Below are 110,488 nucleotides of genomic sequence, written 5' to 3' on the forward strand. Positions count from 1 at the left end.
CCCAGCGGGTAGAGGTACGACCACGCCCGGAAGGGGATGGTGACGGGAGCGTACCAGTCGCCCCAGCCGCCCTGGACGAACAGGTACACCACGAGGACGATTCCGACGGAGACGAGCGTTCCCCACGGAACGCCGAGGACGAACCGCAAGCGCAGGCGGGCCCCCCACCGACCCCGCGGGCGGTCGAACGCGACGACGGCGGCGGCGGCGAAGAGGAGGGAGAGGACTACCGCCAACCGAAAGAGGGTCGCCGCGTCCGGGAGGCCGAGCATGTCCCCCGTTCACGCCCCGGCCGTAATGAATCCGACGGGCGACGGGGTGGCCGTCGCTCGGCGGGTCGGGGCGTCGCAGGTCCGGTCGCCGACTACAGTTTGTTCTCGGCGTCCTCGGCGAGTTCGGCCATCCGCTTACCGACCCGGCCGGCGTCCGAGAACTCGTCCTCGCTCATCGCCGTCGCCAGCGCGTTGCCGAGGACGAACACCGCGTGTTTGTGCTCGCTTTTCGACTTGTGGACGTGTGAGGGGTCGACGCTCAGGGACTCGTACGGCTCGAAGAGTTCGGAGTCGACGGTCTCCTGACTCCGGAAGTAGTTCATGATCGTCACCATCTGCTCGTGTAGTTCGAGGAGTTCTTCCTTGTGCATACACCCGCGTACGGACGAAGGCCGGTTAAGGATTATTGCGCCGCCCTCGCATACGCGCCGGCGCTGGGGACCGTCCGCGGCGGCTCATACGGATTATTGTAACTGTTCACCGGTGGTTCGCCAGGACAGTCCGGCGAACCACCGGCAATGATTTACAATACACAGTATCAGAACACGTACTCGTCCTCGTGACCCATCATGCCCTCGTCCTCGAATCCGGGCTCTTCCTCCTCGATCGGACCGCTCGTCTTGTACGCCCGGAGCCCCGTCGAGAGCAGTTCCTGGATGGCTTCCTCCCGGTTGACGAACTCCCCTTGCTCGATCAACTGGGCGATCTGCATCTCCAGGTGTTCCGGGACGGTTATTTCCACGTTCGGCATTTGGACGTTCGAGGGTTTGGAAGGGGCGTATTTAAATTCTGCGGGGGAAAGCCCGACATTCAAAAACAGAATATTCGGCGACTGAATCTTATTCTCGGTTTGTCTTAACTGAATTTATCAAATCGTACAATCCACCGACACGCATACCTGTCTCCGGCCGCCACTGGCCGTATGGTCGAAGACGTCACCGGACTCTACCGGGAGTTCGGCGACGAGCGTCTCCCGCCGGGACAACACCGAACGGAGGGGTTTCCGGTCCTCTCGAAGGGGAACGAACCGCGGGTCACCCGCGAGGAGTGGTCGCTCACGCTGAGCGGCGCCGTCGCGGAGCCACGCACCCTGGACTGGGAGGCGTTCACCGCCCTGGGTGTCGAGACGCAGCGACAGGACTTCCACTGCGTGACGGGGTGGAGCCGGTTCGACTGCGAGTTCACCGGGGTCCCCTTCCGGACGCTCGCCGACCACGCCGGCGTCGACCCGGACGCCGAACACGTCCTCTTTCACGCTGCGGACGACTACACGACCGACCTCCCCCTCGACGCGTGTCTGCGTCCCGAGACGCTCCTCGCGTTCGAGTTCGACGGCGACCCCCTCCCGCGGGAGCACGGCGGCCCCGTCCGCGTGGTCACACCCCACCGCTACGCCTACAAGGGCGCCAAGTGGGCCACCGGTATCGAGTTCCTCACCGAACCACAGCGCGGCTTCTGGGAGCAGCGGGGGTACTCCGTGACGGCGAACCCCTGGCGGGAGGAACGCTACGGATAGTTAGGTAAAAGAGTGCGGCGGCCTCACGGATTTATAATGGGTGTCCCGCGAAGCGACGAGACGGGAACGCGTCTCGTCAGTCGGTCGATCCGGGCGTCGGTCCCCTCGCTCCGTGTCGCCCTCGACGCGTTGCCGGCGCCGCGGACGTTCTGGACGGGACCCGACGAGGCGACGGTCGTCGCCGGCGGCGTGGCCGCCGAACTCACCGCGGACGGTCGGGACCGCTTTGCCGCCGTCCGCGAGGGCATCGATCGGGTGTTGCGCTCCGGCGACGTCCACGCCGGTACCGAGGCCGCCTGCCCCCGTCTGTTCGGGGGCTTTGCCTTCCACGACGACGGCGGCGACGGCTCCGTCTGGGCCGACTTCCCCGGCGCACGGTTCGTCCTCCCCCGGGTGCAGGTGACCGAAACCGACCGTGGGACGTGGTTGACGGTCAACGCCGTCGGCCACGACGCGACGGCCGGAGCCGTCGAGGAACGCCTCGACGCCGAGCGCGAACGCCTGGCGGGCCTCGACGACACGGACGCCGGCCCGCCGCCCGAAATCGTCTCGCGGACGCGCACCACCCCGCGGGACGCGTGGCGCGACTCCGTCGAGGCCGCCGTCGAGCGCATCCGCGCCGGCGACCTGCGGAAGGTCGTCCTCGCGCAGGCGCTCGACGTGACCCTCGACCGGCCGCTCTCGGTGCCCGACGTCCTGGCGCGCCTGGGGTCGACCTACCCCGACTGTTATCGCTTCCTCGTCGAACCGACGGCCGGACCGGACCGGCCGAGTTTCTTCGGCGCCACGCCCGAGCGACTCGTGAGCCGCCACGGCCGCACGGTCGCCACGGGGGCGCTGGCCGGCACGACGGGCCGCGGCGACACGCCCGCCGAGGACGACTGGCTAGCCGAGGAACTGCTCGACGACGAGAAGAACGTCCACGAACACGAACTCGTCGGGGAGACCATCCGCGAACAGCTCGCCCCCTTCGCCTCCTCGATCACCGCCGGCGAGCGGAGCGTCCGTCGCCTCGAGACGGTCCAGCACCTCTTTACACCCATCACGGCGACGCTGGATCGGGACACGCACGTCCTCGACCTGGTGGAGGCGCTCCACCCTACGCCCGCCGTCGGGGGGCTCCCCCCGGAGCGGGCGCTGGCGACCATCCGCGAGACCGAACCGTTCGACCGCGGATGGTACGCCGCCCCGGTGGGCTGGGTCGACGCCGCCGGCAACGGCACCTTCGCCGTCGCCATCCGCTCGGCGCTCGCCCGCGACACGTCGACCACGCTCTTCGCCGGCGTCGGTGTCGTCGCCGACTCCGACCCGGACCGCGAGTGGGACGAGGTACAGCTCAAATACCGCCCGATCCTCGACGAACTGGAGCGATGAGCGCGCCGAACCGCAACGTCCTCTGGGGGCGGACGCTGGTCGACGAACTCGTCCGCGGGGGCGTCGAGAGCGTCGTCGTCTCCCCGGGGAGTCGCTCGACGCCGCTCGTCACCGCCGTCGCGGACCACGACGACCTGACGGTCCACTCGGTCCTCGACGAGCGGTCGGCGGCCTACTTCGCGCTCGGTCGGGCCCGCCGTACCGGCGAGGTGACGCCCCTGATCTGTACCTCGGGGACCGCCGCCGCGAACTACCACCCCGCGGTGATCGAGGCCGACCGCGGACGCGTGCCCCTCCTCTTGCTCACCGCCGACCGCCCGCCCGAACTCCACGACAGCGGCGCCAACCAGACCGTCGACCAGGAGAAGCTGTACGGCGACGCCGTCCGCTGGTACGCCGACCTGCCGGAACCCGAGGCCGAGGAACGGAAGCTCCGCTCGCTACGGACGACCGCCGCCCGCGCGCTCGCCGCGGCGACGGGGACGCCCGCGGGGCCGGTCCACCTGAACTGTCGGTTCCGCAAGCCTCTGGAACCGACGCCCGTCCCGGGCGACGTCCCCGCGGACCTCGACCCGCTGGCCGCCGCCGGACGCGGCGACGACCGGCCGTTCGTGCGGACGACGACGGGGACGCCCCGACTCGACCGCGTCGACGTCCGACCGCTCGTCGAGGCCCTATCGGTCGAACGGGGGCTGCTCGTCGCCGGACCGACCGATCCGCCGGGGGTCGACCCCGAGGCGATCACCGCTCTCGCGCACGCGACGGGCTTTCCGATCCTCGCCGACCCGCTCTCGGGGCTCCGCTTCGGTGGCCACACCCGCGTGACGACGACCGTCGGCGGCTACGACGGCTATCTCGACCCCCGCGTGACCGACGACTGGCCCGACCCCGAGGTGGTCGTTCGGGTCGGCGCCTCGCCCACTTCGAAGCGACTCCGGGGGTACCTCGCGCGGACCGGGGCCCGGCAGTTCGTCGTCGATCCCGCGGGCGGGTGGCGCGAGGCGGCGTTCCGGGCGACGGATCTGATCGTCGCCGACCCCTCGCGGCTTGCGGCCCGGCTGGCGGAACGCGTCGGGGGGCCGGACGCCCCCGCCTGGCGCGAGCGCTGGGCCGAAGCCGAGCGGGTCCACCGCGAGACGGTCGGCGACGCCGTCGACGACGGCGCGGGCGGCTACTTCGAGGGGGCGATCCTCGGTGACGTGGCCGACCTCGCGCCCGAACCCGCGACGCTGGTGGTGTCGAACTCGAACCCGGTCCGGGACGCCGACCGGTACGCGCCGCCCGTCGCGGCGAACTACACCGTCCTCGGCAACCGCGGCGCCTCCGGCATCGACGGCGTCGTCTCGACCGGCCTCGGCGCCGGCAGCGCCACGGCCGATCACCTCACCCTCGTGGTCGGCGACCTAGCCTACTACCACGACGGCAACGGCCTGCTGTCCGCGCTCCGGTGTGGCGTCGACGCGACGGTCGTACTCGTCAACAACGACGGCGGCGGCATCTTCCATCGCCTCCCCATCGAATCCTTCGACCCGCCGTTCACCGAGTCGTTCAAAACGCCACACGGCCGCGAGTTCGAACCCACGGCCGATCTCTACGACCTGACGCACGTCGCGGTCGACGACCGCGAGGCGTTCCGGGAGGCCTACGCCGACTCGGTGGGGCGCGAGGGGACCGACGTGATCGAGGTGCGGACCGACGCCGAGGCGAGCCAGCGGACCCGGGAGCGGCTGCTGGAGGCGACGGTCGAGACCCTCGCCGACGGGGAGTGAACGGGATTTATCCGCTCGCGGCCGGTGACTCCGACCGATGCCCTCCACGATCCGCACCTGGCAGTTGCCCGCCCTCGTGGCCGCGTTCCTCGTCGTCGCCTACGCCTTCGTGGTCGCCAACAACCTTCTCCTCGGCGTCTTCGCCGCCGCCCTTCTCTACCTGCTCGCGTGGGTGATCGACCGGGCGTCGTCCGGGAACCCGCTCGAGGACATGACGCGGGCGCGGCGGCTGGCGACCGGCGCCGTCGTCCTAGTCGTTCTCGCGTACTCGGTCGTCGTCGCGGCGTCGGTCCTGCTCGGCGTCCTCGTCTCGGCGACGGTCGTCGCCGTCGCCTGGATCACCAGCCCCCTCGGGCCGGTCGCGGGGTGGCTCGACTCGCGGTGAGGTGAATCTTTTTGCGCGCGCCGCCCCGCCCTCGGAGTATGGTTTCCGACCTCTTCGATCCGGACCGCTGGACGGCCGTCACCGACGAGTTCGACGACGTCACCTACCACCGCGCGGACGACGTCCCCGCGGTGCGGATCGCCATCGACCGCCCCGCGGTGCGCAACGCCTTCCGCCCCCGGACCGTCGACGAACTGTACGCGGCGCTGGATCACGCCCGCCAGCAGGCCGACGTGGGTGCGGTCCTACTGACCGGCAACGGTCCGTCACCGACGGACGGCGGGTGGGCGTTCTCCGCGGGCGGCGACCAGTCCATCCGCGGGGACTCGGGCTACGAGTACCGCGGGGACGACGGCGCCGACGCGGCCGACGGTACCGACGCCGACACCGGGGACGCCTCGCTGGACGCCGACACGCCGACGGTCGGGCGCCTCCACGTCCTCGAAGTCCAGCGACTGATCCGGTTCATGCCCAAGCCCGTCGTCGCCGTCGTCCCCGGTTGGGCCGTCGGCGGCGGCCACTCCCTGCACGTCGTCTGTGATCTCACCATCGCGAGCGAAGAGCACGCGAAGTTCCTCCAGACCGACCCGGACGTGGCCTCCTTCGACGGCGGGTTCGGCTCCGCCTACCTCGCCCGACAGATCGGGCAGAAGAAGGCACGCGAGGTGTTCTTCCTCGGCAAGACCTACGACGCCGCGGCGGCCGCGGAGATGGGGATGGTGAACGAGGCGGTCCCTCACGACGAACTGGAGGACGTCGCGCTCGACTGGGCCGAGACGATGACGGACAAGAGCCCCACCGCGATGCGGATGCTGAAGTACGCGTTCAACCTCGCGGACGACGGGATGGTCGGCCAGCAGGTGTTCGCCGGCGAGGCCACCCGGCTCGCCTACATGACCGACGAGGCTCGGGAGGGGCGGGACGCCTTCTTGGAGGGGCGGGATCCGGACTTCTCCGACGTGCCCTGGCACTACTGAGCGGCCCAGCGTCGGGGAAAGCGAGAGGGTATATGTACGAAGCCCACATTTCTGGTCGTAACTGATGAATCCGAGCCGCGTGGACTTCTTCGTCGATCTGGCGTACGGGCTGTTGATACTCCTCGCGGCGGGCCTCATCCTCGTGGTCGGGACGAACGTCGGCGTCGCGTTCGGCATCGGCGCGCTGGTGTCGTACGTCGTCCACGTCGTCTGGAAGATGGCCCGGTTCGACCCCCAGTGGATGACCGAGGAAGTGACAGAGAAAGTCGAGGAGACGCTCACCGAGGAGATGACCGAGAGCGTCGAACAGACCGTCGCCGAGGAGGTGACCGAAGAGGTAACCGAGGAGGTGACAGAGAAGGTCGAACAGACGGTCACCGAGGAGGTCACCGAGAACGTCGAGCGGACCATCTCGGAGGAGGTCGGCGACATCATCGACCAGCTCGAGCAGGTGAACCAGCGGGTCGATCGGCGGCCCCGAACCGATCAGATCGGGGAGATGACGAAAGGGGAAGGCGAGACAGAAGCCGGGGCCGGCAACGGGGAGTCGGACGACAGATGAGCGGACGACGACAGCTACATGAGGCCGGACGACCGATCCCTCCGACCGGTAGCGACGCATGATCGGGGCACTCCTCTTGGTCGGCTTCGGGGTCGCGCTGTTCGTCGGGTTCAACATCGGCGGTTCGAACACCGGGCCCGCCTTCGGCCCGGCGGTCGGGGCGGGTGTCATCTCGAAGCTATTGGCCGGCGCGCTCATGGCCGTCTTCTTCTCGGTCGGCGCGTGGACCATCGGCCGCCGGGTCGTGAACACGCTCGGCCGCGACCTGGTGACCGACCCCGGCGTCTTCACCGTCGAGTCCAGCATCGTCGTCCTCTTTTTCATCGGCGGGGCGCTCTTCGTCGGCAACTACGCCGGCGTCCCCGCGTCGACGTCGATGACGGCGGTCGGCGCCATCGCCGGCTTGGGCGTCGCCGCCGGCGAACTCGACTGGGCCATCATGGGCGAGATCGCGGTCTGGTGGATCGTCGCGCCGCTCGTCGGCTTCTGGGTCTCCGGTGTCGTCGGGCGGTATTTCTACCCGACGATCAACCGCTGGGTCGCCATCGAACGCAGCGACGGGCCGCTCCTGACGCTCGATCGCTCGGGGGCGGTCCCCACCCCACAGGCGGGACCGAACTCCACCCGCCGCGAGGTCGTCGGAACGGTCGTCGTCATCGGCATCGGTTGTCTGATGGCCTTCTCCTCGGGCACCTCGAACATCGCCAACGCCATCGCGCCGCTCTACGGCGCCGGCGTCGATCTGAACCTCCTGATCCTGCTTGGCTGTGCCGCCGTCGCCGTCGGCGCGCTCACCATCGCGCGCCGGACGCTCGACACCCTCGGCAACGACATCACCGACCTGCCGCTGACGGCCGCCATCGTCGTCGCGGTCATCTCCTCGGGCATCGTCATCGGCCTGTCGGCCATCGGCATCCCCGCCTCCTTCGTCATCATCGCGACCATGTCCATCGTCGGCCTCGGGTGGGGGCGGGCGACGCGGTCGACCACCGTCTCACAGGGGGTCCGCGGCGAGGAGACGCCGAACGTCTCCGTTGGTGCGCTGACGGCCGACGAACCCGGCGAGGAGGCACCCGACATCGGCGAGGAGGAACCCGCCGAGACGCCGAGCGCCGCCGACCTGTTCGATCCGGAGACCACCGGCCGGGTCGTCCTCATGCAGAACGTGGTGCCGCTGCTCTCGACCGTCGGCGCGTACGCCACCTTCCGGGTGCTGTTCGCCGTCTGGTGGTGAAACGGCACTCTTTACGCGGTGGCGTCCCCATCGGTCGACGATGAGCACACAGGAGATCAGCCGTCGCCGCGCGTGGGTGATGGCCGCCCGGCCACAGACCCTCCCGGCGACGGCCGCGCCGGTCGCCGTCGGCACCGGTCTCGCGGTCGGGCACGGGGTCGCCGACCCCTTCGCCGCGGCCGCCGCGTTCCTCGGCGCCGCCCTCATTCAGATCGGCACCAACTTCGCCAACGACTACTACGACGCCGTGAAGGGGGCGGACACCGAGGACCGCGAGGGATTCACCCGCGTTACCCAGTCGGGGCTCATCTCCCCCGACGCGGTCAAACGCGCCGCCTACCTCACCTTCGCGGCCGCCGTCCTCGTCGGGACGACGCTCGTCTACGTCGGCGGCCTCCCCATCCTGATCGTCGGCCTGCTCTCCGTCGCCGCCGGCTTCGCCTACACCGGCGGCCCCTACCCCCTCGGCTACCACGGCCTCGGCGACCTCTTCGTGTTCGTCTTTTTCGGCGTCGTCGCCGTCACCGGCACCTACTACGTGCAGGCGGCGGCGACGCTCGCGGCCCCGTTCCCGCTCTCGATCCCCCCCGGAACCCTCCCACCGGTCGCCGTCGCCGCCAGTCTCCCCGTCGCCGCGCTGTCGACGAACATCCTCGTCGTGAACAACGTCCGCGACATGGAGACCGACGCCGAGACGGGTAAACGCACCCTCGCCGTCCGCCTGGGCTACCGCTGGAGCCGCGTCCAGTACGTCGCCCTCCTGGCGCTCGCGTACCTCGTCCCGCCCGCGCTGTGGCTCGCCGCCCCCGCCTCGCCGGTGGTCTGCCTGCCGCTCGTGACGCTCCCGCTCGCCGTCTCGGTGGCCCGGACCGTCGGCGGCCACACCTCGGGCGAGAAACTCAACCCGGCGCTGGAGCGAACCGGCAAACTGCTCGCGGCCCACGCCCTCCTGTTCGGCGTCGGCCTCGCTCTCGGCGTATGAACCGCCGCGATTTCGGCCTCGACCTCGCGACGCCCCTCGATACGGCCCGCGGTCGCATCGAGCGACGCGAGGGGACGCTGCTCGGGCTCGGCGCCGACGACGCCCGCGGGGTCGGCGAGGCGACGCCCCTGCCCGGGTGGACGGAGTCGCTCGCCGACTGTCGGGCCGCGCTCGACGCGGTGGCCGACGCCGAGGCGAGGCTCCTCGACGCCGTCGACGACGCCCCGGACCCGCTATCCGGGGCACCCGACGCCGTGACCGACCCGCTCGCCGACGCGCCGGCGGCCCGTCACGCCGTCGAGAGCGCGCTTCTCGACGCCGCGGGCCGCCGCAACGGCCGGTCGCTCGCCGGGCTGTTCGCCGACGACCCGTCGTCGACGGTACCGGTGAACGCGACGGTGGGCGACGCGGAGCCGTCGGCGACGGCCACGGCCGCCACGGCGGCCGTCGACGCCGGGTTCCACTGCCTCAAGGTGAAAGTCGGCGCCGGATCCCTGGAACGCGACGTCGAGCGCCTGCGCGCCGTCCGGGCGGCGGTCGGCGAGCACGTGTCGCTCCGGGCGGACGCGAACGGCGCGTGGGACCGCGAGACGGCCGCCGAGGCGGTCGACACCCTCGGGCCGCTGGATCTCGCCTACCTCGAACAGCCGCTCCCGGCCGCGGACCTGTCGGGGCACGCCGCGCTCCGGGGCCGCGGCCTCGACGTGGCGCTCGACGAGACGCTGACTGCGGTGTCCGTCGAGGCGGTCCTCGACGCCGGCGCGGCCGACGTACTGGTCCTGAAGCCGATGGCCCTCGGCGGCCCCGGCCGGGCGTTCCGGGCGGCGACCGCGGCCCGGCGGGCGGGCGTCGACCCGGTGGTGACGACGACGTTCGACGCCGCGCCGGCACGGACCGCGGCGGTCCACGTCGCCGCCGCGGTCCCCGGGGTCCGGCCCTGCGGGCTGGCGACGGGCGACGCCCTCGAATCGGATCTCGTCCCCGATCCGGCGCCGGTCGAGGCCGGCGCGGTGACCGTCCCCGAGGGCCCGGGCGTCGCCGGGGCGACCTTCGAGGACCTGGTGTGACCATCGCCGAAGCTATACGAATCCGATCCGAACGGGGGGTATGTCGACTGGTCGCCTGCTGTACGCCCTCGGACTGTTCGCCGTCCTCGTCTTCTCGCTCGGCATCGCCGTCGTCTGGGCGCTCTCCTACGGGCCGCTGTGATCGGCGGCATCCGCGTCGCCGTCGGCGTCCCGCCCGGCGTCGGCCCCGTGGGAGACACCCTCGCGGCGGTCGGCCCGAAGCCGTCGGATCGCCGCCGCGGCGTTGCTCGCGTCGTAGCCGAAGCAGACGGCGTCGGCGTAGGCCGCCGCGACCTCCGTCGCACCGACGAGGGCGTCGACGTCGACGTCGACGGCGTACAGTTCGATCGCCAGCCCCGAATCGAGCTCCGCGAGGCGGCTCTCGAACCCCTTGGCGATGGTCTCCAGCCAGTAGGTCGTTCCGTACGCGGTGTCGTAAAGCGGGACGACGAAGCGGTCGACCGCCGGTGCGAGCGCCTCGATATCGACGCCGCTCCGGGAACGCAGGTGGCCGGGATAGGGGTCCGGATAGAGGGTCACCGCGAGGTCGCCCGGCACCCGATCGCGGACCGCAGTGACGAAGTCGGTGACGACCGACGCCCGCCAGTCCTCGCGGTCGTCGAACTCGCTCGCGGCGAAGCGCTCGTCGCACCGCTCGCAGCGACAGTAGCCGTCGCGCGGGAAGCCCACGTCGTCGAGACGGAGGTCCGGTCCGGCCGCGACGCAGTCGTCGACGATCTCCAGCAATCCCTCGCGATACTCCTCGTGGGTGGGACAGACGTACGACCAGTCGAAGTAGGGCCGCTCTCGGGTCGCGGGCCGACCCTCGGCGTCGACGGCCGCGAGCGAGGGCTCGTCGCCGACGGCGGCGTTGTCGCCGAACGCCGAGAGCATGTTGACGCCGGCCGACTGGGGCGCGGCCGCCCGTCCCGTCACGTCTTTCACCTCGTAGTAGCCGACGTCGAAGACCGACCACTCCAGTTCCTCGGCGTTCCGCGTGACGACGCCGTACATACCCGCCGGTAGCGGGCGTGTGGGCGTAAGTGGTTCGGGTACGCGTCGAGGGTCGCGTGGCGGTCCGTCACGGGACCGATCGGCGGACTCCGCGGCTAATCGTGTTCCGTGACCGGCGGAGCCGGCGCTCCTCGGCGTGGCGGCGAAAGAACGGGGGATCACAGGGCGGTCGACGCCCGACGAGTCGACGGACGTCCCGCCGAAGGCGACGCGGTTACTCCTCGACGTCGACCTCGACCGGTTTCTTGTCGCCCGAGAGCAGGACGTAGCCGATTGCGATCAGTGCCAACACTAGGATGAACTTTGTCTTTCCGGACATGATACCCCCTTGGACCACCGGTCACAAAGCGGTTTCGCCCGACCCGTGGGCGTCGATGTGTTCCGCGACGTCACCCCCGCGGACGATAGTGCCACAGTAGGAGCACCGAACGCCGTCCTCCAGCACCGCGAACGCCGTCCGAACCGGTTCGTCGGCGTTCGTGATGCAGTTGTGGTTGGGGCAGACGAGGATGCCGGTCACCGACTCGGTGCGCTCGACGCGGTTCTTCTCGATCACGTCGAAGTCGCGGATGATGTTGATCGTCGCCTCGGGCGCGATCAGGGAGAGGACGTCCACCTCCGACTGGCTGAGTTCGCGCCCCTCGACCTTGACGACGTCCTTCAGGCCGAGTTTGTCGCTGGGGACGTTCATGCCGATGCTGACGCTCTCGCCGCCGCTGCCGTCGATGCCGAGGATGGCGAGGACGTTCAGCGCCTGACCGGCGGTGACGTGGTCGATGACGGTGCCGTCGCGGATCTTGCTGACGCGGAGTTCCTTGTCGGTGTCGCTCATGTGTCTCCTCCAAGCAGGCCGTCGAGCAGGGCCATCCGAACGGGGACGCCGTTGTGGGCCTGTTCGAAGTACTTCGCGCGCGCCGTCTCGTCGACCTCGGGCGCGATCTCGTCGACGCGCGGTAGCGGGTGCATCACGGTCAGATCCTCGGAGGCGTCCGCCAGCACCTCGTTGTCGATGCGGTACTCGCCGGCGACCTCGCGGTACTCCCGTTCCTCGGGGAACCGCTCCCGCTGGATGCGGGTGACGTAGAGGACGTCCAACTCCGGGAGGACCTCGTCGAGATCGGTGTGTTCTCGGACCTCCGCGCCCGTCTCGTGGAGGTCGTACCGGACGTTCCGCGGCAGGCGCAGGCTCTCCGGGCTGATGAAGTGCTGACGCACGTCGAATTCGGTGAGCGCGTGGGCGAGCGAGTGGACCGTCCGCCCGTACTTCAGATCGCCCATGATGCCCACCGTGATGTCGTCGAGTCCCGCGTTCTCCCGGATCGTATAGAGGTCGAGGAGGGTCTGGCTCGGGTGCTGGCCGGCCCCGTCGCCGGCGTTCACGAGGGGAACGTCGACGAACTCCGAGGCGAGTTTCGCGGATCCCTCGCTCGGATGTCTGAGGACGAGCGCGTCGGCGTACCCCTCGATCACCCGAACCGTGTCCGCGAGGCTCTCGCCTTTCTTCACCGACGACGACTCCACCGCACCCATGTCGATGGTGTCGCCGCCGAGACGCTTCATCGCCGTCTCGAAGCTCATCTTCGTCCGCGTGCTCGGCTCGAAGAAACACAGCGCGAGCACGCGGCCGGCGTGCCGGCCGCGGACGATCCCGGGGTCGGCGTCGATGGCCGCCGCGTGATCGAGCACCGCCTCGATGTCGTCCCGGGAGAGGTGGGCCGCGCTGATGAGGTGGTCCCGTAGCATTACGTGTGTGAGCCACCCGCGGCGTCTTGAATCCCTCGGCATCACGGCTCCGTCGGGGCGGCGCCGCCACTGCCGGCTTACGGAAGTGCGAGGAGAAAGCCCCGCCCTTCAGGACGGGGATGAATCCGACAAACGACGACACAATCCACCGACGATAGCACAGCCTGCTATTCCAATAGATACTTTAGACAGCATACCTAATTACAAATGTAATGGTCACGGTGACCGTCACCGCGAAGTTCCACAATCCATCCCTCTCACGGCGCAAAGAGTGGCAACACGCCACTCGACTCTACCGTGACACCAAGCAATTCTGTATCGACGGATGGGAAAACGGCGACTTCGACAAATCCGTGACCACGGCTAGCATCGACAACGACCTCTACTCGGCAATCCAGAACCAAGCCATCCGGGAGGCAAAATCCGACCATAATAAGGACGGAGAGATTCGCTACCGAGAGAGTCAGCCGTTCGCCGTCAACAACCAGAACTGGGAAATCGACACGACTGAGAACGGCACGGTCGTCGTCGGCTTCCCGTGCGTCTCCCAATGGTGGTACACCCCGATAGAGGTGTACGACGACATTGCCAATCCAGTAGACCGACTAGTCGAAGGTGACGCCGACAAGACTCGTCTACAGGTCTACCGTCGCGGAGACGACTGGTATTGTACGTTCAATATCGAGTACGACGCCGATACGTCGGGCGAGACGCCCATCGGTGTCGATATTGGTGAACGACACATCCTCGCTGTGACCGCCTACGATGAGGACGAGTCGATGCTGGTGTCTGGTGGTGAGGCGAAGTACGTTCGACGCAAATATCGTTCCCTACGCGAGTCGCTATCGAAAGCGGGTGCGCTTCGCGCACGCAACCGCGTGGGTGACAAAGAACAGCGTCGGATCAAAGACATGAACCACAAACTCTCCCGTCGCCTCATCACGTTCGCGGAACAGTTCGAGAACCCCGTCATTCGGATGGAAGATCTCGAAGGCATCCGCGAGAACAGTTCGTGGTCGGGCGTCCACTCGTGGCACTTCCACCAACTCCAACAGTTCATTACGTACAAAGCCGAACGCGCTGGTGTTCGCGTTGAAAAGGTCGATGCGTACCATACCAGCCAGCGGTGTTCGGCGTGTGGTTCGATGGGAACCCGTGATGGCGACCACTTTTCGTGTACGGAGTGTGGCCGTGGACGACACGCCGACCTGAACGCTTCGGAGAATATCGCACAACGGGAGGGTGAACCATGCACGGCGTAACAGTTCGGCTGACGCGAACCGTGCTACCTCGCTGGTTGAATAGCCAGCCGTCGTCATCGGGCTACGCCCGATTGCCCGTGGAACTACGTTCCACGCCGTTGACGCCCGCAGATTGCGGGGAGGAAGGCCCAATTGACAGGGCTACACGCGCTGGAAAGCACGTCCTTGGTCACAACTGGACGGCGACCTTCGACGGCCCACGCGAAAGCGTACTTGAGGCCCGAGGAAACGCGCAACCTGAATATCCCCTTCGGGGAATCCTCGCCCTTTAGGGCGGGGAGGATGTCAACCCCGCCCACGTACGTCCCACGCTGGGCACCCCGATGCGTCCGCAGGCGCTCCCACAGGGTGGAGCCGCTCCCCCGCGAGACGGCGTGGGTCCCGACCCGCGTGAGACGGGGGAATTCACCGGTCACCCGGGTCTCGTCGGCCGAAAAGAGGAAGTAGACGCCCCGATCCGGCCAGTCCATGTAGCCGTCGCAGTCCCCGAGCCGTCGCGCGCCGCCGATCCGCCGTTCGAGGTCGTCGAACAGCGAGTACAGTCGGTCGAGTAGCGCGGTCCGCGCCACGGCTACGGGGGCCGCTCGGGGAACGCGTCCCGGTCGATCTCGCGGTCGGCGCCGGTGGACGGATGGCGTTGCACGGTGTCGACGTTCGACGGCTCGGACATCAATCCGTCGCCGACCGCCGCCGTCAGTGTGCGGGCCGTCGTGAGTCCGCCGGGAGCGGTGTCCGTCCCGATCAGAACGCGTCCCACGCCGTCGGCCGCCGTCCGAACCCGCGGACGCGGAACTGCAGGTCGCCGTCCGTCCCCCGGAGTTCGATCACGCCGTCGAACTGTCCGGTGATGGTGTTGACAACCTGTGGGTCGTGGCTATCGTCGTCCAGCGTGTAGACGCCGAGTCCGCCCGTCTCCGCGATCCGCTTGGTGTAGACGTAGAGGAAGTTGAACACTTTCTTGCTGTTCGTGTACTGCAACAGCGTCGACACCGAGATCAGCCCGTACCGGATATCCGAGACGCCACGGTTCTCGAACTGCCGGAACAGCTTCGCCGTCCCGACGCTGATACCGGTGAGGTCGCTGGGCGAGGAGACGTGTTCGGTCGTCGCGTCGACCACCGACCGGCCGTCGCTTCCCGAGGTGTCGATGATGCCGATCCGGGCCGGATCCAGCGAGTCGACGTGCCGATGTACGACGGCGGTCCGGACGACGTTGGCGACGCGGACGCGCCGGCCATCCGGAGCGAGGACGATTCGGTCAGACGACCCTTCACCGTGACGTGAGCGCGGACGGAATCACTGGTCGGGGTCCGCGAGCGGCGACGGTCGGCGGCATTTTCCGGCCGATACCACGGTGGCGGTACGAGGGTCACGTTGCTGGGCGTGATCCGTAACGTGATGGTTCGCCTGACTGGCGTGGAGTCGAGAGAGACGACCGTTCGAGCGTAGCGCATCCCGTGGACCAGTCCACGCTCGTCGACGAGGAGGGTTCCTTCGTCCGCGCCGGACGTCGTCGAAGCGCTGCGAATCTCGATCCAAAGGTACGTCCTCCCACCGCGCTCGAAGGAGCCGGTGACCGCCGTATCCGTTCCGGATAGCGCCCGTCGGAGGAGAGATGCGGTTCGAACGGCGAACGGATCCGTGTCGGGGGCGGGTCCGATGACACGGTGGTCCGCGTCGAGGGCCGACGAATTCGAGACGGGGGGCGACTCGAAACGAACGTTACCGTCGGCGTCGGTGTTCGATCCTACGCGGACGATCCGTTTCGTTCCGTTGGCGTACGTCGATGCGTTCGCAACTCCGGACGGGGGCCAGCGGAACGTCCCGGCAACCCGCACCGTCGATCGGTGACGGGCGGGCGTCTCGACGACCGTCCGTTCCCACGCGACGGCGGTTCGCTGTCCATCGACGGATTCCCGATTCGTGACCGAGAGCCGGTAGGACTCGGCCGAGAGCGTCGAGTAGTGGGCGGCGGCCAGCATCGAGACGTTCTCGACGCCGTCGACGCCGACGCCGGGCGGATACGACTCTTCGAGAACGACTTGACGCCCCGAAGCCGAGTCCTCGATCGAATCGGCGTTCTCGGACGACGATCCGCCGTCAGTCGCCGTTTGGTCGTCCGCGAGCGGCGTCTCCGAATCCTCCGACGCGTTCTCGACGCTCGGAGTCTCGCCGGCTGAGGCCGACCCGGAGGAATCATCGATGGGTACGACGGGACCGGTTGCGAACGGAGCGACGGCGACGATGGCAGACGTGAGGACGAGGGCGAGCACGACGGCGACGATGGAAACGGACGACAGCGCGACGACCGTTCGGCGGTCACCGCCTCCGTCGTCGTCGTCCGGACCGTCGTCAGCCGACCGGGCGAGAGCGTCGTCGGTCCCCCCACCCGACGATCCGGTCGAGGGCTCCGTGGCGGATGGCTGCCGAACCTTCCGGCCGTAGGTATCGTCGACGTCATCGGCGGGGACGCCTATGTTAGAGACAGTCAACCCGACGGCGTCGGGTGACGCGTCAAAGAAGCGGTGACAGAGTCGAGTTCGGTCATCAGGGGTCACGGCGTAGCGCAGCATCTCCCGGAGGTCTTCGAGCGGCAGTGGCGCCACGCCGTCGGTCGCCGTCACTCCGGGTGGGGCGACCCGCTGCGGGTCGGCCCCCTCGAACGGCGGTCGGACGGAGACGATGACACCGACGCGCTCGCCCTCCCACCCCCGGGCGTCGTAGACTGCGGCCACGAACGAGGCGCGTTCCCCAGGGTCGAGATCGTCGAGGGCTACCTCGAACTCGACGCGAGGCCGGGACACGTCAGCACGTTGGAATCGGCGGACAAAACCCTTCGCCCCGCACCGTCCGAAGGGCGATTCCGAGCGGAGAAGGCCTCGAGACCACCGGCCACGAACCACGGCGTGATCGTCGTGGGTTGGATACCCGGATGACACACGCACTCGGCCACGCGCATCGAGCGAACGGAGTGAGTGAGATGGGCGTGGCGGGATTCGAACCCGATTGCGAATCCTCGCTGGCGCTCGGATTCGCGTGGTTCGAACTCCGGTAACCGTTTTCGACCTCGATTCGCTCGGACAGAACAGCGGGCGTGGCGGGATTCGAACCACGGTCGTTTCGCTCCCTGATTCGAATCCCTTACGGTACACTGTTCGACCTCGCTTCGCTCGGACAGAACAGCGGGCGTGGCGGGATTCGAACCCGCGATCGAGAGGTTAGGAACCTCTCGCCCTATCCGCTAGGCCACACGCCCTGCCGGCCGTAAACGGGACGTGGACAAAAAGGTCGGTATCCCGTCCCAGCCACGTCCCTTTGACGCTCGCACCATACATTATTCATGCTTCCGACCCCAATCGGCTATCATGGAAGATCGAGCAGCCGATACCGAACGACGTCGACTTCTCGCACTGGTCGGAACGGGACTCGCCACGGGGCTGGCCGGCTGTTCCGGCGGTGGCGACGGCGGCGATGGCGGCGACGGCGGCGGCGACACGGCGACGGCCACCGCGACGGCCACCGCGACGGAGACGGCCACCTCGGGCGGCGAGGACACCGTTCCGTCGGAGTACGAGACGGCCACCGCCATCGGCGGTGCCCAGCGGAATCCCGACTCGCTCTCCTCGAAGTCGGCGGTGAACTACCAGTCCGAGCCAAAGGACGGCCAGAAGTGTTCGAACTGCCAGTTCTACATCGAGGACAAGAACGGCGACGGCATGGGGGCGTGTACCCTCGTCGAGGGCAACATCGACCCCGAGGGCTACTGCGTCAGCTACGCCGAGTACGAGGGCTAGTCCTCTAGCCTAGCGGATTCATCGGTCGGCGTGCCCCCGACGACGTGCCGTCGAGCGGGGATACGGACGTATGGTCCCGCCACCAGCATACGGCACAGCCTACGCCCCGCCCTCGACGCCGAGTTCCGCGAGCAGCGTCCGGGCCGCCGCGGCCGAGGACGCCGGTCCGCGGGCAGTCACTAGGTCGCCGTCGACGGTGACCGACGTCTCGGCGTCGAGTTCGGCGTCCCACTCGGCGCCCGCCGCCCGCACCTCGTCTTCCACCCAGTAGGGAAGCTTGCGTCCGTCGGGCATCAGGTCGTGGTCGTCGACGATGCCCTCCTCCCAGGCGTTCGGGAAGCCCGTGACCCGTCGTCCGGCGACGAGGAAGTCCCCGTCGGCGTCGCGGGTGAACGCGAGGATGCCGACGGCGTGACAGACGACGAGCGCCTTCGTGTCGCCGCCGTCGACGGCCTCGCGGAGCAGAGCGCGGGCGTGGCGGTCCTGGTTGATGTCCCACTCGGTTCCGTGGCCGCCGGGGAAGACGACGGCGTCGTGGTCGGCGGCGTCGACAGCGGTCACCCCTTCGGGGTCGTTCAGGCGCGGGTCGGTCTCGTGGACCTCCCGGACGCGTTCGGCGGTCTCCGCCCCGACGTTCGCCGGATCGACCGACCGCTCGTCGACGACCGGCGGCCCGCCCGTGGGCGTGGCGACGGTGACCTCGACCCCCGCCTCGTCGAGCGTCGTCAGCGGCTCGATACACTCCTCTCCCCAGTACCCCTCCTCGCTGACGACGAACAGTGCGGATGGCATGCACCGACCGCTACGGCGCTGAGACGGAAAGGCGTTCGCGATCCGGGGATGACCGCCGGGACGAGCGACTCACGCCTCGAGCGTCGGGAGACGGACCACCGCCGAGGGTTCGGACGTCGCTCGGAAGGCTCCAGCGGACCGGTCGGTCGTCGGGTCGGACGGACCGTCTCACGCGCCGGTGGCCGCCAAAAGATGTGTCGAGGTCGCGTTACTCCTCGTCGGAGACGAAGACGACGGTGGAGTCGGCATTCAACAGCACGAGCTGGGAGACGCTGCCCATCAGTGCCTTGCCGATCGGCGTCTGCTTCTGCGGTCCGAGGACGATGTAGTTGGACCTACGCTCCTCCGCCTCGTTGAGAATGCGCGGCGCGGGCTCGCCGAGCGCTCCGACGGCCGTGACGTTCTGCGGGTCGTCGAGCGCCAGCTTGACCGCGTTCTCGGCGATCTCCTTGGCGGTCGACTTCGACTCCGTCTCCGGCTGGACGTTGAAGACGACGAGCTCCTCGTCGAACGCCTGAGCGAGTTCGTAGCCGCGCTGTACCACTCGGCTCTCGTCCGCGCTGTCGACTGCAGCTAAGACTGACATGGCACATCTCTGTCCTATCGGTATCTAAATAAATGTTGGTGATGAATGTCATTCGGCTGGGAGGACAGCGAGAGCTCCCCGTTTCAACGCCGTAGCGTCGTGTCGCTGCCGGAAATCGTCGGGAATGGACCCATCAGATGAGACACAACACACCCGTCGTGACGACACCGGACCGGCGGATACGGCGGGAAGAGTACCCATCAGTCCCTCCATGGGTTCGGTCGCGGCGACACTGACCGCGCTCGACGGCGGCCGAACTCGTGTCGTCGATACGATCGGGGCACGGCGGGACCCCACGCCGAGACAGATTCAAAAGGTCGAGACGCGAAGCGGTCGGTATGGTCGTGTACGGCGACGTCGCCGGAGCGTCGCTCGGGGAGCGGGTGGCCGAGACGACCGCCGATCTCGTGACGTACCGAACCACCGAGGACCGGCCGGGGGAGATCGAGGCCTGCCTCTCCGCGGTCGCCGACTTCTTCGCCGACGCCGACGTGACCGTCGAGCGCTACAGCCACGACGACACCCCCTCACTGGTCGTCTCGCTCGACGGTTCGTTGACTCCCGACGTCGTCTTCCACGGCCACCTCGACGTCGTTCCGGGCGCCGACCGCCTGTTCACGCCACGGTACGTCACCGAGGGCGAACTCTCGGGGCGGGGGACGGCGGACATGAAAGGGGGACTCGCGGCGATGATGCACGTGGTACGTGACCTCTCGCGGACTCCCGATCCGCCGTCGCTCGCGCTGATGGTCGTCACCGACGAAGAGCGCGGCGGCTACGACGGCGCCCGCTACCTCCTCGAGGAAGTGGGGTACGACCCCGCCTTCTGCATCACGGGCGAACCGAACAACCTCGCGGGCTACATGGACATCGTCCACCGACAGAAGGGGGTGATCCGGATCGACCTGCGGGCGACTGGCGACCCCGCACACGCCGCGACACCCGAGCAAGGCGAGAGCGCCATCGAGACGCTGATGGCGGCCTACCCCGCCGTCGACGCGGCCGTCGACGGGGTGGCCCGGGACTACGACTGGGAGCCGACCGTCAACTACGGTCGCATCGAGGGGGGGACGGCAGTCAACCAGGTCGCCGACGCCGCTCGTCTCCAGCTCGACGTGCGCTATCCGGACGCCGAGGCCCGCGACAGCGTCCTTGGGGCGCTCCGTGATATTTCCGACCTCTCCGTCGAGAGCGTCGGCCACGGCGCCCCCGTGGACACGGCCCCCGACGATCCGTACGTTCGTGGCCTGCAACGTCACGCCGAACGGGTACTCGGACGGGAGGTCGATCTGGTCCGCAAACCGCACACGAGCGACCTGCGACACTTCGCGACCCACGGGGTGCCGGGCGTGGCGTTCGGGCCCGAGGGCTACGGCTCTCACGAGAGTTACGAGTATCTCGTTCTCGACAGCCTCCCCGACTACTGTCGGACGCTCGCCGCCTTCGCCGCGGACGCACCCTACAGTTCCAGTTCGAGGTCCCAGTAGCGGTCGTGGGCCGCGACGACGCGGTAGTCGAGGCCGAGCGTGTCGATGAGTGCCTTCACGTCGTCGACCACGGCCACCTCGGTCGGCGTGTCGTCCGGTGGGTGCTGGAAGACGAAGGCGTCACGGCGGTCCCCGTCGCGGCTCAGCCAGTCGGGGACGAACCCCGCGGGCGAGAAGCCGTCCGCCTCCAGCGGTTCGTAGAGCGCGATGAGCCGGCGGGCGTTGGCATCGACCGGGACCATCAGGTGGACGTCCTCCTCGCGCATCGCGGCCCGAATCTCCGCCTCCGTGCGCGCCCACGACTCGTCGCCGCCGGCGGTCACCTCCCAGAGGAAGCCCCGCTCCCGGGAGAGTGCCATCTCGACCTGGTCGGCCTGGGGGTAGGTCACCGTGTTGACCGTGCGGATTCGCCGCCCGAGCAGGTCCAGCGACGCGTTCGCCAGCGTCCGCTCGACGACGTGGCGATACCGCTCGGGCACGTACACGTCCCGCTCGTCGTAGTCGATGCTGGGGGTGTAGAGGGTGATGACCTCGCTCTCGTTGTGGGGGCCGAAGTAGCCCCCCTGGAAGTCCTTGTGGATCGAGAAGGGAGCGAACCCGCGTGCCAGCAGGTTGTGTTGGGAGGCGGGATGGGAGGTGACCGCCGCCGAGTACACCAGCCCGGAGAACGCCTCGTCGGCGTGGAGCACGTTCAGCCGGTGTTTCAGGAGCTCGCGCCCCAGCCCCCGTCCCTGGTGGTCGGGGTGGACCGCGAGTTTGCAGATCTGGGCGTTCCCCTCATCCAGCGAGTCGTACTCGATGGTCGCCGTACCGGTGACGCCGTCGTCCGTCTCGGCGACGAACGCCGCGACGTCTGGGTCGCCCAGGAGGGTCGACCGGACCGCCGCCGTCTCGACCAGCGGGTAGTCGGTGTCCGCCGGATACGCCGCCGCGTACACCGCCGCGACCTCGGGCGCGTCGTCCCACTCGATCCGTCGGATCGTGTAGCCCGCCGGCAGGTCCGGCACGAAGGGCCGCTCCTCGTCCATCGGCCGCTCCCGTCAGTTCACGTCGATCCGCGTGCCACGCGAATCCGGATCCGACTTCGGCATCCGGACCGTCAGGACGCCGTTGTTGTAGGTGGCCGTGATGTCGTCCTCGTCGACCGCCGAGGGGAGATCGATCGACCGTGAGACCGACGTCCGCCGGCGTTCGCGCCGGACGTACTCCCCGCCCTCTTCCTCGGTCTCCTCGTCGCGCTCGGCGCCCACCCGTAGCGTTCCGTCGACCACTCGGACGTCGATGTCGTCCGCTTCGAATCCCGGGAGGTCGCCCGTCAACACGAGTTCCTCGCCGGTGTCCTCGAGGTCGACGCGCATCCCGGCTCCCGCCGACGTCGGCAGGTCGGTCTCGGCGGGGTCCCACGTCCGTGCCGCGCTCTCGAAGTTCTCCTGCATCCGGTCGAACAGTTCCTCCAGTTCGTCGAACGGGTTTCGTCCGCTCATACCTGTTACTGACGCGACGCTAACTAAAATCCTACACGGTCGTTCCTGGGAACCGGGACCGGCCAGCGCACCCGCTTGGGCGGGGAGCCACGATGTGTCACCCGCGAAAGAGCGCGAGCAGCTCGTCGACCACGGACGATTCGGCGACGACGACGTACCGGTTCCCGGCTTCCGGTTCCGTGTCCGCCCGAGCGACCCCCGTCCAGTCGTGGTCGGACACGACCAGGGATCCCCGCGGGAGGCTGATCTCGTCGAGCGTGTGGCCGGCGACCGAGGGCGACGCCACACCCCGTCGGTGGGTCTACACGGCCGCACGGATCGAGGAGACCGTCCTCGTTCTGTGGGCGCTTCGGCGGGGCCGCGGAGGGGGCTGACTGCTCACGCGCTCGGCAACGCGCCCGTGACGCCGACGGTTTCGAGCACGAGCCACCCCAGAAAGCCCCCGTAGACCACCAGCAGGACGACGGCCTCCCGGAAAGTGAGCGCCAACCCCGTCCGCAGGAGGGTAAAGAGGACGAGCGTCGCGACGGTGAGCGAGGCCATCATCGGCACCGCAGCGGCGAAGTCGACGGTGGCCGTCCCGGCGAGCAACACGCCGGCTGGCACGGCTATCAGCAGGTCGAACGTGTTGCTACCGAGGACGTTGGCGACGCTCGTGACGTCGCCGCCGGCATCCCCTCTCGCGGCCCGGAGGCTCACGAACAGGTCCGGAACGCTCGTCCCCGCGGCGACGACGACCATCCCCCAGACGAAACTCGGCGTGCCGAACATCTCGCCGAAGCCGATGGCCGCCCGGACCAGACCCTCGACGGCGACGACGATCAGAACGACCCCCGCCCCGAGTTCCAGCCACCGCCGCCCCACCGCGACGCCGTCGTCCGACCCGCCGTCGTGATCGGCGAGATCCTGATACTGGGTGAAGACGTAGACACCGTAGAGCGCCACGGGGAGTAGCGCCAGGGGTCGGGTCACCGTCCCGGCCAGCCCACCGCCCGGCACCGGGTTGTAGATGACGGCGAACGCGAAGGTCACGAGGAGGGTCGCCACGGAGAGCATGTAGAACTGCGCTTCCTTGTAGACGAGGTGCCGACTCGCGGTCAGTCGTCCCCGGCGGGACAGGGTGGCCGCGGACGGGATGACGAGGACGTTGAACACGGCCGACCCCACGATAGCTCCCACCCCGAGGTCGAACTCCCCGTGGAGGAGCGTCGCGAGCACCACGCTCGAAAGCTCCGGGGCGCTCGACCCGACCGCGGCGACGACCGCACCGCGCACGATGGGCGGCATCCCGTAGTGGTGCGCGAGTCGCTCGCCCGACCGGTCGAGATAGTCGCTCCCCTTCCAGACGACGGCCGTCGACACGACTGATACTGTTTATTGTAAGTCATTACCGGTGGTTCGCCGAGACGGTCCGGCGAACCACCGGCAACCAGTTACAATAATCCGTATGAGAGGACCAGATACCAGGCTCCCGACGGAGGCCTCATCGGGGGGCGCTACTCCGTCGACCGGGAAACCTCCTCCGGCGGCGACGGGAGTTCCTCGCCAGTCGCGTGGGTCGTGCGGAATTAGTCCGCCGGTTCCACGGCGGACACCGGGCGGCGTGCACGGTCGGGCGGGTGGCGTGTGTCGGGGATCAGCGACGCGTCGCCGTCCGGGAGGGGTCCCGGTGGGAGACGGTGAGGACGAACCCGTCCTCGTCGTCGACGTCGACGTCGACGCTCTCGACGCGACGGACGTACTCGCTCGCGTGTTTGCCGTCGGGGCAGAGCCGCGTCCGCTCGTCGAGCAGGCCCACTTCGGTGAGCGTGTCTACCTTCCGGTACGTCGTCGAGAGCGGGAGGTCACAGGCCTCCGAGAGTTCGCGGGCCGACAGCGACGTCTCGCTCGTCGCGTCGAGCACCGTTCGGCAGTCCGGGTCGTGGAGGGCGTCGAGCACCGCCTGCACTTCCTCCGCGTCGTCGACGGTCGATTCCTCGGGCGTCTCCTTGCGGCGAGCGGTGGTTGCGATAGCCATCGTCGGTCGGGTTCGTGTATCGGCCGAGCCCCGACCAACCTTCACCCACGATATCGGGGTGATTTATAAACTAGTCGAACCCGTTGGTGTGCTAGTTAATACCACGAGACGGTCGTAGAGGGGCACACTTAGGAGGTTCGACCGCAAATCCCCGCTCGATGGGCACCGGCATTCGGGCGGAGCTGAAAGTCGACGCGGACGGCACCTGTCCCGTCGCGGACGCCGCCGCGGAGGCGGGCGAACCCACGTTCTCGGTTTCGAAAGGGACGAATCCGGGTGCGTCGGGTCACGTCACCGAGGAGTTCATGCTGAAGGACGCGGGCGATGGGGTGGTGTCCGACACCGAGACGCCGGTCGACCCCGTGTTCACCTACGGGTCGAAGACGGTGTACCGGTTCAGCCGCTCGCAGGGGCAGGGTTGTCCCTGCGAACGCGTCGAATCGTTCGACTGTCCGGTCGTCGACGTCCACACGCGGGACGGCTGGCTCTATCTGGTCTTTCACGCCGCGGATATGACCGAACTGCAGGATATCATCACGACGCTGCGGGAGGAGTACCCCGCCGTCGACATCCGTCGGCTCCTCCGCTCGCGAGGCGATCCGTCCGATCACGACCTAGTGTTCGTCGACCGTGGACGCCTCACCGACCGACAGCGTGAGGTTCTCGAACGCGCCCACGAGATGGGATACTTCGAGCGCCCGAAGGGGGCGAACGCGGGCGAGGTGGCTGCGGCGCTCGACATCTCCCGATCGACGTTCACCGAACACCTGAGTGCCGCTCAGTCGAAACTCCTCGATGCGATCCTCGAGGAGTAACTACTGTGACCGTTTACCGGTAGCTCGCCGGACTGTCCCGGCGAACTACCTAACGACGTACGAGGGGTAGTCACTGCTCGACGTCGATCCGGCGGCCGCTCAGCTCGTCGGGTTCGAGTTCGTAGAGATCGATCGTCAGATCCGCCTTCGGTTCGCCCCACATCTCGAACAGCGGTCGCTTGGCCGAACCGTACCGCTCGACGTGATCGGCCGTGAGTTCCGATTTGGGGAGGTGTTCGAGTCGACCGTCGGCGATGACGCTCCGGTAGGTCGTCTCGTCTTCCTCGTAGACGACGAACCGGACCCGTGGGGAGTCGGTGAGAAAGCGGCGTTTTCGACTCTCGGGCGTAGATACCAGTCGCATGCAGAACTGTCGGGGCCCCGCGTCGTATCCGTACGAGATCGGCACCGCGTAGGGTTCGTCCCCGCGGGCGAGCGAGAGGACACCCGTCTCGTGGCGTCCGAGGAGGGCGTCGGTTTCGGCCCCCGTCATCACGGTCTGTTGCTCTACGGTCATCGATGGCGTCCCTTGGAGGAACGGCTGGCGGGTGTTTATATTTGTGCAACTGACTCGGCGAGGCTCACGCCGCGATCAGCACTCGGCGTCGCCGTCCGGTTCCGGGGTGGAGAACGCGCTCCGAGGGACGGCCGTTCCACAGACCACACAGCCGTGGTTCAGGAGCGCCTCCCGCATCGGCGCGTTCACGGCCATGGATTCGCCACAGGACGGGCAGTGGAACGTCAACTCCGTTCCCCCGGTCATCATCGGATCGGTAGAACGGCCTCCGGTATATGATACCCCCGTCTTTCCAGTGCCGTGGGAACTCTACCCGGGACCGGTGCCGTCCATCACGCTAGGGCGATGTCGAGATAGAGCATCACAATCACGCCCGCGAGCGTCCCGAGGGTCGCGACCCGTTCGTTCCCCCGCGTGTGCGTCTCGGGAACGATCTCGTCGCTGATGACGAAGAGCATCGCGCCGGCGGCAAAGCCCATCGCGTACGGCAGCAGTGACGACACCGCCCCGACGGCGTACGCGCCGAGGATCGCCAGCGGGATCTCGACCACGCCCGAGCGGATCCCGGCGAAGACGGCGTAGGTCCGCCGATCCAGTCCCGCGTTGATCGCCGCGACCGAGACCGCCAGTCCCTCGGGTACGTTCTGGATGCCGATGGCGAGCATCAGCGGGATGGCGGTCGCGAGGTCGCCGCTCCCGAACCCGACGCCGACCGCGAGTCCCTCCGGCATGTTGTGGAGGGTGATCGCGAGGACGAACAGCACCACCCCGGCGAACCGCTCGTCGTCGACGGGCAGGTCCCGGCCCGGACTCGCCGCGTCGGGCCGTCGCCGCCCCGATACGAGGTAGTGGGCGTGGGGCACCAGCGAGTCGGCCCGGTCGAGGAAAAGCGCCCCCAGGGCGACCCCCAGCAACACGGGGATGGGGTCGCCGTTCGCGTACGTCTCGATTCCGGGGATGATGAGGCTCGTGAAACTGGCCGCGAGCATCACCCCCGCCGCGAAGCCGAGCGCGCCGTCGAGGCTCCGCTCCGAGGGGTCCCGCCAGACGAAGACCAACGACGCCCCGAACAGGTTGAACGTAGCGATGACGATACCGCCGACGACCCCGTGGATCAGCGGATCGGTCCCGAACAGACGTGTGAACGTCTCGATCACCACAACACGAACCCCTCCCTGGTACTCCCGCTCACACGCCCGACTACTCGGCGGGCGGTATTGAACGTACCCGCCGGGCACCGAACGGGTCGACCCGGGTGGCGGCGGCCGATCACTCCGATCCCAGACGCTGTACCGCCTCGTCGACCTCCCGAATTCGCTCGGTCTGCTGTTCGTTGGCCGCCGCGACGTGTTCGACCTCCGCAGCCACGCGGTCGGCCTGTTCGACCAGTTCGTCGATCATCCCCGCGACCTGCTCGGTCGACGCTGCCTGGTCGTCGGTCGCGGTCGACACCTCGCGGATCCCCTGTGAGGCGTCGGCGACGGCGTCGACGATCGACTCCAGTTTCGTCATGGCCGATTCGACGCCCTCGACCCCGCGTTCGACCTCCGCGGCCGTGGACTCCAGACTCTCGACCGCGTCTTCGGTCTCGGATTTGATGTCGTCGACCATGGTTTCGATCTCGCCGGCGTGTCGCTGTGACTCCTCGGCCAACCCCTTGACCTCGTCGGCGACGACGGCGAAGCCTTCCCCCGCTTCGCCGGCGCGGGCCGCCTCGATGGAGGCGTTGAGCGCCAGGAGGTTCGTCTGGTCCGCGATGTCGTTGATGACCTCGACGACCTCGTCGATCTCGTCGACCCGCTCCTCTAGGTCGTCCACGTCCGCCGTCACCGCGTGTGCCGACTCGCTCACCGATCGCATCACTTCGATGGATTCGGTCGCCGCCTCCCGGCCCTCGGCGGCGAGGTCCTCGGCTCGTTCGCTGGTCGCCGCCACTTCGTCCGCCGTGGAGGCGATCTCCTCGACCGTCGCACTCATGTTCGAGACCTCCCCCGCGACCTCGCCCATGGTGTCGGCCTGTTCGTCCGCCAACTCGCTGATCGATCCCGCGCTCGCGGCCACTTCCTCCGCCGAGTCGCGGAGCGTCGCCACCGGATCCGCGAGGTCACGTTCGACCTCCTCCATCAGTCGCTCGTGGTCCTCGATCGTGTCCTGCAGTTTCTGGCTGTAGGAGTGGATGTACGTGTCGGCAACGACCTGCATATCGAGGTTGAGAAGACGGAGGACCGCGAGGGTTTCGGCGAGACCCTCGTCGAGTTCCGCGCGGACGGCCCGTTCGACTGCGTCCTCGTCGGCGTCCGTCTCCGTGGCGAGGCGGTCGACGAGACGGTCGCCCGTCCGCTCCATCAGGAGCGGCAGGAGGAGGTCGTAGTAGACGCCGTACTGGCCGATGTACTGTTTCATCGGCATCTCGAGGAGGTCGTGGAGCTTCCCGATCCGCGCGCGGTTGCGGATGTAGTCCATCCCGTACTCGCCGTCGGCGAGCGTGACCAGATACGCGGACTGGGTGCGTTTCAGTTGCTCCACCTCCTTCTCGGAGCGGTCGATCACGGACCGGGTCTGTTCGTACTGCGTCAGGTTCTCGTAGAAGTCGTCAGCGATCCGATCGGCCTGCTCGCGGAACACCCCTTCGAGATCCCGAAGACGACGGGCGTCGTCCTCGTCGAAGCCGATGAACTCCTTCCGCCAGGCGATTTCGTCCTCGTCGAGACCACACTCTTGGACGAGAGCGTCGGCCGAGATCCGGTCGTTCAGTCCACCGCGGCCGAACGCCGACTCGAAATCCTGCATGACTGGACCGTCGACGGGTCCGGGCGATAAAGCTGTCTGCCGATTCCAATCGATGATAATCCCCGGCCCGAACCGGGTGCCGACCCTTACGACGTCGCCGTTCCGCGGACCGTCAGGACCGGCACCGGCGAGGCCCGCACGAGTTTCTCGGTGACGCTTCCCAGTACGTACCGATCGAATCCGGTCCGACCGTGTGTGCCGGCGACCACGAGGTCGACGTCGTGATCGTCGACGTACGACCGGACGACACGGGCGACCGACGTGCCGAGTTCGACGGCCGTCGCCGCCGGCGTGACGCCCGCCTCGTTCGCCGTCGCCGTCGCGGACTCGACGACGTCGGCCGCGCTCTCCTCCAGCGACTCGACCGCGATGTCGGTCCGGACGTCGATACCGAGACTCGTCACGTCGACGACCGAGAGGAGGTGAAGCCCCGCGCCCTCGGCCGCGGTCAGGTCGAGGGCCAAGTCCAGGGCCGCGTCGGCGGTGGCACTCCCGTCGGTGGGCACCAGGACGTTCCGGTAGGGATGTCGAACCCGTACGTCGTCGTCCGGGCGGAGCGTGAGGACGGGCACGTCGGCGCGGCGGATCACCCGCTCGGTCGTGCTCCCGAGGAGGAAGCGTTCGAGGCCCCGTCGCCCGTGTGTGGGCATGACGATGACGTCGACGTCGTTTGCGGCCGCGTAGTCGACGACGGTGCTGTAGGGCTCGCCCTGCAACACCTCAGTGACCGTCGCGACCCCCCGGTCGCTCGCCCGCCCCGCCGTCTCCTGTACGACCCGTGCCCCCTCGCGTTCGAGCGCGTCGATCACTTGCCCTTGGATCTGTGTGACGCTGTCGCGGGTAGTATCGGCCACGTTGAGGACGTACACCGTCGCGTCGTGGGCCTCGGCCAAGTCGAGTACGTGTCCGAAGGCCGCCTCCGCCCCGTCGCTGCCGTCCGTCGGGAACAGTATCGTGTCGAACATACGACACGGGACGCGGGCCAACGACAAAAGCAAGGGGGTGATCCCCACGGCGTCGGAGGACGGGGCGGTCGGGGTGGCTCCCCCCGTAGATCGGCCGTGACAAGAGCCGTACTCGGGGACGTCGCCGTCCCGGATTCGCTCGGCCGGACGCACCAAGTAAGAAAGGTATTTAGGACGCCGGACCGGAGTAGCGACGCGAGAGACGCGTCGTGTTCGAGCACGACCGCCGGTGGGTCGCCGTCCACGGAGGGTGGGACCGGACCGGCGGCCGTCGCGGGCGCGACCGAACTCGATTTCGAGTCAACGTGATACAATGCAGGGACAAGCCCAACAGCAGGCCTACGACCGCGGGATAACGATCTTCTCGCCCGATGGCCGCCTCTATCAGGTCGAGTACGCCCGAGAGGCCGTCAAGCGAGGGACAGCGAGTATCGGCATCCGAACCGAGGACGGCGTGGTACTGGCGGCGGACAAGCGCTCCCGGTCGCCGCTCATGGAGCCGACGAGCGTCGAGAAGATTCACAAGGCGGACGACCACGCCGGCATCGCGTCGGCCGGGCACGTCGCCGACGCGCGCCAGCTCATCGACTTCGCCCGCCGGCAGGCCCAGATCAACCGCCTCCGGTACAGCGAGCCCATCGGCATCGAGACGCTCACGAAGGAGGTCACCGACCACATCCAGCAGTACACGCAGGTCGGTGGTGCCCGTCCGTTCGGCGTGGCCCTCCTCATCGGCGGCATCGAGGACGGCGAGCCGCGCCTCTACGAGACCGACCCCTCGGGGACGCCCTACGAGTGGAAGGCCGTCTCGATCGGCGCGAACCGCGGCGATCTGCAGGAGTACCTCGAGGACAACTACGAGGACGGCCTCGACCTCGACGGCGGGATCGCCCTCGCGCTCCGGGCGCTCGCCACCAGCAACGACGGCAGCCTCGAACCCGCGGGCGTCGACGTGGCGACCGTCAGCCTCGACACCGAGGCGTTCCACGAACTCGACAACGACGAGATCGAGAGTCACCTGAGCGACTTCGATCTGTTGCCCGACGAGGACGACGAGGACGCCGACGCCGACGAACCGGCGGACGACGGCGACGACGGCGAGGAGTAGACGCCGGATCGGCGCGCTCGATCCCTTCTTTCGGCGGCGATCAGTACTCTTCGTACGCCAGGTTCATCAGCCACTGCGAGAAGGCGTCGCTCCGGGGATCGACCTCCTCCTCGCCGATGAACGGCGACAGCATGTCGCCGGCCATCAGCAGGGAGAAATTCAGATCACGGGCCGTCGGCATCAGGAAGTACGTGTTGTGTCCCTGATAGACGGTCTCCTCGCGGCGGATGAGCCCCGCTTCGACCAGCGACTCGGCGATGCGACTCCCCTTCCGCGAGGAGATGTCGAGTTCCTTCCACAGTTCGCTCTGGTGGATGCCACGCGTTTCGAGGACCAGATCGAGTGCCGCCCGCTCCGCCTCCGACAGGTCGGCTTCCTCGGCGGCGCTCATCGGCGCACCTCCAGGTCGACGATCCGATGCATACACCCACAAACCGTTGCGGCGGGTTTAAAGCTGACTTTCGTCCGTCTCGACGCGGCGGTACGGCGTCTCGCAGGGCGGCCCGTCGGCGAACCGGTAGGTTCCCCCGTCGTCGTCGAGGCGGAGCAGCGAGGACGAGCGGGTGCCGTAGCCGTCCGCGTGGATGCAGACGCCGAACTCGTGGTCGCCGAGGACCGTCCCCGCCCGGTCGAGCCAGGCGTCGGCCGCCTCGCCCGGTTCGGGCGTCAGCGCCGCCCGCACGGCGCGGGCGTTGGCGGCCTGTTCGGCGGCGCGGTTCGGGTCGCCGTCGTCGTCATCGTCGGGGCCGGGCGTCCGGAAGGCGTCGACGACGGCCCCGCCGCCGCCGAGCGCCGCCCCGCTGTTGACGACGACGTGAACGCCCGGGTCGAGTCGGTGGGTCCGGAGCCGGCCGTCCCACTCGAAGAGGAAGGCGCCGCTCCGGTCGGCGACGACGAGGTTGAAGCCGTCGTACCCGTCCGTCTCGACCGCCCGTTCGACGAGGCGGGCGGCCGAGCGCGCGTCGGGTTCCCGGAGCGCGTCGTCGACGAGCAGCCCCCGCGACCGCTCCGCGGTCGGGTTCGCCATCGGCCGGTTCGTGATGCCGACGAAGAGGCCGGCGTCGTTGTAGCCGATCCACGTGCCGCCGGCCTCGGCGTCACGCGGTGCGATCACGGCCGGGGTCGAGCCGGTCCACTCCGGCGGCTCCGCGGGCCGGTCCCGTCGCTCGTCCCGGTTGGCGGCGACGAGCACCGGCGCGTCGACGAACGTCTGCCAGGCGAGGGTCAGGGTACACACGCCTCGGGGTAACGGAGCCGGCGACTTAAGCTATCACTCCCGCCACGCCTCGGGTACGTCCGCGGCGTCCGCCGTCGCGACGGCGGTCCGCACCGCGGCCACGTTCTCCGCGACGTCGTGGACGCGCACGATGTCGACGCCGCGGTCGACCGCCAGCGCCGTCGTCGCCACCGTCGCCGGCAGGCGCTCGCCCGCGTCCTGTCCCACGTGGCCGAACATGGACTTGTGGGAGTGACCGAGGAGGATCGGACAGCCGAGCGCCCGGAACTCCGCGAGGCGGTCGAGGAGTTCGAAGTTCTCGACGTTCGACTTCCCGAAGCCGAGTCCGGGGTCGACGATCACCTGCTCCCGGTCGAGTCCCGCCCGCTCGGCGAGGGCCACCCGCTCCGCGAGTTCGTCGATCACGTCCGAGACCACGTCGTCGTACGTAACTGCACGGTCGGGCACGACCGGCGCGTCGATGCTGTGCATCACGACGACCGGCACGTCGTGTTCCGCGGCGACGAAGCGCATCTCGGGGTCCGCGAGGCCGGTCACGTCGTTGAGGATGTCCGCGCCCGCCTCTAGGGCTGCCCGCCCGACCGCCGCCTTTCGGGTGTCGATCGACACTAGGACGTCGAGGTCCGCGAGCGCGTCGATCACCGGCCTGACGCGGTCGATTTCGTCCTCCACTGGGACGGGATCGGCGCCCGGGCGCGTGCTCTCGCCGCCCACGTCGATCACGTCGGCCCCCGCCTCGACCATCGCCTCGGCGCGCTCGACGGCCGTCGTCGGGTCGAAGTACTCGCCGCCGTCGTGGAAGCTGTCCGGGGTCACGTTCAGGATGCCCATGACCGCGGGGCGGTCCTCCCAGGGGTAGTGCGTGGGCGCGTCGTCGCCGACGCCGATCCGGTCGCGCAGGCGGTCGACGACGCCCGTCAGCGTCCCGTCGAGCGCGTCGGCGAGCGCGCGGAGGTCGGCACGCGTGCCCGCGATCACCGCCTCCCGGAGTTCGCGGCCGGTGCGGTACTCCGCGGTGACGGCGATCGCGCCGGTCCGACCGGCCGCGCGCTCGACCGCCCGCGCCTCCCGCCGGTCGAGACGGACGGTCACGACGCGGTGGACGCCCTCCTCGGCCACGCCGGCGGGGGAATCCGCGTTCGAGCGGTCGAACACCGCCCTCGCGTCCTCGACGGTGTCGACCCGGCGCCCCACCGCCAGCCGCGACCACGTGCGACGGGCCTCGGCGACGGCGAAGAGCGACCCGACGACGAGGACGCAGTCCCCCGGGCCCGCCGCCGCCCGGGCGTCGTCGAGGGCGGCCGCCACCGTCCCCGCCGTGGTCACGTCGCTCGCGCCGGCCGCCCGGAAGGCCGCGGCCAGCACCGCCGGGTCGGCCGCCCGCTCGTGTGCGGGTGCGCAGGCTCGCACGGACGCCGCCGCCGGGAGTTCGGCCGCCATCTCGCGGTGGTCCTTGTCGTGCATCGCGCCGACGACGAGGTGGAGGTCGTCGTAGTCGTACTCGTCGAGGGTCGCCGCGGCCGCGCGGCACGCGCCGGGGTTGTGGGCGCCGTCGAGGACGACCAACGGATCGCGCTCCATGACCTCGAACCGGCCGGGCCAGTGGGCTCCCCGCAGGCCGCGTGCGACGACGGCGTCGGTGACGCGGTCGCCGCCGACCTGTCGGGCGAGCACCGCGGCGACGCCGGCGTTGCGCGCTTGGTACGACCCGGGCACGGGAATGCGCGTCTCGACGTCCAGGTCCGGGCCCGTGACGCCGACGCCCGCCTCGGTGTGGTTGACGAGGCCGTCGTAGCTGACGGTCACGTCCGGCGACTCGTCGGCGAAGCCGACGGTCAGGGCGTCGGTCGCGTGGCGGCGGACGGCCGTCCGCGCCTCACCGCTCGCGCCCGTCACCAGCGGGGCGTCCTCGGCCTCGACGGCGACCTTCTCGGCCGCGATCTCGTCGAGCGTCTCGCCCAGGATGCCGGTGTGCTCTAAGCTCACCGCCGTCACCGCGGCGGCGACGGGATCGACCACGCTCGTCGCGTCGAGGCGGCCGCCCATCCCCACCTCGAGGACGGCCACGTCGACGTCGGACCGGCCGAAGTGCCAGAGCGCCATCGCCGTCAGCGTCTCGAAGGAGGTGAGCGGGTCGCCCTCGACCGCCCGGTCGACGAGGAACGGGCGGACCCGCTCGACGAACTCGACGACTTCGGACTCGGGGATTCGGCGCCCGCCGACCCGGATCCGCTCGCGGACGTCGTCGAAATGCGGCGAGGTGTACAGTCCGACCCGGTAGCCCGCCGCGCCGAGGATCGACTCGGTCATGCGGGCCGTGCTCCCCTTGCCGTTCGATCCGGCGATCTGGACGAACTCGACGCCCTCGTGAGGGTCGTCGAGGTGGGCCAGCAGGTCACGGATCGACTCCGTGCCCGGATCGAGCGCGAACCGGCGGAGGTCCGACAGAAAGTCCGCCGCGGCGTGATAATCCATGTCCGAGGAGTCCGCGTCGGGAGGGTTTTAGTCCCACGGTCGTGGCCGAACCTACCGAACGGGCGGTCGGTTACGCGTAGCCTCGCTCGCGCGCCCGGTCGAGGGCGTCGTCCTCGACGAACACGACGATCTCGTCGTTCCAGAGCCGGAAGTCGTGCCGGTGGGTCGAATAGCCCGTGATCTGTCGGTCGACGACGTCCTCGTCCCAGCTGGCGGCGACGATCACTGGCGGCGGATCCGACCCGAGCGTCTTGTCGTCCGGGGGTGTGCTCGTCACCGCTGCCCCGTAGCGTTCGAGATACCAGGGCAGCGGAAGCCGCGTGTGCCAGGACGGCCCGCCGGGGCGTGGCTGGTCCAGCGACCCCTCGTCCGTGACGTGGAAGCGGACGTCGCTCGGGTTGCCGGGCGTGTGCGTGCCGACGAACAGGACGTCCGGGCCCTCGTCGTCGACGCGGACCACCCCGCGGACCAGCGCCAGCGTCTCCTTGAGGTCGTTCTCGGGCTGCGCCCACTGGATGACTTCCCCGGCCTCGTCGTCGTCGGTGCTGTTCGTGTACGTGGCGTTGGCGCCGACGACGCCCGCGACGGCGCCACAGAGCAGGAGCGCCGCGAGCGCCGCCGAGGGCGTCCACGCGGCCCGGAGCGTGCGCACCACGTCGCTCCCGCCCCCGCCGGCGCGGGAGCGTGCCCGTTCGACCGCCGTCCGGACCTGCCGGGCGAGGGTGGCGACGCCGACCGCCGCGGGGACCGCGAGCGGAATCACGGCGTGGACGGCGGCCCACGGCGCCCGGATGTCGGTCGCGATGGGGTAGCCGACGATGCTGACCGCGCCCCAGTAGGTCGCGAAGGCGACGAGGCCCCGCGATCCGGGCGTGTCGACGTCTACGGCACCGTAGCCGTCGGCGACGAACCCGACGACGGCGAAGAGGACGACGAAAGGCGCCCCGAACAGTAATGTTTCGAGGTAGTCATAGAGGAAGGGCAGATAGTCGTGGCTCTGGTGGCTCCCGGAGACCCAGAGGTCGAAGAAGGACTCCCAGGAGCCGACGGTGGCGCTCTCGACGACCCCCGGGAGGCGGGCGGGCGCCGCGAGGGCCCCCCACAGGTCGGGCCGCGGTGCGTAAAAGAAGGCGACGACGGCGACGAAGACGACGACGGCGGCGACGAGGTGGGCGACCGCGAGGCCGAGTCCGCGACGGACCGACCCGCCCCACGACGTCAGGCGGTAGGCGGCGGCCGTCCGCCACTCCGTGCGGACGAGGGTGACGACCGACGCCCCGTCGCGGGCCCGCCGGTACAGGCGGTGGTCGACGAGGAGGGCGCCGGCACCCAGATAGCAGAGGAGGTAGACGACGGCGTTCTCCTTGGTGGTAAAGGCGAGACCGAGGAGGGCCGCGGCGGGGTAGAGGTAGCGGACGTCGCCCCGGTCGAGGCCGCGGACGAAGACGGCGAGCGCCGCGAACGCGAAGGCACCGACGAGGACGTCGTTGCGCATGAACCGGGAGTAGTAGACCAGCAGGGGGTTGGCCGCGAGGACGAGCGCGAGCGCGACGACCTCTGTGTCCCGCAGTCGGTCGCGGAGGAGCCACGCCGTGAGCGGGAGGCACCCGCCGACGAGGGCGACGATCAGGCGGGCGCTGAAGTCGCTCGCCCCGAGGCCGGGCACCGAGAACATCCAGTCGTTGACGACGAAGAGGAAGGGACCGTGGACGATGGGCCGGTAGGCGAACTCCCCGGTCTCGTGGTACCGGAGGATCCAGTAGCCGACCCGACCCTCGTCCCAGTGGAAGATCCGGGCGCCGAGGGCGAGGAGCCTGACGGCGAGCGCGAGGGCGGCGATGGCGAGTACCGCCCGGAGGGTACGGCGGCCGTCGGAACGCATCGCTAACCCCTGTCGCCTCGGCGGTAACAACTCTTTCCCTTGACGGCCGGGAGGGCAAGGACTTTGCCACCCCGCGCCGAGGCGGCGCACATGATCAGGCTGGGACTGGTGGTGGCGGAGTTCAACGCGTCCGTCACCGAACCGATGGCGGACGCGGCCCGGGACGCGGCCGCGACGGCCGACGGGGACGTGGAAGTGACGACGGAGCTGTCGGTACCGGGGAGTTACGACACGCCGCTCGCGGCCGACCGACTGGCGCGCCGCGACGACGTCGACGCCGTGGCCGTCGTCGGCGCCATCGTCACCGGCGACACGGACCACGACCGGGTGATCGGCGACGCGACGGCGCGGGCGCTGACCCGCGTGAGCCTCGACCGCGACACCCCGGTCACGTTCGGCGTGTCCGGGCCGGGGATGAGCGGCGCCGAGGCCCGGGAGCGCGTCGAGAAGGGAGCGGAAGCGGTAAACGCAGCCGTCGAGATGGTACGCACGTTACCATGATCGACTTCGACTTCGCCTCGCGCGTCGACCGCGTCGAGCCGAGTGCGACGCTCGCAATCAGCAACCTCGCGAACGAACTCGAGGCCGACGGGATCGACGTCGTCGACCTCTCGGTGGGCGAACCCGACTTCGACACGCCGGAGAACATCAAACGGGCCGCCGAGGACTCCCTCGCCGCCGGCGATACGGGCTACACCTCCTCGAACGGTATCCCCGAACTCCGCGAGGCAATCGCGGAGAAACTGCGAGCCGACGGGATCGACTGCGCGGCCGACAACGTGGTCGTCACGCCGGGCGGCAAGCAGGCGCTCTACGAGATCTTCCACACCCTGATCGACGGGGCTGACGGGCGAAGCCCGTCCGCTAGCGGGACGTCGTCCCGCACTGGCGACGAGGTGGTCCTCCTCGACCCCGCGTGGGTGTCCTACGAGGCGCAGGCGAAGATGGCCGGCGCCGACCTCTCGCGGGTCGACCTCTCGCCGTACGACTTCCAACTCGAACCCGCGCTCGACGACCTCGCCGAAACCGTCTCCGACGACACCGAACTGCTGGTCGTCAACTCGCCGTCGAACCCCACGGGCGCCGTCTACTCCGACGCCGCCCTCGAAGGGGTCCGCGACCTCGCGGTCGATCACGACGTCACGGTCATCTCCGACGAGATGTACGACGAGATCACGTACGGGGTCGAACAGACCAGCCTCGGCTCGCTCGACGGCATGGGCGAGCACACCATCACCGTCAACGGCTTCTCGAAGGCCTACGCGATGACGGGCTGGCGGCTCGGCTACTTCTGTGCGCCCGAGTCGTTCGTCTCGCAGGCCGGCAAGATCCAGTCGCACTCGGTGTCGTGTGCCGTCAACTTCGTCCAGCACGCGGGGATCGAAGCCCTGCGGAACACCGACGAGGCCGTCGGCGAGATGCGCGAGGCCTTCCGCGAGCGCCGCGACATGCTCGCCGACCTCTTCGCCGACCACGGCGTCGACGTCCCCGTCGGCGACGGCGCCTTCTACATGATGCTCCCCGTCAGTGACGACGATCAGGCGTGGTGTGAGGGCGCCATCGAGGACGCCCACGTCGCTACGGTGCCCGGGAGCGCCTTCGGGACGCCCGGCTACGCCCGCCTCTCCTACGCGGCGAGCACGGAGCGCCTCCGCGAGGGCGTCGAGCGGCTGGCCGACGGCGGCTACATCTGAGGCGAGCGGCGGGCGGCCGGGGGTTTAGGTACGACCCCGCCCCACGTCGACACGATGCGCGTTCGGGACCTCCCACTGTCGGCGGCCCTCGTCGATCACTTCGAGTCGCGGGGGATCGAGGAGCTCTACCCCCCTCAGGCGGCGGCCGTCGAGGCGGGCGTCACGGAGGGCGAACGGCTCGTCGCCGCCGTGCCGACCGCCAGCGGCAAGACCCTGATCGCCGAACTCGCCATGCTGACTGCGGACGGCCCCGGCCTCTATATCGTTCCGCTCAGGGCGCTCGCCCGCGAAAAATACGAGACCTTCTCCGAACTGCCGGGCGTGAGCGTCGGCATCTCGACCGGCGACTTCGACGAAGCCGGCGAGGACCTCGGCGAGAACGACGTCGTCGTCGCCACGAGCGAGAAGGTGGATTCGGCCATCCGCAACGGCGCCGACTGGATCGCCGACCTCGCCTGCGTCGTCGTCGACGAGGTCCACCTCGTCGGGAGCGAGGGCCGCGGCCCGACCCTGGAGGTGACCCTCGCGACCCTCCAGCGGCGGGCGCCCGGTGTCTGCATCGTCGCCCTCTCGGCGACGGTCGCCAACCCGGAGGAGATCGCCGACTGGCTGGACGCCGAACTGATCCAATCGACCTGGCGACCGGTCGACCTTCGGACCGGCGTCTACGCCGAGGGATCGGCGACGTTCGACGACGGAACGGAGTTGGCCCCGACGATCGCGGGCGACCCCGAGGACGCCACCGACGCGGCGGACGCCCTCGTCTCGGGAGCCGTCGACGACGGGGGACAGGCCTTGGCGTTCGTCCGGTCGCGCCGCGAGGCCGAGACGCTCGCCGAGCGCCTCGCCGGGTCGGGCCTGGGAAGCGCCCCGGACGTGGCGAGCGAGATCCGCGACCTCGACGGCAGCGAGACCGGTCGCCGCCTCGCCGACTGCGTCGCCGACGGCGTCGCCTTTCACCACGCGGGGCTGCGGAGCACCCATCGGATCGCCGTCGAGCGGGCCTTCCGCGACCGGACCCTGCGGGTCATCTGTGCGACGCCGACCCTCGCGGCGGGCGTGAACGTCCCCGCGCGCCGGGTGGTGGTCCGCGACCAGCGACGCTACACCGGGTCGGGCATGGAGTGGCTCCCCACGCTGGAGGTCCACCAGATGTGCGGGCGGGCGGGGCGCCCCCACCTGGATCCGTACGGCGAGGCGGTGCTGGTCGGCGACGCGTCCACCCGCGACGAGCTGTGGGAGCGGTACGTCGACGCCGACCCGGAGCGGGTGGAGTCACAGCTGGCCGACCCGAACGCGCTCCGGACGCACGTCCTCTCGGTCGTCGCCTCCGAGTTCGCGGCGTCCCGCGAGGGTATCCTCGACGTGCTCGACGCGACGTTCTACGCCCACGGGACGCCGACACGGGAACTGGGCAGCGTCGTCGACACGGCGGTCGCCGACCTCGTGGAGATGGGGATGATCGCCGAGGGGGCGTCGCTGTCGGCGACCGACCTCGGCGACCGCGTCTCGAAGCAGTACGTCACCCCCGAGACGGGCGCCCGGATCGTCGCCGGCCTGCGGACGGCGGCGGGGATGGACGCCCCGACGGCGCTGACGGCGCTCGAAATCGTCTGTGATACGCCGGACATGCAGGACACCTACCTCGGGAACCGCGAGAGGGCGGACATGTACGACTTCGCGCGGCGCCACGCCGACGAGTTCACGACCGGGATGAACGAGACGGCGGACTTCGAGGGCTGGCTCACCGCCGTGAAGACGGCGCGGGTCCTCCACGGGTGGGTCGAGGGAGCGAGCGCGGCGGACCTGGTCGAGCGGTTCCGCATCGGCCCCGGCGACCTGGAGTCGCGGATCGAACGCGCCGCGTGGCTGCTCGGCGCGGCCGACGCCATCGCGGGAGCGGTCGAGGCCGACGCGGACCTGCCCTTTCGCGACCTGCGGGCGCGGCTCTGAGCGCGGGGGCGTCGGACGGGTCATACGGTTTATTGTAAGTCATTACCGATGGTTCGCCCAGCGTCCGGCGAACCACCGGTACACAGTTACAATAATCCGTATCAGAGGATCCGGTGTCGGTACCGGTAGAGCAGTCCCCCGACGACGGCGAAGGGCGTGAGGAAGACGAGGAGGTACGGCGCGACGAAGGCGGCGGCGACGACGGTCGCCCGGAGGACGACGCCGACGCCCTCGACGGATTCGAGGAAGGCGGCGACGACCGACGTGTCGTACCACCGGTCGGGTGCCGGGCGGTCGGGCCGGGGTTCGGTCAGTTCGACCGTGATGGTCGAGTAGGCGACCCGCCGCTGGATGTTCTGTAACTCGGCCTCCGTGCGCTCGATTTCGGTCTGGACCTCGGAGAGTCGGCGCTCGACCGCGAGGACGTCCTCGGTGTCGTTCGCCTCCGCGTAGAGGGTCCGCAGGCGCTCGCGTTCGGCCCGGAGGTTCTCGAGCCGCGCCTCCAGGTCGACCACCTGCTCGGTCACGTCCTGGGTCGAGGTTCGGGACGCACGGACCGTTCCCTCGCGCTCGATGGCGGCCATCGTCGTCGAGAAGTTCTCCGCGGGGACCCGCAGGACGACCCGGCCCTCGGTCCAGGTGGCGTCGTCGTCGCCGCGGACCTGCTGGGCCGACTCGCCGACGTAGCCGCCCTGGGACTCCACGAGCGCCGTCAGGTTCGACCGGCTCCGCTCGTAGTCGTCGACCCGCAACTCGACGGTCCCGGTTCGGATGATCGACCGGCTCGTCGCCGACGCGGCGGCGCCGTCGCCCCCGCCATCGCCGCCGTCGCCCCCGTCGGCCTGGGCGTCGACGGCGCGTTCCTCGGCCATCGACGCCTCGGTGAGGCCGCTGTCGCCCCCGCCACCGGCGTCCGCGCCCCCGGCCGACCCGCCACAGCCGGCAAGGAGGACCAGCGCCACGAGCAACACGGTGACCGATCGGTTTCGTCGTGCCATGGGCGTCCGTACTCGGGGCCGCCCCAAAACCCCTCTCAAGGCACAAACAGCCGTTTGACACTCCGCTCCCCGCGACTATTGTTGCCACGGCGACGCTCCGGGGGAGAACTGATACTATATACGATATTTTTATCGTGACACAACGGTGAGCAACGGACATGACAGGCGAGGACGCGCCCCGCGCCCCGCGTCGGCTGCGGGCGTCGACCACGTCCGGACACGGTCCGTCCGCGAGCGTGGCGGTGAGACGGCCCGAACGGACGATCGGTGACCGCCGATGACGGCCCGCATCGAGCGGGCACGGACGGCCGTCGCCGAGGAACGAACCAGCGTCGCGGCGGAACGCGACGCCTTCGCGGCGTTCGACCGGCGGGTCGCGGAGATATCGGCAGTCGCGGCGTCGTCGTCGCCGCCGCTGCTGACCGATCCCCGGCCGTCGGGGGCGTCGCTCGAACGCGTCCGGACGGCCTACGTGGAGACGGTGATGAGCGTCCCCCACTACGAGACGGAGTACGGCGACACGGTGGCCGAGAGCCTCGCGGCGGAGTTCGGCGACGACCTCGCGGCGGCGCTCGTCGGCGGATCGGCGCTGACCCCGGAGTTCCGCGACGCCGTCCGGGCGGCGGCCGCCGCCGCGGAGCGCGAGCGCGAGGCGTTCCTCGACGTCCTCGACCGCGAGGACGCCTCGCTCGCCCGCGCGGCCGACGACCTGTCCGCGGCCTGGGCCGACCTCGTCGCCCTGGACGACCGGCCGCTGTCCGAGCAGTCGTTCGACGATCTGTACGACCTGTGGGGATCCGTTCGCGAGGTGGAGGCGCGAATCGACGGGGTCGGGATGCGCCGCCAGGAGACGATCCGGGGCCGGCGGAGCGAACTCCCGGGCGTCCCCACGGATCTGGCGGAGTACCTCTACGCCGACTGCCCGGCGAACTACCCGGTCCTCGCGGCGGTCGCGGACCGCGGACGGGCGGCGAGACGCGCCCGGCGACGGGTCGAGCGACGCCTCGCCACGACGGCCTGATCGCCCCGCCGTCCCGACGGGAAACGTTGAGGTGGCACCCTCCCCCAGTGACCGGTATGCGACCCGAAGACCTGCGTGCGGAGATTCCCGCCCTCGAACGCGGCGTCTACTTCAACACCGGCGCCTCCGGCCCGGCCCCGCGGCGCGTCGTCGAGGCGGCCGGTGACTTCCTCGAACACCACGAGTACGTCGCCCCCGTCGAGGAGGGAGCGTACCCCGCGGCCTTCGAGACGTTCGAGGAGACCCGCGAGGTCGTCGCCGACTTCCTGGGTGCCGATCCCGCGGAGATCGCACTCACCGAGAGCACGGCCGACGGCATCGCCCGGGTCGCCGCGGCCCTCGACTGGAACCCCGGTGACGTCGTCGTCCGCACCGACCTCGAACACTCCGCGGGGGTCGTCCCCTGGTGGAACCTCCGCGATCAGGGGGTCGAGGTCCGCGTCCTCGACACCGAGGCCGGTCGCCTCGACCTCGATTCGGTCGCCGAGGCCGTCGCCGACGCGCGCCTGCTCTGTCTGAACTCGATCACCTGGAATTACGGAACCCGGCTGCCGGTCGCGGAGATCGTCGAGATCGCCCACGACCACGACACGCTGGTGCTGGTCGACGGCGTCCAGTCGCCGGGGCAGGTCCCCGTCGACGTCCGCGAGTGGGGAGCCGACTTCGTCGCCGCCGCCGGCCACAAGTGGCTCCTCGGGCCCTGGGGGGCGGGATTTCTCTACGTCGACCGGTCGGTGGCCGACGGCCTCACGCCGGGGATCGCCAGCTACCGGAGCGTCGCGGACGCCAGTGCCGACGACCTGTCGCTGAAAGCCGGCGCCCCGCGACTGGAGGTGGGGACCACGTCGCCGGCGCCGTACCGCGGGCTGATCGAGGCCATCGACACGGTGGAGGCGCTCGGCTACGACACCGTCACCGGCCGGATCGAGCGCCTGACCGACCGCCTCAAGGCGGGGCTCGGGGATCGACTGCTGAGCCCCCGCGCGTACGAGTCCGGGCTCGTCACCTTCGACGCCGACGACCCCGAAGGACTGGTCGATCGCCTCGCCGACGAGGGGATCCACGTCCGGTCGCTCCCCTACCCCGACGCGGTCCGGGCGTCGGTCCACGTGTTCAACACCGCCGCGGACGTCGACGCGTTGCTCGACGCGCTGTGAGCGACGCGGTCGGCCGCCGACCACGACGATATTTACCGCGCGGACGGGAACGGGCAGACATGGCACGCCAGGAGGGCCGCCGATGAACCGACTCCACCCGCGGGTTCGCGTCGTGTGGGCCGGACAGGCCGCCATCGTCGCCGTCGCCCTCGCCGGCGTCACCGTCGCCGTCGACCGGCTGGCGGTCGACCTGCCGGTGTGGGTCCCGCCGGCCGTCCTCGTCGTCGTCCTCGGCTTCGGCGTCGGCCTCGCGCTGGCCCGCTATCGGGTCTGGCGCTACGAGGTCCGCGACGACGCCCTGTATCTCGAACGCGGCGTCTTCACCCGCGTCCGGACGGTCGTCCCCTTCGTCCGCCTCCAGCACGTCGACTCCTCGCGTGGTCCCGTCGAACGCCTCCTCGGCCTGGCAAGCGCCGTCGTCTACACCGCCGGCTCGCGGGGCGCGGACGTCCGGATCCCGGGACTGACGCCCGCCGGGGCCGACGACCTGCGGGAGCGGCTGAAGCGACTCGCCATCCGCGCCGAGGGCGACGACGCCGTATGAAGCTCTCCCCGCTCTCGGTGCCCTACCGGGTGCTCGAACGTGGCGGCAGCATCGTCTTCACCGCCGCCATCCTCTTTTCGGGGGCCTCCGCCGCCTTCGGCCCCGCCGGCGGGCCCGCCGTCGTCGCCCTCGTCGGCCTCGCCCTCCTCGCGCTGATCGGCTACGAGGTGGCGTACTACCGCCGGTTCGAGTACGCCCTCGACGGCGATACCCTCGACATCCGATCGGGGGTGATCTCCCGTCGGAACCGTGAGATCCCCCTCGGACGCATCCAGAACGTCGACATCAGTCGCAACGTCGTCCAGCGGGCGCTCGGCGTCGCCGTCGTCGGCTTCGAGACGGCCGGCGGGAGCGAGACGGAGGCGTCGCTCCGCTTCGTCGAGTTCGAGGAGGCAAAACGCCTCCAGGGCGAGATCGGTCGCCTGAAACGCGGCGACGAGGCGGAGGCGGCGGGCGAGGGTCCCGACACGACCGAACTGTTCGCGCTCACGCCACGGGAACTCGCACTCGTCGGGGCGCTGTCGTTCGACGCCCGCGTCCCGGGACTCCTGATCGTCCTCCTCTCCGGGAGCGTCCCCGCCCTGTCGTCGCTCCTGCCCGACGGGTCGAGACGGCTCCTCCTCGCCGCGGGCGTCGTCGCGCTCGCCCTCGGCGTCGTCCTCGTGGCGTGGGCGGCCGGGGCCGTCGTGGCCGTCCTCAACTACTACGACTTCCGGCTGGCGCGGATCGGGGACGAACTACAGTACGAGCGCGGGCTCCTCCGGCGCTACGACGGGTCCATCCCCCTCGACAAGGTACAGACGCTGACGGTGCTCGACGACCCCCTGAAGCGGGCCTTCGGCTACGCGTCGCTCCGGATCGAGACGGCGGGCTACGCGCCCGGATCGGGTGAGGGGGGATCGGAGGCGGCCGTCCCACTCGCGGCGCGCGACCGCGTCTTCGCCCTCGCCAACCGGATCGAAGCCGTCGGCTCGCCGGCCTTCGAGCGCCCGCCCCGGCGGGTCCGGGGCCGGTACGCAGTCCGCTATCTCCTCGCCGTCGGCGTCCTCGTCGGTCTCCTCTACGGCGTGGACCGATTCGTGGCCGGATCGATCCCCTGGTACGGCCCCGCGGCGCTCGCCCCCCTCACGCCCGTCGCCGCCCACCTCAAGTGGAAACACCGGGGCTACTGGCTCGGCGAGGACCACCTCGTCACGCGGAACGGCGTCCTCAGGCGGCGGATCAAGGTCGTCCCGTACTACCGGATCCAGACGGTGATCGACACGCGGACCGTGTTCCAGCGGCGGTGGGGAGTGGCGACCGTCACCGCCGACACCGCGGGGTCGCTCTCGTTGACCGGTCACGACGCCGCCGCCGTCGACGTCGACACGGCGACGGCCGAACGCCTCCGCCGGACCCTCGACGCCCGGCTCCGGACGGCGCTCGCCGCCCGACGCGGCTGGATCGACGACGGGCGGCCGGACGACGGCGCCAGCGGCGACGCGGACGACGAGGATGCGGACGACAACGTCGGGACGGAGAACGCGGAAGCCGGGGACGCGAACGGCGTCGACGACGACTCCTGACTCCCGGGTCACTCCGTCCGCGGGACGGCGACGGCGCCGACGACGAAGAAGGCGGCCGCGAGCACCGCGAGGACGAGGAGGGGCGCGGACGGATCGCCGCCGGCGGCGGCGGTCCGCACCCCTCGCGAGAAGTAGGTCAGCGGCGAGAACGCCGTCACCGGGCGGAACCACGCCGGGAGCATCGACGGCGGGACGAACGTCTCGGAGAGCACCCAGACGGGCAGGGCCACGGAGTTGCTGGCGGCGATGACGCCGTCCTGCGAGTCGGCGAGGCGACCGATGATCGACCCCAGCCCACAGAAGAGCGCGACGCCGACGACCACCAGCGGGACGAGCGCCAGGAGGGCCGGCCCGACGACCACCGTCGCGCCCGTCACGGCGAGGACGAGGACGAACAGCAGCAGGCCGGCCAGGCCGATGATGGCGACGTTGACGAGCGTGTGGGCGAGGAGCCACTCCCAGCGGCGGAGCGGCGTCGTCGACAGCTTCTCGAACCGGTTGCCGTCCCGGTGGCGGGCGATGGTGCTACCAACCCGCGACAGCGGCGTGAACACGACGACGACGGCGAGATAGCCCGGAATGTAGAAGGCGGGGTCCCGGGCGAAGAGGCCGCCGCCGGTCGGCCGCGTCCCCACCAGCGCCCCGAAGATCAGGATGAGGAGGACGGGAAAGAAGAAGGTGAAGAAGACGGCCGTCTTCCGTCGGACGAACGCCCGGAGGGCGGCGCGGAACGTGGCGCCGATCCGGCGTCCCCGGCTCATCCCTCCACCTCGCTCTCGACGCCGGGGCGACCGTCGCCGTCCGTCGGCACGAACGACTCGCCGGTCAGTCGGAGGTAGACGTCCGACAGGTCGGGTTCGGACCACGCGAACGACTCGACGTCGACGCCGGCCGCCTCCAGCCGCGAGACCACGTCGCCGACGTCGGCGAGTGCGACGTCGCGGACCTCCAGACGTCCGCCGTGCTCCGTCACCTCGGCGTCGAGGGCGGCCGCGAGCGCCTCCCGGTCGGCAGGGGGCGCCGCGTCGACGACCAGGCGGCTGTCGCCCCCGTGTTCGGCGATCAGCGACTCGGGGCTGCCGACGGCGACGAGGCGGCCGTCGCGGAGCAGCCCCACGCGGTCGGCGAGGCGTTCGACCTCGGCCATCGAGTGACTGGTGAGCAGGACGGTGGTGCCGCCGGCCGCCAGGTCGTCGATCAACCGCCACAGCGACCGCCGACCCGCGGGGTCGATGCCGGTCGTCGGTTCGTCGAGGAAGAGTACGTCGGGGTCGTTCACGAGTGCGGTGCCGACGCAGGCACGGCGTTGCTGGCCGCCCGAGAGCTTCTCGTACCAGGTGTCGGCGTCTTCGGAGAGCCCCACGTCGTCGAGGACGGCCGTCACGGACCGCGATTCGTCGTAGAGACCGGCGTAGTAGGTGACCAGTTCGCGGGCGGTGAGTCGGTCCGCCGGGTGGAACGACTGCGGGAGCAACCCCACGCGGGCGTCGTCGACGTCGGCCGGTGGGACGCCGAGCACCCGGACCGTCCCATCACAGCGCGTCGTGCCCGTAAGCGCCCGCACTAGCGTCGTCTTCCCGGCGCCGTTGGGCCCGACCAGCCCGAACACCTCCCCTTCGGGAATCGACAGCGAGACGCCGTCCAGCGCGACGACGTCGCCGTACTGCCTGCGCACGTCCTCGGCGACGAGTGCCTCTGCCTCGGCCATGTCCGAGGGTTCGCGGGGGGGACGGGGTAAGGGTTCCCTTTCGTCCCGTTCGCCGGGAGTCATCACCGGGGGTTCGCCGGGCTGTCCTGGCGACCCAGCGACATACGGGACGCGGTCTCAGACCCGGCCGCGGACCGTCGTGACGAGTTCGTCGGTGTCGTAGTCGCCGTCCGCGTCCTTGTCGTAGATGGTCTCGCCGTCGACGTGAACCCGGAAGACACCCTTGTCGCCGGTCTCCAAGGTCACGGCGTCCAGGTCCTCGCCCAGCGACGTCAACAGCGCGTGCTGGATCGTCTCGGCGCGGTCGAGGAAGCCACAGGGGACGCAGTACTCGATCGTCACGTTCGTCATGGTCGATCGTTGGGAATGGGTGGAGTTAAATCCCGGCTCCGACGCCCCGTCCGGTCACCTCTCGATCCGCGTGTGACCCGTCCGGCGGCGCTCGACGAACGCCCAGTCGATATCGACTCCGAGGCCGGGGCCGTCGGGGACGGCCATCCGCCCGTCGTCGTCGACCGACTCCGGCTCGCCCTCGAACCCCTGGTTCAGGATCCAGTCGCTCCCGGGATTGCGCAGGCCGTGTTCGAAGAAACTGGAGTTCCTGAGCGCGCTCATCAGGTGCATGTGTGCGGGACCGCCGAGCAGGAGTTCGACGTCGAGGCCGAACGACTCGACGGTCTCTGCGATCTTCAGCGCGCCCGTGATGCCGCCGTCGAGGTGGGCGCTGGCGCGCACGAGGTCGGTCGCCTCGGTGGCGAGGCTGTTCGCCACCCCGTAGGGGCCGGTCCGGACGTGTTCGAGGCCGAGCATCGGCGTGTCGAGTTCGTCGACGAGTTTCCGGACCGCCCGCTCGCTCACGCCGCCGTCGTGGAAGGGATCCTCGTACCAGCGGAAGTCGAGGTCGTCGAGCGCCCGTCCCACTTCGAGGGCGTCGGCGTAGGTCCGGTAGAGGCTGGAGGCGTCGAGCATGAGCGCCATCCGGTCGCCGACCCGATCCGCGAGCGCCTCGCAGATGGCGACGTCGACGTCGGGCCGCACCTCGGGGTGGCCGTGGAACTTGAACCCCTCGTAGCCCCGGTCGAGACACTCGGCGGCGAAGTCGGCGAACGCCTCGGGGCCGTCGAGGCCGCCGTTGTCGTCGACGAAGGTCGTCGAGGCGTAGGTCGGGAGGGCGTCGCGCCCGCCGCCGAGCAGCGTCGAGACGCTCGCGTCGTGGTGGGCGCCGGCCAGGTCCCAGAGCGCGACGTCGATCGGCCCGACGCCGAAGTGGTCGGTGTGGCGAAGCGCCCGCCAGCAGTCCTGCCAGATCTCCCGCCGTTCGAGCGGATCCCGGCCGAGGACGTGCTCCTCGGCCACCATCCGGATCTGGGCGACCATCGGCGGCGTGAACGCGAACCCCCGGTAGTGACCCTCAGTGCCGTCGGCGGTGCGGATCGTCAGCACGAAGCCGGGCGGTTCGAGCGTGGAGTCCGGATCGTACACCCAGTTGCCGCCGACGGTCCCCGTCCGCTCGGCCGCGTAGTCGAACTCGTGGATCTCGATCTCGTTTATCCGCATCGGCGGCATGTCGGGAGCCGAACGCAAAGTGCTTGCGACGCCGTCACACGCTCCGGTGCGGGACGGCGTTACTCCGGTCGTGGGCGACTCAGGTTCTGCAACACCCCGTCACATACCGGACAGGCGGGCGGCGACGACGCGCTACAGAGCCGCTCGCCGCACTCCAGACACTCGTAGAGCTGTTCGTCCAGGTCACAGGGGGCAGGATCCGATGGTGTGGGCATTCTTTCATCAGCTTGGATATGTGCCGTGTTAACTCTTGTCGATGTCTCGGCGGAGTGGACGTTCGTTCGATTCCGACGGGAGCGAGCCGTTTTTGTATCGGTGAGGTGACGTTCCGGCGCTGTCCCCGCGTGGTTCCCTCCGACCCTCAGAGACGTGGCCGTACGCCCTCATCGGCGGCGTGGCGTCGATTCCCCCGACCGTCGGCGCCTACTGGCTGTCGGGCATGGGCAGCGATTTCTCGCTCGACATGGTGGTCGTCGGCGGCCTGCTCGCCGGCTACCTCGCCGGCGGATCGACCGTCGACGGCACCGCCGCCGGCGTTCGGGCCGGCGTGATCGGTTCGGCGCCGGGCGTGGTCTGGATCCTGGGCCAGACCGTTCCGGCCGCGTTCGGGGCGGGCGGACCGGTCGCCTTCCGCGTCGCCGCCGTCGGCCTCGCCGTGGGGAGCGGCGTCCTGCCGCCCCTCATCGGCGCACCCGGTGGATTCCTCGGCGGCAAGGTCGGCGGCTGGCTGGCCGGGAAGACGGGCCGGCGACGGTCGGCGCCGGTCTGAGCCTCACACTGTTTATCGTAAGTCATCACCGGTGATTCGCCAGAACGGTTCGGCGAACCACCGGTACACAGTCACAATAAACCGTATCAGTCGAGGTACTTCTCCGTACAGCCACGGAGGGTGCCCGAGACGCCCCGGACGTACAGACCGATCGGGTCGCCGCCCACCTCGCTCACGCAGGCGAGCGCCGCCCGCGCCGGTCGAACCTCGCCGTGGCGAGCGCGCACGGCGGCCGTCCCCTCGCCCGCCGCGGCGTCGAAGGAGAAGCGAAGCACCCGGAGGTCGGCGTCGGCGCTGCCGGCGTCGCCCAGCAGGTTGCCCGCGGCGTACCACACGGCCCGCTGGAAGTCGCTCCGCGTGAGCGACGCGTCGGGTCGCGTCTCCAGGGCCACCGCGAGGTAGCGCCACCGCGGCCGGAGGTGTTTGGGAAGGTGTTTCATCGGCTCCCCCCGTCGTCCTCGTACGGCCCCCGTTCGACGCCCGGTTCGACGAACGACTCGGACCGGCGGTGGCGGTTGCGCCCCGCGAGCGCCCCCCACTCCCGTAGCCCCGCGCGGACGGTGTCGGGGTCGAACCCGATGGTCTCGCCGACGGCGACGAGTTCTCTCGGCGCTCGCAATCCCAGACGCGAGGGGGCGCCGGCGCTGACGACGAACGGCGCGTCGGCGTCGACGACGAGTTCCCGGAGTTTCCGCAGGTCGCGGAGTGCCTGCACCCGCGGACCGCCCGTCGACCGGAGGACGGGGCCGAGGTCGAACTCGATCCGGACGCCGTTCTCGGCGGCCCGGTTCGCCAGGACGTGGTTCACGTCGCCATCGTCGGCCATGGGGCGGGTCAGCACGTCGACGCGTTCGTTCTCGACCGCGAACCGGTTGAGGCGGTCGGTGCCGCCACGGACCGCGAGGACGGTGTGGTTCGGGCGTCGGCCCCCGACCGCGCCGCTCGCGCGCTCCGGGTCCGGCGCGACCACCTCGACGCCGTCGACGACGTCGATGCCCGACGCGTCGCGGAGGGCGTCGTGCTCGGGCGTCGCGTCCCGGGCCAGGACGACGACGCCCTCGAACCCCAGCCGCGCGGCTCGCTCGACGACGTCCGTCGCGGGGGAGTCGCCGTCCGGGGCGACGTGGACCGCCTCGTACATGGTCGTTCCGAGTCCCCCCGGGCGCTTGGGGGTTGCGCTTTAGCCGACCAGCGCCGCGAGCGCGTCGCCGAGCGCCGCCGCCGACCGCTCCACCTCGGCGATCCGGACGTACTCCCGGTCGGCGTGGGCGACGGGCCCCCGCTCGTCGGCGAGGACGCCGGGGCCGAAGACGACGGTCGGCGCGGGCGAGAAGTAGGAGGCCTCGGTGGCGGCGGTGAAGGGACGGACCGTGCCGGCGTCGCCGTCGGTGGCGCGGGCGGCCGCGTCGGCGAGGTGTCGGACGACCGGTTCGTCGGCGTCCGTCGCGAACGCTTCGAGGAAGGGCGTCGGGCGCTCGGTCAGGTCGAACGCGACGCCGACGGGGTCGGGCGTGGCGTCGTCGACGGCCCGCTCTAGGGACTCGCGGAAGCCCGCCGCGGACTCCGGCGGGACGCTCCGCCGGTCGACGGTGATCGCACAGGTCGCGGGCACCTGGTTCGTCGCCTTCCCGCCCTCGACGACCGTCGGCGTGAGCGTCGCCGGGCCGAGCGACGGGTGGGGGTCGCGGTCGGCGTCGAAGGTGCGGACGGCCGACAGCGCCCCCTCCGCGGCGGCGACGGCGTTGACGCCGCTCTCGGGTTCGGCCGCGTGGGCGTTCGTCCCCGAGAGGGTGATCGTGCCCTCGAACCGGCCCTTCGCGGCCGTACAGACGTCCAGCCCGGTCGGCTCGCCGACGACGTAGGCGTCGCCGGTCGAGGACTCGACGCCGGGGAGGGCCGACAGGTCGAGCGCCGCCGCGCCCGTGGAGTACACTTCCTCGTCGGGTGTGACCGCGAGGGTCAGCCGTCCCGCTTCGGGGTCGGTCCCGAGGAAGGCGTCGAGGATGGCCGCGAGCGGCCCCTTCGCGTCGCAGGCGCCGCGCCCGTGGATCACGCCGTCCTCGCGGCGGTAGTCGACGTGTGGCGACACCGTGTCGACGTGGGTGTTCAGGACGACGTGTGGCGACCCCGCTCCTCTGGTGGCGAGCGTGTTGCCCGCGTCGTCGACGTGGGGGTCGACGCCGGCCGAACCGAGCGTCTCGACGAGGAACTCACGCATCTCCGTCACGTCCTCGTGGGACTCGATGCGGACGGCGGCATCGAGGAAGTCGACGGGGTCGAAGCCGTCGGTCACTCGGGGACCTCCAGTTCGGTCGCGAACTCGCGTTCGACGGGGCCGGTCAGCGTCGCCGGACCGTCGTCGGGGACGACGATCACCAGGTCGCCGCCGGGGGGCGAGACGCGGACCGGGCCCTCGGTGTCGAGGCGGCCGGTGCGCCTGGCCGCGGCGACGACGGCCACCGCGCCCGTCCCGCAGGCCAGCGTCTCGCCCTCGACGCCGCGTTCGTAGGTCCGCTGCCGGTAGGCCTCGGGCGCGCCGGGCGCCCCCTCGACGGCGTCGTCGTCCAGATCCACCCGCGTGGCGAGCGTGACGTTCGCTCCCTCGGGGAAGATCGCGGCGTGGCGAACCGGCGGGGCGACCGCCGTCAGGTCGACGGCGTCCACGTCGTCGACGAACGCGACGGCGTGGGGGACGCCGGTGTTCACCGCGGTGACGGTCAGGCCCTCGATCGGCGTGTCGATCAGCGGCCCGCCGGCGTCGCGGGCGAGGGGCACGTCCGCGGGTTCGAAGGACGGGCGGCCCATCTCGACGGTGACGCCCTCGTTCCGGACGACGGCGTGTCGGTCGCCCGCCGGCGTCTCGACGATCACCTCGCGGGCACCCGTCTCGCGGGCCGCCCACGTCGCGGTGATCCGCGCCCCGTTGCCGCACATCTCGGCTATCGAGCCGTCGGGCTGGACGAGCGTCATCGTCACCCGGACGGGCGAGGCCGACGGATCGAGGTCCAGAAAGAGGACGCCGTCGGCGCCGGTCCGCTCGCCGCCCACGCCCGTCTCGCGGTCGCAGTGCGTCCGGGCGAAGGCCGCCCGGTCCGCCACCGGGGCGTCCGCAGCGACGACGAGGAAGTCGTTCTCCGTGCCGTGGTACTTCTCCGCGGCGACGGCCGTCATCGCTCTACCTCCAGTGCGGTGACGTCGGCGATGGTCTCTCGCTCGCGGGCGAGTCGCGTTCCGTCCCCGTCCCGAACGACCTCCGCGGGTCGGGGCCGGGAGTTGTACGTGCTCGCCATCTCGTAGCCGTAGGCGCCGGCGTTGCCGACCGCGAGCAGGTCACCCCGCCGCGGTGAGGGCATCGATCGCCCCTCACAGAACAGGTCGGCCGTCTCGCAGACCGGGCCGGCGACGGTGACCGGTCGCTCCGGCCGGTCGTCGGTCAGGTTCCGGATGGCGTGGTAGGCGTCGTACATCGCCGGCCGGAGGAGCGTCGTCATGCCGGCGTCGACGCCGGCGACGACGGGAACCGCCCCCGTCGCGCCCGCGTCGTCGACCGGCTTCACCGTGTTCACCCGCGTCAGGAGGACGCCGGCGTCGGCGACGACGTAGCGGCCGGGTTCGACGGCCAACTGGGCGTCGACCGCGCCGAGTGCCTCCCGTGTCGCGTCGGCGACGGCGGGGAGGTCGAGCGGCGGTTCGTCCTCGCGGTAGGGGACGCCGAAGCCGCCGCCGACGTCGACGAACTCCAGGTCGCCCACCTCGCGGGCGAGTTCGCCCATCCGGGCGACGAGTTCGCGGTGGGCCGACAGGTCCTCGCCGGAGATGCCGCTGCCGGCGTGCGCGTGGATGCCCACCACGTCGAAGTCGGCGCGGGCGTCGGCCACCACCTCGGCCGCGCGGTCGTAGGGGACGCCGAACTTGGCGTGGCCGCCCGTAGTCACCTTCTCGTGGTGGCCGGCGCCGACGCCGGGGTTCACCCGGACCGCCAACCGACCGTCGAAGCCGCGTTCCCGGAGTCGGTCGAGGGTGTCCCGCGCGCCGGCGACGACGGTCAGGTCGGCCCCCGCCCGCCAGCGGTCGACGACGACGTCCAGGTCCGCGGCCGGCGGGTTGACCGCGGTGTACTGGATGGCCTCGAACCCGGCGTCGAGGGCGCGGACCACCTCACCCGCGGAGGCACACTCGGCGCCGAGTCCCGCCTCGCGGACGGCGTCGAGGACGGCCCGGCCGGTGTGGGCCTTCACCGCGTAGCGCACGTCGGCGTCGGGGAAGGCCGCGCGCAGGCGGGCGGCGTTCTCCCCCACCCGGTCGCGGTCGGTGACGTACAGCGGCGTGTCGTACTCGGCGGCCAGGTCCCGCAGGTCGGCGGCCGACCAGTCGGCGAGTCGTCGCACGGCGGGGCCGGTGTCGGCCGCCTCCCCGCTCATTCCCGGAGCGCCTCCTCGCGCCGCGTGGCGTCCCGTGTCTCCGCCTCGATGTCCATCGCGACGACGGCGGGCTTGTACGCGCCGCCGGCGAAGAGGTCGTGGTCGCCGATGGAGGACTCGACCATCCGGGTGAACGCCCGGCGCTCCGGGGGTAGACGGCCGTAGATGACCTCCTCCTCGACGAGGTCGTAGACGGGGATGCGCGGCGAGAGCAGCGTGTTCTCGCCGACGACCGTGTTCTCGCCGACGACGAAGCCGCTCGTGACCCGACAGCCGGCGCCGAGCGAGACGCCGTCCTCGACGATCACCGGCGCGTCCTCGACCGGCTCCAGTACCCCGCCGATCAGCGTGTTCGCGCCGAGTTTGACGTTCTCGCCGATCTGGGCACACGAGCCGACGGTGTCACAGGAGTCGACGAGCGTCCCGTCGCCGACGTGTGCGCCCACGTTGACGAAGGAGGGACTCATCATGATGCAGTCGCTCCCGAGGTAGGCACCGCGGCGGATCGTCGTCCCATCGGGCGTGTTACGGGTGCCGCGTTCGCCCAGGTCGCCCGTCTCGCGCAGGGGGAGGACGTCGTGGTAGTCGACGCCGCCGTAGGAGCGGGCCTCGGTGGCCCGCAGGCCGAAGTTGAGCAGGATGCCCCGTTTGACCCACTCGTTTACCTCCCACTCGCCGTTCCCGGCCGACGGCCGGGAGCCAGCCGAGGTTCCCTCGGCGCTGCCGCGCTTCTCGGCGGCGCGGACCTCGCCCGCCTCCAGTGCGTCGAGGAAGGCATCGAGCGTGTCGTAGTCGTCGGCGGTCGCCGTCCCGGCGTCCACGTCGTCGTCGTCGTAGCGCTGCCACAGGTCGGATACGTCGGCTTGCAGTGTCATAGTGCGTCCTCGAAGTCGTATTCGCCGGCCTGGCGGCCGACGAGCCACTCCGCCGCGTCGAGCGCGCCCGCGGCGAAGACGCCGCGGGACTCGGCGCGGTGTGTGAGCGTCAGTACCTCGTGGTTCCCCGCAAGTAGAAGTTCGTGTTCGCCGGTGACGTCGCCCGCCCGGCGCGCGTGGACGCCGATCTCGCCGTCCTCGCGGGGCTGTTCGCCCTCGCGGCCGTGGACACGGTCCGCGTCGGGCGAGGAGTCACGCTCCTCGCGCACCTCGTCCACGTCGTCGAGGAGGGTCAGGGCGGTGCCCGAGGGGGCGTCCCGCTTGCGGTTGTGGTGGGTCTCGGTGAGTTCGACGTCGTAGGATGGCACCGCGGCGACGGCCTCGCGGACGGCCCGCCGGAGCGCCGCCACGCCGCGCGCGAAGTTGGCCGCCCGGAGGACGGGCACGGATTCGGCGGCGTCGGCGAGGACGGCCAGCTGTGACTCCGAGAAGCCCGTCGTGCCGACGACGGCGGCGACGCCGGCGTCGGCGCAGGCCTCGACGTACCGGGTGCTCGGGTCGGGGAGGGTAAAATCGACCAGGACGTCGGGATCGCGCTCCGCGAGCAACGCGGGGAGGTCGGCCTCGTCCTCGACCGGGACGCCGGCGACGGGGCCGACCGACGTGCGGTTGACCGCGAGGGCGACGTCCACGCCGTCGCGGTCGGCGGCGGCCTCGATCACCTCGCGGCCCATGTGGCCGCCGGCGCCGGTGACGGCGACATCGATCACGGCTCGGCCTCCACCGGACCGAGATCCGCGAGGATCGCTTCGAGGTCGTCGCGGTACTCCCCGGAGAGGCGGGTGAGCGGCGAGCGGACCGTCCCGGGGCCGTAGCCGCGGATGGCCATCGCCTCGTTGACCGGGATGGGGTTGGTCTCCCAGAACAGGGCGCGCATCAGCGGGCCGAGTTCGTGGTGACGTTCCCGTGCGTGTTCGAAGTCGCCGTCGAGCGCCGAGTGGACCAAGTCGACGGTCCGTTCGGGTTCGACGTTGGCGACGACGCTGATGGTTCCCGTCCCGCCGACGGCGAGGGTGGGAAGGATCAGGCCGTCGTCGCCGGCGAGCACCGAGAAGTCCTCGTCGCGGGTGCGCTCGACCACCTCGGAGACCTGGTTCAGATCGCCGCTGGCGGCCTTGTAGCCGAGGATGTTGGGGTGGGTGGCGAGTTCGACGGCGGTGTCGGGGGTGATGTTCCGGCCCGTCCGCCCGGGGACGTTGTAGACGATCTGTGGGAGGTCGACCTCGTCGGCGATGGTGCGGTAATGCTCGATCATCCCCGCGGGTTCGGGCTTGTTGTAGTACGGCGAGATGAGGAGGAGCCCGTCGGCGCCGGCGTCGGCCGAGCGCCGGGAGAGCGAGAGCGCCTCGGCGGTGTTGTTCGAGCCGGAGCCGGCGATGATCGGCACGTCGTCGCCGACGGCGTCGACGACGGCCTCGACCACCTCGATGTGTTCGTCGTGGGAGAGGGTCGCGCTCTCGCCGGTCGAGCCGACGGGCACCAGCCCGTCGACGCCGGCGTCGGCGAGCCGTCTGGCGTCGGTTCGGAGCGTCTCGAAGTCGATACTGCCGTCCGCGTGGAACGGCGTGATCATGGCGGGATAGACCCCGCGGAACTCGGATAGCGTCATTGTCGGATGGGTGTCGTCTGCGCTGTTAGTCGTGTCGGAACGGGTCGGTCGTCGGCGGTCACCCGGGACGGGGTCGCCACCCCCGCCACGAGCGGAGCTACCGACCGCGTTTTTTCAGGAGAGCCGCGAGGCCACCCGTCGCTGCCGACCGGCGTGCGGGTTCGGCGACGACGCGTGGCGGTATCACGTGCGAATAGGGACACGCGGCGGATTTATAGTTTGTGTCCGCGGCCGACCATCACTCGGTCCGGTCGACCGTCAGCAACACGACGCCGAACAGGAAGAGGAAGACGACGCCGATGGGGATGGGGATGCCCGGGAACCCCCGGGAGAGGAGGAAGTACGTCGCCGCCGCGAGGACGACTCCCGTCGCCAGGAGGAGGGTCCCGAGGAGTCGGACGGGGTCGACGGGCCAGGATTCGGCCCACGCCTCGCGGCGGTAGTAGACGGCCGAGACGACGAGGGCCGCGGCGAAGATTCCGGCGCCGACCGTCCACAGCCGATAGGGGAGTTCGAGCGCCTGTCCCCCCTGGAAGGCCGTCGCCGTGAGGGGGTCGACGACGGCGATGCCGGCGGCGATGGGGACGCCGAAGGTGTACCGGACCTGGAAGAGTGGAAAGCGGACGAACAGGAGGGCGCCGTCCCCGAGGTTCGCGAACGTCACGTTCCACGGGATCAGCGCGGCGAACCACGTGGTCAGGACGGCCAGTTCGCCCGCGTACTCCGACCGGACCCACATACCGTCGCCGAGGGCAAGCCGGTCAATAAACCCCTCGGCGTCCGTCCCGACGGACCGCCGAAACCCGGTTGCGGTCGCGGGGCGTTACGTTCATACCGCCTGAACACAAAAGCGAGGATACGGAATGAGGCGTGACCACTTCGAGTTGGAAGCACACAACGTCGACTGGGTGGAGACCGGGGACGAACCGGCCGAACCCCGCGTCGTTATCGACTTCCACGGACCGAAAGAGACGTTGACGGAGCGGCTGACCGATGCCGAGGGAGACCTGCTGGGGGCAGAGGAGACGGACGTGACTTTCCGCTTGCAGGACTCGCTCGATACGCCCGACGCCACGGGGGTCGTCAGCGTCACCGATCGGATCACCGGCGACTTTCTCCTCGAACTCAACGAGGAGGCCGACGACGTCCTGCGATTCGTTCGTGCCGCCCGGGAGTACGGCCAGTCGACCGACGGCGACGCGGGTCGCTACAGCGTCGTCCTCCGCATCGACGGCGAACCGCTCGCCACCTACTCGAAGAGTACGTTTCTCGTCTACGACGCCAACGGGAGCCTCCTCCGGTCGAAGAGCCTGATCCCCTCCGGCGTCGAACTGTAGATTTAGGTTCCTGGCCGCGTAGGCGGTACCCGTGCGAAACGTCACCGACCGCGTCAGCAACCCGTTCGGCATGGACCCGCCCTGCGAGCGGAACGTCCCGGGATACGGGGACGCGAACGCCCACTTCCACGTCGTCGGCGACCACCCCGGCGTCCACGGGGGTGCGGAGACGGGCGTCCCCTTCACGGGAACGCCCGCCGGTCGACGCCTCCAGCGGGCGCTCCACGACGCGGGCCTCCTCCGATCCACCGGCGACGAACCGACCGTCGAGAACACGTTCCTCTCCTATCTCCACACCTGCGTCCCGGAGGGGGAGCCGACCGACGACGACTACGCGGCGATGGAACCCTTCTTCGACGCCGAACTCCGAGCCATCGCGGCACACGTGCTCTTTCCCGTCGGCGAGCGTGCAACCGAACACGTCGTCGAGATCTGTACCGCCCACGACGTCGACGCCCTCGACGTCGCGACGCTCCACGCGACGGAACTGCGCGGGAGCGGGTGGCTCGTGCTGCCGATCCGGGAGCCGTCGGACTGGGAGTCCGACGACGCCGGCCGCCTCGTCGACGCCATCGACCGCCTCCGGTCGACCGACTACCGGCGCGAGACCGACCTCGGGCGCTTCGTCGCGGGCAACGATCCGTATCTCGTCCGATGAGCGTCATCGTTCGGGCCGAACGTCCACGGGAACCCGTTTCAAATATGATATACGAGTACTCAGCTCACAGTTTGTGGAAGGTATTGGTCCGATCGACAGACTTTTTAGCACAAATGTAAACCTAGTAGATGACGCGAACGGCCTTCGGCCCGACGCGTCACGTATCGCAGAGCACATTGCGAGTCTGGTGCTCCTCGCAGTGGCTTGGTCAGTCGGGAGACCACCTCGCGTGGTCCCGTACGTTCTCCGTTCGGGGGACGCCATCCCGGCGTCGCCCGTTCGTTGGGCACCCGACCGTTCGGCGGGCCGACACGGTTACGAAACCTTGAAACGCCAACCGCCGGTAGCGTTGGGTATGGAACTGCGGGTCATCGAGAAGACCGACGAGGAACTACGCATGGAGATCGCCGGGGAGGATCACACGTTCATGAACGTCCTCAAGGGGGCGTTGCTGGAGACCCCGGGCGTCACGGCCGCGACCTACGACATGAACCCCGAACAGTCCGGCGGACAGACCGAGCCGATCCTCTCGATCAAGACCGAGGACGGGACCGATCCCCTCGACGCCGTGGGCGACGCCTCGCGGCGGGTCCAGGGCCTCGCGGACGACTTCGTCGCGGCCTTCGACGCGGCGGCCTAGAGCCGAACGGGGATCCCGCGGTCGTCGAGATACTCCTTGACCTCGCGGATCGTGTACTCGTCGAAGTGGAAGATGGAGGCCGCGAGTGCGGCGTCGGCGCCCGCCTCGGCGAACACCTCGCGGGTGTCCTCGGGACCGCCACACCCCGACGAGGCGATGACCGGCGTCGAGACGTTGTCACAGACCGCCCGCGTCAGCGGGATGTCGTAGCCTTCCTTGGTGCCGTCGGCGTCGATGGAGTTGACGAACAGCTCGCCCGCGCCCCGGGATTCGACCTCCCGGGCCCACTCCACCACGTCGACGCCGGTCCCCTCGCGGCCGCCCTTGATCGTACACTCGAACCAGCAGGACTCGCCGTCGATCCGCTCGTAATGTTCCCCCTGCTCGTCGTAGCGGCGGCGGGCGTCGACGCTGATGACGATACACTGACTACCGAAGGCGGTCGCCCCGGCGTCGACCAGCTCCGGGTTCTCGATGGCCGCGGTGTTGATCGACACCTTGTCCGCGCCGGCCCGGAGCGTCTCCTTGATGTCCTCCCGGGTCCGGATCCCCCCGCCGACGGTCAGCGGGATGAACACCTCGTCGGCCACCTGCTCGACGACGTGGAGCATGGTCTCGCGGCCCTCCGCGCTCGCCGTGATGTCGAGAAAGACGAACTCGTCGGCCCCCGCCTCGTTGTACCGACGGGCCATCTCGACCGGGTCGCCCGTATGCTTCAGGTCCTCGAAGTTGACGCCGGTGTACACCGCCGGGTTGCCGTCCTCGTCGAGGTCCACGTCGATACAGGGAATGATGCGCTTGGTTACGGCCATCCGTATCCCGGGCTACGACGGGCCCGGTCAAAGGCCGTTCGGTAGTCGACGGCGTTCATCCCGTCGGCTGTAACCGTTTCGAGACTTACGTCCAACGTATCAGGTGTATTTTTGTAACGCGACGCCCGAGGGGCACCCATGGCCGATCACGTCGACGATCACGCGGACCACGAGCACCACCCTCACGGCGAGGACGAGGCCGACGAAGGACGCGTCACCTCGCCCATGCAGGAGTTCACGACCGGACAGGCCGGCGTCGGGTTCGTCGTCCTCCTCGTCGGCCTCGCGGTCACGTTCGGCCTGCCGCTGTTCCTGTGACTCATCGGCCGACACGGAAGGCGTAGCCGAGCAACGCTGCGAACACGAGTAACCCGACCGTCGTCTCGGGCGCGAACCGGAGCGCGAGCGCCAGCAACAGGACGACGGCCGCGGCCAACAGCACGAGGGCGGCGTCGAGTCGCCGCCGGAGGGAACGATCGTTCACGGCGGTTCACGCGCCCCGATCCACCTAAAACCGACGAGCGGCCGCTACGCCAACTCGTCGTCGATCACGGCCCGCAGGTCGCGAATCCCCGCGGCGTCGCGCGTCAGTCGCTCGTCGCCGACCGACACCACGAGTTCGCCGCTCGTCGTCGCCGCGCCCAGATCCCGCACGGGGACGTCGCCCGCCGCCTCGCGTACGGCGTCGGGGTCGGTCGTCTCGACGACGACCCGGCCGGGCGTCTCGTCGAACAGCGCGTCGACGCCCTCGACGGTCGCACTGATGCCCGCCTCGGCGCTCACCATCTCCGCGAGCGTCACCGCGAGGCCGCCGTGGCTCACGTCGTGGGTCGCGAGCGTCGAGTCGAGGTTCGCCACCGTGCGGACGGCCTCGACCGTCGCCGGCGCGTCCGCGGGCAGGGCCGGGAAGCGGTCGCTCCCGCCCATGCGTGCCAGGAACTCGGAGCCGCCGAGGGCACCGCCGCGTGCCCCCACTTCGAGGAGGGTCCCCTCGCCCGTGACCCCGAGCGGCGGGGCGTCGTGGCCGTCCCGGACGCCGATCATCGCCACCGTCGGCGTCGGTGGGATGGGGCCCGTCACCGAGTCGTTGTACAGCGAGACGTTGCCGCCGACCACGGGGACCGAGAGGTCGCGACACATGTCGGCCAGGCCGTCGACGATGGCACCGAAGCCGCCGTAGACGTCGGGTTTCTCCGGGTTGCCGCCGTTGAGGCAGTCGACCGCGGCGTGGGGTCGCGCGCCCTTGGCCGCGAGGTTGGTCGCGTTCTCCAGCGCGACGGCGCGGGCGCCCTCGTAGGGGGCGGTGTCCGTCCACGCGGGGATCGCTCCCGCCGAGAGCGCCAGGCCCGTGCCCGCTTCGCGGATCGCCATCACGGCGGCGTCGTCGCCCGGCCGGCGGGCCGTCCGCGTTCCGACCTCGTGGTCGTACTGGCGGTAGACCCACGCCTTGCTCGCCGTGTTGGGGCTGGCGACGACGGCGTCGAAGGCGGCGTCGAGCTCCGCGTCCGGGCGGTCGCGCGGGGGTTGCTCCGGCTCCGCCATCGCCAGGTCGTTCATCGGCGCGCCGTCCGCGAGGAACTCGGCGGGGACGTCGACGACCGTCTCGCCCCCGAACGTACAGACGTAGTTGCCTTCGCGGACCTCGCCGATGACCGAACAGCCCAGGTCGTAGCGATCGGCGATTTCGGCAACCCGGTCGACGTCCTCGGGGCGGACCTCGTAACACATCCGCTCCTGGGACTCCGCGAGCAGGATCTCCAGAGCCGACATGTTCGGCTCGCGCTGGTGGACCGCGTCGAGTTCGATGTCGGCCCCCAGGCCGCCCTTGGCGACGAGTTCGCTGGAGGCGCCGCCCAGTCCGGCCGCGCCCAGGTCCCGGGCCGATCGGATCAGGTCCTCGTCGATCAGCGCCTCGTTGGCCTCGATCAGGAGTTTCTCCGTGTAGGGGTCGCCCACCTGCACCGCCGGGCGGTCCTCCGTCTCGGCGTCCTCGCTCAGGTCCTCGCTGGCGAAGGAGGCGCCGCCCAGGCCGTCGCGGCCGGTGGCGTTGCCGACGAGGACGAGTTTGTTCCCCGGGCGCTTCGCCTCGGCGGTGACGAGGCGGTCCTCGGTCACTAGACCGACGCAGGCGACGTTCACCAGCGGGTTGCCCTCGTAGCCCTCGTGGAACTCGACGCTCCCGCCGACAGTGGGCACGCCGATGGCGTTGCCGTAGTCGGCGATACCCTCGACGACACCCTCGAAGAGGTAGCGGGAGTGTTCGCGGTCGAAGCCGCCGAAGTAGAGGGAGTCGGTCAGGGCGATGGGGTACGCGCCCATCGAGAGGATGTCGCGGACGATGCCGCCGACGCCGGTGGCCGCGCCGTCGTACGGGTCGACGTAGGAAGGGTGGTTGTGGCTCTCGACGCCCATCGCGACGTAGGTCTCCTCGGCGTCGTCGCCGTACTCGGGCAGCGAGACGACCGCGGCGTCGTCGCCGGGGCCGACGACGACCTGGTCGGCCTCGCTGTCGAACGCCGACAGGAGCGGCCGCGAGGAGCGGTAAGCGCAGTGTTCGCTCCAGAGGTTCTCGAAGAGCGCCGCCTCGGCGGGCGTGGGGTCCCGCCCGAGTTCGGCGGCGACGAGGTCGTGATCCGGATCGGACAGGCTCATTCACCTCCGTCTTTCGCGCTGTGGGGGTAATGTCTTTCCATGTGCGCCACTCCCGCCGTCCCGGACGGTTCGGACCGGCGGCCTTTTTACCGCCGGCACCGCACAGTACGACCGTGTTATCGGTCGAGTTGCACACGCACTCGTCGCTGTCACACGACGGCCGGGACCCGGTCGACCACCTGCTCGAGCAGGCGCAGTCGATCGGCTTGGACGCCTTGGCCGTCACCGACCACGACGAGATCGACGCGAGCCTCGACGCCGTCGAGAAGGCCGCCGACTACGGCCTGATCGGCATCCCCGGCATGGAGATCACCTCCGCCGCCGGGCACGTCCTCGCGTTCGGGATCCGGGAGGCGATCCCCGCGGGCCTCCCCTTCGAGGCGACGCTCGACCGCATCCACGACCAGGGCGGCATCGCCGTGGTCCCCCACCCCTTCCAGTCCTCGCGTCACGGCGTCGCGCCCCACGTCTCCACCGAGGCCCTCGCCAGCGCCGACGCCATCGAGGTGTACAACTCCCGGCTCCTGACCGGGCGGGCGAACCGCAAGGCCGAACGCTTCGCCGAGGCCCACGGCCTCCCGATGACCGCCGGAAGCGACGCCCACATCGCCGAGATGGTCGGCCAGGCGACCACCGAAGTCGGCACCGACGACCGTACCGCCGCGGGCATCCTCGACGCCATCGCCGCCGGCCGGACGAGCGTCGTCGGTCGCCGCACGCCCTGGCACATCAGCTTCAGACAGGCCGCCGGCGGGGCGAAACGACGGATGATACGGGCGCTCGGCGACCTGCTGTGACCGTGCTCCGCGGCGCCGACCCCGCGACCGTCCGCCGCGCCGTCGAACGCGCCGATCCGCTCCCCGGAACCCACGGGTTCGCCGGCGCGCTCGACGGCCGTCTCGTCCGCGACGTCCTCGGTCGCCAGCCGCTCTTCGGCACGCCCGAAAACTGGGGGTTCTCCCCCGACGACGCCGCCGGCGCGACGCCGGTGCCCGCGGGCCACGTCAGGGAGCGCCGGAACGGCGAAACCGTCGATCGGCGGGTCTGGTCGCTCCCCGACCCGGCGGTCTCGACCGACGATGCAGCGGCCCTCGCGGCCGTCGAGCGCGCCGTCCGGGAGTCCGTGACCGCCGTCGACGGGGCGGCGGACCTCGCCGTCGCCTTCTCCGGCGGCGTCGACTCCGCACTGGTGGCGGCGGGCGTCCCCGACGCCCCCTGCTACGTCGCCGGCTTCCCCGACGCCCACGACGTGGCCGCGGCGCGGGACGCGGCGGCGGCGATGGATCGGGACCTACGGGTGGTCGAACTCGACCACGACGCCCTCGAACGCGCGGTGCCCGAGGTGGTCGCCGCGACGGGGCGGACCGACGCCATGACGGTCGGCATCGCGCTCCCGCTGTATCTGGTCGCGGAACGCGTCGCCGCCGACGGCTTCGACCGTCTCGCGCTCGGCCAGGGGGCCGACGAACTGTTCGGCGGGTACGCGAAGGTGGTCGACCCGGCAGACGACGACCGGGTCGACGCGACGACCGTCCGCGGCGCGACCCGGGAGGTGATCCGGTCGTTGCCCGGCCAGCTGGAACGCGACACGCTCGTCCTCCGGGCCGCGGGCGTGACCCCCGTGACGCCGCTGCTCTCCGACCGCGTCGTCGGGGCGGCCCTTCCCCTCCCGGGCCACCTCCTCGCGACGCCCGACGAGCGGAAGGTGGCGCTCCGTCGGGCGGCCGCCGGCTGGCTCCCGGGGCCGGTCGTCGGCGCCGACAAGAAGGCCGTCCAGTACGGCAGTCTGGTCTCCCGGGAGCTCGACCGGCTCGCCCGGCAGGCGGGGTTCAAACGCCGGATGGATCGCCACGTCGACCGGTACGTCGAGTCGCTGGTCGACGGGACCTAGTCGGCCGCCACCGCGATGGCCTCCAGGCCCAGCTCCCGCACGTCCGCGTCCACGTCGGCCTCGCGCAGGGCGGCGGGATCGTACCAGGTCCACGCCTCAGGACCCGGTTCGCCCGGTGCGGGGTCGATCCGTCGGCCGTCGACAGTCGCGTAGTAGACGTGGTCGACGTGCTGGTGACCCACCTCGCCGTCACAGACGTTCACGTCGGCGAGCATCAGATGTCGAGGCCGGGGAACGGCTCGCGCCGTCGACGACGACACGTCCGCGTGGTCGGTCAGGAGCGTCGGCTCAAGCCCCGTCTCCTCGCGGGCCTCCCGCAGCGCGGCCTCGTGGGGGAGTTCGCCGCGTTCCAGGTGCCCCCCGGGCGGAAGCCGGAGGCCGAGTCCCGGGTGGTCGTGCAGCGCCGTCGCCCCGTCGGCGACGAGATACACCGTGGCGGTGAAATGTCGCGTCCGTTCCATGGCCGGGGAACGGACGGGGGACGTATCGGCCTTCCGACCGGATACCTTTTTTACAGGTGGGGTGGTACCGTCCCCCGGGAGCCCCTCCACCGTGAGTCACGTTTGCATCAAGGACGACCGTCTGCACCGAACCGTGCCCGTCGAGTCCACCGTCGGGACAATAGAGATCGATCTCTCGGGCGAGGAAAACACCGTCGTGCTGCCCGCCGAGGCGCCGGTGACGATCGAGTACCGGTAGCTACGGGACCTGGATCTGCTCTTCGGCTTCGAGCAGTTCGTGATACCGGTTGCGGATGGTGACCTCGCTGATGTTGGCCACCTCGCTGACCTCGCTCTGGGTCACCTTCTCGTTGGTGAGGAGGGCGGCGGCGTAGATGGCGGCGGCCGCGAGGCCGACCGGACTCTTGCCGCTGTGGACGCCCTGCTCCTTGGCGGTCTTCAGCAGATCGCGGGCGCGGCGCTCCGACTCGTCCGAGAGATCGAGTTCGGAGGCAAAGCGCGGGACGTACTGTTCGGGGTCGGCGGGCTGGATCTCGAGACCGAGTTCGCGGACGACGTAGCGGTACGTGCGGGCGATCTCGTCTTTCTCGACGCGGGAGACGGTGGCGATCTCGTCGAGGCTTCGTGGGGTGCCGGCCTGGCGCGCGGCGGCGTACAGCGCGCTGGTGGCGACGCCCTCGATCGATCGGCCGGGTAGGAGGTCGTCGGCGAGCGCGCGGCGGTAGATGACGCTCGCGGTCTCGCGGACGTTCTCGGGCAGGCCGAGCGCCGAGGCCATGCGATCGATCTCGCCGAGGGCCTGTTTGAGGTTGCGCTCCTTCGAGTCACGGGTGCGGAACCGCTCGTTCCAGGTCCGCAGGCGCTGCATCTTCTCGCGCTGGCGCGACGAGAGGGTCTTGCCGTAGGCGTCCTTGTCCTGCCAGCCGATGTTCGTCGACAGCCCCTTGTCGTGCATCATCTGGGTCGTCGGGGCACCCACGCGGGACTTCTGGTCTTTCTCCTTGGAGTCGAAGGCGCGCCACTCGGGGCCGTGGTCGATCTCGTCCTCCTCGACGACGAGTCCACAGTCGGCACACACGGTCTCGCCGTGTTCGGTGTCGGTGGCGAGTTGCCCGCCACACTCCGGACAGCGCAACTGCTCGCTGTCCCCGTCGGTACTTTCCGTCTCGTCCTCGCTTTCGCGCGCGCGTGCGCGCTCGGTCGTGTAGCCGCGTACGCTATCGGTCATTGGTTGGTATCGGTGAGCAAAACGGCTCTATACAGAAAATAGTCGTCCGAAGATATTTAAATCTGGCGGAATGGGAGAACGGGACGACGACGTCCGGATGTCCCCGTCCGATCGCGTGACACGGGATTGATCCGTCCGCGGAACGTGCCCGGAGACGTGACTCACACTCCCGACGAGATCCCGATGACGGTCATCAGCGGTCCGCTCGGCGCGGGGAAGACGACACTGGTCAACAACCTGCTGAACGACCCCGGCGACCGACGGATCGCCGTCGTCGTCAACGACATGGGCGAGGTGAACGTCGACGCCGAACTGCTGGACGACACGGCCGAGGACGGAATCGTCGACCTCTCGAACGGCTGTATCTGCTGTCGACTGCAGGACGACCTCGTGACTGCGGTGACCCGTCTCGCCGACGAACGCGACTTCGACTACCTCGTCGTCGAGGCCTCGGGGATCAGCGAACCGATCCCCATCGCGCGGACGCTGACCGAGGGGACCGACGGCGGCAGCCTCCCCGACCGGTTCCGCCTCGATACGACCGTCTCGGTGATCGACGCCTACGGGTTCTGGAAGGCCTTCGACCCAGCGGCCTCGCTCCCGGACGGCGCGCCTACCCCCGAGCGACCGCTGACGGAGGTCCTCGTCGATCAGATCGAGTTCTGTGACGTCCTCCTGTTGAACAAGTGTGACACGGTCCCGGACGACGAACTCGACGCCGTCGAGGCGTCGGTCCGGGAACTCCAACCCCGGGCGACGATCCACCGGACGACGTATTCGGAGATCGACCCGGCGGCGGTACTCGACACCGGGCGCTTCGACTTCGAGGCGGCCCGGCGCCGGCAGGGGTGGAAGCGGGCGCTCGCCGCGGCCGAGGGGAGTGACGGCCACGGCCACGACCACGACGACGGCGCGGCCGCCGCTCACGGCGTCGAGTCGTTCGTCTACCGCCGCGAACGGCCGTTCGACCCCGAACGTTTCGACGGCTGGCTGGACGAGTGGGTGGGCGACGTGGTCCGTCTGAAGGGGTTCGCGTGGGTGGCGAGTCGTCCGGGGACCGTCCTCGGCGTGAGCCAGGCCGGGCCGGCGGTCCAGGCCGGACCGATCGGCGAGTGGGGCGACGACGACCCCGCGACGCGACTCGTCGTCATCGGCCGTGACCTCGACGTCGACGCGATGACCGCGGCGCTCGACGAGTGCCTGTCGAACGAGTCGGACGGGGTCGTGGCCGCGGACGACCCCTTCCCGCGGGAGTCCTAGGCGCCGAGGCCGACGTCCTCGCGGAGGTCGTCCCACGCTTCGTGGAAGCCGTAGGTCGACTCGGACTCGGCCTGCATCGCCGTCCGGTAGGTCTCGTCGTACGAGAGCAGTTGCGTCCAGCCGTCGTGGAGTCGGTAGCTACAGTACTGGCACATATGATCGAAGAGTCGGAGCGTGGTAATAGGCGTGTCGCGTGTGCTTACGGCTCCAGCAGCACCTTCGTCACGCCCTCTTCCCGGTTGTCGAAGGCCTCGTACATCTCCGGGGCGTCCTCCAGGCCGACGCGGTGGGAGACGACCCAGCTGGGGTCGGCGCGACCGGCAATGATCATGTCGCGGAGTTCGCGGTTGTACTCCTTGACGTTACACTGGCCGGTGCCGAGCGCCTGGCCCTTCTCGAAGAGGAGGCCGAAGTCGATCCCGAGTCGGCCCTGGGCCGCCATCTCGTCCGGCGCACCGGGGTCCTCCGGCACGTAGAGTCCCGGAATCCCGAGTTCGCCGGTCGGCTTTACCGTCCGGATCAGGTTGTTGATGACGACCGCGGGGTTCTCACGGGCCGGGTCGTAGGCGCCGTCGCCCTCCTTATCGGGGTCGACAGCCTGGTAGCCGACGGCGTCGACGCCCTTGTCGACGCCACCACCGTGCAGGTCCTTGATCTGCTCGACGGGGTCGCCCTCCTCGAAGTTGATCGCCGTCGCGTCGCAGTGTTCCTCGGCGAGTTCGAGCCGGCTCGGCACGCGGTCGACGACGTAGATGTCGGCGGCTCCCTTGAGCTTCGCGCTGTACGCAGCCATCAGGCCGACCGGACCGGCGCCGTAGATGGCGACCGAGTCGCCGGCTTCGAGGTTGGCGAGTTCGGTGCCGTGCCACCCCGTCGGGAAGATGTCCGCGAGGAGCGCAAAGGAGTCCTCGTGGGCGTCGCCCTCGGGGAGCTTCAGCGCGTTGAAGTCGGCGTAGGGGATGCGAAGCTTCTCCGCCTGTCCGCCCTTGTACGGACCCATAGCGACGTAGCCGTACGCGCCGCCGGCGAAGCCGGGGTTGACGTTCGTACAGAACCCGGTGAAGCCCTCTTCGCAGTTCTCACAGTGTCCACACGCCACGTTGAACGGGGCGACGACGCGGTCGCCCACCTCGAGGCTCGACACCGCGTCGCCGGTCTCGGTGACGATGCCCATGTTCTCGTGACCGAAGACGATGCCCGGTTCCGCGGCCGTCCGCCCCTCGTACATGTGGAGGTCGGAGCCACAGATACACGTCGTCGTGATGTCGATGACGACGTCGTTGGGGTGTTCGATCTCCGGCCCGTCGACTTCCTCGACCGCGACCTCGTGGGGGCCCTTGTAGACGACGGCGTTCATCGACATCAGTCGCTCGCCTCCACGTGTGCGTCACCGCGGATCGACTCCCACTGATCGACGCCCGCCTCCGCGACTTCCATGTCCTGTTCGACGGCGCCGCCGGAGACGCCGAAGGCGCCGACGACGTTCCCCTCGTCGTCGAAGAGCGGATAGCCCCCGCCGAAGATGACCATCCGCCCCTCGTCGGTCGACTGGAGCCCGTACAGCGAGTTGCCGGGCTCGGACGGCTCCGCGAGTTCGTGTGTCGGCATGTCGAGCGCCGCCGAGGTGTAGGCCTTGTTTCGCGAGATGGAGACCGACGCGAGCCACGCGCCGTCCATCCGGCGCTGTGCGACGAGGTTCCCCTCGCTGTTCGTCACCGCGATGACCATCGGGTTGTCGATCTCCTCGGCCTTCCGCTCCGCCGCGTCGATCAACTCCTTTGCAGTGTCGAGAGTGATGGATTGAACCATTACGGATTGAGTCTCGCTCCCGACGATGATAAACATTCGCCTTTACGCAATCAGGATAACAATTAAATGGGTGAAATAGTGTAAAGTCATCTCGAATGGCCATAGATCCCATTAGAAGGCGCAAAAACGGGGAATAGACGAATATCGGCACTCGCATCGTGAGACTATTTCCGAACACCGGTGTAATCGGAGTAAACGAAACGCCTTACAAATTGTCCGTCAGCGCGATCGGAGATAACGACGCTAGCGCGCGGTTTTTTGGGCAGCCTAAATAAATCCTCTCTTCGTTCACCGATGGGGATCGCGGTAGGACCCGCCGAGCACGTCGCCGGGGCTCGGCTACGGGACGTGTCGGACCGGGAGGGGAGCGGCGACGGTCGCCGGGTTAGAGGTCGAAGTGTTCGGCGGCCGTCTCCATGTCCTTGTCGCCGCGCCCCGAGAGGTTCACGAGGATGCTGTCGTGTTCGCCGCGTTCGGCGAGTTCGATGGCCAGCGCCACGCCGTGACTCGATTCGAGGGCGGGGATGATCCCCTCCGTTTCGGAGAGTTCGCGGAAGGCCGCGAGCGCCTCGTCGTCGGTGACGGCGGTGTACTCGGCGCGCCCGGCGGCCCGGAACATGGCGTGTTCGGGGCCGACGCCCGGGTAGTCGAGGCCGGCGGAGACCGAGTGGACCTCGGTGCCGTCGTCGATGACGCGCGTCTTCATCCCGTGGATGACCTCGTCCTCGCCCTCGGCGAGAGGGGCGGCGTGGCGGCCGGAGCCCTGGCCCTCGCCGCCGCCCTCCGCGCCGTAGAAGGCGACGTCGTCGTCGCGGAGGGGATGGAAGAGGCCGATAGCGTTGGATCCGCCGCCGACGCAGGCGACCGCCACGTCGGGCAGGGAGCCGGTGCGGTCGAGGATCTGTTCGCGGGCCTCCTCGCCGATGACCGACTGGAAGTCCCGGACCATCCGCGGGAACGGATCGGGACCGACGACGCTCCCCACGAGATAGTGGGTGTCCTCGACGTTCGCGGCCATGTCCTCCAGCGCGGCGTCGACGGCGTCGGCGAGGCCCGCCCCGCCGCGGGTCACCTCGTTGACCGTCGCCCCCATCAGCCGCATCCGGAAGACGTTCATCTTCTGGCGCTCGACGTCCTTTTTCCCCATGTAGATCTCGGTATCCAGATCGAGGAGGGCACCGGCCATCGCCGTCGCCGTCCCGTGTTGGCCGGCCCCCGTCTCGGCGATGAGGCGGTCCTTGCCCGCCCGCTTCGCGAGCAACGCCTGGCCGAGGGTGTTGTTGATCTTGTGGGCGCCGCCGTGGAGCAGGTCCTCCCGCTTGAGGTAGATGTCGGCGCCGTACCGCTCGCTGAGGTTGCGGGCGTAGTACAGCGGCGTGGGCCGCCCGGCGAACGTCTCCAGGAGGTCCCGGAGGTCCGCCTGGAACGACTCCGTACCCGCCACCTCGTCGTAGGCGTTCGCGAGGTGTTCGAGGGGCTCTTCGAGCATGTCGGGGACGTGACGACCGCCGTAGCCGTCGAAGGTTCCGTCGGCCATGGGCGTCGGATGCTCGCTCGGGGCACATAAACGCTACTGGCCGACGGTCGCCGCTGGGCCGCCGCTCGACCGGTGGACCGAAACCCTTAGTGCCGGCCCGGAAGTGGCCACACACATGAGCGAGACGCCCGTCGATCCCGACGAGGTCCGCCACACCGCGGATCTGGCCCGGATCGACCTGGACGAGGACGAGGTGGAGCGGTTCACCGAGCAGTTCTCCGACGTTCTCTCCTACTTCGATACCCTCGACGACGTGCCGGAGGTCGACGCCGAGGCCGACCTGGTGAACGTCATGCGCGCCGACGAGGTGCGTGACGGGCTCTCACAGGAGGAGGCCCTGGGGAACGCCCCCGAGACCGAGGACGGCTACTTCAAGGGGCCGAGCGTCTCATGAGCGTCGACGCCTTCATCACCGAGACGACGGTCGAGGGCGACGACGACGGACCGCTCGCCGACCGGACCGTAGCGATTAAGGACAACATCTCGACGGCGGGCGTCCGGACCACCTGCGGCTCCGAGATGCTCGCCGACTACGTTCCCCCCTACGACGCGACGGTCGTCGAACGGCTCAAGGGCGCCGGCGCGACGCTCGTCGGCAAGACCAACATGGACGAGTTCGGGATGGGGACGACGACCGAGACGTCGGCGTTCGGGCCGACGCGCAACCCGGTCGACGAGTCCCGGGTCCCCGGGGGGTCCTCGGGCGGCAGCGCCGCGGCCGTCGCCGCCGGCGAGGCCGACGTCGCCCTCGGGAGCGACACCGGCGGCTCCGTCCGCTGTCCGGCGGCGTTCTGTGGCGTCGTCGGCATCAAGCCCACCTACGGGCTGGTCTCCCGGTACGGGCTGGTGGCCTACGCCAACTCCCTGGAACAGATCGGCCCGCTGGCCCCGACCGTCGAGGAGGCCGCCGAGGTCCTCGAGGTGATCGCCGGTCCCGACGACCGCGACGCGACGACCCGCGAGGCGGGCGCCGACGCCGACTACGCGAGCGCCGCCGACGGCGACGTCGAGGGGCTCTCGGTCGGCGTCCCGACCGAGTTGATCGAGGGGGCCGACGAGCGGGTCGTCGAGCGGTTCGAGGCGACGCTCGACGACCTGAAAGCACAGGGCGCGGAGACCCACGAGGTGAGCCTCCCCTCCGTCGAGCACGCGGTCCAGGCCTACTACGTGATCGCCATGTCCGAGGCGTCCTCGAACCTCGCGCGGTTCGACGGCGTGCGCTACGGTCCGGAGACCGACGCCGAGGGCAACTGGAACGAGACCTTCGCCCGCGTCCGCGAGGAGGGCTTCGGCGACGAGGTGAAACGCCGCATCCTCCTCGGCACGTACGCCCTGTCGGCCGGCTACCACGACAAGTACTACGCGAAGGCACAGGACGCCCGCGCGTGGCTCAAACGGGACTTCGACGAGGCGCTGGCCGAGGCGGACGTGCTCGCGTCGCCGACGATGCCAGTCCTCCCCTTCGAACTCGGCGAGAGCCTCGACGACCCGCTCCAGATGTACCTCGCGGACGCCAACACGGTGCCGGTGAACCTGGCGAACCTCCCGGCCATCTCCGTGCCCGCGGGACGGGCCGACGGCCTCCCCGTCGGCTTCCAGTTGATCGGCCCGGCCTTCGGCGAGCGCGACATCGTCCGGGCGGCGAGCGCCGTCGAGAACTGAACCATCCGGTCCGCAGTCCGGCTAGTTATCGATCGTGGTAGGAGTACTGGGGAGTGTCACACGCGACGGGCGTCCCGATCCGACGACGACGCGTTCCCCCCGGAGCCGCGCCGTGTCGGCGTCGACGAACGTCAACGCCGTAACCGTGATCGGGAAGCCCACCAGAACCCGCGTCCCGTGACGGTATAACGTTACGCCCCGAGTTCTCAATGCTGATATCGGGGGGCGGCGGCCGGAACCGACGGGTGCTCAGTTCGCGTCGAGGCTCGCCCCACCCGCCCGCGCTATCCGACCATCGTGGCCCCCGACCGTCACAGCTCCGGGGTCACCTCGTCCGCGACGCAGGCGTCGAGGAAGGCGACGACGTGATCCACCGGCTGGATCACCGTGTCCCCGCGCGGGGTGATGAGGTTCCCATCACGAGTGATAGCGCCGATGACGACGCCCTCGGGGAGGTCGGCGACCGACTCGTGGATCGGCCGACCGGCGAGGACGCTCGCGTCGTCCACCTCGACTTCCACCACCTCGGCTCGGTCGCTCTCGATGATGGCGACGTTCTCCGCGCCGCCGTCGCGGGTGAATCGAGTGATCTCCTCGGCCACCACCTCGCGGGGGTTGATCCCCACGTCGACGCCCACGGTCTCGAACAGTTCGACGTACGCCGGGGTGTCGATGACCGCGACGGTCCGCTCGACGCCGAGGCGGCGCGCCAGCAGCGACACCAGCAGGTTCTTCTCGTCGGAGTCGAGCGCCGCGACCATGAAGTCGGCGTCGCCGACGTGTTCGCGCTCCAGGAAGTCGATGTCCGTGGCGTCGCTCTCCATCACCACGGTGTTCGGGAGGTCCTCCGCCAGTTGCCGGGCGCGTTCGGTGTCCCGTTCGATCAGCCGCGGCTTGAACCCCCGCTCGCCGAGCAGTCGGGCGACGTGATAGCCGATCTCGCTCCCGCCGACGATGACGACCTCCTCCGCGGTCCCGGGGCGCTCGTTCGGCGCGATGGTGGTCGCGAACCCCCGAACCGACTCGGGACTCCCGATCACGACCACGCGGTCACCTTCGCCGAGGTTCGTGTCCCCGCGCGCGATCTCCACCTCGTCGTCCCGGAGGACGGCGGCGAAGGTGAGGCTCTCGAAGCGGTCGGCCTCGGCGATCGACTGGTCGGTTACCGGACTGCCAGCGGGGATCTCGAACTCCGCCATCTGGACGTGTCCGTCGGCGAAGGAGTCCACGTCGCGGGCGGCCGGGATGCCGACCACCCGGACGATGGACTCCGCCGCGAGCAGGTTCGTACAGACCATGAAGTCGACGCCGAACGCTCCCTGTGAGCGCTCCCAGGTCCGCAGGTACTCCGTGTTCTTGACGCGGGCGACGGTGAAGGAGTCGCTCACCGCGCGCGCCGTCGAACAGATGACGATGTTCGTCTCGTCGTTGTCGGTGCTGGCGATGACCATGTCGGCCTCGTCGATGTCGGCCTCCTCCAGCGTCGACAGCGCGGTGCCGTCACCCTGAACGGTCAACACGTCGAGCGAGTACGCCAGATCCTCGGTCCGGTCGCCGTCGCGGTCCACGACGACGATGTCGTGTGCGTTCGCGAGGTCGGCTGCGATGCTCGATCCGACCTGTCCGGCGCCGACGACGATTATGTGCACGCTTCGACGCTCCCGAGTGACATACCGTCCCCTCCACGGGCCCGCGGCTTCATGATTTCGCTTCTCGTACGGATTGTTGTAACTGTGTTCCGGTGGGTCGCCAGGACAGTCCGGCGACCTACCGGTACTGACTCACAATAAACAGTCTCAGCGCTCACCCGGCGCCTCGTGGACGACGAGTTCGGCGTCGCGCCGCCGCCCTTCCACGTCGGCGACGATCCGTTCGACCACGCGTTCGGCCTCCGCGACGAGCACCGGTTTCACCTTCTCGACGACCCAGTCGAGGGAGACGAACCGCGGCAGATCCAGCATCTCTCCGCCGACGGAGCCGGGATCGAACTCGACTTCGAGGTGGACGCGACACGCCGGTCCCGTCGCGTCCGGCACCGTCTCGGGGACGTCGTCGAGGGGATCGACCCGCCACCGCCCCTTGGCGTCGAGGTCCTCGGTCACCCGCCAGTCCAGCCGGGTCGGCGGCTCGGCATCGCTCACCTCGGTGTGGGCGGTGTAGGAGAGCTTCCACCACGAGAACCGCAGCCGATACCGGGTGCCCGGCGAGCCGTCGCCGTCGGCCTCCACCTCGGTCAGATACTCCGAATACCTGGCGTATCGCGGGAAGTCGACGAGGAAGTCGTACACCTCCTCGGTCGACAGGCAGACGACCGTACTGACGTGGATACGGTCCACGTGGGATCCACGGACCGTGGCGTGGTAATACTGCCGGCTGTCCCAACCGGCCTCCCACGGTGGTGGATCTCGCGAGCGACGGCCGGCGGTGGGAGCGTCGCTCGGGTCGGGGGCCGCCACGCGCCCCCCGGCGCCGACCCTTAAGACCCTCGCCACGAAAGTGCGGACGAATGCTCGAGGGAACGCACGTCGCGCTCGGGGTGACGGGTAGCATCGCGGCGGTGAAGACGGTGGAACTCGCCCACGAACTCCGTCGCCACGGCGCGCGCGTCAGAGCCGTGACGACCGACGCCGCCCGTGGGATCGTCCACCCGTGGGCACTCCAGTTCGCCACCGACACCCGGCCGGTGACGGAACTGACTGGCGCGGTCGAACACGTCGAGCTCTGTGGGCGCGAGGGGTGGGCGGACGTCCTGTTGATCGCCCCGGCCACCGCGAACACCGTCGGCAAGGTGGCCGCGGCCGTCGACGACACGCCCGTGACGACGTGTGCGACGACGGCCCTCGGCGCGGACGTGCCGGTCGTCGTCGCGCCCGCGATGCACGAACCGATGTACGACCACCCGGGGGTCCTCGACGCCATCGACCGCGTCGAGTCCTGGGGCGTCGACTTCGTCGACCCGCGGATCGAGGAGGGGAAGGCCAAGATCGCGAGCGAGGACGCCATCGTCACCGCCGTCGCGCGGGCGACGACCCCCGATCCGCTCGCCGGCCGGCACGTCGTCGTCACGAGCGGCGCGACCACGGAGTCGGTCGACCCCATCCGGACGCTCTCGAACCGCGCCTCCGGGCGCACCGGGCGGGCGGTCGCCCGCGCCTGTCACGTCCGCGGTGCCGACGTGACGCTCGTCCACGACGGCCCGGCCGTCCACTACGCCGACGTGCGCGCCGTCGAGAGCGCGGCGGAGATGATCGACGCCGTATCGGCGGCGGTCGCGGGCGACGACCCGGCCGACGCCCTCGTCTCGGCCGCCGCCATCTCCGATTTCACGGTCGAGCGCGCCGGCGAGAAGATCCGCTCGGGCGAGCCGATCACCCTCGAACTGGAACCGACGCCGAAGCTCCTCGACGCCGTGCGTGCCGACCACCCCGGCCTCGCGATGGTCGGGTTCAAGGCGGAGACCGGCGGCGACGACGAGGCGATGATCGAGCGGGCTCGACGCCTCCGGGACCGTGTCGACCTGGCGTTCGTCGTCGCCAACGACGCGTCGGTGATGGGGGGTGACGACACCCGGGCGCTGGTGGTCGACGCGGACGACGTGGATCGGTTCCGGGGCTCGAAGGGCGGCCTGGGCCGGCGGGTCGCCGACCGTCTCGCGACGACCCTCGACTGACGGATCGACGGCCGCGTAGGGACGCTCGCCGGCCGTATAGCAATAGTTATGAAAGCGGAACCGAACGCTACACGATGATACGAATGCACGGGAGAGCCACCGCTCGGGTCGCCGGAGGTCGACCGCCCGATGGCGGGTGAAGGCGGACGCGACGTACTCGTCCCGGTCGGTGACTCGGAGACGTTGCGGCGGACGGTGACGTACGCGGTCGAACGAGCTTACGCGTCGGTCACCGAAGACGCGGACGAGGGCGAGGTGACGGTCGACACCGTGGGGACGCCGCTCACGCTCCACTTCGTCTACCCCGCGCGCTGGCGCACCGTCGAGGCCGACCCGGCGGACGTCGAGTCCGCGCGGACGCTGCTGGACCGGGTCGTCGCCTGGGCACGTGAGGACCTCGACGGGTTGACCGCCGAGGACGCCCCCGAGACCGTCGTCTTCGAGTCGTCCATCGTCGGGACGAACGAGTACGTCTTCAGCCCCGGCGACTTCGCCGACGTCATCGCGGGCTACGCCGCGGCGAACGACGTCCAGCGGGTCGTCGTCGATCCGTCCTTTCGTCCCGGCGGGAGCGCTCCGATCCTGCGCTCCTTCGAGGCGGAACTCGCGGACCGGGGCTTCGACGTACTGGAGGCGCCGGTCACCCGCCGGACGCGGCGGAGCCTCCCCTTTACCGCCATCGGCCTCCCCGAGTTCTTCGTGGTCTTCTCCGCGTCCTTCCTGTTTTACCTGGCGCTCGGCGGGTGGCACGTCACCGACCCGTACGAACTGATCACGGGCGTCGCCACGGCCGGGGTGGTGGCGGTCACCCTCGCTAGCGTGGCACTCAAAGGCGAGGTGCCGAACCTGCGGTTCGTCGCCGCCACGCTCGCCCGGCTGGCGGCGTACACGCCGATCCTGCTCTGGGAGATCGCGAAGGCGAACGTCGCGCTCGCGTACGTGGTGTTGCATCCGCGTCTCCCCATCGACCCGCGGATGGTCGAGTTCGACGCCGCGGTCTGGGGCGACATGCCCGTCACCACGCTCGCCAACTCGATCACGCTGACACCGGGGACGCTGACGGTCGACGTGAGCCGCCAGCACTTCCTCGTCCACGCGCTGATCCCCGACGCGGAGACGGACCTCCTCGACGGGAAACTCGAACGACTCGTCCGCTTCGTCTTCTACGGCCGCGAGTCGGCACGCATCGCCTCGCCGCGCGAACGGCTCGACGACCGGGAGGGTGAGTCGTGACGCCGTTCCTCCTCGCGGCCGCCGGCGGCCCCGACGTCACCGTCTCCGCGACGTTGTCGTCGATCCTCCTCGCCGCGGCCGCGGCCTTCACGCTGTTCGCGGTGGTCCTCCTCTACCGGGTCGTCCGCGGCCCGACCACGCAGGACCGCATCGTCGCCATCAACGTCGTCGGGACGAACACCGTCATCGTCATCGCGCTGGTGAGCGTCGCCCTCGGCGAGTACGGCTACCTCGACGTGGCTCTGGTGTACGGCCTGCTCAACTTCGTCATGAGCATCGCCGTCTCGAAGATCACCGTCGAGTGGGGTGGTGTCCTGTGACGCCGATCGAGATCCTGGCGGCGGTTTTCGTCGTCGTCGGGACCTTCTTCGGCTTCGTCGCCACCGTCGGCCTCGTCCGCCTGCCCGGCCTCTACGCCCGCCTGCACGCGGCGTCGAAAAGCGACACCCTCGGCTCGGTCCTGTCGCTTGCCGGTATCGCCATCGTCCTCGGTGTGAGCACCGAGTCGCTGAAGCTCGTCTTCCTGTTGCTCTTCCTGTTCGTGACGAGCCCGACGGCCGCCCACGCCATCGCCCGCGCCGCCAAGGAGGAGGGGATCGAACCGACCGGCGAGGACGCCCGGATCGGCGACGAGGGAGGTGAGTCGTGAGCCTCTCCGTCCCCGTCGCGGTCGTCCTCCTGTTCATGCTGGGGAGCGCGCTCGCGGCCGCCGTCATCCGCGACGTGGTCGGCAGCATCGTCGCCTTCGCCGGCTACAGCTTCGGCGTCGCCGTCCTCTGGGCGTTCCTCCGGGCCCCCGACGTCGCGCTCACGGAGGCGGCCGTCGGCGCCGGGATCACGACGGTCCTCTTCTTGCTCACCATCGCCCGGACGACGGTCACCCGCTCCGAGCGGTTCGAGGGGATCGGCCTCCGCTCCGGGCTGGCGGTCGTCGCCGTCGTCGTCACGGTCGGCGCGACGGTGCCGGCGCTCCCCGCGGTCGGCGATCCGTCGGCCCCGGTCCTCGCCGGCGAGGTGAGCCAGCACTACCTCTCCAACGCCTACGACGACACCGGCGTGACGAACGTCGTCACGGCCGTCCTCGTCGGCTACCGTGGCTTCGACACCCTCGGCGAGGTGGCCGTCGTCTTCGCCGCCGGCATCGCCATGTTGCTCGTCCTCCGACGGGAGGCGTTCGTATGAGCGACCGTGACCCGACCCCAGACCCGGCGGCCGACTCCGAACGCGCCGGCGACGACGACGACCGGCCCGACGCGGGACCCGACGGCGAGGGGTCCATCTCACGGCCCGCCGACGAGCGGCCCCCCTACGTCGAGAGCACGATCATCATGACGACCGTCCGGGTGATCGCCCCCTTCGTTCTCACCCTCGGCGTGTTCGTGATGTTCCACGGCGCGAGCTCCGCGGGCGGCGGGTTCCAGGGCGGCGTCATCGCCGCGACGACCGTCGTCATGCTCGGGTTCGCGTTCGGTATCGAACCCATCGCCGCGCACCTGCGGAACGAACAGCTCGCCCTCCTCGTCCTCTCCGGGGTCGGAACCTTCCTCCTCATCGGCCTGGGGGGCTATCTCGTCGGCGGCAACTTCCTCCAGGTCTCCGGATACGAGACGTTGTTCCACCATGGCAGCAAATACAGCATCGAACTCGTCGAAGTCGGCATCGGCGTCGTGGTGTCGGGCGTCATCACCGGCCTCTTCTTCCTGCTGGGGACCGGGGTCGACGTCGACGACGACGCCGGCTCGGAGGGGGATCGGTAGATGATCGAACTCCTCACGACGAAGTACACCTACCTCGTCGTGGTGGCGCTGCTCGGCATCGGCGCGTACGTCATGATCGAGAGCGACAACTTCGTGAAGAAGATCATCGGGATGAACGTCTTCCAGACCGGCATCTTCGTCTTCTTCATCTCGGCGGGCTTCCACACCGAGGGCCGTTCCCCGGTGGTCCAGAGCGGCGGCGGTGGCGGCCCCTTCGTCTCGCCGCTGCCGCACGTGCTCATCCTGACCGCCATCGTCGTCGGGGTGAGCCTGACGGCCGTCGCGCTCGGCCTCGTCGTCCGCATCTACGAGAGCTACGGCACGATCAACGAGCGCACGCTGGAGGAGGTGCGCACGGATGAGTGACGCCTACCTCCCCCTCCTGGTCGCCCTCCCGCTGTTGGGGGCGCTGCTCGCCGTCGCGGCCGGACTGGGCTCCGAGCGGGGACCGGCGGTCGTCGCGCCGGTCGTCCTCGCCGCCCAGACGGGGCTCGCGGGGTGGCTCGGCTCCCGGGCCATCCTCGACGGTCCGCTCTCGGTGGGGGTCGGCGGCTTCGTCGCCCCCTACGGCATCGAACTCGTCGTCGACGGCCTGTCGGCCGCGGTGGTCGTCCTCGTCGCCGTCGTCTCCCTCGCGGCCCTCGCGTTCGTCACGGAGGACGACCCCGGCGGGACGGCCTTCTACGCCGAGTACCTCCTCCTCGTCGCCGGTCTCTCGGGGATGGCCGTCACCGGCGACGTGTTCAACCTCTACGTCTTCCTCGAGATTACGGGGCTGGCGACCTACGCGCTGGTCGCGAGCGCCGGGACCGGTCGCTCGGCCGTGTCGGCGCTCAAGTACCTCCTCTTCGGCACCGTCGCCGCTTCGCTGTACCTGCTCGGGGTCGGCTACGCACTGGTGGCGACGGGGACGCTCAACATGGCCGACCTCGCGACCGAGCTGGCGGCGGCCGGCTACGACTCGCCGCTCGTGCTCGCCTCCTTCGGGTTCATCGTCGTCGGCCTCGCGACCAAGACGGCGCTGTTCCCGCTGCACACCTGGCAGCCCGACGCCTACGCCGACGCCCCGGACAGCGTGAGCGCGCTCATCGCCGCGCTCGTCTCGACGGTGGCGGCCTACGCGCTCCTCCGGCTGGTCTACACCGTCTACACCCCGGCTTTCTTCGAGGCCGTCCCGGTCGCCCGCGACGCCCTGATCGTCTTCGCGGCGGTCAGCATCGTCGTCGGGAGCGTCCTCGCGGTGACCCAATCCGAGGTCAAGCGGATGCTCGCCTACTCGTCGGTGTCGCAGTACGGCCTGGTCGTCGTCGGCGTCGCCATCGGCACGCCGGCGGCGGTCTTCGGCGCCGTCGTCCACCTGCTCGGTCACGCGATCATGAAGGGTGGGCTGTTCGTCGCCGCGGGCACCGTCGCCGACGTGACCGGCGCCCGGACCGTCGACGAGTACGCCGGCCTCGCCGACCGGTTCCCGGTTCTCGGCGGGGCGAGCGCCGTACTCATGCTCGCGATGGTCGGCGTCCCGCCGGCCGTCGGCTTCGCGGGCAAGTGGTACATCGCGCTCGGCGCCGTCCGGGCGGGCACCTGGCCCGTCGCCGTCGTCATCTTCGCGTCGACGCTCCTGACGCTCGCGTACTTCGCCCTGCTGGTCGAGCGGATGTTCGTCGCGCCGGCCTCCGAGAGCGTCCTGGCCGCGACCGACGGTGGCCGTGACGGCGACGCCGAGGGCGACGCACTCGGCCCCTCGCCCCCGCCGACCGCCCGCCCCAGTCGCCGGGCGCTCGCGCTCGTCGTCGGCGCCGCCGTCGTCGCCGTCGTTCTCGGCCTCGTCGTCACCGACCTCGGGACCGCGCTGGAACCGACCATCGACACGCTCCTCTCGCCATGACCGACATCGCCTCACTCAGACCGGCTCTGGCCGTCGCCGTCGCGGCGGTGGCCGTGGTACCGATCCTCGCCTCCGCCCGTCGACCGAACCTCCGCGAGGGGTGGACCGTGCTCGCGGCCGTGGGATCGTTCGCCCTCGTCGCCAGCATGCTCCCCGGCGCCCTCGACGGGACGGTCTACGTGGCCGACCTCGGGACGCTCGTCGCCGGCGTGGAGTTCTCCCTGCAGGCCGACCCGCTGGGACTGCTCTTTGCGACCGTCGCCAGCCTGCTCTGGTTGGTGACCAGTTTCTACAGCATCGGCTACATGCGCGGGCTGGACGAGGGCGATCAGACGCGCTACTTCGCGGCCTTCGCCGCGAGCGTCGCCGCCGCCCTCGGCGTCGCCTTCGCCGCCAACCTCGTCACCATCTTCGTCTTCTACGAACTCCTGACCGTCGCGACGTATCCGCTCGTCACCCACGACGAGACGCCCGAGGCGCGGGCCGCCGGCCGGAAGTACCTCGCGTACACCTTCGGCGGCGGCGTGGCCGTCCTCGCGGGGACGGTGCTGGTCGCGACGATGGCGGACACCACGGCCTTCGCCGCGGGCGGCATCGACGCCCTCGCGACCGCCGACCCCGTCCTCGCTCGGGCAGCCTTCGTCCTCCTGATCGGCGGCTTCGGCGTGAAGGCGGCGCTCATGCCGCTGCATTCGTGGCTCCCCGACGCGATGGTGGCGCCCACACCCGTCTCGGGGCTGCTCCACGCCGTCGCCGTCGTCAAGAGCGGCGTCTTCGGCATCGCGCGCGTCGTTCTCGACGTCTACGGCGTCGACCTCACCGGCGCGCTCGGGATGGGCCTGCCGCTCGCCGTCGTCGCCGCCGCGACGCTCACGCTCGCCAGCGTCATCGCGCTCCGCCAGGACAACCTCAAACGCCGGCTGGCGTTCTCGACGGTGAGTCAGCTCTCCTACATCGTCCTCGGCATCGCCATCCTCGATCCCACGTCGATCGTGGGCGGCCTCCTGCACATCCCCGCTCACGCGTTCATGAAGCTCACTCTCTTCTTCACCGCCGGCGCCATCCACGTCGAGACCCACACCGACGACATCAGCGACATGGCCGGCATCGGCAAGCGGATGCCCCTGACCATGCTCGCCTTCGGCGTCGCCGCCGCGGGTATGGCCGGCATCCCGCTGGTCGCCGGCTTCGTCAGCAAGTGGTACCTCCTGATCGGGAGCGTGAGCGCCGACCAGGCCGTCTTCGCCGTCGTCCTCCTGGTCTCGGGCGTCCTCAACATCGCGTACTTCTGGCCCGTGTTCTATCAGGCCTTCTTCGAGGCCGAGGACGAACACGACGCCAAGCCGCTCGTGGAGTTCCCCCTCGGCGGCGAGTCGCGGTCGATCCTCCCCGCGGAGCCGACGCCCGACTCCGGCGCCGTCACGGACGGCGGGCACGACGGGGCGGACGGGCACGACGACCACGGATACGACAAACACGACGAGCACGGACACGACGACGAACACGACGACGACCACGGCGGCCCGCCCGTCGGCGGGTGGGAACGCCGAGGCTGGGTCGGCGGCGAGAGCACGTGGTTCATGCTCGGGCCCATCCTCGCGGCGATGGTGGGTGCGGTTCTCATCGGCGTCGTCCCCGAGACGGCGGTGTTCCTGCGCCTCGTCGACGTCATCGTCGAGGGCGCCACCGGGGTGAGCGTCCTGTGACGGGACCGCTCACCGCGCTCCCGCCGGGGGTCGTCGTCCTCGCCGCGGCGCTCGCGACCGGTCTCGCCGGCGGACGACGCCGCCTCGCCCACCTGCTCGGCGGGGGGACGACCGCACTCGTGACGGTCTGGATCTGGCTGGTCCCCGAGGGGACGCACCTGACCGGGCGGCTCTTCGGCTTCGACGCCGTCTTCTTCAACGTCGATCCGTTCTCATGGGTCGTCGGCCTCGTCTTCGCCTTCATCGGGACCGTCGCCGTCGGTTACTCGTGGGCGACCGGTGCGGAGAGCAAGCAGACGGCCTACGCGCTCACCTACGTCGGGTCGAGCCTCGGCGCCGTCTTCGCCGGCGACTGGCTGACCCTGATCGTCTGGTGGGAGCTGATGGCGGTGACGAGTACGCTCCTCGTCTGGGACTACGGCGGGAAGGCCGTGCGCGCCGGCTTCCGGTACGCGCTCCTCCACGGCATCGGGGGGAGCCTCCTGCTGGCGGCCATCGTGTGGCACTACGCCGCCGTCGGATCCGTCCTCTTCAGCGCCGCCGACGGCATCGTCGGGACGGTGCCACAGGTGCTCGCCGCCCTCGGCATCGGCGTCAACGTCGGCTTTATCGGCCTGCACGCGTGGCTCCCCGACACCTACCCGAGACCCCACATCGCGGCGAGCGTCTTCCTCTGTGTCTACACCACCAAGACCGGCGTCTACGGCATGTACCGGGCGTTCCCCGAGGGCCACCTCTGGGTCGCCTACATGGGCGGTGCGATGGCCGTCTTCGGCGCGGCCGCGGCGCTCCTCCAGAACGACATGCGACGGCTGCTCTCCTATCACATCCAGTCGCAGGTGGGCTACATGGTCGCGGGCGTAGGCATCGGCGGCGCGCTGGCGCAGGCCGGCGCGTTCGGCCACGTGTTCAACCACATCCTCTACAAGAGCCTCCTCTTCATGACCGCTGGCGCCGTGATCTACCGGACCGGCGAGGAGAACCTGAAGTACCTCGGCGGACTGGCGCGGAAGATGCCCGTCACCGCCGCGGCTTTCACCGTCGCCGCGCTCTCCATCGCCGGCTTCCCCGGGTTCAACGGCTTCGTCAGCAAGGGGATCGTCATCTCCGCCAGCCACTACGAGTTCGTGAAGGGGCCCCTCGTCGTCGGCGACTTCTACACGCTCGAGTTGCTACTCCTCGTCGGGGGCGTCGGCACGTTCCTGTCGTTCATCAAGTTCGGCTACTACGCCTTCCTCCACGGGCCGTACGAGGGCGACCCCGTGACGCCGGCCCCGCGGGCACAGCAGGTCCCGATGCTGCTCGTCGCGACGCTGTGTGTGTTCTACGGCGTCTTCGACGGCGCGCTGTTCGGCCTGCTCCCGTTCGACGTGACCGACGGAAGCGTCGTCGGGCACGTCTACCACACGTACACCGTCCCTCACATCGTCGAGGGACTCGTCCTCGCCGCGGCGGGCGTCGTCGGCTTCGCGGTCCTGAAAAAGCCGCTGTCGAAGGTCGGTCGGGTGCCCGACGTGGACGCCGGGTACAACCCCCTCGTCTTCTACGGGACGCGGGCGCTGGTCCACGGGGTGACCGAGACGTACGCGGCCGTCGACCGGGCCGCCGTCGGCCTCGCCGACCGGGCCGCCGCCGTCCGCGCCGACCCCGCCCCGCTCTCCCGGTATCGCGCCGACATCGGCGGGAGCATCTTCATCCTCATGCTCGTCCTCGGCGGCGTCCTCGCGTGGCTGGGCATCGTCTGACCGGCCGACCCCCCGACTGAACCCTACATTTACGGTGCGAGACACGGGACGGTACCACACGACCGATGAGGGGGTACCTATCCGCAGCGAACGGGGAGAAAGACGGGAGGCGGATTCCGCTCGATTCGCCGACGGAGCTGTATCGCGAACCCGAGGAGCACAACCGCGTGGTCGCGGAGAGCGAGGGCCGGGTCCGGCCGCTCGGCGTCGCCGACGCGACGGTGTCGCGCAAGAAGGACGGACGGGCGCCGGTCCGTCTCACGCCGCGGTCGGAGTTCGTGGAGATCAGAAACGACGGCAACACCAACGGCGTCACCGTCTCGACCGGCGGCGACGAGTTCGAGGTCGAGGAGGGGTTCGTCGAGACGGTGGCCCGGGACGCGACCATCTCGCTCGGCTACCGGACGACGCTCCGACTCACCGTCGAGCGCGAGGCGAGCGTCGAGCAGAACGTCGTCCACCAGGGCGACGGGGACGTCGTCGTGGGCGATCAGAAAAACGTCGACCGGAGCACCACCGTCGGCGACGACAACGTGATCAACCGGTCGTCGATCGGCGAGTCGTCCAGCGCTGAGGACGGGAGTGGCGGATCCGGTTCCGCGCCGGCGGCCGGCCGGGATTCTCGCGGCGCCGGCCCCGACACCGCCGCCGATCCCGCCCCGGGATCGCGGGGGCCGTCGTCGCCGACCTACTGCACGGACTGCGGGACGAAACTCGTCGACGGCACCTGTCCCGAGTGTGCGGCGGGCGGGACGACCGACACGAAGCAGTTCTGTGAGCGACACGAACGGACCTACACCGGCGACGCCTGTCCGGAGTGCCGGCAGTCACCGTGACGGATGACGGGCCACACCGCCGCCGGGACCGACGTGGGGCGGACACGCGACCACAACGAGGACGACTACCTCGTGACCACGTACGGGGACCGGACGCTCCTCGCCGTCGCGGACGGGATGGGCGGCCACCGCGCGGGCGACGTCGCCAGCGAGACGGCGCTCGACGCGTTCGAGAACGCGCTCGCGGGCCGCCTCGGCGGGAGCAGTGACGACCTCGCTGCGTCGCTCCGTGGGGCGGTCGAGGCGGCCAACGACCGCGTCCGCGAGCGAGCACGGGCCGAGGGTCGCGAGGGCATGGGGACGACGCTCGTCGCCGCCCTCGTCCACGACGACGAGGCGACCGTCGTCAACGTGGGCGACAGCCGCGCCTACCACGTCGACGGGTCGGCTATCGACCGGATCACGGTCGATCAGTCCCTCGTCCAGTCGCTGGTCGATGAGGGAGTCGTCGACCCGGACGAGGCCGCCGATCACCCCCAGCGACACGTCCTCTCGCAGGCGCTCGGGACGAACGATGACGTCGACCCGGACGTGTACGAACGACCGGTGACGGGCACTCTGCTGCTCTGCTCGGACGGGTTGACCGAGGAGGTCCCCGAGCCGTCGATCCGTGAGGTCGTCGTCGACGACTCCCCCGACGACGCCGTCGACCGTCTCGTCGACGCCGCCAACGACAACGGCGGGAGCGACAACGTCACCGTCGTCCTCCACCGGCCGTAGACCGCCGGGACCGGATTCACAAAGCATTTTACCTCCGGTAATTATATCTCATTACACGATGAGCGAGTTCCCCGACTACCTCGACGTCGACTACGCCGACGGCGAGGGCGAGACGCCGGACGACTATCCGACGCTCGAAGACAAGATCGAGAAGGCGATCGATGTCACCCGGATCGGCCTCGAACAGTACGAAACCCCCGCGGTCATGTGGACCGGCGGCAAGGACTCGACGCTCACCCTCTATTTCATCAAGGAGGTCGCCGAGCAGTTCGGGCTGGAGACGCCGCCCGCGGTGTTCATCGACCACTACCAGCACTTCGACGCCATCCACGACTTCGTCGATCACTGGGCCGAGGAGTGGGACCTCGACGTCATCTACGCCCGCAACGAGGACGTGGGCGACTACGTCGAGGAACACGGCTTGGAGCCGGGCGACGACATCCCCGTCGCCGAGCTCTCGGAACACAACCAGCACCACATCCGGAACATCCTCGAGTACGAGGAGGACGACTTCCCGTTCCTGCTCGACACCTACGTCGGCAACCATCTCCTGAAGACCGTCGCGCTGAACGACGCGCTCGAGGAGTACGGCATCGACGGCGTCATCTCCGGCGTCCGCTGGGACGAACAGGAGGCCCGCGCCGACGAGACGTTCTTCAGCCCGCGTCACGACCCCGACATCTACCCGCCCCACGACCGCATCCAGCCGATCCTGCAGTTCGCGGAGCGCGACGTGTGGGACGCCTTCTGGAACTACGTCGTCCCCGACACCGTCGAGGACTTCCCGAACGAGGGTTACGTGCCCCAGAGCGCCGAGGACCTCCCGAACGGCCTCACGCAGGCCGACATCCCGGTCAGCCCCAAGTACTTCGCCGGCTTCCGCTCGCTCGGGAGCGAGGTCAGCACCGAGAAGTCCGACGAGGAGCCCGCCTGGCTCCAGGACATCGAGAACACGACCGAACGCGCCGGCCGCGCTCAGGACAAGGAGGACCTCATGGAGCGCCTCCGCGACCTGGGCTACATGTAGCGCGTATCGCCGTCCATAGCGGGGCGGGCCGTCTCCGCACGGCGTGGCCCGCTCGATAGGTACGATACGAGCTATCTCGGCCGACGAACCGCAGTTTCTAACCGCACTCCCCGTATAGCATCCCCAATGACCGAGCAGTGGGCGAGTCTCTTCTCCGGCGGCAAGGACTCCTCGTGGGCGCTGTATCGCGCGCTCGAGGACGGGCTGAACGTGACGCGACTGGTGACCGTCCACCCCGGCGAGGACTCCTACATGTACCACGTGCCGGCGACCGACCTCGCCGCACTCGCGGCCGAGAGCATCGGCATCGACCTGCTCGAAGTCGATCCGGGCGACCTCGGCGCCGCGGCCGCCACCGACGCGGGCGCGCAGGGCGACGCCGAACTCGAACCGCTGGAGGCGGCGCTCCGGGAGTTGGCCGAGCGGGAGGGGCTGTCGGGCGTCACCGCCGGCGCCGTCGAGAGCGAGTTCCAGACGAGTCGCATCGAGGCCATGTGTGAGCGGCTGGGGATCGACCTGTTCGCGCCGCTCTGGCAGCGGGATCCGGTCGCACTCGGCGAGGCGATGATCGACGCCGGCTTCGAGATACTGATCGTCCAAGTGGCCGCCGGCGGGCTGGACGAATCCTGGCTCGGTCGCCGCCTCGATGCCGACACCCTCGACGACCTCGTCGCGCTCGAAGCGTCACACGGCGTCCATCCCCTCGGTGAAGGCGGCGAGTTCGAGACGCTCGTGACCGACGGGCCACATATGGACCGACCGATCGAACTGTCGTGGGAGCCGGTGTGGGAGGGGACCCGCGGCCACGTGCGGATCACGGACGCTCGTCTCGGTCCCGGGGAACGTTGATAGCCTCGGGCGACGTATGGTGACCGATGTCCGTGCCCTCTCGGGGAGTGTCGCCCGTGGTGGGCGTCGCCCTCATGGTGGCGCTTGTCGTTTTGCTGGCGCTGGTCTTCGCGACGCTCGCGTTCGGGATCGACATGCCGAGCGACCCCCACCCACAGTACAGCTACCGGACCGCGTACGTCGCCGACGGCGAGGGGAACACGAACGACCGCCCGTTCGTGAACCTCACCCTCTCGGGTGGCCGTATCGAGGTCGGCGAGGACTTCTACATCGTCGACAGCGACGGCAACGAGGTCCGATGGGACGCCGTCTGGACCACGTCGGGGCCGCTGACAGCCGGCGACCACGCCCACATCGACGGCTACGGGAGCGACGACGCGCTCAACCGCGCCTGCGAGGGTGAGGTGTACCGCTTCGTCCACCGTCCCAACGCCGAGGAGAGCGCCGTCCTGGCCACGATCCGGATCGAGCGGCAGGCGGTCGGGTCCGCCGCCGACCACTGCTGACGGCCGGGAGTCAGTCCCCGTCCGCGCCGTTCGTCATCGTCGAGTGCGCGCCGATGAGCGCGTCGGCCAGGTCCAGGTTCTCGACCCGGGTCTCCTCGTCGATGATCGACCCGCGGACGTCGGCGTTGCGGATGGTCGCGTCGGGGAAGACGACGGTGCGTTCGAGCGTCGAGTCGACGACTTCCGCCCCCGCCATCACGTGGACGTCGCCGCGGAGCCGGGAGTCCTCGACGGACGCCGTCGGGTGGACGCGGTCGTCGCCGTCGAGGTGCCAGGCGACCGCGTCGAGGTAGCTCTCGGGGGTGCCGATGTCGAACCACGCGCCGTCGAAGGTGAAGGCGTGGACCGCCTGTCGGGCCTGCATCCACTGGATGAACCAGCCCGGTTCGTCGGGGTTCTCCCCTGCGTCCAGGTACTCCTCGAACAGCGGGAGGTCGTCGGCGGGGAAGGCATAGCAGGCGATGGAGACGAGCGTGCTCTTGGGGTCGTCGGGTTTCTCCTGGAAGTCGACGACGCGGTCGCCGTCGAGGTCGACCAACCCGTACGATCGAGCCCGTTCCTTCGATCCCACGTCGTAGGCCGCGAGTGCGGGCGTCTCCTTGGCCTCGAAGAAGTCGACGAACGCCGCGATATCGAAACTGATGAGATTGTCGCCGGCGACGACGATCAGGTCCTCCTCGACGCCCTCGCGGTCGATGAGTTGGGCGAGCGCGCCCACGACGCCGAACTTCTCGTCCTCGGCCGTCGTCTCCTCGACGGAGAGTGTCGGTTTCTCGAACTCGCTGTCGGCCAAGTAGGATTCGAAGTCGGCGGCGAAGCGCTCGTTGGTGCTGACGAACACCTCGGAGATGCGGTCGTCCGCCTCGAGGTCCGCAAAGACGGTGTCGATGACCGTCGACTCACCGACGGGCAGGAACATCTTCGGCCGATGCTTGGTGATCGGCCAGAGCCGCGTCGCGTAGCCGCCCGCCAGGACGATGGCCTTCATACGGGGTTCGACTGACTACAGTGGCAAGTTTGTTTTGTATCGTGGCGCCACGTCGCGGAAAGGGCTTTGCCGACCACGCGCGAACGGGGCGTATGGAGTCGACGACCCGCGAACGCATCGCGGCCGACCTCCGGGACGGGGCTGCGACGGCGAGCGACCTCTCGGCCCGCCACGGCACCGCCCGGTCGACCGTCTACGACCACCTGCGACACGTCTCCCGGTCGCTCCCCGACGACGAGCGGTTGCTCGTCTCCCCGCCGACCTGCCGGGACTGTGGCTTCGACGGCTTCGACGACCGGATCAACCACCCCTCGAACTGCCCGGAGTGCCGCAGCGAGAGCGTCGACGAACCCGCCTTCCGGATCGACCGTAGCGGTTGACCCCCCCTTCGCACGGCCGATCGCACGCGGTCCCCGCGACCGCTCGTGCGACGAATTTCACGCGGTACTATCGGTGAGGTGGCAGGCGCTCTCGCGGAGCGGCCCGAACGTCTCGTACAGTTCGTCGGCGGCGTCGCCGGCCCGGCCGGCGAGGAGGGCGTCGACCGCCGCCCCGACCGCCCGCTCGGCGTCCGAATCCGAGAGTGGTTCGGGCAGACGGAAGGCCGTCCGCACCGCGAGGCGGTCGATGCCGCCCTCCCGGTCGGCCCCCTCGCCACACCGCTCGCGCACCCGCTCGGTCACCGCCTCGGCCGGCTCGTCGACGAGCGTCGCCACCCACACCCGGAACTCCTTGATCGCCTGCCACTCCGCCGCCGCCAGGTCCGTGTCGGTCGGCACGAGTTCGGGCCGTTCCCGGCGACAGACCGTCGGGAAGGCCTCGGCAAGTCGGTCGGCGGCCGTCCCGACGTCGCCGTCGACGATCCGGTCGAGCGCTTCCGACACGGCCGCCTCGGCGTCCGGATCGGACAGTTCCGCGGGGACGTCGAACTCCTCGCGGACCGCGGCCCGGACCGCCGCCGGGTCGGCCCTCGCGGGGTCGTCGTCCGCGGCGGCGTACCTCCGGACCGCCTCGACGTCGATGGCCGCCGACTCGGCGCGGAGCCGGAGGTTCAGCACCGCCCGCCAGGCAGCGTCGGTGAGGTCGTACGCCTCGTCGGGGATGACCTCGGGACAGCGGGTGTGGAACCGACACCCCGGCGGCGGATCCGAGGGGCTCGGCACGTCGCCGCTGAGGCCCGTCCCCCGGTCTCGTTGCCGCGGGTCGGCGACCGGCGTCGACGCCAGCAGCGCCCGGGTGTAGGGATGTTGGGGGTCCTCGAACAGCGCCTCGGTCGGCGCCGTCTCGACGATTTCGCCGAGATACATCACGGCCACGCGGTCGCACACCTCGCGGACGACGCCCATGTCGTGGCTGATGACGAGGATGGCGAGGCCGAAGGCCGCCTGTAACTCCTCGATCAGGTCGAGGATGTCCGCCTGCACGCTCACGTCGAGCGCGCTCACGGGTTCGTCGGCGACGATCAGGTCGGGGTTGATGACCAAGGCCCGCGCCAGGCCGATCCGCTGTTTCTGCCCGCCCGAGAACTCGTGGGGGTAGCGGTCCATGTCGGCGGCGTCGAGCCCGACGCGTTCGAGCAGGTCGGCGACGATCCGCCGGCGCCGCTCCCGGTCGCGCATCCCGTGGACCCGGAGGGGTTCGGCCACCGACTCCCCGATGCTCATCCGCGGGTCGAAACTCGACGTCGGGTCCTGAAACACCATCTGGGCGCGGCGCCGGAACCGCTTGAGCGCCGCGTCGTCGAACGCGGTCACGTCCTCGCCGTCGAAGACGACGTGGCCGTCCGTCGGCTCCTCCAGTCGGAGCGCCGCCGTCGCCGCCGTCGACTTCCCACAGCCGGACTCGCCGACCAGTCCCAGCGTCTCGCCGCGGTCGACGGTGAAGCTCACGCCGTCGACGGCGCGGACCCGCCCGACCTCGTTCCGGAGCACGCCCTCCGTGATGGGGTAATGTTTGGTCAACCCCTCGACGTCGAGCAGCGGGCGGGTCATCGGTCTTCCTCCCCGTCGGCGCTGGTATCGGTGTCGTCGCGCTCCTCCCCGAAGGGCTCGGCGTGGATCGTCCGGTCGGTCGGCGGGGTGCCGACCGCGCCCGGACCGGGGCCGTCGGCGTCCGCGGGTTCGTCGTCCCCGGACGCGGGAGACCCCCGATCCCGAACCACCGACGGGTCGCCGCCGGGTTCGTAGTGGACACACGAGACGACGTGGTCGTCGTCGCCGTCGACCGCGCAGTCGGGGGGCTGTTCACCCTCCCGGCAGGCGTCGACGGCGTACTCGCATCGCGGGTGGAACCGACACCCCGCGGGCGGGTCGATCGGCGACGGGAGGCGGCCACCGATCGAGGCGGCGCCGTCGCCACGCCCCGGCAGGCAGTCGAGGAGCGCGCGGGTGTAGGGATGCGAGGGTCGCTCGAACACGTCGAAGACGCCGCCGCGTTCCATCACCTTGCCGGCGTACATGACGACCACGCGGTCGGCCACCTCGGCCACGACGCCGAGGTCGTGGGTGATCAGCAGGACGCTCATGTCGAACTCCGTCTGCAGGTCGTCGAGCAGGGAGAGGATCTGGTTCTGGATCGTCACGTCGAGGGCGGTCGTCGGCTCGTCGGCGATCAGCAGGTCGGGGTTCGTCGCCAGCGCCATCGCGATGGCGACCCGCTGTTTCATGCCGCCGGAGAACTCGTGGGGGTAGTCCTCGAACCGTCGGGTCGCCTCGGGGATGCCGACCCGATCCAGGAGGTCGACCGCCCGCTCGCGGGCGGCCTCCCGCGTGACGTCCTCGTGAAGCTGGATCGCTTCGACGATCTGCCAGCCCACCGTGTAGACCGGGTTGAGCGCGCCCTGCGGGTTCTGGAACACGTGGGCGATGCGGTCGCCGCGGAGCGAACGGAGCGTCTCGTCGTCGAGGGTCGTGAGGTCCCGGCCGTCGAAGACGATCTCGCCGCCCGCGATCTCGCCGGGCGGCGTCCGGAGCAGGCGCGTGATCGACTCGCCGGTGACCGTCTTCCCGCTCCCCGACTCGCCGACGATGCAGACGGTCTCGCCGCGCCCGACGTCGAAGCTCACGCCGTCGACGGCGCGGACGAGGCCGTCGTCGGTGTGGAAGACGGTGCGCAGATCGCGGATCGAGAGCAGTGGTTCGCCGGTCATCTATGTCTCCTGTCGCGGGTCGAGCGCGTCGCGCAGCGCGTCGCCCATGAAGTTGAACGCGAGGATGGTGGTAAAGAGGAACACCCCGGGGAACGTCGACACCCACCAAGCAGAGGAGAGGTCGCCCCGCCCGGTGGCGATCACCTGGCCCCACGAGGGGACGGTGGGGTCGCCCAGCGAGAGGAAGGAGAGCGACGCCTCGAAGAGGATGAACCCGGGGATCAGCAGCGTCGCCGCGGTGATGACGCTGTTCGAGACGTTGGGGACGAGGTGGCGCCGGATGACATAGAGCGTTCCCGCGCCGGCGCTCCGGGCGGCCGTGATGTACTCCTCCTCGGCCCGCTGGAGGGCCTCGGAACGGACCAGCCGCGCGATGGATCCCCAGCCCGTCAGCCCGAAGATGACGATGAACATGAACAGGCTCCCGCCGAAGAGGTAGGTGAGCAGGAGATAGAGGAAGAAGGCGGGGAAGACGAGTTGCACGTCGACGTAGCGCATCAGCAGTTCGTCGACCAGCCCGCCCCCGTAGGCCGCGACGGTGCCGACGGTCGTCCCGATGGTCACCACCAGGAGCGTGGAGATCAGCCCGACCTTCATGCTGACCTGCATCCCGTAGACGACGAGCACGAGGATGTCCTTGCCGTCGCCGGTCGTGCCGAGCGGGTGAGCCATCGTCCCCCGGCAACGCCCCTCGACGACGGGCCCGACGCAGTCGACCGGCACCGCGGCGTCGACGCTCGTGAAGACTGGCGGCTGGTAGGCCTGCTCGACCGCCAGTACCGGCTTCTCCAGGAAGAGCGGCCCGATCACGCCGATCAGGAAGACGACGACCAGATAGACGAGGCTCGCGATGGCCATGCGGTTCTTGCGGAACTCCCGCCAGTAGTAGGCGGTCAGCCGGCGGTTGTCGTAGAGCGGGACGACGACGTAGAGCAGGAGCGCAAGCAGCGTCGACACGAACAGCCAGTCGAGTTGCGTGACGTTCCACTCCACCGGGACGGTGATCGTGGCGCGGTCCGGTGGCAGGATCGCGTAGTCGTAGACGAAAGCACAGATCAGCCCGATGACGGTCGCGAGCGCCCACCGATCCCGCCGCGAGAGGGTGGAGAGCCGGCTCCCCGTCTCCTCCCAGTCGACCGATTCGAAGGTGTCGGGCTCCCCTGCCATCAGCGATCACCGTAATCGATCCGCGGGTCCAACACGGTGTAGGCCACGTCCTGGACGAGGTTGCCGACGACCGAGACGAACGTGAAGATGAGCGTCGTCCCGAGCACCAGCGACGTGTCCTGTGCGATGATCGCGTTGTACGACAGTTGGCCCAGTCCGGGGATGCCGAAGACCACCTCGACGAGATAGGAGGCCGCGAGGAAGATGCCGAGGATGTCGCCGACGAGGATGGTCATCAGCGGCACCGCCGCCGGCCGCAGGATGTGACGGGTGAGGATGCGGTAGCCGTCCGCGCCCTTCGATTTGGCCGTCTTGACGAACTCCGCTTCGACGTACTCCAGCGCCTCGGCCCGGGAGTAGCGCATCACGCCCGCGATGGTCCCCGTCACCAGGACGACGACCGGGAGGACGAGTTGGCGGACCATCCCGAGGCTGAAAAAGGGGATGTCGGAGTCGAACACGACCGGGAACCAGCCGAGTTGCACCCCGAAGATCAACAGGAGGATGATGCCGAACCAGAAGTTGGGGATGGCGTAGCCGAAGAAGGCGAAGAAGGTGGCGGCGTAGTCGGTTTTCGTGTACTGGTTGGTCGCCGAGTAGAGGCCGATCGAGAGCCCCAACAGGATCGAGAGGATCGTCGTCGGCACCGAGTAGATGGCCGTGTACGGCAGGGCCGCGACGATGGCGTCCGTGACGGGTTGCGAGCGACTCTCCGACCACCCCCAGTTGAGCGTCACCATGTTGATCATATACTCCCGGTACCGGACCCACGGGGATCGATCCAGGCCGCGCCGAGCCTCGAAGGCCTCTTCGGCCGCCTCCGCGGAGCCGCCGCTGGCGGCGGCCTGGAACTGCATCTGCTCGGCCGCCGGGTTCGGCGTGATGGCGAGCAACCCCCACGTGATCGAGAGGATGAGATAGGTCGCGACGACCGCCCACAACACCCGCCGGACCACGTACCAGCGCATGCTCACCGGTTCGGTCGCCCCCCGATCACGCGAAGTACCACGTCTGGGAGTCCCAGCCGGTGTTGAACTCCTCCCCGTACCCCCTGACGTCCTCGGCGTAGCCGGTCACGCTGGACGGCATGGCGAGGAAGCCGAAGGGCTGTTCCTCGCTGATGAGGCCGAACGCCTCGCCGAAGAGTTCGCGGCGTCGCTCCTCGTCCGTCGTCGCCGACGCCTCCTCGTACAGCGCCGAGATGTCCTCCTCCGGGTAGTAGCCGTAGTAGTTGATGCCGCCCCGCGGCTCGAAGAAGCCCTTGCTGGAGGCCGGCGTGAAGGGGTACGTGTTGAACTGGAGGTTGATGGACATATCCCACGGCTCGGCGCTGGTGGCCACGTCGCGGGGGCCGCCGTTGAACACGCCCGCGGTCCACTCGGGGTCGGTCCCCTCGGGGGCGGACGTCTGGACGTAGTTGCTCTGGAACGTCGACGACGAGACGGCCTCGGGTTGGACGTCGATACCGGCGTTCTCCCCGAACTCCTGGGCGACGAACTCCGCGATGGTCCCCTCCGTCGGCTGGCCGGAGTCGTAGTAGATGGAGAGGGTGACCTGTTCGCCGTCGCCGTCGACGAGGCGCTCGCCGTCGTAGGCGTATTCGGTGTCCGAAAGCGCCGATTCGAGCCGGGTGCGCGTCGCCTCCGGCCCGTATCGGTCGCCGACGCCGAACTCCTCGACCCGACTGTCGTCGTACCACTCCGACCACTTCGGCTGCATCGTCTGGGCCACGTCCGCGTACCCCCGGAGGACGTTCTGGACGACGCTCTCCTTGTTCACGGCGAAGCCGAGCGCCCGCCGGACCGCCTTCGAGCGGAACGGCTCCCACCCGTTGGCTCGCATGTTGTAGACGATCATGCGGAGGAACGGCTGGGACGTGACGTTGACGTCGACGTTCGGCAGGTTCTCGAAGCGGTTGGCCTTATCCGGCGGGATGCCCGACGAATCGACCTCTCCGGACTCCAGCGCGCCGAGACGCGTGCTCTCCTCGCTGATGACCCGAGTCGTCTGCTGGTCGAAGTACGGCGCCTCCGCGAACCGGTCCGGGACGTCCTCGGCCTCCCGGAGGTAGTAGTCCTCGTTGCGGGTGACGGTGTACCGTGCGGACCGTTCCCAGGAGTCGTACGTGTAGGGACCGAGGTTGCCGGTGTACGCGAGCGTGTTGAGTTCCTCGTCCTGCTGGAGCCCTTCGGCGTCCCGATCCTCGACGTACTTCTCGAGGATACCCCGGGGAATGCACTGCTGGCGCCACAGGATCGGTTTGAACGGCAGTGAGGGGTCGACCTCGAACAGCCGGATCTCGAAGGTGCGTTCGCCCGTCTGCTCGACGGGGATGGGCTCTCGCTCCCCCGACTCGGGGTTCGTCCGGAACCAGTCGTTGGCGTTGGGATACCCGCTCCAGTTGGGTCGGGCCTGGAAGACGTTCTCGATCATGTAGACCCAGTCGTCGGCGGTCATCTGCCCGTAGCCCGCCCCCCACTCCAGGTTGTCGCGGAGCTCGATCTCGTAGACCCGCCCGTCGTCGGTGGAGTAATCGCCCCAGAGGGGGAAGATCTCCCGGTTCGGTTTGATCGCCCAAATACCATCGAGCGTGGCGGTGACGAACGATCCGGAGGTGGCGTCGGCGATGGTCAGCCAGTTGAGCGACTGCGCGTCGACGCTCGACGCGGAGACGTAGGTCCCGCCGACGCTTCGCGAGGCGCTCCCCGTGGTCGTCCCGTCGTCGCCATCGCCGTTCCCCGAACAACCAGCGAGCCCGACGGCGCCCGCCGCCCCGAGCAGTTTCAACACGTCGCGGCGTCCCCGACGGCCCCGACGCTCCGCCGTATCCGAAGTTCCTCGGCGGTCGTTACCAGACGGCATACCTGTTGGAAACGGCGGTGCGCACTAATACCCATCGGTCGGGAGAGAATCGCACGACCCCGCCGGTTACCCGTCGCCGTGGGCGTCGACGATGATGACCTCGCCGTCCTCGACGGTGACGTTGATCAGCGTCTTGACGCTGTAGCCCGCGTCGTCCAGGTCGTTCGGCCCGGCCTTCTTGATCACCGCGACGACGTCGATCACCTCGGCGCCGATGTGTTCGAGGGCGTCGAGGATCGCCTTCATCGTCCCGCCCGTCGAGAGCACGTCGTCGAGGACGAGGACCCGGTCGCCCGCCTCCACGTCGTTGATGTACATCTCGCTCTCCGAGTAGCCGGTCTGGGCCGACAGCGACACCTCGCCGTCGAGGCCGTACTGCCGTTTCCGGATCACGACCAGCGGGATGTCGGTCATCAGCGAGACGGCGGTCGAGATGTGGATGCCCATCGCCGCCGGGGTGACGATCTTGTCGATGTCCTCCAGGTCGGCCTTCCGGATGATCTTGATGACGATTTCGCGCAGGAGTTCGGGGCGGAGCATCGGAACGCCATCGCTGACGGGGTGGACGAAATACTCGTAGTCCCCTTTTTCGATGATCGGCGCGTCGAGAAGCGACTGCCGCAACTGGTCCATGCCGACCGTATCGAACGTCGAGAATAAAAGCTGGCGGTTCCGGGAGCGACCGTCACCGTCGTCGACAGGTCGCGCGCTCCTGTGGGGGAGAATCGCCGCGATGCGGCGGGAGCGGCCCGCCGATCACTCCGAGATGAACTCGTTGTCGCGCCAGTTGACGCCGTTTTTCTCGGCCTGGGACTGGCTGGGGTTCTCGACGACTTCGACCGAGGCGGGACGCTTCTCGCCCTCCACGATGCGTGTCGCCTTGAGTTCGTCCTCCTCCTCGACGATAGCCGTCAGCGTCCCCTTCTCGGACATGCGGGCGATGTCCCGCAACACGAGGAACATGGGGTACTGGAGCGCGGTGTTCTGGAGCACCGTCTCGCGGTCACCCTTGAAGCAGGCGAACTCGACGAGTTCCGAAGGGATCTCCTCCTCCTCTTCCTGCCACGGGCCGCCCGCACGCGGCGGTTCCTCCTCGTAGACCCGCGTCTCGGTGACGCTGGCTTTGAGCTGGGCGGTCGGCGTGTACTTACTCAGGTTCTCGTCCTCGGCGACGGCCTTCAGGATGAGCGTGTTGTTTCGTCGAGTGAGCGTTACGTCCTCGATTTCGGGGGGTAGTTCCGGATCCCCCTCGAAGTAGTCCTGTACGTCTTCGAGTGGCAGTTCGAGCGTCGAATGGAGTCGATATACGCGGCCTGACATAGTTTGTTCTCGGCGAGGGTAGCGCCACTACGCCCGTCTACGGGGACGTAGGGCCCGTGTGCTTATATGACCTGCTGTTCCCGTTGCGCGGCGGACACGACGCCCCGTCACTCGCCGGCGAGGGTCGCCTCGAGTTCGCCCCGCTCGTCGAGTTCCGCGAGCACGTCGCTCCCGCCGACGAACTCCCCCTCGACGAAGGTCTGTGGCGTCGTCTCCCACCCGCTGTGGGATTCGAGGGCCTCGCGGAACTCCGGGAGCGCGGGCAACACGTCCACCGTCTCGAAGTCGTCGACGTACTGGTCGATCAGTTCGAGCGCCCGCTTGGAGTAGCCACACTGTGGCATCAGCCGGTTGCCCTTCATGAACAGCACCACGTCGTTCTCCTCGATGACCGTGTCGACACGCGACTGTACGTCCTCGGAGTCGAGGTCGCTCCCGGGTTGGAACGTCATATCGTTACGTACGGTGCCGCGGGTAAAAGGGGTTGCGCAAGCAGGCCTGACGCCGGTCGCACCGTTCGAAACCCCCGGGACACCCGACTGGACGCACACGTCTCGGGTGGCCCGCATGCCCGCTACTCCTCGGCGAGCGTCGCCCCCAGCCCCGTGTAGCCAGCCGGTGTCAGCGCCCGGAGTTCCTCGCGCACCGACTCGTCGACGTCCAAGTCGTCGAACAGCGCCCGGAAGTCCGCGAGCGTCACCCGCTCGCCCCGCGTGAGTTCCTTCACCCGCTCGTAGGCCTCGGTGTCGCCCTCGCGACGGAGGATCGTCTGGACCGCCTCGCCGATGATTTCGGGAGTCGCCTCCAGTTCCTCCGCCATCACCCGCTCGTTCGGGACGACTTTCCGGAGACCGGTTTCGGTCTTGCGATACCCGATGAGACAGTGAGCGAGCGCCGCACCCACGTTGCGCTTGACCGTCGAGTCCGAGAGGTCCCGCTGGAGGCGGGAAGTGGTGACGTAGTCCGCGAGGAAGGTCAGGTCCGCGTTGGCCTTCGAGAGGTTGCCCTCGCTGTTCTCGAAGTCGATCGGGTTCACCTTGTGCGGCATCGTCGACGACCCCGTCTCGCCCGCGACGGCCTCCTGCCCGAGGTATCGGTCGGAGACGTAGAGCCAGGCGTCCCGATCCAGGTCGAGGAGGACGTTGTTGACGCCGCGGAGGGCGTCGAACAGCGCCGCGAGGTCGTCACAGGGGTTGACCTGCGTCGCCAGGGGCGTATGCTCCAGGCCGAGGTCCGTGACGAACTCCCGGGCGAACGCCCGCCAGTCCACGTCCGGATAGGCGGCGACGTGGGCGGCGTAGGCGCCCGAGGCACCGGCGAGCTTGCCCGAGAGGTCGGCGGCGGCCCCCCGTACCCGTCCCATCGCCCGGCCGAGGCGGGCGGCGTACACCGCCATCTCCTTGCCGAAGGTGGTCGGCGTCGCAGGCTGGCCGTGGGTCCGGGCGAGCATCGGCGTCTCGGCGTACTCCCGAGCCATCGCCGTCAACTCCTCGCGCACGTCCGACAGGGCCGTGAGGAGGACGGACTCGATGGCCGGTTTCACCAACAGACGGTGTGCGAGGTTGTTCACGTCCTCGCTGGTCAGGCCGAAGTGGATCCAGGGGTGGAGCGACTCGTCGGTGCGGGTCCGGAGGAAGTACTCCACGGCCTTGACGTCGTGATTGGTCGCGGCGTAGCCCTCGGCGCCTTCGGTCTCCAGGCGCTTGATTAGCCGCGCGTCCGCGGCGTCGAACGACTCGTAACAGTCCCGGAGGGCCGCCCGGTCGTCGACGGTCAGCGGCGTCGCGTCGAGGTCGGCGAGCGCGAGCAGGTATTCGACTTCCACGCGCACTCGTGCCCGCATGAGCGCTGACTCGCTCGCGTACGGGACGAGGGGTTCGGTGTACCCCGCGTAGCGCCCGTCGAGCGGCGAGACGGCCGCGAGCGGGTCGCTCCGTGGCAGATCGGTCATGCTCGGGACTGTCCGTGGGCGACGCAAAAGCGTACCGGTCCCCCGCCCGAGGAGTCGCAACTGTTTTTCCCACGCGCGGGCCTCCCTCGACTATGCTCCGAATCGCGGGTCTCGCGGGTAATCGCGGACGCAACCTGATGCACATCGCGGATCTGTCCCCGGGCGGCGCCGAGTTGGCGGTCGTCTGTACGGACGACGGGTCGGCACCGGTCCTGTCCTCGGCCGCCGACCGGGGGATTCCGACCGAGGTGGTCGAACGCGGCGACGACGAGTCGCGGGCGGACCACGAGTCGCGGCTCCGCGCCCGTCTCGACGACTACGAGGTCGACCTGGTCTGCATGGACGGCTACATGCGCGTCCTCTCGGCGGACCTGCTCGACGACCTGCCGACGACGCTCAACGTACACCCGTCGCTCCTCCCCGCCTTCCGCGGCGAGGACGCCCACGAACAGGCGCTCGCGGCGGGGGTCCGCACGACCGGCTGTACCGTCCACGTCGCCACCGAGGAGCTCGACGCCGGCCCCATCGTCACTCAGGAGGCAGTGCCGGTCCACGAGGGCGACGACGCCGAGACGCTGAAACGGCGGGTCCTCCACGAGGCGGAGTTCAAGGCCTATCCCCGCGCAGTCGAGTGGTTCGCCGAGGACCGTATCACCGTCGACGACGACGGCGTCACCGTCGAGGGGGACGAGGCGGGGCAGTTCCCGGCCCGCCGTGTCGTTTCCGACGACCGGCGACGGACGTTGCGCTACGGCGAGAACCCTCATCAGGACGCCGCCCTCTACGCCGACGTCGCGAGCGACGAGGCGAGCGTCGTCCACGCCGCGCAGTTGAACGAGGGCGCCAAGGCGCTGTCGTACAACAACTACAACGACGCCGACGCCGCCCTCGATCTGATCCGGGAGTTCGACGAGCCCGCGGCCGCGGTCATCAAACACACCAACCCGGCGGGGTGTGCGACCGCCGACTCGCTCGCGACGGCCTACGAGGACGCCCTCGCGACCGACGCCATGAGCGCCTTCGGCGGCATCGTCGCTCTCAACCGCCCCTGTGACGCCGCCACCGCCGACGCCATCGTCGAGTCGTTCAAGGAAGTCGTCGTCGCGCCCGGCTACACCGACGGCGCCCTCGACGTCCTGAGCGAGAAGGAGGACCTCCGGGTGCTCGACGTCGGATCGCTCGGTGACCGGACGACCACGCTGTCGGAGAAGCCCCTGACCGGCGGGCGTCTGGTCCAGGAGCGCGACGACTGGGCACCGACCCGCGCGGACCTGGAGGTGGTCACCGAGCGCGACCCGACGGACGACGAAATCGAGACCATGCTCTTCGCGTGGCGGACCCTCAAACACGTCAAGTCGAACGCGATTCTCTTCGCCGCGGGAACCGAGACGGTGGGCATCGGCATGGGGCAGGTCAGCCGGGTCGACGCCGTGCGGCTGGCGGCGATGAAGGCCGACGAACACGCCGAGGGGAAGGACGCTGCGGGCGCGGTGATGGCCTCCGATGCCTTCTTCCCGTTCCCCGACGGCCTCGAGGAGGCCGCCGAAGCGGGAGTCGAGGCCGTCATCCAGCCCGGCGGGTCCGTCAACGACGACGACGTCGTCGCAGCCGCCGACGAACACGACATGGCGATGGCGTTCACCGGAAAGCGGTGCTTCAGGCACGACTGAAAGGACTGGCTGAAGCTCGTGGCAGGAACGAAGTGAGTGACGCGGTGTTTCGGCCACGACCGACGGGTGCCCCACGCTCGGCGCGCGAACGGACCTGCAGTCCGTGTGACAACGTTTAAGCGCGGCTCGGAACCACGGCTAGCCATGTCGATAACCGTTCCCGGCCCGACGCTGGGCGTCGTCGGCGGCGGCCAGTTGGGCCGCATGCTCGCCGAGGCGGCCGCGCCGCTCGGCGTCGAGACGATCGTCCTCGATCCGACGCCGGACTGCCCGGCCGCGCCCGTCGCGCGCGACCAGATCGTCGGCGACTTCGACGACCCCGAGGCGATCGGTCGGCTGGCCGAGCGCACGGACGCGTTGACTTACGAGATCGAACTCGCCGATCCGGACCACCTCGCGACCGCGAGCGCCGAGGCCGGCGTACCGGTCCACCCGACGCCCGAGACCCTCCGGACCATCCAGGACAAGTTCGCCGAAAAGGAGATGCTGAGCGGGGCGGGCATCCCCGTTCCCGCCTACCGTCGTGTCGACTCCGTGGCCGACTTGGAGGCGGCCGTCGAGGAGTTCGGCGGCGTGATGCTGAAGGCCCGCCACGGCGGCTACGACGGCCGCGGCAACCTGCCGGTTCGCTCCGTCGACGAGGCCGAGGCCGCGATCCGCGAGGTGGGGGCGAGCGACGAGCCAGACGCGCTCGCCGAGACGCTCGTCGACTTCGAGCGCGAACTCTCCGTGATCGGCGTCCAGGGCGACGGCGAGGTGCGGACGTTCCCGGTCGGTGAGAACGTCCACGAGACGGAGATCCTGCGCGAGACGGTCGTTCCCGCGCGCACGAGAGACGCGGTCGCGGAGCGAGCCCAGGCCGTCGCCCGCGACGTGCTGGACGCCCTCGACGGCCGCGGCGTCTTCGGGATCGAACTGTTCGAGACGGACGGGGAGATCCTGGTAAACGAGATCGCGCCCCGGCCGCACAACTCGGGGCACTGGAGCATCGAGGGCGCGGTCGCCTCGCAGTTCGAACAGCACGCCCGTGCGGTGCTCGGGTGGCCGCTGGGGTCGACCCGGCAGCGGGCCCCGACGGTGAGCGCGAACGTCCTTGGCACCGTCGACGCGGAGCGGGTGGCCGAACTCGACGGCGTCGAGGCTGTCCTCGAAAGCGAGGCGGCCCACCTGCACTGGTACGGCAAGGAACAGGTGCGTCCGCTCCGGAAGATGGGTCACGTGACCGTCACCGACGAGGACGGCGACGCGGCCCTCGGCGACCTGCTCGCATCGGCACGCGAACTGCGCGACGACCTCTCCTTCCGATGACCGGAATCGACGACATCATCGACGACCTGCACGCACAGGCGGACGACGACCGACCACCCGCGGCGACCCCCGAGGTCGGGATCGTCATGGGGTCGGACTCGGATCTCGACACCATGGCGGGCGCCTACGACGCCCTCCGCGAACTCGGGTTCGCGGAACAGACCGACTACGACGACCCGCCCGAGGCCCGATTCACCTTCGAGAGCTACGTCGTCTCCGCACACCGCACGCCGGATCTGATGTACGCCTACGGCGAGACGGCCGCCGACCGCGGCCTCGACGTGATAATCGCGGGCGCGGGCGGGAAGTCCGCGGACCTGCCGAACATGACCGCCTCCATCGCGTATCCCCTGCCGGTGATCGGCGTGCCGGTCCAGGAGAAGTCGGTGGACTCGGTGATCGGGATGCCGACGGGCGCGCCCATCGTCGCCGTCGACGCCGGCAAGTCCTACAACGCGGCGCTGTCGGCGGTCCAGATCCTGGCGCGCGAACACGCGGAACTGGTCGAGCGACTCGAAGTCGAACACGACGACCTGCGATCCGGCGTGGCCGACGTCTCGCGGGACCTCCACGATCTGGGGATCGACGGGTTCCGGCGTCGCCACGAGTAGTCCGACGTGGCCGGCGCGACAGGGCGTGAAACGCCCGTATTCGGCCACCAAACCGGCTGCAGGCACCGAAAAGCGTAAATCAACGCTTATGGGGGAGCACTCCTAACTCCCGAGATGACAGGAATCAAGGTATGAATCAGTGGATAGCAATCGGTGCGCTCGGTCTCGTCGGCGTCGGCATACCCATCGGGATGATGGTCGTGTCGGCGCTCCTGCGGCCGAGCGTGTCCGAACAGGGAAAGACCGTCATCTACGAGAGCGGCGAGGTGCCGACGGGGACGGCACACGTCCAGTTCAACATCCAGTACTACATGGTCGCGCTGTTGTTCGTCGTCTTCGACGTCGAAACCGTCCTGATCTTCCCGTGGACGATGATCTATCGCTCCGCGCTGGAGCAGGGCGCGACGCTCGGCCAGATCCTCGCACCCATGCTGGTGTTCATCGGCATCCTCGTCGTCGGGCTCGTCTGGGCCTGGCGCAACGGTGCGGTCGAGTGGGTCAAGAGTCCGCGCGCGAACCGTGCGAAAACGGAGCGTCAATCATGAGTAGCGAACAAGAACGATTCGTCACCGACACGAGCCAGGTAGGGAGCGACACCCGCGACGCCCGCATCGGGGCGTCGGGAACCGACAACCGATTCAACTCGAAACTCCGGGAGGCGTTCGGCTCCTCGCCGTTCATCCTCACGAAGTTCGATCGGTTCATGGAGTGGGTCCGGGGCTCCTCCATGTTCATGCTACAGTTCGGCATCGCCTGCTGTAGCATCGAGATGATGCACACCTACGCGGTCAAACACGACCTCGATCGCTTCGGGGCCGGCGTCCCGCGTGCGTCGCCGCGACAGGCCGACGTGATCATCGTCCCGGGGACCATCGTCTCGAAGTTCGCCCCGCGGATGAAGCGCGTCTACGACCAGATGCCCGAACCCAAGTTCGTCGTCGGCATGGGGTCGTGTACCATCTCCGGCGGCCCGTTCCAGGAGGGGTACAACGTCGTCAAAGGCGCCGAGGAAGTCATTCCGGTCGACATCCACGTCCCCGGCTGTCCGCCCCGACCGGAGGCGCTGATCTACGGCGTCGCCAAACTGCAGGAGCGGATCGCGAACGGGGAGAGTTCGCCGGTCACGGTCAAGCCGTACGAACTCGAACAGTTCGGCGACCTCGACCAGGACGAAGTGGTCGACAAACTCGCCAAGGAAATCGACGAGGACGACCTCGTCATGCGGTACAACTGGGCTGACTCGCCATGAGCCTGGAAGAATCCACCCCGGACACGGTCGAAACGGCCGTGACGACGGCCGAGGAGATCGAGGACCTGCTCGGCGATCTGGTCCTCGACCGGGACGACCACCTCAACGCGCCGGGCTTCGTGGTCCGACCGGACGAGGTGCAGGACACCCTCTTCCGACTGCGCGACGAGGCCGGGTTCGATCACCTCTCCTGTGTCACCGCACAGGAGTACGAGGACCGCTACGAGTCCATCTACCACCTCAAGAAGTACGACGACCCCACCGACGAGGTGAGCGTCGTCGTCCCGACGCCGACCGACGACCCCGTGAGCGAGTCGGCGGAACCCGTCTACCGCACCGCCGACTGGCACGAACGCGAGGCCTACGACCTGGTCGGCATCGAGTACGACGACCACCCGGACCTCCGTCGCATCCTCCTGCCCGAGACGTGGCAGGGCCACCCGCTCTCCCGGGACTACGACCAGGATCGGCCCCAGGTCGTCCCCCTGCGGGAGCACGCCAACCCGCTCCAGGAGGACCACGAGGGCGAGGACGACACGATGTTCCTCAACATCGGTCCCCACCACCCGGCGACCCACGGCGTCCTCCACCTCAAGACCGTCCTCGACGGCGAACAGGTGGTCGACGTGGAGTCCGACATCGGCTACCTCCACCGGTGTGAGGAGCAGATCTGTCAGCAGGGCACCTACCGCTACCAGATCATGCCCTACCCCGACCGGTGGGACTACATCTCGGCGGGGCTGCTCAACGAGTGGGCCTACGCCCGCGTCGCGGAGGACCTCGCGGACATCGAAGTGCCCGAGTACGCGCAAGTCATCCGGACGATGGGCGCCGAACTCTGTCGGATCGCGGCGCACATGCTCGCGGTCGGTACCTTCGCGCTCGACGTCTACGGCGACTTCACCGCCATCTTCATGTACGCCGTCCGGGACCGCGAGAAGGTCCAGAACATCCTCGAAGAGCTGACGGGCCAGCGGCTCATGTTCAACTACTTCCGGCTCGGCGGGGTCGTCTGGGACCTGCCCGAACCCCGCGAGGACTTCTTCGAGATGATCCGGGACTTCCTCGACGACCTGCCGGAGGCCCTCGAGGAGTACCACGACATGATCTCGGCCAACGAGATCCTGCAGGTCCGCACCGTCGACACGGGCGTCCTGCCCCCGGAGGTCGCCAAGAGCTACGGGGCCACGGGGCCGGTTGCTCGGGGGTCGGGCGTCGACTACGATCTGCGCCGCGACGACCCGTACGGCTACTACGACGAACTCGACTGGGACGTCGCCGTCGAGGACGGCTGTGACAACTACAGCCGCCTCCTCGTCCGACTCCGCGAAGTCGAGGAGTCCGCGAAGATCATCGAACAGTGCGTCGACCTGCTCGAGGACTGGCCCGAGGACGACCGAACGATCCAGTCGAACGTTCCGCGGACCATCCGCCCGGACGACGACGCCGAAATCTACCGCGCCGTCGAGGGTGCGAAAGGCGAACTCGGCATCTACGTCCGCGCGGACGGCACCGAGAAGCCGGCCCGGTTCAAGATCCGGAGCCCCTGCTTCTCGAACCTCCAGACGCTCCCGGAGATGTCGAACGGCGAGTACATCCCCGACCTGATCGCGTCGCTCGGTAGCCTCGACATCGTGCTCGGCGAGGTGGATCGCTGATGGACGGGTTGCTCCTCCAGTCGGGGACGACCACCCCGACCGGGACCGCGAACGCGACGGCCAACGCGTCGGCCGGCGGACCGGTGACGACGCTCCCCGAGACGATATCGGGTGCGCTCGGCCTCTCGGGGACGCTCGGCGACGTGGTCGGCGGACTGCTCGGCGCCTTCCTCATCGCCAACATCATGCTCGGCATGACGGCGCTGGCCGGCCCGTGGGCCAAGCGGAAGATCACGGCCGCCTTCACCGACCGGATCGCGGTCAACCGGATCGGCCCCTTCGGCCTGCTGATCATCGTCGCCGACGCGGTGCGCCTGCTCTCGAAGGAGCTGATCGTGCCGGACGGCGTCGACCGCCCGGCCTGGGACCTCGCACCGATCATCCTGCCGTTCTCGGCGCTGCTCGGCTTCGCGGTGATCCCGCTGGGGAGCGGCCTGCAGTTGGCCGACCCCGAGACCGGGATCGTCTTCGCGTTCGCCGCGGCGTCCATCGCGTCGCTCGGCCTCGTCATGGCTGGCTACGCCTCCAACAACAAGTACTCGCTGCTGGGTGCCCTGCGCTCTATCGCCCAGAACCTCGCCTACGAGATCCCGCTGGTCGTCACGGCGGCGTCGGTCATCATCTTCGCCGGCACCTTCCAGACCAGCGAGATCGTCGCGGCCCAGACGGAGACGCTCGTGACTATCGCCGGCGTCGCGATTCCGGGCTGGTACGCGTTCGTCAACCCCTTCGCGTTCGTGCTGTTCGTGGTGGCGAACCTCGCCGAGATCGGCCGGAACCCCTTCGACATCCCGGAGGCGCCGACCGAGATCGTCGCCGGGTACCAGACCGAGTACTCTAGCGTCTACTTCGTGTTGTTCTACCTCGGGGAGTTCATCCACATCTTCCTCGGCGGCGCGCTGATCGCCGTCCTGTTCCTCGGCGGCCCGGCAGGCCCGGTCCTGCCCGGGTTCGTCTGGATGGTCATCAAGATGTGGGCGTTCTTCCTGTTCACGCAGTGGGCCCGTTCGGCGGTCCCACGCGTGCGAATCGACCAGTTGATCGAGATTGGCTGGAAGGGGATGCTCGTGCTCTCCTTCGCCAACCTCGTGCTCACGGCAATCCTCGTGGGAGTGATCGCGTAATGATTGGAATCCTCAAAGGCATGGCGACGACGATGAAACACGCGCTGGACGGCGAGACGTTCACCGTCGAGTATCCCGACGTGGCGCCGGAGGTGAGCCCGCGGTTCCGCGGCGTCCACAAGTTCAGCCAGGAGCGGTGTATCTGGTGTCGGCAATGCGAGAACGTCTGTCCGAACGACACGATCCAGATCGTGCAGGACGACCAGCGCAACGGCGAACAGTACAACCTCCACATCGGCCAGTGTATCTACTGCCGGCTCTGTGAGGAGGTGTGTCCGACGGACGCCATCCTGCTCACGCAGAACTTCGAGTTCACGGCCGACACCAAGGACGACTTCGTCTACAACAAGGAACAGTTGAAGAACGTCCCCTGGTACAAGGGGATCGACCCGCTCGAATCCCGGAACCCCGACCGGGGAGCGTGGATCGGCGAGGGTGACGGGGAGATCGACTACCAGTAAGGCTCCGGACGGCCGCGCCGTGTGGGCGCTGGATCGTCTCGAAACGTTCAAAGGAATACCTCAAGCAAATTCAAGCAATGGTGTATGAAACGATTGCGTTCGCGCTGTTCTCCCTGGTAACGCTGGGGTGCAGCCTGGGCGTCGTCCTCGTCGAGGACGTGTGGCACTCCGCACTCCTCCTCGGTGGCGCCCTGTTGAGCGTCGCGGTCCACTACGTGATGTTACAGGCGGAGTTTCTGGCCGCCATGCAGATCCTCGTCTACGTGGGCGGGGTTCTGATCCTCATCACGTTCGCCGTGATGCTCACGAAATCGACAGCGGAACAGCCCTCGGAGGTGAGCGAGGCGTGACGACGAAGCCGAAACTGCGGGTCGGGTCGCATCTGCTGCCCGGTCTGGCGGCCGTCGCGCTCTTTGTCGTCATCGCCGTCGCCGTCCTCCGGGCCTCGTTCGGCGACCCGCAAGGGTTCCCGTCGGACGGAAGCATCACCGCCAGCATCGGCTACGCGATGTTCAACCTCGACATGGGGGCGGTCCCCGGCGAGGGCTTTCTCGTGAGCCTCATCGTCATCGCCGTCGCGCTGGACGCGGCCCTCGACGGGTCGCTCCTGCTGGCGAAACGCGAGCAGGACGGCAGCGCCGTCGCGCTCCTGGCCGACGGCGGCCGGCGGGTCCGCGACCGACTGACCGACGGCGACGGGGCGGACGTCGCCGATGCCGACGACGACGTCGAGGGAGGTGACCGCTGATGGTACCTGTCCAGTGGTACCTCCTGCTGGCGACGGCCGTGTTCTGCATCGGCCTGTTCGGCATCCTGACCCGGAAGAACGCCCTACTCTTCCTGATGTCGGTCGAGCTCATGCTGAACGCCGCCAACATCAACCTCGTCGCCTTCTCGGCGTACTGGGGCAACGTCACCGGGCAGACGTTCAGCCTGTTCACGATGGCCCTGGCCGCCGCCGAGGTGGCGGTCGGCATCGGGATCATCCTCGTGCTGTATCGCAACTTCGACGACGTGGACGTGACGCTCGCACGGGAGATGAGGTGGTAAGATGGTCGGAGCGTTCGACTACGCGCCAGCCATCGTCCTCCTCCCCTTCCTCTCCTTCCTCGTGGCGCTCGCGGGGGGCAAGTACCTCCCCAAGGGCGGCGCGTTCGGCGGCATCGCCGCCACCGCGGGGTCGCTCGTGCTGTCGGCGTGGGTCTTCCTGACCGTCAGCGCGGGCAACGCCTACAACGAGACGCTCTACACGTGGGTCGCGGGCGCTGGCGAGGGGACGACCCGACTCACCTTCGGCCTCCTGCTCGACCCGCTCGCGGCGATGATGCTGCTCATCGTCTCGCTGGTCGCGCTCCTGGTCCACGTGTTCAGCCTCGGGTACATGAACGACGAGGGCGAGACCGGACTCCCGCGGTACTACGCCGGCCTCGGTCTCTTCACCGCCTCCATGCTCGGGTTCGTCGTCGCCGACAACCTGCTGATGGCGTTCATGTTCTTCGAGCTGGTCGGCCTCTGTTCGTACCTCCTGATCGGCTTCTGGTTCCGGGAGGACGGCCCGCCGAGCGCCGCGAAGAAGGCGTTCCTGGTCACCCGCTTCGGTGACTACTTCTTCCTCGTGGGCGTGGTCGCCGTCTTCGCCACCTTCGGCACCGCGAAGTTCGCGGGCGAGGGGGCGTTCCCGGTCCTCGCCGAGGAGGCCCTCAACGGGGGCGCCGAGGTCGCCACCTTCGGGTTCGCGCCCGAGACGTGGTTCACGATCCTCGGCCTGTTGATCCTCGGCGGCGTCATCGGGAAATCCGCGCAGTTCCCGCTGCACACGTGGCTCCCGGACGCCATGGAGGGTCCGACCCCCGTCTCCGCGCTCATCCACGCCGCGACGATGGTCGCGGCCGGCGTCTACCTCGTCGCGCGGATGTACGGGTTCTACGCGCTCTCGCCGACGGCGCTCGGCATCGTCGCGCTGGTCGGCGGCTTCACCGCCCTCTTCGCCGCGACGATGGGCGTCGTCAAGCGGGAGATCAAGCAGGTGCTCGCTTACTCCACCATCTCGCAGTACGGCTACATGATGCTGGGGCTCGGCGCCGGCGGCTACGTGGCCGCGACTTTCCACCTGCTGACCCACGCCTTCTTCAAGGCGCTCCTCTTCCTGGGCGCCGGGGCGGTCATCATCGCCATGCACCACGACGAGGACATGTGGAACATGGGCGGCCTCAAGGATCGGATGCCCGTCACCTACTACACCTTCCTCTCCGGATCGCTGGCGCTCGCGGGCATCGTCCCCTTCGCCGGCTTCTGGTCGAAGGACGAGGTGCTGTACGAGGCGCTCGTCCACGGCCTCGGCGGCTCGCCGCTCCTCCTCGCGGGCTACGCGATGGGGCTGGTGGCCGTCTTCTTCACCGGGTTCTACACCTTCCGGATGGTGTTTCTCACTTTCCACGGCGACCCGCGAACCGACATCGCCCGCGACCCCCACGGCGTGCGCTGGAACGTGAAGGGGCCGCTGGTGGTCCTCGGGATCCTCGCGGCCACCGTCGGGTTCGTCAACATGGTGCCGGTACAGGACCTGACGGGGATCCACCTCGAATTCCTGCACGACTGGCTGGCCCACGGCGAACTCTCGGCGCTCACCAGCGAACACTACGGCGAACTCCTCCACGACTACGCGGGCTACACGTCCGCGGACGTGGCGTCGTACGTGGCCGGTGCGGTGTCGCTCGCGCTCGCGCTCGCCGGTGCCGGCCTCGCGCACGTCCTCTACAACGTGCCGGAGCCCACGGAGCACACGGCGAAGCTGGGCGCGGTGAAGGACCTCTGGTACAACAACTACTACCAGGACGAGTACCAGATCTGGCTCGCGGAGTCGTTCGTCCTGCCGCTCGCGCGGCTGGCCGACAAGTTCGATCAGGGCGTCGTCGACGGCGTCGTGAACGGCGTCTCTAGCGTGAGCCTCTTCGCCGGGAGCCGCATCCGGCGGATCCAGACCGGCGTCGTGAGCAACTACGCCGCACTCCTCACCCTCGGGTTGACGGCGTTGCTTGTGGTCT

At 69.4% G+C, this 110,488-nt stretch carries 119 protein-coding genes, 1 tRNA gene and 2 pseudogenes (2 of these 122 cut by a window edge); 60 read left to right on the forward strand and 62 right to left on the reverse strand.

All coding sequences use genetic code 11. From position 1 onward, the window contains the following. From NO364_RS04455 to NO364_RS04465, 3 genes are all read right to left on the reverse strand, one after another. On the reverse strand, positions 1–272 hold the 5' end (the start) of the coding sequence (locus NO364_RS04455) for a rhomboid family intramembrane serine protease (protein WP_257628645.1). It extends 1,393 nt beyond the left edge of the window; the window shows 272 of its 1,665 coding nt (coding positions 1–272); it begins with the start codon at positions 270–272; its stop codon lies beyond the left edge, outside the window. A 92-nt stretch (positions 273–364) separates the two neighbouring features. Beyond that, complete coding sequence (locus NO364_RS04460; RefSeq protein WP_157688232.1) at positions 365–643, reverse strand: UPF0058 family protein; 279 nt, start codon at positions 641–643, stop codon at positions 365–367. A 167-nt stretch (positions 644–810) separates the two neighbouring features. Next, complete coding sequence (locus tag NO364_RS04465) at positions 811–1,023, reverse strand: ribbon-helix-helix domain-containing protein (RefSeq protein ID WP_049936177.1); 213 nt, start codon at positions 1,021–1,023, stop codon at positions 811–813. A 171-nt stretch (positions 1,024–1,194) separates the two neighbouring features. On the opposite strand from NO364_RS04465, the gene NO364_RS04470 reads away from it, so the two are divergent. The 9 genes from NO364_RS04470 to NO364_RS04510 all read left to right on the forward strand — a co-directional run bounded on the left by NO364_RS04470 (position 1,195) and on the right by NO364_RS04510 (position 10,138). Next, complete coding sequence (locus tag NO364_RS04470; protein WP_257628646.1) at positions 1,195–1,788, forward strand: sulfite oxidase-like oxidoreductase; 594 nt, start codon at positions 1,195–1,197, stop codon at positions 1,786–1,788. A gap of 36 nt (positions 1,789–1,824) precedes the next feature. Further along, the gene (locus NO364_RS04475; RefSeq protein WP_157688234.1) at positions 1,825–3,162 is read left to right on the forward strand and encodes an isochorismate synthase; all 1,338 of its coding nucleotides are present in this window, start codon (positions 1,825–1,827) and stop codon (positions 3,160–3,162) included. Beyond that, a complete protein-coding gene (menD, locus tag NO364_RS04480) occupies positions 3,159–4,931 on the forward strand; it encodes a 2-succinyl-5-enolpyruvyl-6-hydroxy-3-cyclohexene-1-carboxylic-acid synthase (RefSeq protein WP_257628647.1) in 1,773 nt (590 codons plus the stop codon). Before NO364_RS04475 ends, menD begins: the two co-directional genes overlap by 4 nt. A 37-nt stretch (positions 4,932–4,968) precedes the next feature. Beyond that, positions 4,969–5,316, forward strand: a complete 348-nt coding sequence (locus NO364_RS04485; RefSeq protein WP_157688236.1) for a hypothetical protein — start codon at positions 4,969–4,971, stop codon at positions 5,314–5,316. Between the two features lie 38 nt (positions 5,317–5,354). Next, the gene (locus NO364_RS04490) at positions 5,355–6,293 is read left to right on the forward strand and encodes a 1,4-dihydroxy-2-naphthoyl-CoA synthase (RefSeq protein ID WP_157688237.1); all 939 of its coding nucleotides are present in this window, start codon (positions 5,355–5,357) and stop codon (positions 6,291–6,293) included. A gap of 64 nt (positions 6,294–6,357) precedes the next feature. Beyond that, on the forward strand, positions 6,358–6,855 hold the full coding sequence (locus NO364_RS04495) for a hypothetical protein (protein WP_157688238.1): 498 nt from the start codon (positions 6,358–6,360) through the stop codon (positions 6,853–6,855). Positions 6,856–6,913: 58 nt separating this feature from the next. Next, positions 6,914–8,089: an inorganic phosphate transporter gene (locus NO364_RS04500; protein WP_157688239.1), complete on the forward strand. Its 1,176-nt coding sequence runs from the start codon at positions 6,914–6,916 to the stop codon at positions 8,087–8,089. Between the two features lie 40 nt (positions 8,090–8,129). After that, the gene (locus NO364_RS04505) at positions 8,130–9,071 is read left to right on the forward strand and encodes a 1,4-dihydroxy-2-naphthoate polyprenyltransferase (protein ID WP_157688240.1); all 942 of its coding nucleotides are present in this window, start codon (positions 8,130–8,132) and stop codon (positions 9,069–9,071) included. Continuing rightward, positions 9,068–10,138 carry a mandelate racemase/muconate lactonizing enzyme family protein gene (locus NO364_RS04510; RefSeq protein ID WP_257628648.1) on the forward strand — a complete coding sequence of 357 codons (1,071 nt, stop codon included), beginning with the start codon at positions 9,068–9,070 and terminating at the stop codon, positions 10,136–10,138. The genes NO364_RS04505 and NO364_RS04510 overlap by 4 nt, the downstream gene beginning before the upstream one ends. A 126-nt stretch (positions 10,139–10,264) precedes the next feature. Here NO364_RS04510 and NO364_RS04515 read toward each other — a convergent pair whose 3' ends face one another. The 3 genes from NO364_RS04515 to pyrB all read right to left on the reverse strand — a co-directional run bounded on the left by NO364_RS04515 (position 10,265) and on the right by pyrB (position 12,895). Continuing rightward, entirely contained in the window at positions 10,265–11,152 is an 888-nt protein-coding gene (locus tag NO364_RS04515) for a hypothetical protein (RefSeq protein ID WP_157688242.1), read from the reverse strand. A gap of 340 nt (positions 11,153–11,492) precedes the next feature. Further along, on the reverse strand, positions 11,493–11,984 hold the full coding sequence (gene pyrI, locus NO364_RS04520; protein ID WP_157688243.1) for an aspartate carbamoyltransferase regulatory subunit: 492 nt from the start codon (positions 11,982–11,984) through the stop codon (positions 11,493–11,495). Beyond that, entirely contained in the window at positions 11,981–12,895 is a 915-nt protein-coding gene (pyrB, locus tag NO364_RS04525; protein WP_157688244.1) for an aspartate carbamoyltransferase, read from the reverse strand. Before pyrB ends, pyrI begins: the two co-directional genes overlap by 4 nt. A 212-nt stretch (positions 12,896–13,107) precedes the next feature. Between pyrB and NO364_RS04530 the strand changes: the two genes are divergently transcribed. Then, positions 13,108–14,157, forward strand: coding sequence for an RNA-guided endonuclease TnpB family protein (locus NO364_RS04530; protein WP_257628649.1), 1,050 nt, complete (start codon positions 13,108–13,110; stop codon positions 14,155–14,157). 83 nt (positions 14,158–14,240) lie between these two features. Here NO364_RS04530 and NO364_RS04535 read toward each other — a convergent pair whose 3' ends face one another. The 4 genes from NO364_RS04535 to NO364_RS04550 form a co-directional block, all read right to left on the reverse strand. After that, entirely contained in the window at positions 14,241–14,726 is a 486-nt protein-coding gene (locus tag NO364_RS04535; RefSeq protein ID WP_257628650.1) for a GIY-YIG domain-containing protein, read from the reverse strand. A 2-nt stretch (positions 14,727–14,728) separates the two neighbouring features. Further along, entirely contained in the window at positions 14,729–14,914 is a 186-nt protein-coding gene (locus tag NO364_RS04540) for a hypothetical protein (RefSeq protein WP_257628651.1), read from the reverse strand. Then, entirely contained in the window at positions 14,899–15,411 is a 513-nt protein-coding gene (locus tag NO364_RS18275; RefSeq protein ID WP_420191865.1) for a DUF7504 family protein, read from the reverse strand. The genes NO364_RS04540 and NO364_RS18275 overlap by 16 nt, the downstream gene beginning before the upstream one ends. Before the next feature lie 1,929 nt (positions 15,412–17,340). Then, positions 17,341–17,413: transfer RNA gene (locus NO364_RS04550), tRNA-Arg, on the reverse strand. Positions 17,414–17,522: 109 nt separating this feature from the next. On the opposite strand from NO364_RS04550, the gene NO364_RS04555 reads away from it, so the two are divergent. Beyond that, positions 17,523–17,951: a high-potential iron-sulfur protein gene (locus NO364_RS04555; protein WP_157688248.1), complete on the forward strand. Its 429-nt coding sequence runs from the start codon at positions 17,523–17,525 to the stop codon at positions 17,949–17,951. A 99-nt stretch (positions 17,952–18,050) separates the two neighbouring features. Here the strand turns inward: NO364_RS04555 and NO364_RS04560 are convergent, their stop codons facing one another. Together NO364_RS04560 and NO364_RS04565 are read right to left on the reverse strand one after the other, a co-directional pair. Continuing rightward, the gene (locus NO364_RS04560; protein WP_157688249.1) at positions 18,051–18,743 is read right to left on the reverse strand and encodes a type 1 glutamine amidotransferase domain-containing protein; all 693 of its coding nucleotides are present in this window, start codon (positions 18,741–18,743) and stop codon (positions 18,051–18,053) included. A gap of 208 nt (positions 18,744–18,951) precedes the next feature. Further along, entirely contained in the window at positions 18,952–19,329 is a 378-nt protein-coding gene (locus NO364_RS04565; RefSeq protein ID WP_257628653.1) for a universal stress protein, read from the reverse strand. A 338-nt stretch (positions 19,330–19,667) separates the two neighbouring features. On the opposite strand from NO364_RS04565, the gene NO364_RS04570 reads away from it, so the two are divergent. Then, positions 19,668–20,816, forward strand: coding sequence for a M20 family metallopeptidase (locus tag NO364_RS04570; protein ID WP_157688251.1), 1,149 nt, complete (start codon positions 19,668–19,670; stop codon positions 20,814–20,816). Here the strand turns inward: NO364_RS04570 and NO364_RS04575 are convergent. The 5 genes from NO364_RS04575 to NO364_RS04595 form a co-directional block, all read right to left on the reverse strand. Then, a complete protein-coding gene (locus NO364_RS04575) occupies positions 20,789–21,844 on the reverse strand; it encodes a GNAT family N-acetyltransferase (RefSeq protein ID WP_257628654.1) in 1,056 nt (351 codons plus the stop codon). The two genes, NO364_RS04570 and NO364_RS04575, sit on opposite strands and share 28 nt — an antisense overlap. A 12-nt stretch (positions 21,845–21,856) precedes the next feature. Beyond that, positions 21,857–22,300: an Hsp20/alpha crystallin family protein gene (locus tag NO364_RS04580; RefSeq protein WP_157688253.1), complete on the reverse strand. Its 444-nt coding sequence runs from the start codon at positions 22,298–22,300 to the stop codon at positions 21,857–21,859. A 97-nt stretch (positions 22,301–22,397) separates the two neighbouring features. After that, entirely contained in the window at positions 22,398–22,586 is a 189-nt protein-coding gene (locus NO364_RS04585; protein WP_157688254.1) for a hypothetical protein, read from the reverse strand. 92 nt (positions 22,587–22,678) lie between these two features. Further along, the gene (locus tag NO364_RS04590; RefSeq protein ID WP_257628655.1) at positions 22,679–23,662 is read right to left on the reverse strand and encodes a sodium:calcium antiporter; all 984 of its coding nucleotides are present in this window, start codon (positions 23,660–23,662) and stop codon (positions 22,679–22,681) included. Positions 23,663–23,936: 274 nt separating this feature from the next. Further along, entirely contained in the window at positions 23,937–24,317 is a 381-nt protein-coding gene (locus NO364_RS04595) for a winged helix-turn-helix domain-containing protein (protein ID WP_157688255.1), read from the reverse strand. Between the two features lie 158 nt (positions 24,318–24,475). Between NO364_RS04595 and NO364_RS04600 the strand changes: the two genes are divergently transcribed. Beyond that, positions 24,476–25,132, forward strand: coding sequence for a helix-turn-helix domain-containing protein (locus NO364_RS04600; protein WP_157688256.1), 657 nt, complete (start codon positions 24,476–24,478; stop codon positions 25,130–25,132). Positions 25,133–25,202: 70 nt separating this feature from the next. Here the strand turns inward: NO364_RS04600 and NO364_RS04605 are convergent, their stop codons facing one another. The 5 genes from NO364_RS04605 to NO364_RS04625 form a co-directional block, all read right to left on the reverse strand. Beyond that, positions 25,203–25,649, reverse strand: a complete 447-nt coding sequence (locus NO364_RS04605) for a pyridoxamine 5'-phosphate oxidase family protein (RefSeq protein WP_257628656.1) — start codon at positions 25,647–25,649, stop codon at positions 25,203–25,205. Positions 25,650–25,724: 75 nt separating this feature from the next. Next, positions 25,725–25,895: a DUF7560 family zinc ribbon protein gene (locus tag NO364_RS04610; RefSeq protein WP_199243725.1), complete on the reverse strand. Its 171-nt coding sequence runs from the start codon at positions 25,893–25,895 to the stop codon at positions 25,725–25,727. An 86-nt stretch (positions 25,896–25,981) separates the two neighbouring features. Beyond that, positions 25,982–26,809 carry a ZIP family metal transporter gene (locus tag NO364_RS04615; protein WP_257628657.1) on the reverse strand — a complete coding sequence of 276 codons (828 nt, stop codon included), beginning with the start codon at positions 26,807–26,809 and terminating at the stop codon, positions 25,982–25,984. A gap of 109 nt (positions 26,810–26,918) precedes the next feature. After that, the gene (locus NO364_RS04620; protein ID WP_157688259.1) at positions 26,919–28,439 is read right to left on the reverse strand and encodes a globin-coupled sensor protein; all 1,521 of its coding nucleotides are present in this window, start codon (positions 28,437–28,439) and stop codon (positions 26,919–26,921) included. A gap of 86 nt (positions 28,440–28,525) precedes the next feature. After that, positions 28,526–29,404: a universal stress protein gene (locus NO364_RS04625; protein ID WP_157688260.1), complete on the reverse strand. Its 879-nt coding sequence runs from the start codon at positions 29,402–29,404 to the stop codon at positions 28,526–28,528. A gap of 313 nt (positions 29,405–29,717) precedes the next feature. On the opposite strand from NO364_RS04625, the gene psmA reads away from it, so the two are divergent. Then, positions 29,718–30,512 carry an archaeal proteasome endopeptidase complex subunit alpha gene (gene psmA / locus NO364_RS04630; RefSeq protein ID WP_157688261.1) on the forward strand — a complete coding sequence of 265 codons (795 nt, stop codon included), beginning with the start codon at positions 29,718–29,720 and terminating at the stop codon, positions 30,510–30,512. A 40-nt stretch (positions 30,513–30,552) separates the two neighbouring features. Here psmA and NO364_RS04635 read toward each other — a convergent pair whose 3' ends face one another. The 4 genes from NO364_RS04635 to NO364_RS04650 all read right to left on the reverse strand — a co-directional run bounded on the left by NO364_RS04635 (position 30,553) and on the right by NO364_RS04650 (position 36,106). Beyond that, positions 30,553–30,903 (reverse strand): helix-turn-helix transcriptional regulator, encoded by a 351-nt coding sequence (locus NO364_RS04635; protein WP_157688262.1) that lies wholly within the window; start codon positions 30,901–30,903, stop codon positions 30,553–30,555. 57 nt (positions 30,904–30,960) lie between these two features. Continuing rightward, positions 30,961–31,749, reverse strand: a complete 789-nt coding sequence (locus tag NO364_RS04640; RefSeq protein ID WP_157688263.1) for an NRDE family protein — start codon at positions 31,747–31,749, stop codon at positions 30,961–30,963. A 33-nt stretch (positions 31,750–31,782) separates the two neighbouring features. Further along, positions 31,783–34,224, reverse strand: coding sequence for a dihydropteroate synthase (gene folP, locus NO364_RS04645; RefSeq protein ID WP_157688264.1), 2,442 nt, complete (start codon positions 34,222–34,224; stop codon positions 31,783–31,785). Between the two features lie 70 nt (positions 34,225–34,294). Beyond that, positions 34,295–36,106 carry a flippase activity-associated protein Agl23 gene (locus tag NO364_RS04650; RefSeq protein WP_257628658.1) on the reverse strand — a complete coding sequence of 604 codons (1,812 nt, stop codon included), beginning with the start codon at positions 36,104–36,106 and terminating at the stop codon, positions 34,295–34,297. Positions 36,107–36,196: 90 nt separating this feature from the next. Here NO364_RS04650 and ribH point away from each other — a divergent pair, with 90 nt between their 5' ends. The 3 genes from ribH to NO364_RS04665 are packed head-to-tail and all read left to right on the forward strand — an operon-like array spanning position 36,197 to position 39,753. After that, entirely contained in the window at positions 36,197–36,607 is a 411-nt protein-coding gene (gene ribH, locus NO364_RS04655) for a 6,7-dimethyl-8-ribityllumazine synthase (RefSeq protein WP_257628659.1), read from the forward strand. Beyond that, complete coding sequence (locus NO364_RS04660; protein ID WP_257628660.1) at positions 36,604–37,800, forward strand: pyridoxal phosphate-dependent aminotransferase; 1,197 nt, start codon at positions 36,604–36,606, stop codon at positions 37,798–37,800. The genes ribH and NO364_RS04660 overlap by 4 nt, the downstream gene beginning before the upstream one ends. A 54-nt stretch (positions 37,801–37,854) precedes the next feature. After that, on the forward strand, positions 37,855–39,753 hold the full coding sequence (locus tag NO364_RS04665) for a DEAD/DEAH box helicase (protein WP_257628661.1): 1,899 nt from the start codon (positions 37,855–37,857) through the stop codon (positions 39,751–39,753). Between the two features lie 101 nt (positions 39,754–39,854). Here the strand turns inward: NO364_RS04665 and NO364_RS04670 are convergent, their stop codons facing one another. After that, positions 39,855–40,751, reverse strand: a complete 897-nt coding sequence (locus NO364_RS04670; protein WP_257628662.1) for a DUF4349 domain-containing protein — start codon at positions 40,749–40,751, stop codon at positions 39,855–39,857. A 277-nt stretch (positions 40,752–41,028) separates the two neighbouring features. On the opposite strand from NO364_RS04670, the gene NO364_RS04675 reads away from it, so the two are divergent. The 4 genes from NO364_RS04675 (at position 41,029) to NO364_RS04690 (ending at position 45,038) form a co-directional block, all read left to right on the forward strand. Continuing rightward, positions 41,029–41,772, forward strand: coding sequence for a DUF7260 family protein (locus NO364_RS04675; RefSeq protein ID WP_257628663.1), 744 nt, complete (start codon positions 41,029–41,031; stop codon positions 41,770–41,772). A 56-nt stretch (positions 41,773–41,828) separates the two neighbouring features. After that, positions 41,829–42,929 (forward strand): aminotransferase class V-fold PLP-dependent enzyme, encoded by a 1,101-nt coding sequence (locus NO364_RS04680; protein WP_257628664.1) that lies wholly within the window; start codon positions 41,829–41,831, stop codon positions 42,927–42,929. Positions 42,930–43,011: 82 nt separating this feature from the next. Further along, entirely contained in the window at positions 43,012–43,473 is a 462-nt protein-coding gene (locus tag NO364_RS04685) for a PH domain-containing protein (RefSeq protein ID WP_257628665.1), read from the forward strand. Further along, positions 43,470–45,038: a PH domain-containing protein gene (locus NO364_RS04690; protein ID WP_157688273.1), complete on the forward strand. Its 1,569-nt coding sequence runs from the start codon at positions 43,470–43,472 to the stop codon at positions 45,036–45,038. Before NO364_RS04685 ends, NO364_RS04690 begins: the two co-directional genes overlap by 4 nt. Positions 45,039–45,046: 8 nt before the next feature. Here the strand turns inward: NO364_RS04690 and NO364_RS04695 are convergent, their stop codons facing one another. From NO364_RS04695 to NO364_RS04715, 5 genes are all read right to left on the reverse strand, one after another. After that, positions 45,047–45,799: an ABC transporter permease gene (locus NO364_RS04695; RefSeq protein ID WP_257628666.1), complete on the reverse strand. Its 753-nt coding sequence runs from the start codon at positions 45,797–45,799 to the stop codon at positions 45,047–45,049. Next, positions 45,796–46,746, reverse strand: coding sequence for an ABC transporter ATP-binding protein (locus tag NO364_RS04700; protein WP_257628667.1), 951 nt, complete (start codon positions 46,744–46,746; stop codon positions 45,796–45,798). Before NO364_RS04700 ends, NO364_RS04695 begins: the two co-directional genes overlap by 4 nt. Positions 46,747–46,863: 117 nt before the next feature. Next, positions 46,864–47,097 (reverse strand): Rdx family protein, encoded by a 234-nt coding sequence (locus NO364_RS04705; RefSeq protein WP_157688276.1) that lies wholly within the window; start codon positions 47,095–47,097, stop codon positions 46,864–46,866. Positions 47,098–47,151: 54 nt separating this feature from the next. Beyond that, complete coding sequence (locus tag NO364_RS04710) at positions 47,152–48,303, reverse strand: enolase C-terminal domain-like protein (protein ID WP_257628668.1); 1,152 nt, start codon at positions 48,301–48,303, stop codon at positions 47,152–47,154. 68 nt (positions 48,304–48,371) lie between these two features. After that, positions 48,372–48,527 carry a rubrerythrin-like domain-containing protein gene (locus tag NO364_RS04715; RefSeq protein WP_157688278.1) on the reverse strand — a complete coding sequence of 52 codons (156 nt, stop codon included), beginning with the start codon at positions 48,525–48,527 and terminating at the stop codon, positions 48,372–48,374. Positions 48,528–48,646: 119 nt separating this feature from the next. Between NO364_RS04715 and NO364_RS04720 the strand changes: the two genes are divergently transcribed. Continuing rightward, positions 48,647–49,081: a DUF5518 domain-containing protein gene (locus NO364_RS04720; protein WP_257629141.1), complete on the forward strand. Its 435-nt coding sequence runs from the start codon at positions 48,647–48,649 to the stop codon at positions 49,079–49,081. Between the two features lie 92 nt (positions 49,082–49,173). Here the strand turns inward: NO364_RS04720 and NO364_RS04725 are convergent. The 9 genes and pseudogenes from NO364_RS04725 to NO364_RS04765 all read right to left on the reverse strand — a co-directional run. Further along, positions 49,174–49,521 (reverse strand): annotated as a pseudogene (locus tag NO364_RS04725) (Rpp14/Pop5 family protein); the annotation flags it as partial. After that, complete coding sequence (locus tag NO364_RS04730; protein WP_257628669.1) at positions 49,518–50,222, reverse strand: RNase P subunit p30 family protein; 705 nt, start codon at positions 50,220–50,222, stop codon at positions 49,518–49,520. The pseudogene NO364_RS04725 and the gene NO364_RS04730, both read right to left, overlap by 4 nt. Before the next feature lie 39 nt (positions 50,223–50,261). Beyond that, on the reverse strand, positions 50,262–51,374 hold the full coding sequence (locus NO364_RS04735; protein ID WP_257628670.1) for a M20 family metallopeptidase: 1,113 nt from the start codon (positions 51,372–51,374) through the stop codon (positions 50,262–50,264). Continuing rightward, positions 51,371–52,252 (reverse strand): diaminopimelate epimerase, encoded by an 882-nt coding sequence (dapF, locus tag NO364_RS04740; protein ID WP_257628671.1) that lies wholly within the window; start codon positions 52,250–52,252, stop codon positions 51,371–51,373. Before dapF ends, NO364_RS04735 begins: the two co-directional genes overlap by 4 nt. Beyond that, complete coding sequence (gene lysA, locus NO364_RS04745) at positions 52,249–53,502, reverse strand: diaminopimelate decarboxylase (RefSeq protein WP_257628672.1); 1,254 nt, start codon at positions 53,500–53,502, stop codon at positions 52,249–52,251. Before lysA ends, dapF begins: the two co-directional genes overlap by 4 nt. Beyond that, positions 53,499–54,377: a 2,3,4,5-tetrahydropyridine-2,6-dicarboxylate N-succinyltransferase gene (locus NO364_RS04750; RefSeq protein WP_257628673.1), complete on the reverse strand. Its 879-nt coding sequence runs from the start codon at positions 54,375–54,377 to the stop codon at positions 53,499–53,501. The genes lysA and NO364_RS04750 overlap by 4 nt, the downstream gene beginning before the upstream one ends. Further along, complete coding sequence (gene dapB, locus NO364_RS04755) at positions 54,374–55,147, reverse strand: 4-hydroxy-tetrahydrodipicolinate reductase (protein WP_157688285.1); 774 nt, start codon at positions 55,145–55,147, stop codon at positions 54,374–54,376. The genes NO364_RS04750 and dapB overlap by 4 nt, the downstream gene beginning before the upstream one ends. Continuing rightward, complete coding sequence (gene dapA / locus NO364_RS04760) at positions 55,144–56,046, reverse strand: 4-hydroxy-tetrahydrodipicolinate synthase (protein WP_257628674.1); 903 nt, start codon at positions 56,044–56,046, stop codon at positions 55,144–55,146. The genes dapB and dapA overlap by 4 nt, the downstream gene beginning before the upstream one ends. A gap of 238 nt (positions 56,047–56,284) precedes the next feature. Then, positions 56,285–56,785, reverse strand: coding sequence for a DUF7549 family protein (locus NO364_RS04765; protein WP_257628675.1), 501 nt, complete (start codon positions 56,783–56,785; stop codon positions 56,285–56,287). A gap of 124 nt (positions 56,786–56,909) precedes the next feature. On the opposite strand from NO364_RS04765, the gene NO364_RS04770 reads away from it, so the two are divergent. The 3 genes from NO364_RS04770 to NO364_RS04780 all read left to right on the forward strand — a co-directional run bounded on the left by NO364_RS04770 (position 56,910) and on the right by NO364_RS04780 (position 58,681). Beyond that, a complete protein-coding gene (locus NO364_RS04770; RefSeq protein ID WP_157688288.1) occupies positions 56,910–57,383 on the forward strand; it encodes a DUF5793 family protein in 474 nt (157 codons plus the stop codon). A 31-nt stretch (positions 57,384–57,414) separates the two neighbouring features. Further along, positions 57,415–58,041, forward strand: a complete 627-nt coding sequence (locus NO364_RS04775) for a uracil-DNA glycosylase family protein (protein WP_257628676.1) — start codon at positions 57,415–57,417, stop codon at positions 58,039–58,041. A 355-nt stretch (positions 58,042–58,396) separates the two neighbouring features. Further along, positions 58,397–58,681: a DNA-directed RNA polymerase subunit L gene (locus tag NO364_RS04780; RefSeq protein WP_257628677.1), complete on the forward strand. Its 285-nt coding sequence runs from the start codon at positions 58,397–58,399 to the stop codon at positions 58,679–58,681. Here the strand turns inward: NO364_RS04780 and hisF are convergent. After that, positions 58,678–59,493, reverse strand: a complete 816-nt coding sequence (gene hisF, locus NO364_RS04785; protein ID WP_157688291.1) for an imidazole glycerol phosphate synthase subunit HisF — start codon at positions 59,491–59,493, stop codon at positions 58,678–58,680. The genes NO364_RS04780 and hisF overlap by 4 nt on opposite strands. 138 nt (positions 59,494–59,631) lie before the next feature. On the opposite strand from hisF, the gene NO364_RS04790 reads away from it, so the two are divergent. Next, entirely contained in the window at positions 59,632–59,811 is a 180-nt protein-coding gene (locus NO364_RS04790) for a DUF7550 family protein (protein ID WP_157688292.1), read from the forward strand. Position 59,812: 1 nt separating this feature from the next. Here the strand turns inward: NO364_RS04790 and NO364_RS04795 are convergent, their stop codons facing one another. Together NO364_RS04795 and purL are read right to left on the reverse strand one after the other, a co-directional pair. After that, positions 59,813–59,977: a hypothetical protein gene (locus tag NO364_RS04795; RefSeq protein ID WP_199243726.1), complete on the reverse strand. Its 165-nt coding sequence runs from the start codon at positions 59,975–59,977 to the stop codon at positions 59,813–59,815. Between the two features lie 44 nt (positions 59,978–60,021). Beyond that, positions 60,022–62,145, reverse strand: a complete 2,124-nt coding sequence (gene purL / locus NO364_RS04800; protein ID WP_257628678.1) for a phosphoribosylformylglycinamidine synthase subunit PurL — start codon at positions 62,143–62,145, stop codon at positions 60,022–60,024. 113 nt (positions 62,146–62,258) lie between these two features. Between purL and NO364_RS04805 the strand changes: the two genes are divergently transcribed. Together NO364_RS04805 and NO364_RS04810 are read left to right on the forward strand one after the other, a co-directional pair. Further along, positions 62,259–62,942, forward strand: coding sequence for a PHP domain-containing protein (locus tag NO364_RS04805; RefSeq protein ID WP_257628679.1), 684 nt, complete (start codon positions 62,259–62,261; stop codon positions 62,940–62,942). Between the two features lie 2 nt (positions 62,943–62,944). Next, on the forward strand, positions 62,945–64,036 hold the full coding sequence (locus NO364_RS04810; protein ID WP_257629142.1) for an asparagine synthase C-terminal domain-containing protein: 1,092 nt from the start codon (positions 62,945–62,947) through the stop codon (positions 64,034–64,036). Here NO364_RS04810 and NO364_RS04815 read toward each other — a convergent pair. Then, positions 64,033–64,497 carry an NUDIX hydrolase gene (locus NO364_RS04815; RefSeq protein WP_157688295.1) on the reverse strand — a complete coding sequence of 155 codons (465 nt, stop codon included), beginning with the start codon at positions 64,495–64,497 and terminating at the stop codon, positions 64,033–64,035. The genes NO364_RS04810 and NO364_RS04815 overlap by 4 nt on opposite strands. 91 nt (positions 64,498–64,588) lie before the next feature. Here NO364_RS04815 and NO364_RS04820 point away from each other — a divergent pair, with 91 nt between their 5' ends. Continuing rightward, positions 64,589–64,735: a hypothetical protein gene (locus NO364_RS04820; RefSeq protein ID WP_199243727.1), complete on the forward strand. Its 147-nt coding sequence runs from the start codon at positions 64,589–64,591 to the stop codon at positions 64,733–64,735. On the opposite strand, the gene NO364_RS04825 is transcribed toward NO364_RS04820, so the two are convergent. After that, positions 64,736–65,725, reverse strand: coding sequence for a transcription initiation factor IIB (locus NO364_RS04825; RefSeq protein ID WP_157688296.1), 990 nt, complete (start codon positions 65,723–65,725; stop codon positions 64,736–64,738). Positions 65,726–65,908: 183 nt separating this feature from the next. Here NO364_RS04825 and NO364_RS04830 point away from each other — a divergent pair, with 183 nt between their 5' ends. Next, positions 65,909–66,985: a CobW family GTP-binding protein gene (locus NO364_RS04830; protein ID WP_257629143.1), complete on the forward strand. Its 1,077-nt coding sequence runs from the start codon at positions 65,909–65,911 to the stop codon at positions 66,983–66,985. Here NO364_RS04830 and NO364_RS04835 read toward each other — a convergent pair. The 4 genes from NO364_RS04835 to trpB form a co-directional block, all read right to left on the reverse strand. After that, positions 66,982–67,140, reverse strand: coding sequence for a hypothetical protein (locus NO364_RS04835; RefSeq protein WP_199243728.1), 159 nt, complete (start codon positions 67,138–67,140; stop codon positions 66,982–66,984). The genes NO364_RS04830 and NO364_RS04835 overlap by 4 nt on opposite strands. 44 nt (positions 67,141–67,184) lie before the next feature. Further along, the gene (locus tag NO364_RS04840; protein ID WP_257629144.1) at positions 67,185–68,342 is read right to left on the reverse strand and encodes a glutathione-independent formaldehyde dehydrogenase; all 1,158 of its coding nucleotides are present in this window, start codon (positions 68,340–68,342) and stop codon (positions 67,185–67,187) included. Between the two features lie 5 nt (positions 68,343–68,347). After that, positions 68,348–68,794: a GlcG/HbpS family heme-binding protein gene (locus tag NO364_RS04845; RefSeq protein WP_157688297.1), complete on the reverse strand. Its 447-nt coding sequence runs from the start codon at positions 68,792–68,794 to the stop codon at positions 68,348–68,350. Positions 68,795–69,179: 385 nt separating this feature from the next. Beyond that, on the reverse strand, positions 69,180–70,331 hold the full coding sequence (gene trpB / locus NO364_RS04850) for a tryptophan synthase subunit beta (protein WP_157688298.1): 1,152 nt from the start codon (positions 70,329–70,331) through the stop codon (positions 69,180–69,182). 115 nt (positions 70,332–70,446) lie between these two features. Between trpB and gatC the strand changes: the two genes are divergently transcribed. Both gatC and gatA read left to right on the forward strand, forming a co-directional pair. Further along, positions 70,447–70,725: an Asp-tRNA(Asn)/Glu-tRNA(Gln) amidotransferase subunit GatC gene (gatC, locus tag NO364_RS04855; RefSeq protein WP_157688299.1), complete on the forward strand. Its 279-nt coding sequence runs from the start codon at positions 70,447–70,449 to the stop codon at positions 70,723–70,725. Beyond that, complete coding sequence (gene gatA / locus NO364_RS04860; RefSeq protein ID WP_257628680.1) at positions 70,722–71,993, forward strand: Asp-tRNA(Asn)/Glu-tRNA(Gln) amidotransferase subunit GatA; 1,272 nt, start codon at positions 70,722–70,724, stop codon at positions 71,991–71,993. The genes gatC and gatA overlap by 4 nt, the downstream gene beginning before the upstream one ends. Positions 71,994–72,304: 311 nt before the next feature. On the opposite strand, the gene trkA is transcribed toward gatA, so the two are convergent. Continuing rightward, positions 72,305–73,642 carry a Trk system potassium transporter TrkA gene (gene trkA, locus NO364_RS04865; protein ID WP_157688301.1) on the reverse strand — a complete coding sequence of 446 codons (1,338 nt, stop codon included), beginning with the start codon at positions 73,640–73,642 and terminating at the stop codon, positions 72,305–72,307. 147 nt (positions 73,643–73,789) lie between these two features. Next, positions 73,790–74,329 (reverse strand): type II toxin-antitoxin system RatA family toxin, encoded by a 540-nt coding sequence (locus NO364_RS04870; protein ID WP_157688302.1) that lies wholly within the window; start codon positions 74,327–74,329, stop codon positions 73,790–73,792. A gap of 170 nt (positions 74,330–74,499) precedes the next feature. Here NO364_RS04870 and coaBC point away from each other — a divergent pair, with 170 nt between their 5' ends. The 15 genes from coaBC to NO364_RS04945 all read left to right on the forward strand — a co-directional run bounded on the left by coaBC (position 74,500) and on the right by NO364_RS04945 (position 87,927). Next, a complete protein-coding gene (gene coaBC, locus NO364_RS04875) occupies positions 74,500–75,663 on the forward strand; it encodes a bifunctional phosphopantothenoylcysteine decarboxylase/phosphopantothenate--cysteine ligase CoaBC (RefSeq protein WP_257628681.1) in 1,164 nt (387 codons plus the stop codon). A gap of 129 nt (positions 75,664–75,792) precedes the next feature. Beyond that, the gene (locus NO364_RS04880; RefSeq protein ID WP_257628682.1) at positions 75,793–76,896 is read left to right on the forward strand and encodes a monovalent cation/H+ antiporter subunit E; all 1,104 of its coding nucleotides are present in this window, start codon (positions 75,793–75,795) and stop codon (positions 76,894–76,896) included. 53 nt (positions 76,897–76,949) lie between these two features. Beyond that, the gene (locus tag NO364_RS04885; RefSeq protein WP_233255340.1) at positions 76,950–77,216 is read left to right on the forward strand and encodes a monovalent cation/H+ antiporter complex subunit F; all 267 of its coding nucleotides are present in this window, start codon (positions 76,950–76,952) and stop codon (positions 77,214–77,216) included. Then, on the forward strand, positions 77,213–77,545 hold the full coding sequence (gene mnhG / locus NO364_RS04890) for a monovalent cation/H(+) antiporter subunit G (RefSeq protein WP_257628683.1): 333 nt from the start codon (positions 77,213–77,215) through the stop codon (positions 77,543–77,545). The genes NO364_RS04885 and mnhG overlap by 4 nt, the downstream gene beginning before the upstream one ends. Then, on the forward strand, positions 77,542–78,078 hold the full coding sequence (locus NO364_RS04895) for a DUF4040 domain-containing protein (protein WP_157688307.1): 537 nt from the start codon (positions 77,542–77,544) through the stop codon (positions 78,076–78,078). The genes mnhG and NO364_RS04895 overlap by 4 nt, the downstream gene beginning before the upstream one ends. Positions 78,079–78,224: 146 nt before the next feature. Beyond that, positions 78,225–78,653 (forward strand): MnhB domain-containing protein, encoded by a 429-nt coding sequence (locus tag NO364_RS04900; RefSeq protein WP_394352069.1) that lies wholly within the window; start codon positions 78,225–78,227, stop codon positions 78,651–78,653. Beyond that, a complete protein-coding gene (locus NO364_RS04905) occupies positions 78,654–79,019 on the forward strand; it encodes a cation:proton antiporter subunit C (protein ID WP_157688309.1) in 366 nt (121 codons plus the stop codon). Beyond that, positions 79,012–80,538: a proton-conducting transporter transmembrane domain-containing protein gene (locus NO364_RS04910; RefSeq protein WP_157688310.1), complete on the forward strand. Its 1,527-nt coding sequence runs from the start codon at positions 79,012–79,014 to the stop codon at positions 80,536–80,538. Before NO364_RS04905 ends, NO364_RS04910 begins: the two co-directional genes overlap by 8 nt. Further along, positions 80,535–82,244, forward strand: coding sequence for a proton-conducting transporter transmembrane domain-containing protein (locus tag NO364_RS04915; protein WP_157688311.1), 1,710 nt, complete (start codon positions 80,535–80,537; stop codon positions 82,242–82,244). The genes NO364_RS04910 and NO364_RS04915 overlap by 4 nt, the downstream gene beginning before the upstream one ends. Next, positions 82,241–83,989: a Na(+)/H(+) antiporter subunit D gene (locus NO364_RS04920; protein WP_157688312.1), complete on the forward strand. Its 1,749-nt coding sequence runs from the start codon at positions 82,241–82,243 to the stop codon at positions 83,987–83,989. Before NO364_RS04915 ends, NO364_RS04920 begins: the two co-directional genes overlap by 4 nt. A gap of 65 nt (positions 83,990–84,054) precedes the next feature. Continuing rightward, entirely contained in the window at positions 84,055–84,825 is a 771-nt protein-coding gene (locus NO364_RS04925; RefSeq protein ID WP_257628685.1) for a hypothetical protein, read from the forward strand. Positions 84,826–84,828: 3 nt separating this feature from the next. Further along, entirely contained in the window at positions 84,829–85,545 is a 717-nt protein-coding gene (locus NO364_RS04930) for a Stp1/IreP family PP2C-type Ser/Thr phosphatase (RefSeq protein WP_157688314.1), read from the forward strand. A gap of 58 nt (positions 85,546–85,603) precedes the next feature. Beyond that, positions 85,604–86,572 carry a phosphoadenosine phosphosulfate reductase family protein gene (locus NO364_RS04935; RefSeq protein WP_157688315.1) on the forward strand — a complete coding sequence of 323 codons (969 nt, stop codon included), beginning with the start codon at positions 85,604–85,606 and terminating at the stop codon, positions 86,570–86,572. A 126-nt stretch (positions 86,573–86,698) separates the two neighbouring features. After that, a complete protein-coding gene (locus tag NO364_RS04940) occupies positions 86,699–87,421 on the forward strand; it encodes a diphthine--ammonia ligase (RefSeq protein ID WP_257628686.1) in 723 nt (240 codons plus the stop codon). Between the two features lie 26 nt (positions 87,422–87,447). Next, positions 87,448–87,927, forward strand: coding sequence for a type IV pilin domain-containing protein (locus NO364_RS04945; protein WP_157688317.1), 480 nt, complete (start codon positions 87,448–87,450; stop codon positions 87,925–87,927). A 10-nt stretch (positions 87,928–87,937) separates the two neighbouring features. Here NO364_RS04945 and NO364_RS04950 read toward each other — a convergent pair whose 3' ends face one another. Next, entirely contained in the window at positions 87,938–88,915 is a 978-nt protein-coding gene (locus NO364_RS04950) for a nucleotidyltransferase family protein (RefSeq protein ID WP_157688318.1), read from the reverse strand. A gap of 92 nt (positions 88,916–89,007) precedes the next feature. On the opposite strand from NO364_RS04950, the gene NO364_RS04955 reads away from it, so the two are divergent. Continuing rightward, positions 89,008–89,295, forward strand: a complete 288-nt coding sequence (locus tag NO364_RS04955) for a transcriptional regulator (RefSeq protein WP_157688319.1) — start codon at positions 89,008–89,010, stop codon at positions 89,293–89,295. Positions 89,296–89,664: 369 nt separating this feature from the next. Here the strand turns inward: NO364_RS04955 and NO364_RS04960 are convergent. The 9 genes and pseudogenes from NO364_RS04960 to purB form a co-directional block, all read right to left on the reverse strand. Beyond that, positions 89,665–90,906 (reverse strand): annotated as a pseudogene (locus tag NO364_RS04960) (ABC transporter ATP-binding protein); the annotation flags it as partial. Beyond that, a complete protein-coding gene (locus tag NO364_RS04965; protein WP_257628687.1) occupies positions 90,903–92,063 on the reverse strand; it encodes an ABC transporter ATP-binding protein in 1,161 nt (386 codons plus the stop codon). The gene NO364_RS04965 and the pseudogene NO364_RS04960, both read right to left, overlap by 4 nt. Next, positions 92,064–93,230, reverse strand: a complete 1,167-nt coding sequence (locus NO364_RS04970) for an ABC transporter permease (RefSeq protein ID WP_257628688.1) — start codon at positions 93,228–93,230, stop codon at positions 92,064–92,066. After that, entirely contained in the window at positions 93,230–94,198 is a 969-nt protein-coding gene (locus tag NO364_RS04975; RefSeq protein ID WP_157688322.1) for an ABC transporter permease, read from the reverse strand. Before NO364_RS04975 ends, NO364_RS04970 begins: the two co-directional genes overlap by 1 nt. 25 nt (positions 94,199–94,223) lie before the next feature. Continuing rightward, positions 94,224–96,092 carry an ABC transporter substrate-binding protein gene (locus tag NO364_RS04980; protein ID WP_157688323.1) on the reverse strand — a complete coding sequence of 623 codons (1,869 nt, stop codon included), beginning with the start codon at positions 96,090–96,092 and terminating at the stop codon, positions 94,224–94,226. 66 nt (positions 96,093–96,158) lie between these two features. Next, positions 96,159–96,725, reverse strand: a complete 567-nt coding sequence (hpt, locus tag NO364_RS04985) for a hypoxanthine/guanine phosphoribosyltransferase (RefSeq protein WP_257628689.1) — start codon at positions 96,723–96,725, stop codon at positions 96,159–96,161. Between the two features lie 123 nt (positions 96,726–96,848). Beyond that, positions 96,849–97,412: a DUF7110 family protein gene (locus NO364_RS04990; protein WP_157688325.1), complete on the reverse strand. Its 564-nt coding sequence runs from the start codon at positions 97,410–97,412 to the stop codon at positions 96,849–96,851. 107 nt (positions 97,413–97,519) lie between these two features. Then, on the reverse strand, positions 97,520–97,864 hold the full coding sequence (locus NO364_RS04995) for a glutaredoxin family protein (protein WP_157688326.1): 345 nt from the start codon (positions 97,862–97,864) through the stop codon (positions 97,520–97,522). Positions 97,865–97,986: 122 nt separating this feature from the next. Further along, on the reverse strand, positions 97,987–99,363 hold the full coding sequence (purB, locus tag NO364_RS05000) for an adenylosuccinate lyase (RefSeq protein ID WP_157688327.1): 1,377 nt from the start codon (positions 99,361–99,363) through the stop codon (positions 97,987–97,989). A gap of 92 nt (positions 99,364–99,455) precedes the next feature. On the opposite strand from purB, the gene purH reads away from it, so the two are divergent. The 12 genes from purH to nuoL all read left to right on the forward strand — a co-directional run. After that, entirely contained in the window at positions 99,456–101,033 is a 1,578-nt protein-coding gene (gene purH, locus NO364_RS05005; protein WP_257628690.1) for a bifunctional phosphoribosylaminoimidazolecarboxamide formyltransferase/IMP cyclohydrolase, read from the forward strand. Between the two features lie 144 nt (positions 101,034–101,177). After that, complete coding sequence (locus NO364_RS05010; protein ID WP_257628691.1) at positions 101,178–102,341, forward strand: 5-(carboxyamino)imidazole ribonucleotide synthase; 1,164 nt, start codon at positions 101,178–101,180, stop codon at positions 102,339–102,341. Further along, on the forward strand, positions 102,338–102,952 hold the full coding sequence (gene purE / locus NO364_RS05015; RefSeq protein ID WP_257628692.1) for a 5-(carboxyamino)imidazole ribonucleotide mutase: 615 nt from the start codon (positions 102,338–102,340) through the stop codon (positions 102,950–102,952). Before NO364_RS05010 ends, purE begins: the two co-directional genes overlap by 4 nt. Positions 102,953–103,083: 131 nt before the next feature. Next, a complete protein-coding gene (locus NO364_RS05020; protein ID WP_157688331.1) occupies positions 103,084–103,497 on the forward strand; it encodes an NADH-quinone oxidoreductase subunit A in 414 nt (137 codons plus the stop codon). Next, positions 103,494–104,201 carry an NADH-quinone oxidoreductase subunit B gene (locus NO364_RS05025; RefSeq protein WP_157688332.1) on the forward strand — a complete coding sequence of 236 codons (708 nt, stop codon included), beginning with the start codon at positions 103,494–103,496 and terminating at the stop codon, positions 104,199–104,201. The genes NO364_RS05020 and NO364_RS05025 overlap by 4 nt, the downstream gene beginning before the upstream one ends. Further along, a complete protein-coding gene (locus NO364_RS05030) occupies positions 104,198–105,859 on the forward strand; it encodes an NADH-quinone oxidoreductase subunit D (RefSeq protein WP_257628693.1) in 1,662 nt (553 codons plus the stop codon). The genes NO364_RS05025 and NO364_RS05030 overlap by 4 nt, the downstream gene beginning before the upstream one ends. Then, a complete protein-coding gene (locus NO364_RS05035; protein ID WP_157688334.1) occupies positions 105,859–106,983 on the forward strand; it encodes a complex I subunit 1/NuoH family protein in 1,125 nt (374 codons plus the stop codon). The genes NO364_RS05030 and NO364_RS05035 overlap by 1 nt, the downstream gene beginning before the upstream one ends. Continuing rightward, on the forward strand, positions 106,983–107,444 hold the full coding sequence (locus NO364_RS05040) for a NuoI/complex I 23 kDa subunit family protein (protein WP_157688335.1): 462 nt from the start codon (positions 106,983–106,985) through the stop codon (positions 107,442–107,444). The genes NO364_RS05035 and NO364_RS05040 overlap by 1 nt, the downstream gene beginning before the upstream one ends. Before the next feature lie 77 nt (positions 107,445–107,521). Beyond that, entirely contained in the window at positions 107,522–107,794 is a 273-nt protein-coding gene (locus NO364_RS05045) for an NADH-quinone oxidoreductase subunit J (protein WP_157688336.1), read from the forward strand. Then, the gene (locus NO364_RS05050; RefSeq protein WP_157688337.1) at positions 107,791–108,192 is read left to right on the forward strand and encodes a proton-conducting membrane transporter; all 402 of its coding nucleotides are present in this window, start codon (positions 107,791–107,793) and stop codon (positions 108,190–108,192) included. Before NO364_RS05045 ends, NO364_RS05050 begins: the two co-directional genes overlap by 4 nt. Beyond that, positions 108,192–108,494, forward strand: coding sequence for an NADH-quinone oxidoreductase subunit NuoK (gene nuoK / locus NO364_RS05055; protein WP_157688338.1), 303 nt, complete (start codon positions 108,192–108,194; stop codon positions 108,492–108,494). Before NO364_RS05050 ends, nuoK begins: the two co-directional genes overlap by 1 nt. 1 nt (position 108,495) lies before the next feature. Beyond that, on the forward strand, positions 108,496–110,488 hold the 5' portion of the coding sequence (gene nuoL / locus NO364_RS05060) for an NADH-quinone oxidoreductase subunit L (RefSeq protein WP_157688339.1). The gene runs 29 nt beyond the window's last position; the window shows 1,993 of its 2,022 coding nt (coding positions 1–1,993); the start codon lies at positions 108,496–108,498; the stop codon falls past the right edge of the window.

This window comes from Haloplanus salinarum, assembly GCF_024498175.1.
GTDB classification, from domain to species: Archaea; Halobacteriota; Halobacteria; order Halobacteriales; family Haloferacaceae; genus Haloplanus; species Haloplanus salinarum.

Excerpts from the sequence above, each read along its gene's own strand:
- NO364_RS04595 (WP_157688255.1), bottom strand. The coding sequence starts at position 24,317 with ATGGCTATCGCAACCACCGCTCGCCGCAAGGAGACGCCCGAGGAATCG.
- NO364_RS04680 (WP_257628664.1), top strand. The coding sequence starts at position 41,829 with ATGCGACCCGAAGACCTGCGTGCGGAGATTCCCGCCCTCGAACGCGGC.
- NO364_RS04830 (WP_257629143.1), top strand. The coding sequence starts at position 65,909 with ATGACGGTCATCAGCGGTCCGCTCGGCGCGGGGAAGACGACACTGGTC.
- NO364_RS04685 (WP_257628665.1), top strand. The coding sequence starts at position 43,012 with ATGAACCGACTCCACCCGCGGGTTCGCGTCGTGTGGGCCGGACAGGCC.
- NO364_RS04940 (WP_257628686.1), top strand. The coding sequence starts at position 86,699 with ATGACCGAGCAGTGGGCGAGTCTCTTCTCCGGCGGCAAGGACTCCTCG.
- NO364_RS04570 (WP_157688251.1), top strand. The coding sequence starts at position 19,668 with ATGGTCGTGTACGGCGACGTCGCCGGAGCGTCGCTCGGGGAGCGGGTG.
- NO364_RS04700 (WP_257628667.1), bottom strand. The coding sequence starts at position 46,746 with ATGGCCGAGGCAGAGGCACTCGTCGCCGAGGACGTGCGCAGGCAGTAC.
- NO364_RS04945 (WP_157688317.1), top strand. The coding sequence starts at position 87,448 with ATGTCCGTGCCCTCTCGGGGAGTGTCGCCCGTGGTGGGCGTCGCCCTC.
- lysA (WP_257628672.1), bottom strand. The coding sequence starts at position 53,502 with ATGAGCGGGGAGGCGGCCGACACCGGCCCCGCCGTGCGACGACTCGCC.
- NO364_RS05045 (WP_157688336.1), top strand. The coding sequence starts at position 107,522 with ATGGTGTATGAAACGATTGCGTTCGCGCTGTTCTCCCTGGTAACGCTG.
- NO364_RS05020 (WP_157688331.1), top strand. The coding sequence starts at position 103,084 with ATGAATCAGTGGATAGCAATCGGTGCGCTCGGTCTCGTCGGCGTCGGC.
- NO364_RS04490 (WP_157688237.1), top strand. The coding sequence starts at position 5,355 with ATGGTTTCCGACCTCTTCGATCCGGACCGCTGGACGGCCGTCACCGAC.
- NO364_RS04565 (WP_257628653.1), bottom strand. The coding sequence starts at position 19,329 with ATGTCAGTCTTAGCTGCAGTCGACAGCGCGGACGAGAGCCGAGTGGTA.
- NO364_RS04650 (WP_257628658.1), bottom strand. The coding sequence starts at position 36,106 with ATGCGTTCCGACGGCCGCCGTACCCTCCGGGCGGTACTCGCCATCGCC.
- NO364_RS04505 (WP_157688240.1), top strand. The coding sequence starts at position 8,130 with ATGAGCACACAGGAGATCAGCCGTCGCCGCGCGTGGGTGATGGCCGCC.
- NO364_RS04665 (WP_257628661.1), top strand. The coding sequence starts at position 37,855 with ATGCGCGTTCGGGACCTCCCACTGTCGGCGGCCCTCGTCGATCACTTC.
- NO364_RS04840 (WP_257629144.1), bottom strand. The coding sequence starts at position 68,342 with ATGAACGCCGTCGTCTACAAGGGCCCCCACGAGGTCGCGGTCGAGGAA.
- NO364_RS04935 (WP_157688315.1), top strand. The coding sequence starts at position 85,604 with ATGAGCGAGTTCCCCGACTACCTCGACGTCGACTACGCCGACGGCGAG.
- NO364_RS04925 (WP_257628685.1), top strand. The coding sequence starts at position 84,055 with ATGAGGGGGTACCTATCCGCAGCGAACGGGGAGAAAGACGGGAGGCGG.
- NO364_RS04980 (WP_157688323.1), bottom strand. The coding sequence starts at position 96,092 with ATGCCGTCTGGTAACGACCGCCGAGGAACTTCGGATACGGCGGAGCGT.
- NO364_RS04500 (WP_157688239.1), top strand. The coding sequence starts at position 6,914 with ATGATCGGGGCACTCCTCTTGGTCGGCTTCGGGGTCGCGCTGTTCGTC.
- menD (WP_257628647.1), top strand. The coding sequence starts at position 3,159 with ATGAGCGCGCCGAACCGCAACGTCCTCTGGGGGCGGACGCTGGTCGAC.
- NO364_RS04485 (WP_157688236.1), top strand. The coding sequence starts at position 4,969 with ATGCCCTCCACGATCCGCACCTGGCAGTTGCCCGCCCTCGTGGCCGCG.
- NO364_RS04610 (WP_199243725.1), bottom strand. The coding sequence starts at position 25,895 with ATGACCGGGGGAACGGAGTTGACGTTCCACTGCCCGTCCTGTGGCGAA.
- NO364_RS04515 (WP_157688242.1), bottom strand. The coding sequence starts at position 11,152 with ATGTACGGCGTCGTCACGCGGAACGCCGAGGAACTGGAGTGGTCGGTC.
- hpt (WP_257628689.1), bottom strand. The coding sequence starts at position 96,725 with ATGGACCAGTTGCGGCAGTCGCTTCTCGACGCGCCGATCATCGAAAAA.
- NO364_RS04660 (WP_257628660.1), top strand. The coding sequence starts at position 36,604 with ATGATCGACTTCGACTTCGCCTCGCGCGTCGACCGCGTCGAGCCGAGT.
- NO364_RS05030 (WP_257628693.1), top strand. The coding sequence starts at position 104,198 with ATGAGCCTGGAAGAATCCACCCCGGACACGGTCGAAACGGCCGTGACG.
- NO364_RS04845 (WP_157688297.1), bottom strand. The coding sequence starts at position 68,794 with ATGGTTCAATCCATCACTCTCGACACTGCAAAGGAGTTGATCGACGCG.
- NO364_RS05010 (WP_257628691.1), top strand. The coding sequence starts at position 101,178 with ATGTCGATAACCGTTCCCGGCCCGACGCTGGGCGTCGTCGGCGGCGGC.
- NO364_RS04765 (WP_257628675.1), bottom strand. The coding sequence starts at position 56,785 with ATGTGGGTCCGGTCGGAGTACGCGGGCGAACTGGCCGTCCTGACCACG.
- NO364_RS04970 (WP_257628688.1), bottom strand. The coding sequence starts at position 93,230 with ATGGCAGGGGAGCCCGACACCTTCGAATCGGTCGACTGGGAGGAGACG.
- NO364_RS04705 (WP_157688276.1), bottom strand. The coding sequence starts at position 47,097 with ATGACGAACGTGACGATCGAGTACTGCGTCCCCTGTGGCTTCCTCGAC.
- gatA (WP_257628680.1), top strand. The coding sequence starts at position 70,722 with ATGAGCGTCGACGCCTTCATCACCGAGACGACGGTCGAGGGCGACGAC.
- NO364_RS04530 (WP_257628649.1), top strand. The coding sequence starts at position 13,108 with ATGGTCACGGTGACCGTCACCGCGAAGTTCCACAATCCATCCCTCTCA.
- NO364_RS04710 (WP_257628668.1), bottom strand. The coding sequence starts at position 48,303 with ATGCGGATAAACGAGATCGAGATCCACGAGTTCGACTACGCGGCCGAG.
- NO364_RS04910 (WP_157688310.1), top strand. The coding sequence starts at position 79,012 with ATGAGTGACGCCTACCTCCCCCTCCTGGTCGCCCTCCCGCTGTTGGGG.
- purL (WP_257628678.1), bottom strand. The coding sequence starts at position 62,145 with ATGAGCCTGTCCGATCCGGATCACGACCTCGTCGCCGCCGAACTCGGG.
- dapF (WP_257628671.1), bottom strand. The coding sequence starts at position 52,252 with ATGACGGCCGTCGCCGCGGAGAAGTACCACGGCACGGAGAACGACTTC.
- NO364_RS04495 (WP_157688238.1), top strand. The coding sequence starts at position 6,358 with ATGAATCCGAGCCGCGTGGACTTCTTCGTCGATCTGGCGTACGGGCTG.
- NO364_RS04510 (WP_257628648.1), top strand. The coding sequence starts at position 9,068 with ATGAACCGCCGCGATTTCGGCCTCGACCTCGCGACGCCCCTCGATACG.
- NO364_RS04950 (WP_157688318.1), bottom strand. The coding sequence starts at position 88,915 with ATGAAGGCCATCGTCCTGGCGGGCGGCTACGCGACGCGGCTCTGGCCG.
- gatC (WP_157688299.1), top strand. The coding sequence starts at position 70,447 with ATGAGCGAGACGCCCGTCGATCCCGACGAGGTCCGCCACACCGCGGAT.
- NO364_RS04825 (WP_157688296.1), bottom strand. The coding sequence starts at position 65,725 with ATGACCGATAGCGTACGCGGCTACACGACCGAGCGCGCACGCGCGCGC.
- NO364_RS04690 (WP_157688273.1), top strand. The coding sequence starts at position 43,470 with ATGAAGCTCTCCCCGCTCTCGGTGCCCTACCGGGTGCTCGAACGTGGC.
- NO364_RS05035 (WP_157688334.1), top strand. The coding sequence starts at position 105,859 with ATGGACGGGTTGCTCCTCCAGTCGGGGACGACCACCCCGACCGGGACC.
- NO364_RS04770 (WP_157688288.1), top strand. The coding sequence starts at position 56,910 with ATGAGGCGTGACCACTTCGAGTTGGAAGCACACAACGTCGACTGGGTG.
- folP (WP_157688264.1), bottom strand. The coding sequence starts at position 34,224 with ATGGATTATCACGCCGCGGCGGACTTTCTGTCGGACCTCCGCCGGTTC.
- NO364_RS04575 (WP_257628654.1), bottom strand. The coding sequence starts at position 21,844 with ATGGACGAGGAGCGGCCCTTCGTGCCGGACCTGCCGGCGGGCTACACG.
- NO364_RS04625 (WP_157688260.1), bottom strand. The coding sequence starts at position 29,404 with ATGTTCGACACGATACTGTTCCCGACGGACGGCAGCGACGGGGCGGAG.
- NO364_RS04460 (WP_157688232.1), bottom strand. The coding sequence starts at position 643 with ATGCACAAGGAAGAACTCCTCGAACTACACGAGCAGATGGTGACGATC.
- pyrI (WP_157688243.1), bottom strand. The coding sequence starts at position 11,984 with ATGAGCGACACCGACAAGGAACTCCGCGTCAGCAAGATCCGCGACGGC.
- NO364_RS04930 (WP_157688314.1), top strand. The coding sequence starts at position 84,829 with ATGACGGGCCACACCGCCGCCGGGACCGACGTGGGGCGGACACGCGAC.
- ribH (WP_257628659.1), top strand. The coding sequence starts at position 36,197 with ATGATCAGGCTGGGACTGGTGGTGGCGGAGTTCAACGCGTCCGTCACC.
- NO364_RS05025 (WP_157688332.1), top strand. The coding sequence starts at position 103,494 with ATGAGTAGCGAACAAGAACGATTCGTCACCGACACGAGCCAGGTAGGG.
- purH (WP_257628690.1), top strand. The coding sequence starts at position 99,456 with ATGCTCCGAATCGCGGGTCTCGCGGGTAATCGCGGACGCAACCTGATG.
- NO364_RS04675 (WP_257628663.1), top strand. The coding sequence starts at position 41,029 with ATGACGGCCCGCATCGAGCGGGCACGGACGGCCGTCGCCGAGGAACGA.
- NO364_RS04555 (WP_157688248.1), top strand. The coding sequence starts at position 17,523 with ATGGAAGATCGAGCAGCCGATACCGAACGACGTCGACTTCTCGCACTG.
- NO364_RS04560 (WP_157688249.1), bottom strand. The coding sequence starts at position 18,743 with ATGCCATCCGCACTGTTCGTCGTCAGCGAGGAGGGGTACTGGGGAGAG.
- NO364_RS04730 (WP_257628669.1), bottom strand. The coding sequence starts at position 50,222 with ATGTACGAGGCGGTCCACGTCGCCCCGGACGGCGACTCCCCCGCGACG.
- NO364_RS04670 (WP_257628662.1), bottom strand. The coding sequence starts at position 40,751 with ATGGCACGACGAAACCGATCGGTCACCGTGTTGCTCGTGGCGCTGGTC.
- NO364_RS04835 (WP_199243728.1), bottom strand. The coding sequence starts at position 67,140 with ATGTGCCAGTACTGTAGCTACCGACTCCACGACGGCTGGACGCAACTG.
- purB (WP_157688327.1), bottom strand. The coding sequence starts at position 99,363 with ATGACCGATCTGCCACGGAGCGACCCGCTCGCGGCCGTCTCGCCGCTC.
- NO364_RS04815 (WP_157688295.1), bottom strand. The coding sequence starts at position 64,497 with ATGGAACGGACGCGACATTTCACCGCCACGGTGTATCTCGTCGCCGAC.
- NO364_RS04905 (WP_157688309.1), top strand. The coding sequence starts at position 78,654 with ATGATCGAACTCCTCACGACGAAGTACACCTACCTCGTCGTGGTGGCG.
- NO364_RS04990 (WP_157688325.1), bottom strand. The coding sequence starts at position 97,412 with ATGTCAGGCCGCGTATATCGACTCCATTCGACGCTCGAACTGCCACTC.
- psmA (WP_157688261.1), top strand. The coding sequence starts at position 29,718 with ATGCAGGGACAAGCCCAACAGCAGGCCTACGACCGCGGGATAACGATC.
- NO364_RS04995 (WP_157688326.1), bottom strand. The coding sequence starts at position 97,864 with ATGACGTTCCAACCCGGGAGCGACCTCGACTCCGAGGACGTACAGTCG.
- NO364_RS04695 (WP_257628666.1), bottom strand. The coding sequence starts at position 45,799 with ATGAGCCGGGGACGCCGGATCGGCGCCACGTTCCGCGCCGCCCTCCGG.
- NO364_RS04605 (WP_257628656.1), bottom strand. The coding sequence starts at position 25,649 with ATGACCGTAGAGCAACAGACCGTGATGACGGGGGCCGAAACCGACGCC.
- coaBC (WP_257628681.1), top strand. The coding sequence starts at position 74,500 with ATGCTCGAGGGAACGCACGTCGCGCTCGGGGTGACGGGTAGCATCGCG.
- NO364_RS05040 (WP_157688335.1), top strand. The coding sequence starts at position 106,983 with ATGATTGGAATCCTCAAAGGCATGGCGACGACGATGAAACACGCGCTG.
- NO364_RS04780 (WP_257628677.1), top strand. The coding sequence starts at position 58,397 with ATGGAACTGCGGGTCATCGAGAAGACCGACGAGGAACTACGCATGGAG.
- hisF (WP_157688291.1), bottom strand. The coding sequence starts at position 59,493 with ATGGCCGTAACCAAGCGCATCATTCCCTGTATCGACGTGGACCTCGAC.
- NO364_RS04470 (WP_257628646.1), top strand. The coding sequence starts at position 1,195 with ATGGTCGAAGACGTCACCGGACTCTACCGGGAGTTCGGCGACGAGCGT.
- NO364_RS04965 (WP_257628687.1), bottom strand. The coding sequence starts at position 92,063 with ATGACCGGCGAACCACTGCTCTCGATCCGCGATCTGCGCACCGTCTTC.
- NO364_RS04580 (WP_157688253.1), bottom strand. The coding sequence starts at position 22,300 with ATGAGCGGACGAAACCCGTTCGACGAACTGGAGGAACTGTTCGACCGG.
- NO364_RS04635 (WP_157688262.1), bottom strand. The coding sequence starts at position 30,903 with ATGAGCGCCGCCGAGGAAGCCGACCTGTCGGAGGCGGAGCGGGCGGCA.
- NO364_RS04475 (WP_157688234.1), top strand. The coding sequence starts at position 1,825 with ATGGGTGTCCCGCGAAGCGACGAGACGGGAACGCGTCTCGTCAGTCGG.
- NO364_RS04915 (WP_157688311.1), top strand. The coding sequence starts at position 80,535 with ATGACCGACATCGCCTCACTCAGACCGGCTCTGGCCGTCGCCGTCGCG.
- pyrB (WP_157688244.1), bottom strand. The coding sequence starts at position 12,895 with ATGCTACGGGACCACCTCATCAGCGCGGCCCACCTCTCCCGGGACGAC.
- nuoK (WP_157688338.1), top strand. The coding sequence starts at position 108,192 with ATGGTACCTGTCCAGTGGTACCTCCTGCTGGCGACGGCCGTGTTCTGC.
- NO364_RS04465 (WP_049936177.1), bottom strand. The coding sequence starts at position 1,023 with ATGCCGAACGTGGAAATAACCGTCCCGGAACACCTGGAGATGCAGATC.
- NO364_RS04750 (WP_257628673.1), bottom strand. The coding sequence starts at position 54,377 with ATGACACTGCAAGCCGACGTATCCGACCTGTGGCAGCGCTACGACGAC.
- NO364_RS04880 (WP_257628682.1), top strand. The coding sequence starts at position 75,793 with ATGGCGGGTGAAGGCGGACGCGACGTACTCGTCCCGGTCGGTGACTCG.
- dapA (WP_257628674.1), bottom strand. The coding sequence starts at position 56,046 with ATGACGCTATCCGAGTTCCGCGGGGTCTATCCCGCCATGATCACGCCG.
- NO364_RS04620 (WP_157688259.1), bottom strand. The coding sequence starts at position 28,439 with ATGCAGGATTTCGAGTCGGCGTTCGGCCGCGGTGGACTGAACGACCGG.
- NO364_RS04600 (WP_157688256.1), top strand. The coding sequence starts at position 24,476 with ATGGGCACCGGCATTCGGGCGGAGCTGAAAGTCGACGCGGACGGCACC.
- NO364_RS04790 (WP_157688292.1), top strand. The coding sequence starts at position 59,632 with ATGGCCGATCACGTCGACGATCACGCGGACCACGAGCACCACCCTCAC.
- trpB (WP_157688298.1), bottom strand. The coding sequence starts at position 70,331 with ATGGCCGACGGAACCTTCGACGGCTACGGCGGTCGTCACGTCCCCGAC.
- NO364_RS04715 (WP_157688278.1), bottom strand. The coding sequence starts at position 48,527 with ATGCCCACACCATCGGATCCTGCCCCCTGTGACCTGGACGAACAGCTC.
- purE (WP_257628692.1), top strand. The coding sequence starts at position 102,338 with ATGACCGGAATCGACGACATCATCGACGACCTGCACGCACAGGCGGAC.
- NO364_RS04975 (WP_157688322.1), bottom strand. The coding sequence starts at position 94,198 with ATGCGCTGGTACGTGGTCCGGCGGGTGTTGTGGGCGGTCGTCGCGACC.
- NO364_RS04900 (WP_394352069.1), top strand. The coding sequence starts at position 78,225 with ATGACGACCGTCCGGGTGATCGCCCCCTTCGTTCTCACCCTCGGCGTG.
- NO364_RS04955 (WP_157688319.1), top strand. The coding sequence starts at position 89,008 with ATGGAGTCGACGACCCGCGAACGCATCGCGGCCGACCTCCGGGACGGG.